At 71.1% G+C, this 113,861-nt stretch carries 104 protein-coding genes, 5 tRNA genes and 1 pseudogene (1 of these 110 running past the window's edge); 43 read left to right on the top strand and 67 right to left on the bottom strand.

Annotated elements, in window-relative coordinates:
- The 13 genes from ACZ52C_RS12445 to ACZ52C_RS12385 all read right to left on the bottom strand — a co-directional run.
- A protein-coding gene (locus ACZ52C_RS12445) for a DUF3631 domain-containing protein (protein ID WP_319165654.1) crosses the window boundary here: on the bottom strand, positions 1-293 show its start. It extends 811 nt beyond the left edge of the window; 293 of the gene's 1,104 nt are visible here — the first part of the coding sequence; the start codon lies at positions 291-293; its stop codon lies beyond the left edge, outside the window.
- Complete coding sequence (locus tag ACZ52C_RS12440) at positions 290-472, bottom strand: hypothetical protein (RefSeq protein WP_469074654.1); 183 nt, start codon at positions 470-472, stop codon at positions 290-292. Before ACZ52C_RS12440 ends, ACZ52C_RS12445 begins: the two co-directional genes overlap by 4 nt.
- A 169-nt stretch (positions 473-641) precedes the next feature.
- Positions 642-1,547, bottom strand: coding sequence for a bifunctional DNA primase/polymerase (locus tag ACZ52C_RS12435; RefSeq protein ID WP_469074803.1), 906 nt, complete (start codon positions 1,545-1,547; stop codon positions 642-644).
- Positions 1,548-1,635: 88 nt separating this feature from the next.
- Positions 1,636-1,926, bottom strand: a complete 291-nt coding sequence (locus ACZ52C_RS12430; protein WP_469074653.1) for a hypothetical protein — start codon at positions 1,924-1,926, stop codon at positions 1,636-1,638.
- A 15-nt stretch (positions 1,927-1,941) separates the two neighbouring features.
- Entirely contained in the window at positions 1,942-2,406 is a 465-nt protein-coding gene (locus ACZ52C_RS12425; RefSeq protein WP_469074652.1) for a hypothetical protein, read from the bottom strand.
- A gap of 204 nt (positions 2,407-2,610) precedes the next feature.
- Positions 2,611-4,743, bottom strand: coding sequence for an FtsK/SpoIIIE domain-containing protein (locus ACZ52C_RS12420; RefSeq protein WP_469074651.1), 2,133 nt, complete (start codon positions 4,741-4,743; stop codon positions 2,611-2,613).
- 100 nt (positions 4,744-4,843) lie between these two features.
- On the bottom strand, positions 4,844-5,011 hold the full coding sequence (locus tag ACZ52C_RS12415; protein WP_469074650.1) for a pRL2-8: 168 nt from the start codon (positions 5,009-5,011) through the stop codon (positions 4,844-4,846).
- A gap of 2 nt (positions 5,012-5,013) precedes the next feature.
- The gene (locus ACZ52C_RS12410; protein ID WP_469074649.1) at positions 5,014-5,331 is read right to left on the bottom strand and encodes a hypothetical protein; all 318 of its coding nucleotides are present in this window, start codon (positions 5,329-5,331) and stop codon (positions 5,014-5,016) included.
- Positions 5,332-5,333: 2 nt separating this feature from the next.
- Positions 5,334-5,720: an RRQRL motif-containing zinc-binding protein gene (locus ACZ52C_RS12405; RefSeq protein ID WP_469074648.1), complete on the bottom strand. Its 387-nt coding sequence runs from the start codon at positions 5,718-5,720 to the stop codon at positions 5,334-5,336.
- Positions 5,720-6,607, bottom strand: a complete 888-nt coding sequence (locus tag ACZ52C_RS12400) for a DUF2637 domain-containing protein (protein WP_469074647.1) — start codon at positions 6,605-6,607, stop codon at positions 5,720-5,722. The genes ACZ52C_RS12405 and ACZ52C_RS12400 overlap by 1 nt, the downstream gene beginning before the upstream one ends.
- Positions 6,604-6,807: a hypothetical protein gene (locus ACZ52C_RS12395; RefSeq protein ID WP_469074646.1), complete on the bottom strand. Its 204-nt coding sequence runs from the start codon at positions 6,805-6,807 to the stop codon at positions 6,604-6,606. The genes ACZ52C_RS12400 and ACZ52C_RS12395 overlap by 4 nt, the downstream gene beginning before the upstream one ends.
- Positions 6,804-7,019, bottom strand: coding sequence for a hypothetical protein (locus ACZ52C_RS12390; RefSeq protein WP_469074645.1), 216 nt, complete (start codon positions 7,017-7,019; stop codon positions 6,804-6,806). The genes ACZ52C_RS12395 and ACZ52C_RS12390 overlap by 4 nt, the downstream gene beginning before the upstream one ends.
- Positions 7,016-7,285 (bottom strand): DUF6284 family protein, encoded by a 270-nt coding sequence (locus ACZ52C_RS12385; RefSeq protein ID WP_469074644.1) that lies wholly within the window; start codon positions 7,283-7,285, stop codon positions 7,016-7,018. Before ACZ52C_RS12385 ends, ACZ52C_RS12390 begins: the two co-directional genes overlap by 4 nt.
- A 466-nt stretch (positions 7,286-7,751) precedes the next feature.
- Between ACZ52C_RS12385 and ACZ52C_RS12380 the strand changes: the two genes are divergently transcribed.
- The 6 genes from ACZ52C_RS12380 (at position 7,752) to ACZ52C_RS12355 (ending at position 12,472) form a co-directional block, all read left to right on the top strand.
- A complete protein-coding gene (locus ACZ52C_RS12380) occupies positions 7,752-8,510 on the top strand; it encodes a GntR family transcriptional regulator (RefSeq protein WP_391749513.1) in 759 nt (252 codons plus the stop codon).
- Entirely contained in the window at positions 8,491-9,105 is a 615-nt protein-coding gene (locus ACZ52C_RS12375) for a GNAT family N-acetyltransferase (protein WP_469074643.1), read from the top strand. Before ACZ52C_RS12380 ends, ACZ52C_RS12375 begins: the two co-directional genes overlap by 20 nt.
- A 352-nt stretch (positions 9,106-9,457) precedes the next feature.
- Entirely contained in the window at positions 9,458-9,634 is a 177-nt protein-coding gene (locus tag ACZ52C_RS12370) for a hypothetical protein (protein ID WP_469074642.1), read from the top strand.
- Between the two features lie 46 nt (positions 9,635-9,680).
- The gene (locus ACZ52C_RS12365; protein ID WP_469074641.1) at positions 9,681-9,974 is read left to right on the top strand and encodes a Dabb family protein; all 294 of its coding nucleotides are present in this window, start codon (positions 9,681-9,683) and stop codon (positions 9,972-9,974) included.
- A 170-nt stretch (positions 9,975-10,144) separates the two neighbouring features.
- Entirely contained in the window at positions 10,145-11,032 is an 888-nt protein-coding gene (locus ACZ52C_RS12360; RefSeq protein ID WP_469074640.1) for an RNA polymerase sigma factor SigF, read from the top strand.
- Positions 11,033-11,551: 519 nt separating this feature from the next.
- Positions 11,552-12,472 (top strand): RNA polymerase sigma factor SigF, encoded by a 921-nt coding sequence (locus ACZ52C_RS12355; protein ID WP_469074639.1) that lies wholly within the window; start codon positions 11,552-11,554, stop codon positions 12,470-12,472.
- 386 nt (positions 12,473-12,858) lie between these two features.
- Here ACZ52C_RS12355 and ACZ52C_RS12350 read toward each other — a convergent pair whose 3' ends face one another.
- Positions 12,859-13,059, bottom strand: coding sequence for a hypothetical protein (locus ACZ52C_RS12350; RefSeq protein ID WP_033526713.1), 201 nt, complete (start codon positions 13,057-13,059; stop codon positions 12,859-12,861).
- 173 nt (positions 13,060-13,232) lie between these two features.
- On the opposite strand from ACZ52C_RS12350, the gene ACZ52C_RS12345 reads away from it, so the two are divergent.
- The 4 genes from ACZ52C_RS12345 to ACZ52C_RS12330 all read left to right on the top strand — a co-directional run bounded on the left by ACZ52C_RS12345 (position 13,233) and on the right by ACZ52C_RS12330 (position 17,889).
- The gene (locus ACZ52C_RS12345; RefSeq protein WP_469074638.1) at positions 13,233-13,766 is read left to right on the top strand and encodes a MarR family winged helix-turn-helix transcriptional regulator; all 534 of its coding nucleotides are present in this window, start codon (positions 13,233-13,235) and stop codon (positions 13,764-13,766) included.
- A 170-nt stretch (positions 13,767-13,936) separates the two neighbouring features.
- Positions 13,937-16,369: an MFS transporter gene (locus tag ACZ52C_RS12340; protein ID WP_469074802.1), complete on the top strand. Its 2,433-nt coding sequence runs from the start codon at positions 13,937-13,939 to the stop codon at positions 16,367-16,369.
- Between the two features lie 85 nt (positions 16,370-16,454).
- Positions 16,455-17,306, top strand: a complete 852-nt coding sequence (locus tag ACZ52C_RS12335) for a YceI family protein (RefSeq protein WP_469074637.1) — start codon at positions 16,455-16,457, stop codon at positions 17,304-17,306.
- Between the two features lie 112 nt (positions 17,307-17,418).
- A complete protein-coding gene (locus ACZ52C_RS12330; protein WP_469074636.1) occupies positions 17,419-17,889 on the top strand; it encodes a PPOX class F420-dependent oxidoreductase in 471 nt (156 codons plus the stop codon).
- A 102-nt stretch (positions 17,890-17,991) separates the two neighbouring features.
- Here ACZ52C_RS12330 and ACZ52C_RS12325 read toward each other — a convergent pair whose 3' ends face one another.
- The 10 genes from ACZ52C_RS12325 to ACZ52C_RS12280 form a co-directional block, all read right to left on the bottom strand.
- Complete coding sequence (locus ACZ52C_RS12325; RefSeq protein WP_469074635.1) at positions 17,992-18,759, bottom strand: TetR/AcrR family transcriptional regulator; 768 nt, start codon at positions 18,757-18,759, stop codon at positions 17,992-17,994.
- Positions 18,760-19,170: 411 nt separating this feature from the next.
- Positions 19,171-20,688: an MFS transporter gene (locus ACZ52C_RS12320; protein WP_469074634.1), complete on the bottom strand. Its 1,518-nt coding sequence runs from the start codon at positions 20,686-20,688 to the stop codon at positions 19,171-19,173.
- A 220-nt stretch (positions 20,689-20,908) separates the two neighbouring features.
- Complete coding sequence (locus ACZ52C_RS12315; protein ID WP_469074633.1) at positions 20,909-23,152, bottom strand: ArnT family glycosyltransferase; 2,244 nt, start codon at positions 23,150-23,152, stop codon at positions 20,909-20,911.
- The gene (locus tag ACZ52C_RS12310; protein WP_469074632.1) at positions 23,149-24,723 is read right to left on the bottom strand and encodes a bifunctional glycosyltransferase family 2/GtrA family protein; all 1,575 of its coding nucleotides are present in this window, start codon (positions 24,721-24,723) and stop codon (positions 23,149-23,151) included. Before ACZ52C_RS12310 ends, ACZ52C_RS12315 begins: the two co-directional genes overlap by 4 nt.
- A 40-nt stretch (positions 24,724-24,763) precedes the next feature.
- Positions 24,764-26,479 (bottom strand): sensor histidine kinase, encoded by a 1,716-nt coding sequence (locus ACZ52C_RS12305; RefSeq protein ID WP_469074631.1) that lies wholly within the window; start codon positions 26,477-26,479, stop codon positions 24,764-24,766.
- Positions 26,476-27,216, bottom strand: coding sequence for a response regulator transcription factor (locus tag ACZ52C_RS12300; protein WP_469074630.1), 741 nt, complete (start codon positions 27,214-27,216; stop codon positions 26,476-26,478). The genes ACZ52C_RS12305 and ACZ52C_RS12300 overlap by 4 nt, the downstream gene beginning before the upstream one ends.
- 372 nt (positions 27,217-27,588) lie before the next feature.
- A complete protein-coding gene (locus ACZ52C_RS12295; RefSeq protein WP_469074629.1) occupies positions 27,589-28,476 on the bottom strand; it encodes a DUF2797 domain-containing protein in 888 nt (295 codons plus the stop codon).
- Between the two features lie 149 nt (positions 28,477-28,625).
- Positions 28,626-28,847, bottom strand: a complete 222-nt coding sequence (locus ACZ52C_RS12290) for a hypothetical protein (RefSeq protein ID WP_033526723.1) — start codon at positions 28,845-28,847, stop codon at positions 28,626-28,628.
- A 157-nt stretch (positions 28,848-29,004) separates the two neighbouring features.
- Positions 29,005-29,077 (bottom strand) — tRNA-Arg (locus ACZ52C_RS12285).
- Between the two features lie 200 nt (positions 29,078-29,277).
- Positions 29,278-29,368: transfer RNA gene (locus tag ACZ52C_RS12280), tRNA-Ser, on the bottom strand.
- Between the two features lie 211 nt (positions 29,369-29,579).
- On the opposite strand from ACZ52C_RS12280, the gene ACZ52C_RS12275 reads away from it, so the two are divergent.
- Together ACZ52C_RS12275 and ACZ52C_RS12270 are read left to right on the top strand one after the other, a co-directional pair.
- Positions 29,580-30,086 carry an SSI family serine proteinase inhibitor gene (locus ACZ52C_RS12275; protein ID WP_469074628.1) on the top strand — a complete coding sequence of 169 codons (507 nt, stop codon included), beginning with the start codon at positions 29,580-29,582 and terminating at the stop codon, positions 30,084-30,086.
- A gap of 299 nt (positions 30,087-30,385) precedes the next feature.
- Positions 30,386-35,740 (top strand): PAS domain-containing protein, encoded by a 5,355-nt coding sequence (locus ACZ52C_RS12270; protein WP_469074627.1) that lies wholly within the window; start codon positions 30,386-30,388, stop codon positions 35,738-35,740.
- A 103-nt stretch (positions 35,741-35,843) separates the two neighbouring features.
- Here the strand turns inward: ACZ52C_RS12270 and ACZ52C_RS12265 are convergent, their stop codons facing one another.
- The 6 genes from ACZ52C_RS12265 to ACZ52C_RS12240 all read right to left on the bottom strand — a co-directional run bounded on the left by ACZ52C_RS12265 (position 35,844) and on the right by ACZ52C_RS12240 (position 41,749).
- Entirely contained in the window at positions 35,844-37,502 is a 1,659-nt protein-coding gene (locus ACZ52C_RS12265) for a long-chain fatty acid--CoA ligase (RefSeq protein WP_469074626.1), read from the bottom strand.
- Between the two features lie 222 nt (positions 37,503-37,724).
- Positions 37,725-38,351: a SigE family RNA polymerase sigma factor gene (locus tag ACZ52C_RS12260; protein WP_469074625.1), complete on the bottom strand. Its 627-nt coding sequence runs from the start codon at positions 38,349-38,351 to the stop codon at positions 37,725-37,727.
- A 227-nt stretch (positions 38,352-38,578) separates the two neighbouring features.
- Entirely contained in the window at positions 38,579-39,745 is a 1,167-nt protein-coding gene (locus tag ACZ52C_RS12255; RefSeq protein WP_469074624.1) for a lipid-transfer protein, read from the bottom strand.
- Positions 39,742-40,203 (bottom strand): MaoC/PaaZ C-terminal domain-containing protein, encoded by a 462-nt coding sequence (locus tag ACZ52C_RS12250; RefSeq protein ID WP_469074623.1) that lies wholly within the window; start codon positions 40,201-40,203, stop codon positions 39,742-39,744. Before ACZ52C_RS12250 ends, ACZ52C_RS12255 begins: the two co-directional genes overlap by 4 nt.
- Positions 40,200-41,153: a bifunctional MaoC family dehydratase N-terminal/OB-fold nucleic acid binding domain-containing protein gene (locus ACZ52C_RS12245; protein WP_469074622.1), complete on the bottom strand. Its 954-nt coding sequence runs from the start codon at positions 41,151-41,153 to the stop codon at positions 40,200-40,202. The genes ACZ52C_RS12250 and ACZ52C_RS12245 overlap by 4 nt, the downstream gene beginning before the upstream one ends.
- Before the next feature lie 290 nt (positions 41,154-41,443).
- On the bottom strand, positions 41,444-41,749 hold the full coding sequence (locus ACZ52C_RS12240) for a hypothetical protein (RefSeq protein ID WP_319103350.1): 306 nt from the start codon (positions 41,747-41,749) through the stop codon (positions 41,444-41,446).
- 362 nt (positions 41,750-42,111) lie between these two features.
- Between ACZ52C_RS12240 and ACZ52C_RS12235 the strand changes: the two genes are divergently transcribed.
- Complete coding sequence (locus ACZ52C_RS12235; RefSeq protein ID WP_469074621.1) at positions 42,112-43,026, top strand: bifunctional DNA primase/polymerase; 915 nt, start codon at positions 42,112-42,114, stop codon at positions 43,024-43,026.
- A 136-nt stretch (positions 43,027-43,162) separates the two neighbouring features.
- A complete protein-coding gene (locus ACZ52C_RS12230) occupies positions 43,163-43,528 on the top strand; it encodes a hypothetical protein (RefSeq protein ID WP_469074620.1) in 366 nt (121 codons plus the stop codon).
- A gap of 124 nt (positions 43,529-43,652) precedes the next feature.
- Here the strand turns inward: ACZ52C_RS12230 and ACZ52C_RS12225 are convergent.
- From ACZ52C_RS12225 to ACZ52C_RS12155, 15 genes and pseudogenes are all read right to left on the bottom strand, one after another.
- Positions 43,653-43,838, bottom strand: a pseudogene (locus tag ACZ52C_RS12225) (antitoxin); the annotation flags it as partial.
- A gap of 196 nt (positions 43,839-44,034) precedes the next feature.
- Positions 44,035-44,226: a KOW motif-containing protein gene (locus ACZ52C_RS12220; protein ID WP_469074619.1), complete on the bottom strand. Its 192-nt coding sequence runs from the start codon at positions 44,224-44,226 to the stop codon at positions 44,035-44,037.
- A 327-nt stretch (positions 44,227-44,553) separates the two neighbouring features.
- Positions 44,554-44,644, bottom strand: a tRNA-Ser gene (locus ACZ52C_RS12215).
- A gap of 6 nt (positions 44,645-44,650) precedes the next feature.
- Entirely contained in the window at positions 44,651-45,829 is a 1,179-nt protein-coding gene (locus ACZ52C_RS12210; protein ID WP_469074618.1) for a tyrosine-type recombinase/integrase, read from the bottom strand.
- Complete coding sequence (locus tag ACZ52C_RS12205) at positions 45,829-46,038, bottom strand: excisionase family DNA-binding protein (protein ID WP_469074617.1); 210 nt, start codon at positions 46,036-46,038, stop codon at positions 45,829-45,831. Before ACZ52C_RS12205 ends, ACZ52C_RS12210 begins: the two co-directional genes overlap by 1 nt.
- Before the next feature lie 2 nt (positions 46,039-46,040).
- Entirely contained in the window at positions 46,041-47,423 is a 1,383-nt protein-coding gene (repSA, locus tag ACZ52C_RS12200; RefSeq protein ID WP_469074616.1) for a replication initiator protein RepSA, read from the bottom strand.
- Positions 47,416-47,598 (bottom strand): hypothetical protein, encoded by a 183-nt coding sequence (locus tag ACZ52C_RS12195; protein ID WP_469074615.1) that lies wholly within the window; start codon positions 47,596-47,598, stop codon positions 47,416-47,418. Before ACZ52C_RS12195 ends, repSA begins: the two co-directional genes overlap by 8 nt.
- Positions 47,599-47,689: 91 nt before the next feature.
- Positions 47,690-48,016 carry a SpdD-like protein gene (locus tag ACZ52C_RS12190; protein WP_469074614.1) on the bottom strand — a complete coding sequence of 109 codons (327 nt, stop codon included), beginning with the start codon at positions 48,014-48,016 and terminating at the stop codon, positions 47,690-47,692.
- 26 nt (positions 48,017-48,042) lie between these two features.
- Positions 48,043-48,198, bottom strand: a complete 156-nt coding sequence (locus tag ACZ52C_RS12185) for a hypothetical protein (RefSeq protein ID WP_469074613.1) — start codon at positions 48,196-48,198, stop codon at positions 48,043-48,045.
- A 12-nt stretch (positions 48,199-48,210) separates the two neighbouring features.
- Positions 48,211-48,402, bottom strand: coding sequence for a mobile element transfer protein (locus tag ACZ52C_RS12180; RefSeq protein ID WP_469074612.1), 192 nt, complete (start codon positions 48,400-48,402; stop codon positions 48,211-48,213).
- Positions 48,403-48,417: 15 nt separating this feature from the next.
- Positions 48,418-49,113 carry a DUF2637 domain-containing protein gene (locus ACZ52C_RS12175; RefSeq protein WP_469074611.1) on the bottom strand — a complete coding sequence of 232 codons (696 nt, stop codon included), beginning with the start codon at positions 49,111-49,113 and terminating at the stop codon, positions 48,418-48,420.
- 4 nt (positions 49,114-49,117) lie between these two features.
- Entirely contained in the window at positions 49,118-49,276 is a 159-nt protein-coding gene (locus ACZ52C_RS12170) for a hypothetical protein (protein ID WP_469074610.1), read from the bottom strand.
- Between the two features lie 125 nt (positions 49,277-49,401).
- Positions 49,402-50,715, bottom strand: coding sequence for an FtsK/SpoIIIE domain-containing protein (locus ACZ52C_RS12165; RefSeq protein WP_469074609.1), 1,314 nt, complete (start codon positions 50,713-50,715; stop codon positions 49,402-49,404).
- 2 nt (positions 50,716-50,717) lie between these two features.
- On the bottom strand, positions 50,718-51,071 hold the full coding sequence (locus ACZ52C_RS12160; RefSeq protein ID WP_192334895.1) for an SCO3933 family regulatory protein: 354 nt from the start codon (positions 51,069-51,071) through the stop codon (positions 50,718-50,720).
- A 139-nt stretch (positions 51,072-51,210) separates the two neighbouring features.
- Entirely contained in the window at positions 51,211-51,990 is a 780-nt protein-coding gene (locus ACZ52C_RS12155; RefSeq protein WP_060890607.1) for a GntR family transcriptional regulator, read from the bottom strand.
- An 18-nt stretch (positions 51,991-52,008) separates the two neighbouring features.
- Between ACZ52C_RS12155 and ACZ52C_RS12150 the strand changes: the two genes are divergently transcribed.
- Entirely contained in the window at positions 52,009-52,473 is a 465-nt protein-coding gene (locus ACZ52C_RS12150; protein ID WP_469074608.1) for an NUDIX hydrolase, read from the top strand.
- 333 nt (positions 52,474-52,806) lie between these two features.
- On the opposite strand, the gene ACZ52C_RS12145 is transcribed toward ACZ52C_RS12150, so the two are convergent.
- Both ACZ52C_RS12145 and ACZ52C_RS12140 read right to left on the bottom strand, forming a co-directional pair.
- Complete coding sequence (locus ACZ52C_RS12145) at positions 52,807-53,259, bottom strand: hypothetical protein (RefSeq protein WP_469074607.1); 453 nt, start codon at positions 53,257-53,259, stop codon at positions 52,807-52,809.
- Positions 53,260-53,388: 129 nt separating this feature from the next.
- A tRNA-Ser gene (locus ACZ52C_RS12140) sits at positions 53,389-53,475 on the bottom strand.
- 134 nt (positions 53,476-53,609) lie between these two features.
- Between ACZ52C_RS12140 and ACZ52C_RS12135 the strand changes: the two genes are divergently transcribed.
- Complete coding sequence (locus ACZ52C_RS12135; RefSeq protein ID WP_469074606.1) at positions 53,610-54,113, top strand: hypothetical protein; 504 nt, start codon at positions 53,610-53,612, stop codon at positions 54,111-54,113.
- A gap of 90 nt (positions 54,114-54,203) precedes the next feature.
- Here ACZ52C_RS12135 and ACZ52C_RS12130 read toward each other — a convergent pair whose 3' ends face one another.
- The gene (locus tag ACZ52C_RS12130) at positions 54,204-55,913 is read right to left on the bottom strand and encodes a S1C family serine protease (protein ID WP_469074605.1); all 1,710 of its coding nucleotides are present in this window, start codon (positions 55,911-55,913) and stop codon (positions 54,204-54,206) included.
- A gap of 271 nt (positions 55,914-56,184) precedes the next feature.
- Between ACZ52C_RS12130 and ACZ52C_RS12125 the strand changes: the two genes are divergently transcribed.
- The 3 genes from ACZ52C_RS12125 (at position 56,185) to ACZ52C_RS12115 (ending at position 59,110) form a co-directional block, all read left to right on the top strand.
- Complete coding sequence (locus ACZ52C_RS12125) at positions 56,185-56,994, top strand: glycerophosphodiester phosphodiesterase (RefSeq protein ID WP_469074604.1); 810 nt, start codon at positions 56,185-56,187, stop codon at positions 56,992-56,994.
- 266 nt (positions 56,995-57,260) lie between these two features.
- Positions 57,261-57,890 carry an ATP-binding protein gene (locus tag ACZ52C_RS12120; protein ID WP_469074603.1) on the top strand — a complete coding sequence of 210 codons (630 nt, stop codon included), beginning with the start codon at positions 57,261-57,263 and terminating at the stop codon, positions 57,888-57,890.
- A 230-nt stretch (positions 57,891-58,120) separates the two neighbouring features.
- Positions 58,121-59,110, top strand: coding sequence for a DUF5926 family protein (locus ACZ52C_RS12115; protein WP_469074602.1), 990 nt, complete (start codon positions 58,121-58,123; stop codon positions 59,108-59,110).
- A 255-nt stretch (positions 59,111-59,365) separates the two neighbouring features.
- Here the strand turns inward: ACZ52C_RS12115 and ACZ52C_RS12110 are convergent, their stop codons facing one another.
- Entirely contained in the window at positions 59,366-60,214 is an 849-nt protein-coding gene (locus tag ACZ52C_RS12110; protein ID WP_469074601.1) for a hypothetical protein, read from the bottom strand.
- 55 nt (positions 60,215-60,269) lie between these two features.
- Positions 60,270-60,935, bottom strand: a complete 666-nt coding sequence (locus ACZ52C_RS12105; RefSeq protein ID WP_045558445.1) for a bifunctional DNA primase/polymerase — start codon at positions 60,933-60,935, stop codon at positions 60,270-60,272.
- A 513-nt stretch (positions 60,936-61,448) separates the two neighbouring features.
- On the opposite strand from ACZ52C_RS12105, the gene ACZ52C_RS12100 reads away from it, so the two are divergent.
- Entirely contained in the window at positions 61,449-62,972 is a 1,524-nt protein-coding gene (locus tag ACZ52C_RS12100; RefSeq protein WP_469074801.1) for a PP2C family protein-serine/threonine phosphatase, read from the top strand.
- Positions 62,973-63,243: 271 nt separating this feature from the next.
- The gene (locus ACZ52C_RS12095; protein ID WP_469074600.1) at positions 63,244-64,725 is read left to right on the top strand and encodes an aminopeptidase P family protein; all 1,482 of its coding nucleotides are present in this window, start codon (positions 63,244-63,246) and stop codon (positions 64,723-64,725) included.
- A 123-nt stretch (positions 64,726-64,848) separates the two neighbouring features.
- Here ACZ52C_RS12095 and ACZ52C_RS12090 read toward each other — a convergent pair whose 3' ends face one another.
- Both ACZ52C_RS12090 and ACZ52C_RS12085 read right to left on the bottom strand, forming a co-directional pair.
- Positions 64,849-65,670, bottom strand: coding sequence for a triphosphoribosyl-dephospho-CoA synthase (locus ACZ52C_RS12090; RefSeq protein ID WP_469074599.1), 822 nt, complete (start codon positions 65,668-65,670; stop codon positions 64,849-64,851).
- A 9-nt stretch (positions 65,671-65,679) separates the two neighbouring features.
- On the bottom strand, positions 65,680-65,874 hold the full coding sequence (locus ACZ52C_RS12085) for a hypothetical protein (protein ID WP_469074598.1): 195 nt from the start codon (positions 65,872-65,874) through the stop codon (positions 65,680-65,682).
- A 762-nt stretch (positions 65,875-66,636) separates the two neighbouring features.
- On the opposite strand from ACZ52C_RS12085, the gene fxsA reads away from it, so the two are divergent.
- The 4 genes from fxsA to fxsT all read left to right on the top strand — a co-directional run bounded on the left by fxsA (position 66,637) and on the right by fxsT (position 74,861).
- A complete protein-coding gene (gene fxsA / locus ACZ52C_RS12080; RefSeq protein ID WP_086805188.1) occupies positions 66,637-66,834 on the top strand; it encodes an FxSxx-COOH cyclophane-containing RiPP peptide in 198 nt (65 codons plus the stop codon).
- Positions 66,835-66,877: 43 nt separating this feature from the next.
- The gene (locus ACZ52C_RS12075) at positions 66,878-69,316 is read left to right on the top strand and encodes an FxsB family cyclophane-forming radical SAM/SPASM peptide maturase (protein WP_469074597.1); all 2,439 of its coding nucleotides are present in this window, start codon (positions 66,878-66,880) and stop codon (positions 69,314-69,316) included.
- A gap of 228 nt (positions 69,317-69,544) precedes the next feature.
- Complete coding sequence (locus ACZ52C_RS12070) at positions 69,545-70,795, top strand: TIR-like protein FxsC (protein WP_469074596.1); 1,251 nt, start codon at positions 69,545-69,547, stop codon at positions 70,793-70,795.
- A gap of 70 nt (positions 70,796-70,865) precedes the next feature.
- Positions 70,866-74,861, top strand: coding sequence for an FxSxx-COOH system tetratricopeptide repeat protein (gene fxsT / locus ACZ52C_RS12065; protein WP_469074595.1), 3,996 nt, complete (start codon positions 70,866-70,868; stop codon positions 74,859-74,861).
- Positions 74,862-74,943: 82 nt separating this feature from the next.
- Here the strand turns inward: fxsT and ACZ52C_RS12060 are convergent, their stop codons facing one another.
- Positions 74,944-75,390 (bottom strand): ATP-binding protein, encoded by a 447-nt coding sequence (locus ACZ52C_RS12060; protein WP_469074594.1) that lies wholly within the window; start codon positions 75,388-75,390, stop codon positions 74,944-74,946.
- 281 nt (positions 75,391-75,671) lie between these two features.
- Between ACZ52C_RS12060 and ACZ52C_RS12055 the strand changes: the two genes are divergently transcribed.
- The 9 genes from ACZ52C_RS12055 to ACZ52C_RS12015 all read left to right on the top strand — a co-directional run bounded on the left by ACZ52C_RS12055 (position 75,672) and on the right by ACZ52C_RS12015 (position 85,785).
- Positions 75,672-76,487, top strand: a complete 816-nt coding sequence (locus ACZ52C_RS12055) for a hypothetical protein (protein WP_469074593.1) — start codon at positions 75,672-75,674, stop codon at positions 76,485-76,487.
- A gap of 188 nt (positions 76,488-76,675) precedes the next feature.
- Positions 76,676-77,428 (top strand): YcnI family copper-binding membrane protein, encoded by a 753-nt coding sequence (locus ACZ52C_RS12050; protein ID WP_469074592.1) that lies wholly within the window; start codon positions 76,676-76,678, stop codon positions 77,426-77,428.
- Between the two features lie 82 nt (positions 77,429-77,510).
- Positions 77,511-78,185 (top strand): SCO family protein, encoded by a 675-nt coding sequence (locus tag ACZ52C_RS12045; RefSeq protein WP_469074591.1) that lies wholly within the window; start codon positions 77,511-77,513, stop codon positions 78,183-78,185.
- The gene (locus tag ACZ52C_RS12040; RefSeq protein ID WP_469074590.1) at positions 78,182-78,652 is read left to right on the top strand and encodes a copper chaperone PCu(A)C; all 471 of its coding nucleotides are present in this window, start codon (positions 78,182-78,184) and stop codon (positions 78,650-78,652) included. The genes ACZ52C_RS12045 and ACZ52C_RS12040 overlap by 4 nt, the downstream gene beginning before the upstream one ends.
- A 14-nt stretch (positions 78,653-78,666) precedes the next feature.
- Positions 78,667-80,703: a copper resistance CopC/CopD family protein gene (locus ACZ52C_RS12035; protein WP_469074589.1), complete on the top strand. Its 2,037-nt coding sequence runs from the start codon at positions 78,667-78,669 to the stop codon at positions 80,701-80,703.
- An 8-nt stretch (positions 80,704-80,711) separates the two neighbouring features.
- Positions 80,712-82,049 (top strand): iron uptake transporter deferrochelatase/peroxidase subunit, encoded by a 1,338-nt coding sequence (gene efeB / locus ACZ52C_RS12030; RefSeq protein ID WP_469074588.1) that lies wholly within the window; start codon positions 80,712-80,714, stop codon positions 82,047-82,049.
- A gap of 119 nt (positions 82,050-82,168) precedes the next feature.
- Complete coding sequence (pheA, locus tag ACZ52C_RS12025) at positions 82,169-83,104, top strand: prephenate dehydratase (RefSeq protein WP_469074587.1); 936 nt, start codon at positions 82,169-82,171, stop codon at positions 83,102-83,104.
- A gap of 570 nt (positions 83,105-83,674) precedes the next feature.
- Positions 83,675-84,952, top strand: coding sequence for a serine--tRNA ligase (serS, locus tag ACZ52C_RS12020; RefSeq protein WP_469074586.1), 1,278 nt, complete (start codon positions 83,675-83,677; stop codon positions 84,950-84,952).
- The gene (locus ACZ52C_RS12015; RefSeq protein ID WP_469074585.1) at positions 84,949-85,785 is read left to right on the top strand and encodes an HAD family hydrolase; all 837 of its coding nucleotides are present in this window, start codon (positions 84,949-84,951) and stop codon (positions 85,783-85,785) included. The genes serS and ACZ52C_RS12015 overlap by 4 nt, the downstream gene beginning before the upstream one ends.
- 94 nt (positions 85,786-85,879) lie before the next feature.
- Here ACZ52C_RS12015 and ACZ52C_RS12010 read toward each other — a convergent pair.
- The 6 genes from ACZ52C_RS12010 to ACZ52C_RS11985 form a co-directional block, all read right to left on the bottom strand.
- A tRNA-Ser gene (locus tag ACZ52C_RS12010) sits at positions 85,880-85,963 on the bottom strand.
- A 281-nt stretch (positions 85,964-86,244) separates the two neighbouring features.
- Positions 86,245-86,514, bottom strand: a complete 270-nt coding sequence (locus ACZ52C_RS12005) for an SGM_3592 family protein (RefSeq protein WP_469074584.1) — start codon at positions 86,512-86,514, stop codon at positions 86,245-86,247.
- Between the two features lie 142 nt (positions 86,515-86,656).
- Complete coding sequence (locus tag ACZ52C_RS12000; RefSeq protein ID WP_469074583.1) at positions 86,657-87,376, bottom strand: ABC transporter permease; 720 nt, start codon at positions 87,374-87,376, stop codon at positions 86,657-86,659.
- Between the two features lie 11 nt (positions 87,377-87,387).
- Positions 87,388-88,299: an ABC transporter ATP-binding protein gene (locus tag ACZ52C_RS11995; protein WP_469074582.1), complete on the bottom strand. Its 912-nt coding sequence runs from the start codon at positions 88,297-88,299 to the stop codon at positions 87,388-87,390.
- Positions 88,296-89,234 carry an ABC transporter permease subunit gene (locus tag ACZ52C_RS11990; RefSeq protein ID WP_469074581.1) on the bottom strand — a complete coding sequence of 313 codons (939 nt, stop codon included), beginning with the start codon at positions 89,232-89,234 and terminating at the stop codon, positions 88,296-88,298. The genes ACZ52C_RS11995 and ACZ52C_RS11990 overlap by 4 nt, the downstream gene beginning before the upstream one ends.
- On the bottom strand, positions 89,224-90,213 hold the full coding sequence (locus tag ACZ52C_RS11985; protein WP_469074800.1) for an ABC transporter ATP-binding protein: 990 nt from the start codon (positions 90,211-90,213) through the stop codon (positions 89,224-89,226). Before ACZ52C_RS11985 ends, ACZ52C_RS11990 begins: the two co-directional genes overlap by 11 nt.
- Positions 90,214-90,614: 401 nt before the next feature.
- Between ACZ52C_RS11985 and ACZ52C_RS11980 the strand changes: the two genes are divergently transcribed.
- The 5 genes from ACZ52C_RS11980 (at position 90,615) to ACZ52C_RS11960 (ending at position 95,912) form a co-directional block, all read left to right on the top strand.
- Positions 90,615-92,381 (top strand): SDR family oxidoreductase, encoded by a 1,767-nt coding sequence (locus ACZ52C_RS11980; RefSeq protein ID WP_469074580.1) that lies wholly within the window; start codon positions 90,615-90,617, stop codon positions 92,379-92,381.
- Positions 92,378-93,334 carry a MerR family transcriptional regulator gene (locus ACZ52C_RS11975; RefSeq protein ID WP_469074579.1) on the top strand — a complete coding sequence of 319 codons (957 nt, stop codon included), beginning with the start codon at positions 92,378-92,380 and terminating at the stop codon, positions 93,332-93,334. The genes ACZ52C_RS11980 and ACZ52C_RS11975 overlap by 4 nt, the downstream gene beginning before the upstream one ends.
- Positions 93,335-93,474: 140 nt before the next feature.
- A complete protein-coding gene (locus ACZ52C_RS11970; protein ID WP_469074578.1) occupies positions 93,475-94,023 on the top strand; it encodes an RNA 2'-phosphotransferase in 549 nt (182 codons plus the stop codon).
- 36 nt (positions 94,024-94,059) lie between these two features.
- Positions 94,060-94,962: an LLM class flavin-dependent oxidoreductase gene (locus tag ACZ52C_RS11965; RefSeq protein WP_469074577.1), complete on the top strand. Its 903-nt coding sequence runs from the start codon at positions 94,060-94,062 to the stop codon at positions 94,960-94,962.
- A gap of 80 nt (positions 94,963-95,042) precedes the next feature.
- Positions 95,043-95,912: an HAD family hydrolase gene (locus ACZ52C_RS11960; protein WP_469074576.1), complete on the top strand. Its 870-nt coding sequence runs from the start codon at positions 95,043-95,045 to the stop codon at positions 95,910-95,912.
- Between the two features lie 22 nt (positions 95,913-95,934).
- Here the strand turns inward: ACZ52C_RS11960 and ACZ52C_RS11955 are convergent, their stop codons facing one another.
- The 5 genes from ACZ52C_RS11955 to hisC all read right to left on the bottom strand — a co-directional run bounded on the left by ACZ52C_RS11955 (position 95,935) and on the right by hisC (position 104,694).
- Positions 95,935-96,999 carry a peptidoglycan DD-metalloendopeptidase family protein gene (locus ACZ52C_RS11955; protein WP_469074575.1) on the bottom strand — a complete coding sequence of 355 codons (1,065 nt, stop codon included), beginning with the start codon at positions 96,997-96,999 and terminating at the stop codon, positions 95,935-95,937.
- A 248-nt stretch (positions 97,000-97,247) separates the two neighbouring features.
- Entirely contained in the window at positions 97,248-100,754 is a 3,507-nt protein-coding gene (cydD, locus tag ACZ52C_RS11950; RefSeq protein ID WP_469074799.1) for a thiol reductant ABC exporter subunit CydD, read from the bottom strand.
- Positions 100,755-100,853: 99 nt separating this feature from the next.
- The gene (gene cydB / locus ACZ52C_RS11945) at positions 100,854-101,858 is read right to left on the bottom strand and encodes a cytochrome d ubiquinol oxidase subunit II (RefSeq protein WP_060884035.1); all 1,005 of its coding nucleotides are present in this window, start codon (positions 101,856-101,858) and stop codon (positions 100,854-100,856) included.
- 27 nt (positions 101,859-101,885) lie between these two features.
- Complete coding sequence (locus ACZ52C_RS11940) at positions 101,886-103,394, bottom strand: cytochrome ubiquinol oxidase subunit I (RefSeq protein ID WP_469074574.1); 1,509 nt, start codon at positions 103,392-103,394, stop codon at positions 101,886-101,888.
- A gap of 220 nt (positions 103,395-103,614) precedes the next feature.
- Entirely contained in the window at positions 103,615-104,694 is a 1,080-nt protein-coding gene (hisC, locus tag ACZ52C_RS11935) for a histidinol-phosphate transaminase (protein WP_469074573.1), read from the bottom strand.
- A gap of 423 nt (positions 104,695-105,117) precedes the next feature.
- On the opposite strand from hisC, the gene ACZ52C_RS11930 reads away from it, so the two are divergent.
- The 3 genes from ACZ52C_RS11930 (at position 105,118) to ACZ52C_RS11920 (ending at position 108,583) form a co-directional block, all read left to right on the top strand.
- Entirely contained in the window at positions 105,118-106,230 is a 1,113-nt protein-coding gene (locus ACZ52C_RS11930) for a LacI family DNA-binding transcriptional regulator (protein WP_469074572.1), read from the top strand.
- A 199-nt stretch (positions 106,231-106,429) separates the two neighbouring features.
- Positions 106,430-107,521 carry a metallophosphoesterase family protein gene (locus ACZ52C_RS11925; protein ID WP_469074798.1) on the top strand — a complete coding sequence of 364 codons (1,092 nt, stop codon included), beginning with the start codon at positions 106,430-106,432 and terminating at the stop codon, positions 107,519-107,521.
- Between the two features lie 183 nt (positions 107,522-107,704).
- Positions 107,705-108,583, top strand: coding sequence for a hypothetical protein (locus ACZ52C_RS11920; RefSeq protein ID WP_469074571.1), 879 nt, complete (start codon positions 107,705-107,707; stop codon positions 108,581-108,583).
- 175 nt (positions 108,584-108,758) lie between these two features.
- On the opposite strand, the gene thiC is transcribed toward ACZ52C_RS11920, so the two are convergent.
- Entirely contained in the window at positions 108,759-110,585 is a 1,827-nt protein-coding gene (gene thiC / locus ACZ52C_RS11915) for a phosphomethylpyrimidine synthase ThiC (protein ID WP_469074570.1), read from the bottom strand.
- 220 nt (positions 110,586-110,805) lie between these two features.
- Between thiC and ACZ52C_RS11910 the strand changes: the two genes are divergently transcribed.
- Positions 110,806-112,320, top strand: coding sequence for a YibE/F family protein (locus ACZ52C_RS11910; RefSeq protein WP_469074569.1), 1,515 nt, complete (start codon positions 110,806-110,808; stop codon positions 112,318-112,320).
- Between the two features lie 29 nt (positions 112,321-112,349).
- On the opposite strand, the gene ACZ52C_RS11905 is transcribed toward ACZ52C_RS11910, so the two are convergent.
- A complete protein-coding gene (locus tag ACZ52C_RS11905; protein ID WP_033530686.1) occupies positions 112,350-112,787 on the bottom strand; it encodes an SsgA family sporulation/cell division regulator in 438 nt (145 codons plus the stop codon).
- Positions 112,788-112,884: 97 nt separating this feature from the next.
- A complete protein-coding gene (locus ACZ52C_RS11900) occupies positions 112,885-113,610 on the bottom strand; it encodes an IclR family transcriptional regulator (protein ID WP_469074797.1) in 726 nt (241 codons plus the stop codon).
- Positions 113,611-113,861 lie beyond the last annotated feature (251 nt).

Below are 113,861 nucleotides of genomic sequence, written 5' to 3'. Positions count from 1 at the left end.
CGTCCCTCGTTGCCCGACACCGAGCGGAAGAGGGCGGCGGCGGACGCGTTGACGGCGACCATGGGGCGCGGCACGAGGGTTTCGACGACTTCCAGCGCGCGGGACTTGCCCGACCCCGGCTCGGGGGACAGGAACGCCAGACGCGGGGTGGAGTCGAAGCAGTCGATGAGGTGGGCGTGCGCGTCCCACAGCGCGACGGCGACGTAGGCGGCTTCGGTGGGGAAGACGTTGAACCGGCGGTGGAAGGCTTCGACCTCGTTGAGCAGGGCCGCGCCGTCGATGGTGTCCGTCATGCTGCGGTCTTCCCTTCCTGGGGGGTGCGGAGCGGGCAGGTGTCGCGGTGGGCTTCGTGGTCGGTGATCAGGGCGATCACGCGGCGGTGGCCGACGGCGCTGCGGTCCCGCCCGCACAGGCACTTCGAGGTGGCGGTGGGGGTGGCGCCGCGCGGCGCCACGATGTGCAGCCACGCCACGGGGTACCGGCCGTCACCGCGCTGCGGGCGAGGACGAACAGCAGAGGGGACGCCCTTACGGGCGGCGCCTTTCGGCTCGCCCACGGCCGTCTGTGGCGAGGCCGGTTCGGCGGTGCGGGGGCCGGTCGTGGTGGGGGTGATGCTCTTCAGAGGGGGGCGGGGCGGCCGGTCATGCGGCATTCCGTCCGCGCTCGTTGTGGGCGATGGACCAGTTCAGGGCGCTGCGGAGGGTGGAGCGGCACTCGGCGACGGTGAGGCCAGCCGCCTCCCCCGCCTCCTGAAGAGCCTGCTCAACCACGTGCCGGGGGAGGTCGCCCCATGCGACGAAGCGTCCCAGGGCGCGCGCCGCACGGAACAACGCCGTTTCCCGCCCGCCGACTTGGGCCCCGGATACGTTCCGCGTCTCTGCGGCGAGTGCTACATCCGCATATCGACGTGATTGCGCCGTTACGGGCCCTGAGGGGGCCTGAGGCGGCTTGGGGGCGGGTTGCAGGATGCTCAGCAGCCAGCCGGGCACAGGGGCCGTCACGGGGCCGCTGAGCGCTTCGTAGTCTCCGGTGGGGGTGGTGCTTCCGGCGGCGACGACGTAGCCGCCCCACGCTCGGGTGTCGACCAACACGCCGATGGTTCCTGCCGTGTTGGCCAGCCGCACCTCCGCCGGGGCGGTGAAGTACAGGTGCTCCCCACCGCTCGCGGTCCGCGTCCGGTAGGTGGCGGGTACACGGTGACCGGCGCGCTCGCAGAGCGCTGCGAAGGTCGCCGCGCCGCAAGGCGCGTCCGAACTGCCCTTGTCCTTGGGCATGTCGAGGTCGACGACGATGAGCCCTGACGGGCCGGTGGCGATGCCGACGTTGTACGGGGCCCGCGCCCACGTGGTCCGGATCAGCTCGGGGTCGGTGGTGGCGCGCTGCTCCCACTTGCGGTGGCCGGCCGCGCACGGGCCGGTGCCGGGGCAGGCGGTCTCACCGTGGAGGGCGGGGCGCTTGGTGCCGGGGCGCAGCGGGAACACGTGCCAGCCGCGCTCAGCGGCGTCCAGCGCCGCGCGGAGCAGCGAGGGACGGGGGTCATGGGTCATGCTGGAGGTCTCCAGTTCCTTGATGGGTGACTGGCTGGACAAGGGCGACCCCGGTTCTTGGCGGAATGGGGGGTCGCCCTTGGCGTAGCTAGAAGGGCGGTTCGTCGCTGTAGCCGTCGGGGCCCCACGGGTCACGACCGGTGTTGCGGCGGCGCAGCCACCGGGGCCGGTGCGGGAGCGGCAGCAGGACCATGCGCCATTCCGTCCAGCAGGGGCAGGGCTCCCACTCGGTGCCCTCGTACTCGCCGTCGTAGTGGTTGCCGTAGTCGTGCGGGATGCCGCCCACGCCGTCGCAGTCGACGCAGTCGGGGCGGGGCGTGTCGGTGAGGATCAGGGCGTTGCGGGGCAGCGCGGTGCGCTGGATACGCAGCCGGAACACGGGTGTTGGCTCCTGTCAGCCGTAGAACTTGTTGCGCTTGATGACGGCCTTGCGGATGTTGACCGTGGTGCCGCCCTTGTCTCCGCCCGCGTTGAACACCTGGACGGCGATCCATCCGCCGAAGATGACGGCGGCGAGGGTGATGAGCTGGGTGATGAGCGCGGTCAGGGCGGTGATGAAGGTGGTGAGGAGCAGCAGTCCGCCGCAGACGGCGAGGAACCCCACGCCCCCGAGCGCAACGTTCACCGCTGCGCGAGAGACGGGCGGCTTGGCGGCCACCGGCTCGGGGCGGGCGTGGTCGATGGCGTAGCCGGTGACGACCCGCCCGTCCGGCAGAACGATGCTTGCCACGGCCGGGATGGTGCCCGGCTGGACGGGTACGAGCGGCGCCGGTGCCATCGGGGCGGGGGTGATGGGTGTGGGGTGGTGGACTTCCACGGCCCGCCCGGTGGGCGTGTGGTGGGTGTTCTCGGGGAACATGCGGAATCCCTTCCGGTGCTCGGTTGGGGAGGCAGGGGCACCCCCTGCCGGGGGCGCTGTGGAGGGGGTTTTCGGGGGTTGACCTGCGATGCCTCCCCGCCTCCCCGAAACACTGTTTTCGCTGATCAACGCGGGGGAGGCGGGGCGGGGAGGCGGTTGGGGAGTTCTCCCCGCCTCCCCCGCTCGGGAGTGTGTGCCTCCCCGCTACTGGGAGGCGGAAGCGGAACCGTCGCTGTCGCGGTCGGCGAGGGCGCGGGCGACGTCGTCGCGGCGGATCATCATGCGACCGTGCGACTTGTACGCCTCCACCCCGTGGCCTTCCAGGACGCGGGTGAGGTCGCCGAACGACCAGCCGTCGTAGGCGCCGGCGTCCAGGGCGGCGAGCCGCTTGATGACGTCCTGGGTCAGGACCCGCTTGTCGTCGCCGATCACGGCGACGATGTCGGCGAGCGGGTCGCGCTTCTCGCCCCGCTCGATGGTGTGCAGGGTGGCGACGTTCTCGCCCCGCAGCGCGCGGGCACGCTCCGCGATCTCGGCGGCGGGCTCGTCGTCGATGAAGTGCGTGCGGACGGTGATGGAGGACTGCCCCTTGGGCATGTCGATGCCGTCGGAGGCGACGACCAGGGTGCCCTTGTCCAGTCCCTGGCGCAGCAGGTGCGGGGCGGCGCCGTCCTCGACGGCCTTGTCCCCGAGCGCCATCTTCGACTGTGACTCGCTGCCCAGCACGAGCGAGGCACGGGTGTGCGCGCCCTCGCGGACCAGCTTGGGAAGGTTCTGGTCGGTGGGGTCCTGGGTGCCCTGCCACATCAGGACGTCGACCGCACGCCCCTGGTTGTGGATCTTACGGACGGCCATGAAGTACCGGCTGGTGGCCTTGGACCCGCCGTAGGGGCGCCGCTCCTCGTCGACGGCCGGGCACATGAACGCCAACTGCGCTTCGTCGACGAGGACGATGAGCGGCGGGAACGTGGCGTTGGGGTCGTCGCGGCGCAGCTCGATGCGGCGGTTCATCTCCGCCACCCCGTCTTCGACCATCTCAGTGGCCGCGATCACGTGCTCATCGGTCGGGCCCTCGATCAGGACACTCGCGATGCCGTTGAACATGCCCCAGTCGCCGACGCCCTTGAGGTCGGCGATCCAGAACTGAACCGACCGGTCCAGCGCCAGCCACAGGGCGAGCGCGCGCAGGGAGGCGGTCTTGCCCTGGTTGGAGCGGCCGGTGACGAGAACGTGCCGCTGATACACGCTCAGCTCGGCGCCGTCGCCGCGCAGGTCCTGCCCCCACGGCGCCTTGCCCGTCTTGTAGTTCGCGGTCAGCGTTTCGTCGGTGACCAGCGGAGACGGGCCGATCGGCTCGTCCAGCGCGCCGGAATCGGCGATCCACAGCCTGACGGTGCGGGCGGCTTCGGGCAGGGTGATGAACACCTCGTGTTCGTGCCGGCTGAGGTTTTCGGCGAGCTTGCGCCGCCGCTGCTGTACCTCGACCGTCGACACCTCCAGCGGCAGGGTGACGTCGACCTCGACACCGCATCCGGCGATCACGATGGGCGAGAGCATCGCGGCGCCCCCGTCGTCCATGGCCTTGATGGCGTTGCGCAGGGCGGGCAGTCCCAGGTGGCGCAGGGCCTTGACGACGATGGACGGGGTGATCGGCTCACCCTCGCTGTTGCGGACGTTCGCGGGAAGCGCCCACTGCGGTGCGGCCTGCTGCTTGCTGCCAACCATCCACAGCGCGAGCAGGGCGAGAAACGGGCCGATCGTGAGCGCCGGGCCCCACACGATCTGCACGATCCGGATCAGCAGGGCGATGAAGTCGATGGTGGCCGCGAGCGGGGTGATGACGTCCTTGACCTCGCCGCTGTTGATGGCCATCACGACCCCGAGACCGACCAGAACCCCGATGCTCACACCGGTGCCGACGGCGAGGCCCTTGGCGGCCTCCACGGGGGAGTGCAGCAGGTCCATGCGGCGGTGGTGGCGGGCGGCGCGGAAGCGCTGCAACCGCTCCTCCCACTCCTCGGCCGCTTCCAGGTTCCCTGCGGCTTCGGCCGTGCGGATCATCCGCTCGTAACGGGAGCCGGTACGGCCGTCCCAGGTACGGCGGGCCACGATCCGGGCCCCGCCCACGACGTAGGCGCCGTGACGCACGACCACGCGCCCGGTGTTCTTGGTGCGCTCATCGGTGGCCACCCGCTTCACCGCGCGGCCGGAGCGCACCCACAGCGGCACCGGCCGCGCCGGCGGGGCGTCCGGGACGACGGTCAGCACCGTGGGAACGGTGTCCGCCACGGCGGGCGGGTCGGTGGGCTTGTGGAGGTGAACGACGTTCTCAGACATGCTGGAACTGCTCCTGACTGCCCCGATACAGGGCGGGAGTTGAGGAGAGATGCCGGGGTGGCCGGGTCCGTGGCAGGGGCGGCCACCCCGGTGCGGCTGGTCAGAACCAGCCGGACTTCTTCTTGGGCGTGATGTTCGGGCAGCCGTTGCGCAGGTGGTCCACGCATTGCGGGCAGTCCTCGCGGGGCCGCAGCTTGCGGTGGACGCGCGGGTCGTGGGCGTGCTGCCAGCACTGCGGGCACTCACCCGGCGGCGTGGTCGCGGCCATGGTCACCACCACCCCGTCGACTTCTTGGCGGCCTTGGCGCGGGCGGCCTCGGTGATCAGCCGCTGACGCTCACCGTGCAGCGCCGCCAGCTCGGCGTTCAGCCGCGTCTCGACGGCGGAACCGATGGAGTCCATGCGGTTCTCGGCGCCGCTCGTGCTGCGGCCCTTGTGGACGCTGCGCGCGCCGCTGGCCATGGCGCGGGTCATCGACAGGCGCTCACGGCTGGTCAGCGGCCACCACTCGCCCCGCTGCACCGCTTCGAGCTTCTTCGTCGTCGCCCGGATCTCGCGGTCGAGTCGGCGGATGTCGGAGTTGCTCATGGTCAGTGGCTCCCTTCCGGCCCGTGCGGGCCGGGGTAGGCGCAGGGCACGCAGGTGCCGAGCGACGTGGGGATGCAGTAGCTGTAGGTGATCCGGCAGGCCGGGCAGGTGCGGCGGGCGAGCATCGCCAACGCGAGCGCGCCCCACTTGCGCGACGTCATCGGCCGTACCGGCTTGGCGAGGTCGACGCGGTAGAGGTAGGCGACCAGCGGGCCGCGCCGGTAGCGCGGGCGCAGGAGCTGCGCGGCCACCGGCTGACCACCCGGCCGCAACCCCTTGGCCCGGAGCTGACGGCGGGTCGCGTAGCCGTCGGGGGCGTAGCGCCAGGGGAAGGTGGGGATGCCGTACCGGGTGCCGGCCGGGTCGAAGAACGCGGCGCGGGCCACCATCAGGCGGCCTTGGCGGCACGCTCGGCGAGCAGGGTGTCCCGCAGCGTCCGCGCGTTCACCGGGGACGTGCGGATCTCGCGGCGGATACCTTCGGCGGTCACCTTCGCGTCCGGCCAACCCTCCGTCGCCGACCGTGCCTCATCGAGCAGTTGAGCCGCCGTACGGCGCGGTTGCTTGGGCCGGGCCACCTCAGGAAGTCGACCGGTCGCCCGACGCGGGCGGGGCGAATCGGCGGCCACCGCGACCGACTTGACCGGCTCGATCGGCCGCGCGATCGCAGGGATCGGCTTGAGCGGGAGGGTCGACTTCGTGAAGTCGACCGCCACCGGATCGGGCACCCGCACGACCGTCGCCGTGATCGGCTCCGGGGTCGATTCCGGCAGGTCAGCCGTAGACCGTTTACTCACGATCTCAGTAGATTCCTCCGCATTCGCGGTCGGGGTGGGAATCGGGGCGGGGCGGTGGTGCAGCACCTTGGCGACCAGATCGGAACCGAAGTAGATCGACCCGACCGGGAGCGACGTCGCCAGCAGCACCAGCGCGTAGTTCGCCGGGTCCCAGTCGGCTAGCCGACCCCAGTCGACAGACGCGCCGTGCAGCTCCGGCACGAGACCGTGCACGTAGTTGAGGACCAGCGAGGCGAGGGTGTAGGTACCCAGCACCCGCAGCGCGAACTTGCGGTCGTCGTCGACCAGCACCAGCGCCGCGACCAGCGCGAGCGCCATCAGACCGTCGACCACGAACGGGTACAGCGTCGCGGCCGTGGCATCCGCGCCGATCGCACGCGCCACGTCCCGCAGCGCGTTCCACGACACCCGGAACGCCATACCGACCACGACGACCAGCGCCAGAACCAGCGCTGTCTTGCCCTTGCGGTTGAGGTTCATCGCGCACCGCCCCGCAGGCGACGCAGGCGACGGCCGTGCCGCAGCCATCCGGCGATCTGAACAATGCCGCCGGCCGCCACCACGATCTTCCACACGTGCTCGTGCGTCACGGCCGAACCCACGGTGCCGGTCAGCATGACCAGCCCACCCAGCACGATCAGCAGCAGGGCGAGCCCCTGCGGCGACGAGTTGGCGCTCACAGGTCCTCCCCCCACGACTCGCGGCACTCGGGGCAGTCCGGCGGGCACGTCTCGTCGTCGGTCTGCGGACCGAGCAGGTAGCGGACCGCCAGCACGCCCAGGGCGAGCACGGCGAACACGGTCGTCCACTGCTGGTCGTGGGCGACGAACTGAGCGAAGACCTCCGCAGCGAACAGCGGGAGGACGAGGGCGTACATCAGGGCCCGGCTCATGCGGCACCGCCCGCCGTGCGGTCGGTGGCGGTGCGGTTGGCCAGTACCCGGCGCTCGTGCAGCACCTTGCCGAACGCCCGGCGCAACCGCTTGGCGTCCACCTCGTTCGGCGCGTGGTGGAGCGCGATGATCTGCGCGTCGAGCAGGTCGACCTCCGCCAGGATCAGCGGGGACTCCACCTCGATCGCGTCCAGCTCAGCGTTCGTCGGCTCCATGAAGTCGGCGAACGCGGTAACAGCGTCCTGAACAGTGACGATGGTGCTCATAGGGTCGCAGTCCTCTCACACAGGAACGGCCCGAACAGCGGCCCCGGTGTTCCCGCACCGGGGCCGCGCGCCGTTGAAGTCGGAACATCCGGCTCCCCTCAGCGCTGCACGTACGAGACGTGCAGCGGAGGCAACCGGCCCGCAGAACCGCTGCGGGCGTCGGTCGTGCTGCGCACAGGACAGGCCCGTACGCGCTCGCCCACCGCTGCGAGCGGGGGCGATGGTCTTCCTTCGACACTCTGTTGAGTTCTCAACCAACGAACGCTTCCTTCGTACTCACCCCTTACGGGGCTTTCCTCCGTGCGCACATGTACGGCAGAACCGTACGTGACACCCCGTCTAACTTGTCTGGAGGAGTGCCGCTGAGGAAGAGACTGCACGAGTCGCGCTTGGAGAGTCAAGCCCCCTGGTCTAACTTGTATGGAGGAGTCGGAGCAGAGGAGGCGCATCACCGGTGCGACGCGGCATGACGAAGGCACAAGAAGTCGCCTATGACCTGCGCGAACAGATCCAGTCCGGGCAGTTGGCGGGGGGCGCAGCGCTCCCCAGCGAATCGAAGATGATGAGCCAGTACGGCTACAGCCGCGAAACGATCCGCGCCGGCGTCCGCCTTCTTGTCGAAGAGGGCCTAGTCGTCACGGGGCAGGGACAGGGGAAGTACGTCCGCGAGGACTACCCACCTGTCGTGTGGAACTGGACGACTCTGGAGAGTCGGAGCCGCCACGCCACTGCGGTCGAGGGACGGACTGCCGGTGACCAGTGGGCAAGCGCCATTGAGGAGAACGGGAACGCCCCCCGCCAAGAGATCACGGTCTCGATCGTTGAGCCACCGGCCCACGTGCGCGAATGCCTCGAACTGCCCGCAGACGGTTTGGCCGTGGCGCGCAAGCGTGTCCGTTACATAGACAACCGGCCCTACGCTCTCGCCGACTCGTACTTCCCTCAGGAACTTGTGACCGGCACGCCTTTGATGGAGCCCCGCGACGTGTCGGCTCCCGGCGGCGTTCTGGCTTCCGTGGGACTTGTGCAAGCCAAGTACAGGGACGAGATTTCAGTCCGTATGCCGACTCGACAGGAGGCCGCGCTACTTGCTCTCCCTGCGGCAACACCGATCGCAGAGCACACCCGAACCGGCTATGACGCGGACGGCCGCCCCCTCCGCTGTATGGTCACCATCCTCCCCGGAGACAGGCACAAGATCCTCTATGAAGTCAGCACCGACTGAGTACCTTCGTCCCGCAGCGGCGGAGGATGTACCGGCCCTATTGGCTCTCCGGACAGAGGCCGAAGGGTGGCTACGCACCAAAGGCACGGATCAGTGGAGCGACGCGGAGACCGGTGAACGGGCCATCGCGAAATGGCGCGCCAGCATAGACGAGGGGCGCGCATGGGTCGCGGTCGGCGAGCATGACGAAGTACTCGCGACCGTGAGCCGGGGCCCCGTCGACCGGGACTTCTGGAAGGACTCCGACCGCCCAGAGTCAGCTCTGTACCTCTACAAGCTGATCGTCGCGCGCGAAGCGTCCGGGCGGAATCTGGGCACACGGGTCATCGACTGGATGTCCCGCCTTGCAGCACTGGAGGGGCGAACCTGGGTGCGCATCGACACGTGGCGCACGAACACGGGGCTGCACTCCTACTACGAGCGGCTTGGCTTTCAGCACGTCCGCACTGAGGCTCCGTCACACAGGCGCTCGGGGTGGCTCGCGCAGCGGCCAGCGGGTGAAGTCAGCATGCCCGACGACCTCTTGCCCGTCGGCCTCCACCAGGGGCAGCACGACGTGGCCGCGCGCGTCGCAGTGCCGCTCCAGAGGCACTAACGCGCTGGTCAGCCGGTAGCGCTCCGTCTCAGTTTCCGTCTCATTCATCCCCGTCCGTTGTCGTCCACAGCGGTTCACGCCACGGGCGCGCGTACGGGAATGAACGAGGTTGGACGCCTCCGGACACTGTTTCCGCAGGTGGGAGCAGACCTCGAAAGCGAGTGTGGCGCAAGTCACCGAGGGTTCAAATCCCTCCGCTACCGCTGGAGAAGGGCCCCGTCGTCAGACGGGGCCCTTCCTGCGTTCACCGGGGTCCGCAACCTCTCCTGCGAACGCATGATCGGGTTACACTCGCCGCCGACAAAGAGGGACCCATGGGGCCCACAGGGCACAAGAGGCGGGGGAGGCCGCGGTGGCGGTGCAGGGGAAGAAGATCGCGCTGTACGTGCTCGTGGTCTTCGTGCTCTATGTGATCATCACGGACCCGGAGAACGCCGCCGACTACGTCCAGATAGGCTTCGAGGGCGTCTCGAACGCCGCCCGGTCCATCGGCGACTTCTTCACCTGGATCGCCGACGGGGCCCAGTAGCGGCACGCCCCGACCCAGCACCTCGTACGACCGTTCCGGAGCGCCCATGATCCGCCACCTGGTCCTCTTCAAGCTCAACGAGGGCGTCGAGCGCGACGACCCGCGGGTCGTGAAGGGGGTGGACGCGTTCCGCGCGCTCGACGGCACGATCGGGGAGGTCCGCTTCTGGGAGCTGGGCTGGAACGTCAGCGACCGCCCCATCGCCTACGACTTCGCGATCAACTCGGCGTTCGACGACGCGGACGCGCTGCGTACGTACGTCGAGCACCCAGACCACCAGGCGGGCGTGGCGCTGTGGCGCGAGTTCGCGACGTGGATCATCGCCGACTACGAGTTCTGAGCCGCGCCCTCCTTTCGGCCCACCCTGCCCTTCCCCCACCGCTCCCCCCACCGCTTTCTCCGCCCCGCGCTGTCGTAGCGCGGGGCTTTTTTCTCAACACGGCCATATGTGGTGCTTGATCACAGTGCACATGTCTTGTGATGCTATGACCGCTTTTGACGGTTGAGTTGATGGATGAAGAGGTGGCGTTGACCGTGTCGGCCAGTACTGCGCCTCCCCAGGAAGACGTCCCCGCTCCCGATGCCGCCCCGGCCCAGGTCACCACCCAGGCCACGGCCCCCGCCCCGGAGAAACGTCGCGGCGCCGACACCCGGGCCCTCACCCAGGTGCTGTTCGGCGAGCTGAAGCATCTGGCGCCGGGCACCCCGGAGCACAACCGCGTACGCGGGGCGCTCATCGAGGCGAATCTCCCGCTCGTGCGCTACGCGGCCGCCCGCTTCCGCTCCCGCAACGAGCCGATGGAGGACGTGGTCCAGGTCGGCACCATCGGACTGATCAACGCCATCGACCGGTTCGACCCGGACCGCGGCGTGCAGTTCCCGACCTTCGCCATGCCGACCGTCGTCGGGGAGATCAAGCGGTACTTCCGCGACAACGTCCGCACGGTCCACGTCCCGCGCCGGCTGCACGAGTTGTGGGTCCAGGTGAACAGCGCGACCGAGGACCTCACCACCGCCTTCGGCCGCACCCCCTCCACCGCGGAGATCGCCGAGCGGCTGCGCATCACCGAGGAGGAGGTCCTGTCCTGCATCGAGGCGGGACGCTCGTACCACGCGACCTCGCTGGAGGCCGCCCAGGAGGGCGACGGCCTGCCGGGGCTGCTCGACCGGCTGGGCTACGAGGACCCCGAACTCGACGGCGTCGAACACCGCGACCTCGTACGCCACCTCCTCGTCCAGCTCCCCGAACGCGAACAGCGCATCCTGCTGCTCCGCTACTACAGCAACCTCACGCAGTCGCAGATCAGCGCGGAGCTGGGGGTCTCCCAGATGCATGTGTCGCGGCTGCTGGCCCGGAGCTTCGCGCGGTTGCGGTCGGCCAACCGGATCGAGGCGTAGGCGCTCCGCCCGGTCCGCCGGGGGCCCACTCGTCTGCCGGGTTCCCGTAGTTCTGCGGGTGCGGGCGTGTGGAGCCTCGCGCAGTTGTCCGCGCCCCCGTCGGGGGCGGAACCACCGCCTCAGATGAGTAACCGTCGGTAAGCAATGACCCCCGACTCTTCCCGGATGGACCGTGGGGCACGCGGGGCGCACGATGGCAGGCGGGGCGCACAGAATCGGCCAGCGGTAAGCGTGTGCAGGCCATGGGCGTGACCGAATGCGCTGTCGAGATGTCACCGGTGAGAGCGAATCGCTCATTGAGGTTCTTTCAGGTCCATCACTGCTGAAATCCCATCAGAACCCCTTTTTCCAGGGCCTATTCACCCTCTCCATGTCGACATGTCACTACATCGCGTTGCCGACGTGTGACATTCTTCCCCCAGCGCGTTTGCCGTGGCCTCGCCGCCGGTATTCAGGTGGAGGCTGCGTTCCTTACGACGGAGCGTCCGCCGCGACCGTCCGCGACCCAAAGGGGGTGGCATGTCCGCAGACCAGGGCAGCTCGAAGGTGCTCACGCTCGACAAGAGCGCGACCGCGCCCGACGCTATCCAGGCCCCTCAGGACCTTCAGGCGCTTGAGGACCTTCCCGGTCCCCAGGCTCCGCCGGCGTCTGAGTTCCCGGCCTCGTCGGCCTCGGCGAACATCGACACCCGCACCCTGTCCCGCTCCCTGTTCCTGCGGCTCGCCGCGCTGGACGAGAACAGCCCCGAGCGCGCCTACGTCCGGGACACCCTGATCGAGCTCAACCTCCCGCTGGTCCGTTACGCCGCCGCACGTTTCCGGTCGCGCAACGAGCCGATGGAGGACATCGTCCAGGTCGGAACGATCGGCCTGATCAAGGCGATCGACCGCTTCGACTGCGAACGGGGCGTGGAGTTCCCGACGTTCGCGATGCCGACGGTCGTGGGCGAGATCAAGCGGTTCTTCCGTGACACCTCATGGTCGGTCCGCGTCCCGCGCCGGCTCCAGGAGCTGCGGCTGGCCCTCACCAAGGCCAGCGACGAGCTCTCCCAGAAGCTCGACCGCTCGCCGACGGTCACCGAACTCGCCGCGGTCCTGGGTGTGTCGGAGGAGGACGTGGTCGACGGCCTCGCCGTCGGCAACGCCTACACGGCGTCCTCGCTCGACTCCCCGGCCCCCGAGGACGACGGCGGTGAGGGCTCCCTCGCGGACCGCCTCGGATACGAGGACACGGCGCTGGAGGGCGTGGAGTACCGGGAGTCGCTGAAGCCGCTGCTGGCGAAGCTGCCGCCGCGTGAGCGCCGGATCATCATGCTCCGGTTCTTCGCGAACATGACGCAGTCGCAGATCGGCGAGGAGGTCGGCATCTCCCAGATGCACGTCTCCCGCCTCCTCACCCGGACGCTCGCGCAGCTCCGGGAGGGCCTGATCTCCGACTGAGGCCATCGGCCTCACGTTGACACGTACCACCGCCGGGTTGCCTAGTTCGGGCAGCCCGGCGGTAGTCGTGCGCGTGCACAGAAGGGGGTGCGTGCGGGCCGAGTGGGTGCGCGGGTGAGTGGGTGAGTGCGGGTCTGGTGGGGCTTCTCGCGCAGTTCCCCGCACCCCTGAAAGACCAGGCCCCTGCGGGCCTGACAGACCAGGGCCGCGCGAGCCTGCAAGGTGACCGCCGCGCGAGGCCGCGGGCCTGAAAGGTGACGGCCTGCGAGCCTGAAAAGCACGGGGCGCAGCCCCTGTTTTTCAGGGGCGCGGGGAACCGCGCGAGAAGCCCCACGCACCCGCAGCCGCCTGCTCACGGCACCCGGCAGACGGGTACGCGCTCGTGGCTACGCCAGCGCGAGCCACACCACCGCGGCCACCACAGCCACCGCCGCGATCACACCGACGATCACACCGACCCGCGGCCCGGAGGACCCGGTCGCGGCGGCCTGCCGACCCCCCGCCGGCGTCTCGTCGACGAAGGCGCGGAACATCTGCGTGCTGCCCGCGGGGTCGTAGTTGCCCTGGGGGCCCTGGTTGTCAGCCATGGCCCGAGACCTTAGCGAATCCGGCGGGACGCACCCAAGCGGGGTGGTCCACCGGGGACACCCCGAACGTTCTCCTTTGCCAAGACTTGGGCCGCATCGACCCTCATTTCATTTGCCTGTAGCAACCATCCAGTCCTATGGTTGCCCTAAGCAACAAATACGGGAGGGACTCCATGGCCGGGCAAGCGCACTACGAGGAGCTGGCCCGTCAGCTCAGTGCCGTCGGGGCCGTCAACCGGGAGATCGGGCGGATGCTCCCGCACGAGTGCCCCGGCGGCTCTGCCGGAGTCCTGACGCTGCTCGGCCGGCACGGCGAGATGCGGATGAGCAAGCTCGCCGAGCTGCTCTCCGTCGACATGTCCGTGACCAGCCGGCATGTCGCACACGTCGCCGAGCGGGGGTGGATCGAACGCCTCCCCGACCCGGCGGACAAACGCTCACGCATCCTGCGCCTGACCCCCGAGGGCCGGGCCGTGGTCACCGAGCTGTACCGGCGCACCAGCCGGCTGATGGCCGCCCGGCTGAGCGACTGGTCCGACGACGAGGTCGGACAACTGGCCCGGCTCCTGGGCCGGCTGCGGGAGAGCTTCGACACCACCGCACCGCCCCGGACGCCCGCCCCGCAGCCCCGAACGCCTGTGCCACCGACCCAGACGTCCGTGCCACCGACCGGGACGACCGTCCCACCGACCCGGACGTCCGTGTAGCGGCCCCCCGGGGCCATCGGCGGCCACCACCACAACCCGTACACCCGCAAAGACCCGTAAGAAAAGGAAGCCCCATGGCAACGACCACACCAGCCGGTGTGCGGGCTCACGCCAAGCACGGTGGAGGACCCGCCAAGGGTGCCCCCCACAGCGGTGGCGACCACGCCCCGATGACCCACCGGCAGATCATGGAAGCGCTGACCGGCCTGCTGCTCGGCATGTTCGTGGCGATCCTGTCGTCGACGATCGTGTCGAACGCCCTGCCGGACATCATCAAGGACCTGGGCGGCGGGCAGAGCGCGTACACCTGGGTGGTGACCGCGTCGCTGCTGGCGATGACCGCGTCGACCCCCCTGTGGGGCAAGCTCGCCGACCTGTTCTCCAAGAAGCTGCTGATCCAGCTGGCGCTGGTGATCTTCGTGCTGGGCTCGGCCGCCGCCGGACTCTCCCAGAACGCCGGGATGCTGATCGGGTTCCGCGCGGTCCAGGGCGTCGGCATGGGCGGGCTCTCCGCACTGGCCCAGATCTGCCTCGCGGCGATGATCTCCCCGCGCGAACGCGGCCGGTACAACGGCTACCTCGGCGCCACCTTCGCGACCGCCATGGTCGGCGGCCCGCTGGTCGGCGGTGTCATCACCGACACCAGCTGGCTGGGCTGGCGCTGGTGCTTCTACGTCGGTGTGCCCTTCGCGATCATCGCCCTCGTCGTGCTCCAGCGGACGCTGCACCTGCCGGTCGTCAAGCGGAAGGTGAAGGTCGACTGGGCGGGCGCGTTCCTCATCACCGCCGCCGTCTGCCTGCTGCTGGTCTGGGTGACCTTCGCCGGTGACAAGTACGACTGGGTGTCGTGGCAGACGTACGCGATGGTCGGCGGCACGGTCGCGCTGCTCGCGGTGTTCCTGCTGGTGGAGTCGAAGGCGAGCGAGCCGATCATGCCGCTGCGGCTCTTCCGCAACCGGACGATCGCGCTGGCCTCGCTGGCCTCGCTCTTCGTCGGTGTCGCGATGTTCGCCGGCACCATCTTCTTCAGCCAGTACTTCCAGCTGGCCCGCGACAAGTCCCCGACCATGTCCGGCGTCCTGACCATCCCGATGATCGCCGGTCTGTTCGTCTCCTCGACCGTCTCCGGACAGGTCATCACCCGCACCGGCCGCTGGAAGGCCTGGCTGCTCGCCGGTGGTGTGCTGGTGACCTCGGGCCTCGGACTGCTGGGCACCCTGCGCTACGACACCGAGTACTGGCACGTGGCGATCTTCATGGCGCTGCTCGGGCTGGGCGTCGGCATGATGATGCAGAACCTGGTGCTCTGCACCCAGAACCAGGTCGCCCCGGGCGACCTCGGCGCCGCCAGCTCGGTCGTCACCTTCTTCCGCTCCCTCGGCGGCGCGATCGGCGTCTCGGCGCTGGGCGCGGTGCTGAGCCACCGGATCACGCACTACGCCGAGGAGGGCCTCGCCAAGCTCGGCGTCTCCGGCTCCTCCACGGGCCACGGCGAGATCCCCGACCTGGACGCGCTGCCCACGCCGATCCGCACGGTCATCGAGAGCTCCTACGGTCACGGCATCGGAGACGTCTTCCTCTACGCCGCTCCCTTCGCCGTCCTCGCGCTCGTCTTCTCCTTCTTCATCAAGGAGGTCCCGCTGCGGACCACCGGGGCGCTCGCCCAGGCGAGCCAGGCCAACAAGGCGAACGACGCGAGCCCGTCCTCCGGGGTCTCCGAGGCCACCGCGGCTGCCCCGGCGAAGACGCCGGCCACTGACGCCGCCGACCCCGCCGAGCCCCAGGCAGCGGTCACGGCCACGGCCCCGACGTCGGGCGTGGGCAGCGGTTCCGGTGCCGGCAACGGCATTGCCGTACGGGGACAGGTCCGCGGGGCCGAGGGCGTGCCCGTTCCCCGGGCCGCCGTCACCCTGATCTCGCTCGGCGGGCGGCAGCTCGGCCGCTCGGTCGCGGGCGCCGACGGGGCCTACGCGGTGGACGCGCCCGCCGCCGGGTCGTACGTCCTGATCGCGGCGGCCGACGGGTTCCAGCCGCAGGCGTCCACGGTCGTCGTGCACGACGAGCCGGTCGCGTACGACATCCTGCTCAGCGGGACGAGCGGGCTGAGCGGTGTGGTGCGGGCCGCCGGTGCCGGGCAGGGCGTGAAGGACGCCATGGTCGTGGTGACCGATGTGCGCGGCGATGTGCTGGCCAGCGGAGTCACCGGTGAGCAGGGCGAGTTCGGCTTCGGCGAGCTGGTGCCCGGCGGGGTGACCGTCGCGGTGAACGCCGCCGGGTTCCGCCCGCGCGCGCTGCCCGTCGAGGTCGGCGGCACCGGGGTCACCCGGATCGAGATCGACCTGGAGGCCGGGGCCCGGCTGCGCGGAGTGGTCCGGGCGGCGGGCGGGGCGCTGGCCGACGCCCGCGTGACCCTCGTCGACGCGGCGGGCAACGTGGTCGGCACGGCCACCACCGGCGCGGACGGGGCGTACGCCTTCGCCGACCTGGACGGCGGTGAGTACACGGTCATCGCGACCGGCTACCCGCCCGTGGCCACGGCCCTGACGGTCGGCGGCCCCGGCGTCGACGACCACGACATCGAACTCGCTCACCCGGGCGAGTAGTTCGCCCGGACGACCGAATGAACCACCGGCCGGTGGAGCATCCCCCCGCTCCACCGGCCGGTCGCACGCCGAGGAGTTGACGGACATGGAACCGACGGGACGAGCAGGACGGGCCGGGCTGACCGCGCGGGTCCGTACCCGGGACGGCTGGGCCGTTTCGCACGCGGTCGTCACGGTGACCGACATGACCGGTACGCAGGTGCTGCGGGCCGAGGCGGACACCGAAGGGCGCGTGCACGACCCCACACCGCTCGCGCCGGGCGCGTACACGGTGATCGTCACGGCGGTCGGCTACACGCCGACGGCCTCCAGCGCCCTGGTGACCACGAGCGGGCGAGCGGAGATCGGCACGGTCACCCTGGCCCGGCTCGGCGGTACGGAACTGCCCCCACCCGGGCTCTGGAGCGTCGACCCCGCGCACTCCTCCGTCGCCGCCGTGGCCCAGCACCTCGGTATCTCCAGCGTCCAGGGCCGTTTCACCGACTTCTCGGCCTCCGTCGAGATCGCCCCGACCCCCGACGAGGGGACCAAGTCCCGGGTGGAGGCGGTGATCCAGGCCGCCTCGATCGACACGGGCAACCCGACCCGGGACCGTCATCTGCGCTCCCCGGACTTCCTCGATGTCGAACGGCACCCCGAGATCACCTATGTCTCGACCGGCCTCACGCCCGTCGGCCCGGACCGCTGGACCGTCCACGGCGAGCTGGGCATGCGCGGGGTCGTACGTCCGGTCGACCTGGACCTGGCGTACCTGGGCACCGGCGCGGATCCGTGGGGCGGCACCCGCGCCGCCTTCCGCGCCACCACCGAACTCCGCCGGGAGGACTTCGCCATGAACTACAACCAGGTGGTGCAGGCGGGCATCGCGGCGATCGGAACGACGCTGAGAGTGCAACTCGACGTACAGGCGGTGCAACAGGTGCAGGGCGGCGCGTAGCGCGCCCCCGCAGGGGCGCGGGGAACTGCGCGAACAACCACGACGCACCCGCAGCCGCCGAACCGCGGAACCCCCCGAGCCATGAGGCGCCCCTGGCCCTACGCTGGGCGCCATGGCACGGAACATCGCGACCAACACGTCGGTATCCCTCGAAGAGCTGCTCGACTTCGTACGCCCCCGGCACCGGGCGCTCCTGCTCACCCGGCGGTCCGACGGCAGCCCCCAGGCATCCCCGCTGACCTGCGGTGTCGACGACTCGGGCCGGATCGTCGTCTCCACGTACCCCGAGCGGGCCAAGACCCGCAACGCCAAGCGGGACGAGCGGGTGAGCGTCGTCGTGCTGAGCGACGACTGGGACGGCCCCTGGGTCCAGATCGACGGCACGGCCGAGGTCGTCGACTCACCGGACTCGGTCGAGCCCCTGGTGGAGTACTTCCGCAACATCTCGGGCGAGCACCCGAACTGGGACGAGTACCGCGAGGCGATGATCAAGCAGGGCAAGTCGATCATCCGGATCACGCCGGTGAAGTGGGGCCCGGTGGCCACCGGGGGCTTCCCGGCGCGGCTGGTGCAGGAGGGCTGAGCGCCCCTGTCTGAGCCCCCGTGTCCGGGCGGCCGGGCTGAGCCGCCTTGCCTGGGCGCCGGGCTGAACCACCGCGTCTGAGCAGCCTCAAGGGCCGTGGGTTCAGCCCCTCGTCGCCATGACCTCGATGCCGGCCACGAGGGTGTCCAGGGCGTAGCCGAAGTCGCGTTCGCGCATCTCCTCGACGGTCTCGCCGCCGCGGGCCTCCATCAGGTCGGCGGAGTGCCGGATGACCTCATGGGGTTCGGGGGAGCCGGACACCGCGCTCATGGCGCTGCGGAAGTACTCCTCCTGCGTCATCCCGGCCGCGGCGGAGCGCTGCACGAAGTGACCCTCGATGGTGCCGAAGCCGTACACGAACTGGAAGACCGCCGCGATGGCACCGGCCTGGCCCCGCGCGGGCAGCCCGGTGCGGCCGATCACGCGCTGCACGGCGAGGGAGAAGTCCAGCGCGTGCGGGCCGATGTTGAGGAAGGTGCCCGCGAGGGGCGACACCCAGGGGTGGCGGACCAGGACCGCCCGGTACTCCCCGGCCAGGGTGCGCAGTTGCTCCCGCCAGTCCTCGTCCGGGTCCGGGTCGGGCGGGGGCAGCCGCATCTCGGCGAACGCGTGGTCGAGGGCGAGTTCCAGCAGGTCGTCCTTGGTGTCCACGTACCAGTAGACCGACATCGCCGTCACGTTCAGCTCGGCCGCCAGCCGCCGCATCGAGAACTTGGCCAGCCCCTCCGCGTCCAGCAGCCGCACGGCCGTCACGGTGATCCGCTCCCGGTCCAGCCCCGAGGGCTGTCCACTCCGTCCGGCCCGCGCCTTCTCCTCCAGCCAGACACTGGCCCGCGCGGCTCCTCCGGACCGACCGGCTCCCTTCACCATGACGCACCTTCCGAGACACGCTTTTCTCCGCCGGTGACGATGCTAGGCGGGCGAAGCCCTCGGGGGCGCCGCGAACGGCGCGCACTCTCGCCAGCGCTGGAAGCGCGGCGAGGGCGCGCACTTTCGACGACGCCGGATGCGCCGTGAGGGCGCGGGTTCCCGACGACGCCCGATGCGCGGTGAGGGCGCGCGTTTCCGACGACGCCCGATGCACGGCACGGAGCGCACATTCCCGACGACGCCCGATGCACGGCACGGAGCGCACATTCCCGACGACGCCCGATGCGCGGCGAGGGCGCGCGTTCCGACGACGCTGAACGTGCCGCGCGCAGCGCGCCGTTCAGGGGCGCGGGGAACTGCGCGAACAACCACGACGCACCCGCAGCCGCCGAACGGACCGCACCCCCCGAGCTATGAGGCGCCCACCAACCCCCGCTCCCCCTTCTCCGCCCTGCGCAACAACCCCGCCGCCACCAACCCCCCGAGCAGCACAGCCACCGCTCCCACCAGCAGACTCGCCTCCACCCCGGAGGAGAACGCGGACATCACCTCGGCCCGCTCGACACCCGTGTCCGCCGCCGCCAGCGCCGCCGGCAGCGACGCCGCCGCCACCGGGATCAGCGCCGCGAAGCGCGCGTTGAGCACGGCCCCCAGCACGGCCACGCCCAGCCCGGTGCCGAACTCGGCGAGCGTGCCGTTGATCCCGGCGCCCACCCCCGCCTTGGCCGGCGGGATCGCGCTCATGATGGCGTGCGCCATCGCGGGGTTGGCGATCGCGCAGCCCACCCCGATCAGGACCAGCCCGAGCAGGGTCCCGGCGTAACCGCCGGAGGCCATCGTCGCGATGGAGACCAGCCCGCCCGACATCAGCACCATCCCCAGCGCGATCGAGACGGGCATCCCGAGCTTCGCCGTCCACTTCGCCGACAGCCCCGAGAAGTTGAGGACGACGACCACCAGGGCGAGCGGCGCGGTACGCAGTCCCGCCTCCAACGCGTCGTAGCCGAGCACGAACTGCAGATGCTGGGTGAGGAGGAAGAGCGCGCCGCCCATGCCGAAGGTGATGAGCACGGCCCCGGCGACGGCGCCCGTGAAGCGGCGATCACGGAAGAAGTGCAGGTCGAGCATGGGGTACGGGACACGGCTCTCCCAGTACGCGAAGGCCGCGAGGACGACCGCGGCGACGGCGGCCGTGGTGAGCACCCGGCCCGACGCCCAGCCGTGTTCGGGGCCCGAGATGATCGCGTAGACGAGGGCGGTCATACCGATGGTCGACAGCAGCGCGCCCAGCAGGTCCGGCCGATCCCCCTGGGGATTCTTCGACTCGGGGACCAGCGCAATCACGGCCACCACGCCCAGCGCGGCGACCGGCAGGTTGATCAGGAAGATGGCGCCCCACCAGAAGTGGCCGAGCATGAAGCCGCCGAGAAGGGGGCCGGCCGCGAAGCCGAGGGCGTTGACCGCCGCCCAGATGCCGATCGCCTTCGGCTGCTCCACGGGGGTGAAGATCTGCATGGCGACGGCGAGGGTCGTGGTCAGCAGCAGCGCGCCGCCGACGCCCATTCCGGCCCGCGCGGCGATCAACTGCCCGGTGGACTGGGCGAGTCCGGCGACCAGCGAGCCGATGCCGAACAGGACCAGGCCCGCGATCAGCATCTTCTTGCGGCCGTAGCGGTCGGCCGCGCTGCCGGCGGTGAGCAGCAGGCCCGACTGCACCAGCGAGTACGCGTTGATCATCCACTGGATGTCCGAGGTGGCCGCGCCCAACTCCTCGGTGAGGGACGGGATCGCCACGTTCAGCACGGTGTTGTCCAGCAGCACGGTGAGCTGCGCGAGACAGATGACACCGAGTATCAGCCAGCGCTGCGGATGCCCCTGGGCGGCCTCGGAGGGGCCGGTGGGAGCGGTGGGGGCGTTGGACGTCGACATGTTCTACACCGTAGAACAGTTCCTATACGGCGTACAACGCGGTTTTCGGTGACGTACGACAACACCGTGCGACGCGGTCTCGGGCGGCAGGCGACAGCCCTGGTCGGCGGCGCGCGGAATCGGCGGCACGCGGAAAGGGGCGACGGCGCGCGGAAAGGGGCGGTGGCCCGGGGGTTCGTCCGCCCCCGGGCCACCGCCCCGCTCGTCTCGCGGCCCTGGCCTACTTCGCCTGCGTCAGGTCGTAGAAGGTCGTGCCGTCGACCGTCACCGTCTCGAAGTTCTCCTGGACCCAGGAGCTGATCTGCGAGGAGGTGCCGTCACTGTTGCCGCCCCTGCCGCCGCCGGAACCGCCGGCGATGAAGTAGTGGATCTTGCCGTCCTCCACGTACTTCTTGAACTCCGCGAGGGTCGGGGACGGGTCGGTGCCGTTGAAGCCGCCGATCGCCATGACCGGCTCGCCGGTGGAGAGCTGGTAGCTCGCCGCGTTCTGGGCGCCGACGGCGGCGGCCGCCCAGGTGTAGTCACTCGCGTTCTTCTCCAGCAGTTCCTTGGCCTCGTCGCTGACGGAGGTGCCGCTGATCAGGCCGCCCATGCCGCCACCGCCGCCGCCCATGCGACCGCCGTCACCGTTCTGGGTCGTGCCGTTGCCCTGGCCCTGCGGCTGGTTCTGGCCACCGCCGAAGCCGCCGGTCGGGGGCTGCCCCATCTGGCCGTTGCCCTGCTGGTTCTGACCGTTGCCCTGCTGGTTCTGACCGTTGCCCTGCTGGTTGTTCCGCTGGTTGTTCTGGCCCGGCATGGCGCCACCGGGGCCGCCACCCATACCGCCGCGGCCGCCGGGGCCGCCGCCCATGCCACCGCGGGTCGACGGGCCGGCCGTCACGATCGAACCGGTGTGCCCCGCGTTGAGCGTGGTGAGGGTGTACGCCGTCGGGCCCGCCACCGCCGTGACGAGGCTCAGGCCGACGACCGCCAGGGCCAGTCGCCGCCCCAGCTTGGCCACGAAGACCAGGCCGAGCGCGGCGACCAGACCGCCGACGAGCACGACCCACTTCAGCCAGGGCAGGTAGTCGGAGGAGCGGTTGAGGAGGACGTATCCCCAGACGGCCGTGGCGGTCATCGCGGCGGCCAGCGTGATCGACGCCCAGTACTTGCCCCGCTGCTCCCAGAGCAGCGCCGCGCCCATGCCGATCAGCGGCGCGATGTACGGGGCGAGGGCCACGGTGTAGTACTCGTGGAAGATGCCCTGCATGAAGCTGAAGACCACCATGGTGATCAACAGCGAGCCGCCCCAGAGGAGGAAGGCCGCGCGGGTGGTGTCCATGCGCTTCAGCTTCCGCGTGGCCCAGAGCGCGGCGCCCAGCAGGATCAGCGCGGCCGGGATCAGCCAGGAGATCTGGCCGCCGATGGAGGAGCTGAACATCCGGTCCCAGCCGGTCTCGCCCCAGTTGCCGCCACCGCCGCCTCCTCCGCCACCGCCGACGCTGCCGGTCTCCTCGCCGTTCAGACGGCCGAGGCCGTTGTAGCCGAAGGTCAGCTCCAGGAAGGAGTTGTTCTGCGAGCCGCCGATGTACGGACGGGACGACGCGGGCCACAGCTCCACGATCGCGACCCACCAGCCGCCGGAGACGATCATCGCCAGCCCGGCGAGCAGTACCTGCCCGACCCGCTTCTTCACCGAGGCCGGTGCGAAGACGACGTACACGAGGGCGAGGACCGGCAGGATCAGGAACGCCTGGAGCGTCTTGACCAGGAAGGCGAGGCCGATGGCGACACCTGCCCAGACCAGCCACTTCGTCTGCGCCTTCTCCATGGCGCGGAGGGTGCAGTAGACCGCGGCGGCCATCAGCAGCGCGAGGGCCGCGTCCGGGTTGTTGAAGCGGAACATCAGCGCGGCCACGGGCGTGAGCGCGAACACCGCCATGGTGAGGAAGCCGGCCGTGGCGTCGAAGCGACGGCGTACGGCCGCCCACAGCACCCCGGCGGTGGCGACGGCCATCAGGACCTGCGGGAACAGGATCGCGAAGGAGTTGAGGCCGAGGACCCGCACCGACAGTGCCATCGGCCAGAGCGAGGCCGGTGGCTTGTCGACGGTGATGGCGTTGCCGGAGTCCAGCGAGCCGAAGAAGAAGGCCTTCCAGGACTGGCTGCCCGCCTGTACGGCCGCCGAGTAGAAGGAGTTGGCGTAGCCGGAGGCCGTGAGGTTCCAGGTGTAGAGGGCGCCGATGACGAGGAGGGCGAGGAGGAGGCCGGGGCGGACCCAGCGGTTGTCCTCGGGCCTGCCTCTCCACAGGCGCCGCGCGAAGGGCGGCCTGGGCTCGCCCGCGCCGGGCGCCGGGGGCTCGGCGGGTGCCCCCGGAACGGCCGGTTCCTGTACGGCGGTCGGGGTGGACGGCGGGTCCCCCTCGGGGCCGGGACTCCCCGGTCGGCTCGTCGTCTCGACGTTCGTCTCGAAGTGCGTGGTCATCGTGCGTTCCTCGAATCCTGATCGTGCGGGCGCACCGGCCGCATCCGCATGGTCGGCTCCCCCCAGGTGCGGTCCGCGGCTTCACCGGCGCGGAACGGGGTCGTGGTGTACGTCGGCTGGAACCGGTCCTGGTGGCCGTACGGCCCCGGCTGTCCCGGACGTACCGTCGCGGCGGTCGCGTGGACCGGCGAGGAGGTGCGATGCGGGGTGGGGTGGTGCGGGGTGGAGTGGTGCGGGGTGGAGTGGTGCGGGGTGGAGTGGTGTGCGGCAGCGGCGGTCGAGCCCTCGGTGGAGGAACCGTCGGTGAATGGGCCGTCGGCGAAGGAACCGTCGCGCCGGTCCGGGAACACCCAGGCCCGGAAGAGCAGGAACCGCAGCACCGTCGCCGCGAGGTTGGCCGCGACGAGGACCGCCAGTTCCGTGGAGTGCGCGGCGTCGGAGGTCGCCGCGTCCAGGGCGGCGAGCGAGCCGCTGGTGAGGGCCAGTCCGATGCCGAACACCACCAGGCCCTGCGCCTGGTGCTTGACGACACCGCTTCGGCCACGGACGCCGAAGGTCAGCCGCCGGTTGGCGGCCGTGTTGGCGACCGCCGAGACCAGCAGGGCGAGCGCGTTGGCGAGCTGCGCCCCCGAGAAGGCCCGGAAGCCGCTGTAGAGGAGCAGGTAGAACAGGGTGGAGAGGCCGCCCACCACACAGAAGCCGAGGAGCTGGCGGGCGAGGCCGCGCGGCACGTCCTGGATCTCACGGTCCCGGGGATCGTCGCCGAACGGCCGTGCGAGCCGGTCGAGCGCGAGGGACCCGGTGGCCAGCGCCTTGCCCACCCGCCAGACACCCCTGAGGTCGTCGGTGGCCGTCCTCACGATGTGGACGGTCGAGTCCGGGTCGTCGACCCAGTCCACCGGCACCTCGTGGATCCTCAGCCCGGCCCGCTCGGCGAGCACCAGCATCTCCGTGTCGAAGAACCATCCGGTGTCCTCGACCAGCGGCAGCAGCACCTGGGCGACGTCCCGGCGTATCGCCTTGAACCCGCACTGCGCGTCCGAGAACCGGGCCTGCAGCGAGCCGCGCAGGATCAGGTTGTACGCGCGGCTGATGAACTCCCGCTTGGTGCCGCGCACCACCCGCGAGGAGCGGGCGAGCCGGGAGCCGATCGCGAGGTCCGAGTGACCGGAGATCAGCGGGGCGACGAGCGGGAGCAGGGCGTTGAGGTCCGTCGACAGATCCACGTCCATGTAGGCGAGGACCGGCGCGTCGGACGCGGACCACACGGTCCGCAGCGCCCGCCCGCGGCCCTTCTGCTCCAGCCGGAAGGACGCCACCTCCGGCAGTTCCGCCGCCAGCCGTGCGGCCACCTGCGGGGTGGTGTCCGTCGACGCGTTGTCCGCGATCGTGATGCGGAACGCGTACGGGAACGTGCGCGCGAGGTGCTCACGCAGTCTGAGCACGCACGGCTGGAGGTCCTTCTCCTCGTTGTAGACGGGGATCACTACGTCCAGGACAGGCGTACCGGCGTTTCCGGCCGGGAGGTGCTCCCGCGCCGGCAGAGTGCCGGGAGAAGAGTCGGTTCGCATGACGACCACATTCGCGAGCCGCTCTGTCATGCCCGTGTGCTCACACTGTGGTGCGCCTGTGAGTCCGACTGCCGGGTGTCGCGCCGGTGACCAGGTCGTTCCCGCCGAACGCGTCATCGAACGCACCATCGTGCTCGCCGCTGTGCTCGCCGTCGTACCGGGCGTCGTCGAGCTCCCAGTTCGAGGCGTCGTCGAGCAGCGGCACGTCCCGGCCGAGGGCCGGCAGATGCACGGTGAACACGGTCCTGCCGGGCACGCTGTCGACGGTCACGGCACCGCCGTGCGCGTCGGCGACGGCCTGCACGATGGCGAGCCCGAGTCCGGTCGAGCCGGAGGCCCTGGACCGCGACGAGTCCCCTCGCGCGAACCGCTCGAACACGTGCGGCAGCAACTCCTCGGGGATGCCCTGCCCGTCGTCCTCGACGTCGACGCACATCCACGGTCCACGCCGCTGCACGCGTGCGGTGACGGTGGTGCCGGGCGGCGTGTGCGTCCGCGCGTTGGCGAGCAGGTTGACGAGCACCTGTTGCAGCCGGGCCGCGTCCGCCGACACGAGGGCGGGCATGTCCGGCAGGTCGAGCCGCCAGCTGTGGCTCCGCCCGGCGACCCGCGCGTCGCTGACGGTGTCCACGACGAGGGGGATGAGGTCGGTCTGTTCGAACTGCAGCGGCCGGCCGGCGTCGAGCCGCGCGAGCAGCAGCAGGTCCTCGACGAGCATGGTCATCCGCCCGGACTCGGACTCGATCCGGCCGAGCGCGTGCCGGGTGTCCGGCCCGATCTCCTCACGGCCGCGCCGGGTCAGCTCGGCGTAGCCGCGGATCGACGCGAGCGGCGTCCTCAGCTCATGACTGGCGTCGGCCACGAACTGCCGTACGCGCGTCTCGCTCTCCTGCCGCGAGTGCAGGGCGCCGTGGATGTGGTCGAGCATGCGGTTGAGCGCGGCGCCGACCTGTCCGACCTCGGTGTGCGGATCGGTCTCGGAGGCCGGGACACGTTCGTTGAGGGTGACTTCACCGGTGTGCAGGGGCAGTTCGGAGACCCGGGTCGCGGTGGCGGCCACCTTCCGCAGGGGCCGCAGGGCGACCCCGACGAGCACGGACCCGGCGATACCGGCGGCCACGAGCCCGGCGCCGGTGACGCTCAGCTCTACGGCGATGAGGGTGCTGAGGGTGTTGGTGACGGTCTCGGTGGGCAGGGCGACGTAGAAGTTGCCCTTGCTGCCCTCGACATAGGTCACCCGGTATTCGCCGAGGTCGGGGATGTCCACGGTGGAGATACCGGTCTTCGACACCGAGCCGAGGGCGGCCTCCTGCTCGGCGTCGAGAGCGACGGTGGTCATGCCCTGGAAGACGTCGCTGTCGGACGTCTTCTCCTTGGCGACCACGGCGTCGGTGACCCCGCCGTCCGTCCCCACCTGGGCGACGACGGTGTACTCCTCCGTGCCGCCCTTGGTGACGAACCCGAAGGGGCTGTCCGGCGGGAGGTCGTCACCACCGCGGCCCCCGGGGAACTTCCCGCCCGGCGGACCGGCGGCACGCTTGGCGACCTCTTCCACCTGGGTGTTCAACTGCGTGTTGAGGTGCTCTCGCAACGCGACCGTGGTCACCGTCCCGATGACCGCGCACACCACCGCGATCAACGCCACCGCGGAGACGACGAGCCGCGTACGCAGCGTGCGCGGCTGTCCTCGCCTCAGCCGCTCCGTCGGCCTCGGCCTCGGCCTCCGCTGCGTACGCGTCCGCCGTCGCCCGCTCATGAGGAGGCGGGCTTGATCAGATAGCCGGCCCCGCGCCGGGTGTGGATCATCGGCTCCCGCCCGGCGTCGATCTTGCGCCGCAGGTACGAGATGTAGAGCTCGACCACATTGGCCTGGCCGCCGAAGTCGTACGACCACACACGGTCGAGGATCTGCGCCTTGCTGAGCACGCGCCGCGGGTTCCGCATGAGGAAGCGCAGCAGTTCGAACTCGGTGGCGGTGAGGTGGATGTTCGCCCCGCCGCGCGACACCTCGTGGCTGTCCTCGTCGAGCATGAGGTCACCGACGACGAGGACGGAGTCGGAACGGCGGTCGGCGGCGCCGGAGCGGCGGATGAGCCCGCGCAGCCGGGCGACGACCTCTTCGAGGCTGAACGGCTTGGTGACGTAGTCGTCGCCACCGGCGGTGAGCCCGGCGATCCGGTCCTCGACCGCGTCCTTGGCGGTCAGGAAGAGCACCGGCACGTCCGGCAGATCGCGCCGCAGCCGGCCGAGGACGGCCAGGCCGTCCATGTCGGGCAGCATCATGTCGAGGACGACGGCGTCGGGCCGGAAGTCGCGGGCGGTCTGGAGGGCACCCGCGCCGTCCCCCGCGCTCCGGATCTGCCATCCCTCGTAGCGCAGGGCCATGGACAGCAGTTCGGTGATCGACAGCTCGTCGTCCACCACAAGCACTCGGACGGGGCTCCCGTCCGGCCTCAGCAGTTCGGTGCGCCCGTGGGGCGAGGTCGTGGTCATGCTGGACACCTTGTCGGCGTCCCCTGAGAACACCCTTTCCGGAACCTGTGATTTTTCTGAGAAACACACAGGCGCCTCTCAGGGAACCCCTGGGAAGATCCCCGACTTCTCGGACACCACCCCCGCCGACCAGCACGTTCCTTACCGTTTCCACGGCGTTCCCCAGGGGGCCTCACGGAGAGCCCACAGCCCCGCGACCACAGGAACGGACCATGCGCCCACCTGCCCTGACCCCACTTTTATGCAAGCGCCGTCATGATGCGCCCGCAGCTCCCCGACTCCCCGTTCTCCCCAGTTCCCCGACTCCCCGGAGAACGAGCGCCCGCCCCGCCCCACGCCCTGCGCTCCTGACGTGCCCCTCCGGCCCTCAGCTCAGAACAACCCGTCCTGCACGCTCGCATCCCCCCGGCTCCTCAACTCCCGTACGGGCAGGGTGAGGACGTCGCGGGGCTCCTCGCCGACGGGTGCGGTCAGCTCCCACCCGGTCATGAGCCGTGTGTCGAGGACGACGACGCCCCGCCCGGTGGCCAGATGCAGATCGGGTCCGGCGACGGCGAGGATCTCCCCGCCCACGGCCCCGCCCGCGACCAGCTGAGTCACCGCACCGTCGGCGGCCGGCAGCCCGTCCAGCTCGAACACCCGGAAGTGGTCGACGGCTTGGAAGGGAAGACGCTCCAACGATTCGGGCCACCCCGCGAGCCCCTGGGCCCGCGCATGCAGCTCCGCCAGCTCCCACACACGCTCTTCGACCGCGGGCAGACCGGCCCGCACGGCTCGCTTCTCGGCGTACGGGATCCGATCGGGCACCCCGAGCGCGGCCCGCAGCATCTCCTCCGACCGCCGTGCGGCCATCAGCGGCCCTCGCCCGAGCCATCCGAAGCAGACGGCCCCCTGCTCCAACAGCCGCGCCGGCCCCCGCTCGACAGCGGTGATCCCGACCTTCACCATGCCGGGCCCGAACCACGCGAGGTACACGTGATACGGCCGCGGGTCGTCGGCGATCGTGTCGGCGGCAACGGAATGCGCCCGGTCGAGCCGCGCACACTCCTCGCACCGGGCCCCGGTACTCCGCCCGGGCACCTCCGCCCGCACCGGACACGGGTTCCCGCGAGCGCCGACGCATGTCCGCCGGTCACTCACGACCCGGAAGGCCACCGTCTTCCCCCGCGGCAGCGGACTCCCCCGGCCGCCCGCCCACTCCAACGACGGCACCGCGCCCTCGCCCCAGCGCAGCCCCGTACATCTCCACACGCGTGCCATCCTCCACGACGTCAGAGGGCACCACTGACAGCGCGTCCACCCGCGGCCCGGAGTGCGGACCTGGGAACGCGAGGACTCGAACGGCGTGACGGGCCGGGCATGCGGGAGCCGAAGCCCCCTCGTCCCGGCCGTGCGCCGCGCGGTGGGTCCTAGAGCTTGCTCATCTTGCTGTACGGGCTGAGGATCCGCTGTCGCGCCGAACCGAAATCGACGAGCGCCGCGATTCCGTCCTCGATGCCGATCACCCGGCCGAGGCCGTACATGTCATGCGTGACCTGGTCGCCCACCGCGAAGTGCTTGGGAGGCGGGGCGACCGGGGCCTTGAAGGGACTGGTGGGCAGATAGCGCTTCGGTGCACCTGGCTTTGTCATTGCGACCAGTATGCGCCACGGTGCAAGACCCGAGACTGGCTCGATCGTCTTGATCTTCGTCGCCACAGTCACGGAAGTCGCCTCACACACGCCCCGCAGCCGCCGCACGCACGACAAAGCCCCCTCCGGGATGATCCGGAGGGGGCTTCGATCTATGTGCACTCGGCAGGATTCGAACCTGCAACCTTCTGATCCGTAGTCAGATGCTCTATCCGTTAAGCTACGAGTGCTTGTTCTGTTTTCCGTCGGTCCCGGTCCTTTCGGCCCGTTCGCGGCGACAGGAAGAACATTACATGACTGCCGTCGCCATGTGAAATCCGTTTACCGCACCCCTTGTGAGCTGGGAAAACAGCTCGTATGGGTGGTCTCGGAGCGAGGCTGGGAACGACGAAGCCCCGGTCCTGTGGACCGGGGCTTCGGTGATCAAGCGCGGAGGCGGAGGGATTTGAACCCTCGATGGGATTGAAGTCCCAAACCGCATTAGCAGTGCGGCGCCATAGACCGGACTAGGCGACGCCTCCAGCACAACCTCCCGCGCGAGCGCGAGTGGTGCGTGCAGATGATGACACAGCCGGGTGGGCTGTCACCAATCGCCTCCCACGGTACTAGGCGGAGAGGCCGCAGGGCAAAGCCGTGGGGCACGTCAGGCGTGGTGCGACGTGTCGCGGATCACGGCGCGCTCGGCGCGACGCGGCGCCGCAACCGCGGGGCGGGCGTGGCGTTAGTCAGGTCATGTCGCAGAGCCTTCCCCCCACCCGCCCCACCCCCGCCCCGGGCCGGCTGTTCCTCGGTGCCGTCGCCTCGTTCGCCGCGGTCGCCGCCGGCCCACTCGCGCCGGTGGCGCCGGAGGCGTACGCCGCCGAGCCGGTCACGCGCCCGTCGCTGCCCCTGCCCACCCTCGCCGCCGACCCCGGGGACCGGCTGACCGTCACCGTGCGCGAGGCCGGCGGCGGCGCGGACGGGACGTTCGAGCTGCGGTGCCATCCCGAAGGGGGCGACCACCCGGACGTACGGGAGGCGTGCGGGCGGCTCGATCGCCGGACGACCTGGGGGACGGATCCCTTCGCCCCGGTCCGGTCCGGCACCGTGTGCACGATGCAGTACGGCGGCCCGGCCACCGCCCATGTGACCGGCACCTGGGCCGGGCGCCGTGTCGACGCCCGCTTCGACCGCGGCGACGGCTGCGAGATCGCCCGCTGGGACGCCATGATCCCCCTGCTGCCGGAGCTCCGCGCGTAAAGAGGAGGGGGCGAAACCGGCCACCCGCCGAGCGGCGCGGACGCTCCCCTCCTTGCCCCGCGCACAGCCCGTACATATGTGCCTCCGTCAAGGTCCTCCGGCAAAACACACGGTCACGGCATCCCCGTCCGCGCGGTCACCGCATCTCCGTATGTTCGGTGTGCGACCTCCCTCTCATCCGGCGTCGCGAGCGCAACCTCTGCCCGTAGACTCCCTCGCGTGACACGTTGCGGGCCGGTTGGCAAGATGGCCATGGGCCCAGCGGTCGGCAAGGTGCGGTAACAGGGAGGAAGCGTCTCGTGAGCAGCAGGCCATCCCGAGGCGCTGCTCGCCTCGCAGCCATACTGGACGCGCTGCCCGATGCGTTGGTGCTGGTCAACGCCAATGGGACCGTCGTCAACGCCAACACGATCGCCCTGGAGGCCTTCGAGGCACCCGGCACCGCCCTGGTCGGACGCGGGCTGCTGGACCTCCTTCCCGAGTTCGACTCCCGGCTCATCCCGGGCTCCATGCGGCGGCCCGACACCATGGACCCGACGGGGCGGACCAAGCCGACCCGGATGACCGCCCGCCGGACCGACGGGAGCGAGTTCCCGGTCGAGGTCACAAGCGCGAATCTGGAGAACGGCCAGCAGGCGTACGACGGTTACGGCTACACCAACGACGAGCTGCTCATGCTGGTCGTACGGGATCTTTCGGGCACCGTCGACACCGAGGCCGAACTCGCGCGTTCGCAACGGCAGACCGAGATGATCCTGCGGGCCGCCTCCGAGGGTGTCGTCGGGACCGACACCGACGGGCGGATCGTCCTCGTCAATCCGGCCGCCGCTCAGATACTGGGGTACCGGGCCAGTGACCTCGGCGGACGTGAGCTGCACACGCTCGTGCTGCACTCCCGCGAGGACGGCGCCCCCTTCCCGTACACCGAGTCCCCGCTCGCGGACACCCTGAAGTCCGGGCGCAAGCACCGGGTGCGCGGGCAGGTGCTGTGGTCGAAGAACGGCGAGAAGGTGTCGGTCGACCTGACGACCGCGCCGGTGCGCGACGGGGATCAGCTCGTCGGCGCCGTGATGACGTTCACCGACCGGCGGCCGTACGACAAGCTCGCCGAGGAGAAGGACGCCGAGGCCGAGACCCACGCCGAGGAGCTGGAGCGGCTCGCCAAGGAGCACGCCGAGGAACTCGCGGGGGTGCGCGAGGAGCACGCCGCCGAGCTGGCCGAGCTCAGCGAGCAGCACGCCGAGGAACTCGCCGCCGGGGACGAGCGGTACGCGGCGCTCGGGGAGCGCGAGAAGGACCGCTACGAGGCGCTGGCCGCGCGGCACGAGCAACTGCTCGCCGTGCTGGGCACGTCCCTGCGCGGCCCGCTCGACCAGCTCCGCAGTGAGCTGGGCACCCTCGCCGCCGACGACGCCGGGCAGCTGTGGCCCGAGGCGAACCAGGTGCTGCACCACCTGACCGCCGGGTACTCGCGGATCACGACGCTCATCGACAACGTGCTCGGCTACCAGCGGATCGACGCGGGCGAGGACGAACTCGTACGGACGGCCGTGATGCTCGACGCGGTCGTCGCGGCCGGTGTCGACGGGGCCGTAGAGCTGGTCGGGCCCGGGCGGGTGCAGTTCGCCGTGCACGCGCCGCCCATCGAGGCCGAGGTGGACCAGACGCGGCTCGCGACCGCCCTCGCGCATCTCGTCGCCGATGTCGCCGGTGTCGACGCGACGGGCAACGCGCCCATGTCCACCGGCGGCTACATGGACAACACCGTCGTCGTGGCGGCCGCGCAGCGCGGTGAGGTCGTGCGTATCGAGGTGCGCGGGCCGTACGCCGGGGGAGACCCGGTGCACCAGCCGATCGTCCAGGGGATCGTGCGGGCGCACGGCGGTGTGCTCCAGACGGTCGAGGTGCCCGGGATGAGCGGCAGCGCGTATGTGCTGGAGGTACCGCTCGGCGGTGGTGCCGGTGCCGTGCCCGCCCCACAGCTGCCCGTGGCGATGGGCGTCGAGGCCGATCCCGGGGCCGTGGCCACCGGCGCCGAGGTCGCCCTGCCCGAGCAGGCCCCCGTCGGTGGGGGGCGGCGTCGGGCGCGACGTTCGTCGGTGGACGCGTTCCTGGAGAGCGAGGACGCTCCGGAGGGCCGGGAGGCCGAGGCCCCCGTCGCCCCGACCGGGCGGCGAAGGCGCCGGGCGGAGGACGCGGCCGGTACGCCGGGTGCGTCCGTCGCCGTCGTCGGTTCCGTTGAGGGCGCCGAGGCCGACGGTTCCGGGGGCACCGGGCGGCGGCGTGGGCGTGCCGCCGCTGCCGAAGAGGCCGGTGAGGCCGTGGCCGCCGAGGGTGCCGTCGTCACGGCGGCCGAGCACGCGGCGGGTGCCGCTGCCGCCGCCACCGGGCTGGGCGGGACCGTGCCGCCGCAGGGTGTGCCCGCGCCCGGCGGACGGCGCGCGCGCCGGGAGCCGGCCGCACAGAACGCGTTGCCGCCCGCCCTGCCCGCGGGGCCGGCCCCGGCTGCCGAAGCGAACGCCGACGCCGACGCCCCCGGCGAGGCGGGCGGCGCCCAGCAGCCCACCGGCCGCCGTCGTCGCGCCCTCGGAGGCGGCGAGGAGCCCGCCACCGCGCCCGAGCCGGGTGCGCGGGCCGTCTTCGCCCTGCCCCCGGCCGAGGCCGACCGGGGCCCCGAGTACGCGGAGGCCACCGGCCTCGGCCCGGTCCCGCTGCCGGCGGCGCCGGGCGCCCCCGGCACACCCATGCCGATGCCCCTGCCCGCCGGGACGACCGGCACCGCCGGGCCCGCGCAGGCCGGGGAGGGGTACGACGGTGAGGGCGCCCAGGGTGTCGCCGCCGCGGCGGCCGGGGTTCCCGGGGTCGGCGGGCCGGTGCCCGGAGGAGGGCAAGTTCCTGTGGCCGGGCAGGCGCCCGGCGTGGGGCAGGCCCCCGTGGGAGGGCAGGTGCCCGTCGGTGGGCCCGTGCCGCCCGGGGGAGTCGTGCCCGCCGGAGGGCCGACGCCCGTCGCCGGTGTCGGGCAGCAGTTCACCGGAGTGGGACAGCAGCTTCCCCAGAACGGTCCGGGGGCGCCGGGTGGCGTCGCCGGGCCGGGCTCGGGGCAGGGGGCCGACGCGGGGCAGCCGGCCGGTGCCGGTCAGGCCGCCGCAGCCGGGCAGGTACCCGGCGGTGGCCAAGTGGCCGCCGCAGGGCCGGTGTCGGGTGCCCCCGCCGGCGCCGCCGACGACGGTCGCCATGACGCCGCGCTCCACGACCCGGGCGACGACCACACCCCGCCTCAGCCGCACCCGGTGCCCACGCCGACGGGCCGGCGCCGTGCGGTACGGCAGTCCGCCCCTCAGCAGGGCGAGAGCGCGGGCGCGATGGCGCCCGGGCAGCAGGCGCCGGCCCAGGGCGCCGGCGCTCAGGGCGTCCCCCCGCAGGGAGGACCCGGCCAGCCGGTCCCGGCGCAGGGCGCTCCGATGGCCCTCGCGCAGCCCGTTGCCGCCCAGGGGATCCCGGGCGGCCCGCAGGCCGTGCCCGCGCAGGGTGTCCCCGGCGGACCCCAGCCGGTGCCCGCCCAGGCCGTCGGGCCGACTCCCGGTCAGCCCGTCCCGGCGGGGCTCGCGGCCGCGCAGTCCGCCGCTCCGCAAGGGGTTCCGGGGGGCGCGCCCGCTCAGGCGGTCACCGGTCAGGCCCTTCCCGGACAAGCCCTTCCGGGACAGGCGGTCGCCGGACAGCCGGTCCCCGGACAGCCTCTTGAGGCTGTCGCGGCGCAGGGCGCGGTCGCTGCCGCCCCGAACGCCCCGGGGCAGCCCGTCGTCGGACAGCCCGGTGCCGTCCAAGGAGTCGTACCGCCGCAGGGCGCACCCGGTGGCCGACAGCAGGTGACCGCACAGGCCGGAGCCCTCGGGCACTCGGTCGTCGTACCGGGGGCGCAGGGTGTACCGGGGCTCCAGGTCGTCCCGGGGGCGCAGGGCGCGCAGCCGGTGCAGGGCGTCGCGCAGCCCGTGCCCGCGGCCGGGGTGCCCGCGACAGGGATGCCCGGCGTCCAGCAGCCCGCTCCCGCACAGGTCGCCGCCCCCGGAGCGGCCCAGCCGCAGCAGCCCCAGTCGTGGCCCGACCCCCGCCATGCGACCTCCGGCGCCGGTATCCCCGTAGCCGCTCCTCGGACGGCGCTGCCTCCGCAGTCCACCCCGTCCTCGGGCACCCCGCTGCCGCCGGAGGTCGCGGTCCAGCAGCAGCCGCGCGCCGCACAGCCGTTGCCGGCCGAAGCCGCAGCCCCGGCCCCGGCCCCGGCCCCGGCCCAAGCTCAGGCCACGCCGACGCCCTCCGCCCCCGCACCCGCACCCGCACCCGTCGACCCCAACTCCACCCAGGGCCGGTCGATCAGCGTGCGGACGCTCGGCCAGGGGGTCCCCTTCTCCCGCCAGGGCGGCCCTCAGGCCCAAGTCCAGGCACAGGCCCAAGCCCAGGCACAGGCACAGGCGCAGCCCCAGGCCGGGTCCACGCCGGCCCCGAACCAGCCCGGTGGCTCCGGCAGGCGCCGCAAGCTGGGGACACCGCCGCAGCCGACCGGTGACCGTCCCGAGACGGCCGCCCGCCCCCACCCGCAGTCCACGCCGACCAACGGCACGGGCCTTCGCCTCGGTGCCGGCCAGACCCCACCGCCCGCCCAGCCCCAGCGGGCGGCCGCGCAGGTGTCGCAGCCCTCGATGACCGGGCAGGTCCCGCTGCCCGCGCAGCCCTCGCTCGCGGGCCAGGTCCCGCTGCCGCCGCAGCCGTCGCTCGCCGGGCAGTCCCGGCTCACGGGCCGTACGGAGGGTGCCGGGCGGTCGTACGCCATAGGGGCGCCCGACGAGAACGCGGACGAAGGTCCCGAGCCGCTCGACGGGCCCGGCGGCGCGGTGGAGGTCCCCGATCGGCCGCATCCGCAGCCGATGGACGACGAGTTGCCGCCGGAGCCGCTCGACAACCCGCGCCGGCTGCTGGTGTGGCCCGCGCCGGACGTGACGACCCACCAGGCGTTGAGCGAGCGCGGCTACCGGCCCGTCATCGTGAACTCCCGCGAGGACGTGGACGCCCAGATCGCCGCGTACCCGGCCGCCCTCTTCGTCGACCCGCTGACCGGCCCCATCACCCGCACGGCACTGCAGTCGCTGCGCCAGGCCGCCGTGGCCGCCGAGGTGCCCGTCCTCGTCACGGCGGGACTCGGTCAGGCGACGCGCGAGGCGGCGTACGGGGCCGACCCGGCGATCCTGTTGAAGGCACTCGCCCCGCGCGACTCCGAGCAGCACCCGCCGCGTGTCCTGCTCATCGAGGAGCACGCGGAGATCTCGCTCGCCCTGACCGCGACGCTGGAACGGCGTGGCATGCAGGTCGCGCGGGCGGCGTCGGACGCGGACGCGGTCACCCTGGCCGCGCAGATGCGGCCCAACCTCGTGGTGATGGACCTGCTCCAGGTGCACCGCCGCCAGGCCGGGATCATCGACTGGCTGCGGGCGAACGGCCAGTTGAACCGCACCCCGCTCGTCGTCTACACCGCCGCCGTCGACCAGTCCGAACTCCCGCGCCTGGCCTCGGGCGAGACGGTCCTCTTCCTCGCGGAACGCTCGACGAGCACCGAGGTCCAGACCCGGATCGTGGACCTGCTGGCACGAGTCGGCACCAACTGAGCCGCGTCACACACACCGGCGGCTCGGCGGCGGTTCCGCGGACAGCAACAGGTGGGGCGGTGTTTCACGTGAAACACCGCCCCACCTGCCGTCCATACGCCTGCTAGATCTGCGTCACGTCCAACGCGCCCTCCGCGTACTGCCGTCGCAGCACCTTCTTGTCGAACTTGCCCACGCTTGTCTTCGGAACCGACTCGATGATCGTCCAGCGCTCGGGAAGCTGCCACTTGGCGATGTGGCCCTCGTCGGCGAGGAAGGAGCGCAGAGTGGCGAAGTCGGCGGTGGAGCCCTCCTTCAGCACGACCGTGGCGAGGGGACGCTCGCCCCACTTCTCGTCCGGCACGGCGACGACGGCGGCCTCGGCGACGTCCGGGTGGGCCATGAGCGCGTTCTCCAGCTCGACGGAGGAGATCCACTCGCCGCCGGACTTGATGACGTCCTTGGCGCGGTCGGTGAGGGTGAGGAAGCCGTCGGGGCTGATCGTGCCGACGTCGCCCGTCTTCAGCCAGCCGTCCTCGCTGAACTTGTCGTCGGGCCGGATGGGTTCGGCACCCTGGCCGCCGAAATAGGCACCCGCGATCCAGGGCCCCCGGACCTCCAGCTCACCGGCGGACTCGCCGTCCCAGGGGAGGCGTTCGCCGCCGGGGCCGGTGAGGCGGGCCTCGACGGAGGCGGGGAAGCGGCCCTGGGTGAGCCGGTAGGCGAGCTCCTCCTCCGACCCGGGCTCGACCTGGGCCGGCGGCCGGGCGATCGTGCCGAGCGGGGAGGTCTCCGTCATGCCCCAGGCGTGGCAGACGCGCATCCCCAGCTTGTCGAAGGCCTCCATGAGGGCGGGCGGGCAGGCCGAGCCGCCGATGGTGACCTGGTTGAGCGAGGAGACCTCGCGCGGGCGGGCGGTCAGCTCAGCGAGCAGGCCCTGCCAGATGGTGGGGACGGCGGCTGCGTGCGTCGGCTTCAGCGTCTCGATCATCTCGGCGAGCGGGCCGGGCTGCAGAAAGCGGTCGGGCATCAGCATGTTGACGCCGGTCATGAAGGTCGCGTGCGGCAGACCCCAGGCGTTGACGTGGAACTGCGGGACGACGACGAGCGAGAGGTCCGCGTCCGTCAGGCCCATGGACTGGGCCATGTTGACCTGCATGGAGTGCAGGTAGATCGAGCGGTGGGAGTAGACGACGCCCTTGGGGTCACCGGTGGTGCCGGAGGTGTAACACATGGCCGCGGCGGTGCGTTCGTCCAGCTCGGGCCAGTCGTAGGTGGTCGGCTCGCCGGCGATCAGGTCCTCGTACTCGTGCACCTGGACGCTCGCTCCGGCGAGCAGCGAGCGGTCGCCGGGCCCGGCCACGACGACGTGCTCCACCGGCTTGAGGTGCGGCAGGAGCGGTGCGAGGAGGGGCAGCAGCGAACCGTTGGCGATGATCACGCGGTCGGCGGCATGGTGCACGATCCAGGCGAGCTGCTCGGGGGGCAGGCGCAGGTTGAGGGTGTGCAGGACGGCGCCCATGGAGGGGATCGCGAAGTACGCCTCGACGTGTTCCGCGTTGTTCCACATGAGCGTGGCGACCCGCTCGTCGCCGTCGACGCCGAGGTCCTCGCGCAGGGCGTGGGCCAGCTGCGCGGCGCGGGCGCCGATCTCGGCGTAGGAGCGGCGGTCGAGCTCGCCCTCGCCGGTCCAGGTGATCACCTGCGACGTCCCGTGGATGCTCGACCCGTGGGTCAGGATCCTGGAGATCAACAGCGGTACGTCCTGCATGGTGCTCAGCACGGCGTCCTCCCGGGGCGGCTCTGCCTACGCGGTGGTAACGGTTGCGCTGATTCTGCTCACATACCGCTCGGTATGTCACTAGCTGCCTGGATGATCGATCAGAGAGAGCCGTCCCGGGCGAGCCGCACGACAGGCCAACGAACGTGCCGGCGCACGGGTTCCAGGCAAGAGGATGGCTTCCGCGTCAGCGCACAGGTTCCGTGCCGGCGCACGGGTTCCGCGTCAGCGCACGGGTTCCAGCTCGGGGTCCTCGCGGAGTTTGCCCAGCGCGCGCGAGACCGCCGACTTCACCGTGCCGACCGAGACGCCGAGCACCTCGGCCGTCTGGACCTCGCTCAGGTCCTCGTAGTACCTGAGGACGACCATCGCCCGCTGCCGCGCCGGCAGCTTCATGATCGCCCGCCACATCGCGTCGTGCAGCGCCTGCTGCTCGGCCGGGTCGGCGGCCTGGGCCCCCTCATGCTCCGGCAGCTCGTCGCACGCGAACTCGTCCACCTTGCGCTTGCGCCACTGGGACGTCCGGGTGTTCAGCAGCGCCCGGCGGACATAGCCGTCGAGGGCCCGGTGGTCCTCGATGCGCTCCCAGGCGACATACGTCTTGGCCAGCGCGGTCTGCAACAGGTCCTCGGCGTCGCACGGGTTCGCGGTCAGCGACCGGGCGGTCCGCAGCAGCACCGGCTGGCGGGCCTTCACGTACGCCGAGAACGACGGGTACGACAGGTCCGTCAGACCCGACCGGGCCGGCCGGGCAGTGTGTGAACGGGCCGAGTGCGAACGGGCCTGGGTCGACAGGGTCCGCGGCACTGGAGCAGCGGCCTGCGAAGCGCTGGTGCAGACGGGTGTGGTCATGGCTCCACGCTAGGAGCGGGCCCCGCCCGGCGGATCGGCCGCAGGTCCCGAAGACGAATCCCCCTCAGGTTGTAGGAGTGGGGCAGACCCCACCTACTGAAGGTGGATGAACAGCCCCCAGGTACTGAGGGTGTACCCCTGAGAACCACCTGCCCACGGCGTACGGCGGCTGTCCCACCGGACTCCAGGGTGCCCGAAGACTCCCTCAGCCGCCCCCTCCGCAACCCTCACCCGTCCGTTCCCAGCACCAACCCCGAGGTGGGCACCCCCGTCCCCGCGGTGACCAGTACCCGCTCGGCACCGGCGACCTGGTTCACGGAGCTGCCCCGCAGCTGTCGTACGGCCTCGGCGATGCCGTTCATCCCGTGCAGATACGCCTCGCCGAGCTGCCCGCCATGGGTGTTGAGCGGCAGCCGGTCCTCGGCGACGAAGTCCGCCGCCTCCCCCGGCCCGCAGAACCCGAACTCCTCCAGCTGCATCAGCACGAACGGCGTGAAGTGGTCGTAGAGGATGCCCACGTCGATGTCGTCGGGGCCCAGCCCCGAGGTCCGCCGCAGTTGCCGCGCGACGACGCCCATCTCCGGCAGCCCGGTGAGATCGCTGTCGTAGAAACCGGTCATCTGCTGCTGCGCCCGGCCCGCGCCCTGGGCGGCGGCCACGACCACGGCGGGCGGCTTCGGCAGATCACGCGCGCGCTCCACCGAGGTCACGACGAGCGCCTGGCCGCCGTCCGTCTCCTGGCAGCAGTCCAACAGGCGCAGCGGCTCGGCGATCCAGCGCGAGGCCGCGTGGTCGTCGAGGGTGATGGGGCGGCCGTGGAAGTACGCCGCCGGGTTGGTCGCCGCGTGCCGGCGGTCGACCACGGCCACGTGCCCGAACGCCTCCGGGGTCAGCCCGTAGGCGTACAGATAGCGCTGTGCCGCCATCGCGACCCACGAGGCGGGCGTGAGCAGCCCGAACGGCAGCGTCCAGCCCAGGGCCACGCCCTCCGCCGACGGCTCCCGGTGCCGTACCCCTGACCCGAACCGCCGCCCCGAGCGCTCGTTGAAGGCCCGGTAGCAGACCACGACCTCCGCCACGCCCGTCGCGACCGCGAGCGCCGCCTGCTGCACGGTCGCGCACGCGGCACCGCCGCCGTAGTGGACGCGGGAGAAGAAGGACAGCTCGCCGATGCCGGCCGCCTGCGCGACCGTGATCTCCGGGCTCGTGTCCATCGTGAACGTCACCATGCCGTCCACGTCGGCCGGTGCCAGGCCCGCGTCGTCCAGCGCCGCGCGCACCGCCTCCACGGCGAGCCGCAGTTCGCTGCGCCCCGAGTCCTTGGAGAAGTCGGTCGCCCCGATGCCGACGATCGCGGCCCGCCCGCCGAGCCCGTCCTTGGCCCGTACGCTCACGCCGCCTCCCCCAGGGTCAGGGTCACCGTGCCGGTGACGTGCCGCCCGACGCCGTTGTCGCCGGTCACCCTGACCGTGACGGTCGTGCCGTCGGTCGCCTCGACGGTGCCGGTCAACACCATCGTGTCGCCGGGGTAGTTGGGTGCGCCGAGCCGGATCGCCACCTTGCGCAGCACGGCGGCCGGTCCGAAGTGGTCGGTGACGTACCGCCCCACCAGCCCGTTCGTCGTCAGGATGTTCATGAACACATCGGGCGAGCCGCGCCGCCGCGCCAGCTCCGGGTCGTGGTGCACGTCCTGGTAGTCGCGCGAGGCGATCGCCCCCGCGACGACGAGCGTGCGGGTGATCTCGATCTCCCACGGCGGAAGCACGTCCCCGGCGCCGACGCTCGTGCCGCCCCCGGCACCGCCCCTTCCTCGACCCCCCACGTCGGCACCGCCCGCGCCTCCAACCCTCATGCCGACACCACGCCCTCCTCGGTCGCGCGGAACACCGGAAGCTCCAACTCCTCGTCGCAGCGCTGGAACTCGAGCCGTACGGGCATCCCGATCCGCACCTTGTCGCACGGCACCCCGACGACGTTGCTGACCATCCGCACCCCCTCCACCAGCTCGATCAGCCCGACGGCGTACGGCGGGTCGAAGGCCGGGAAGGGCGGGTGGTGCATGACGACGTACGAGTACACGACCCCCTCGCCGCTCGCCTCGACCGTGTCCCACGCGGCCGAACCGCACGCGTTGCAGCCGGGCAACCAGGGGAGCCGGAGCGTGGCGCAGTCGGCGCAGCGCTGGATGAGCAGCCGGTGCCGTGAGATCGCCTCCCAGAAACCGGAGTTGTCGCGGTTGACGACGGGGCGGGGGCGGCGGGGCCGCTCCTGGGGCGAGGACGTCGTGGAGGGCGGCGTGCCGGGCGAGGGAGCTTCGGGGGCGTGGGCCGGCGCGTACTTGAGGATCCGGAAGCGATGGGTGCCCACGAGTTCGCCGCCCACCCGGACATCCATCCGGGTCGTGACGAAGTGCCCGGTGCCGAGCCGGGTGGTCTTCCGCTCCGACACCGACTCGATGACCGAGTCGAAGGTGATCTCGTCCCCCGGCCGCAACGCCCGCAGGTACTCCTGCTCGCAGTCCGTGGCGACGACGGATGTGCATCCGGCGCCGTCGAGCAGCGCGAGGAGGTCGTCGTACGCCGACGAGCGCGTCCCGTGGCCGCTCAGTCCGCCCATCGTCCACACCTGGAGCATGGTCGGCGGCGCGACGGCGTCCGGTCCGGTGTACGCGGGGTTGGTGTCCCCCATGGCCTCGCACCAGTGCCGGATCATGGGCGAGTTGACGGGATCCTTGCCACGGCCGCCGAGGACGGCCGGGCGCCCCTCGTAGGCCTTGAGCTGTACGGACAGGTCCTCGACCATCGTGGCGCAGCCCCCTCCGACATATCTGACTGTCCGTCAGATTGAGGGCGCGCCCGCACCACTGTCAAGGTCGCCGCAGCACCGTGCGCGGACGCCACGGGCACCCCACGCGAGCGCCCGCGCCGCACACCGGCGAAAACGCCTGCGCGGCGGCGCCGAAGCACCGCCGCACAGGCGCGTCACACCCCACGAACATGTCCCACACGTCCTACGTCGTCCGAGGGCGATGGCCTCGGGGCCGGGGCGACCTCATCCATCCACCCCGGGCCCGACCGCCGCCCTCGCCCGGCTCACCAGAGGTTGGTGAAGCTGACGACCGCGTTGTCCTGGTCGATGGCCGTGAAGCCGGAGCCGTTGACCTGGGCGGTGTTGTTCTGGTTCGAGGCGCCCGAGCCGTTCGCCTGCTGCTGCGAGGTCGACGAGTTGCCGCTGTTGTCGTGACCGACACCGCTGCCGACGATGTTCGCCACGCCGGCGTTCGATCCGTCGTTCGCGAAGGAGCCGTTGTCGGCCGTCGCGACGCCGGTGAACAGGGCGGCGGCGAGCGGAAGCGCCGAGACGGCGGCGAGAACGCGGGCGGTACGGATGCTTGCCATGTGCATTTCCTCCAGGGCCTTTCACACAAGTACGGGTTGCCCCCAGGCAGTTGGCCGACCGCCTCGGTGCGTGCCTTCGGGTCTTCGACGTCGCGAACCAAGAGTTGCCCACCGAATCCCCGGCGAACCACCCCGGAAGCCCCCATTCCCCCTGAAGCGTGATGACAAGTCGATAAACCCCCTTGGATCAAGGAACTCCCAGTTCAGACGGGTCGCGCCTGACGGAGGAGCGCAAGATCAAGGGAGGCAAGGGAGGAAGCGTTCCGGCACATGTCCGGCCCACCCGCGAACAGACCTCCGACGGCCGAAAGCACACCCTGAACACCCTTCCCTTTATCGAACACTCGTACGAACATGGAGGTATGGCCACCACGGACCGGCAGGCCAGCACCCTGGCCCTGGCACACGCGCTCTCCGCCGCCGAACGCGGACTGGCGGTGATCCCCCTGTCCCGCACCAAGCTCCCGGCCCTACGCTCCCCCCACCGACCACCCCACTCCCCATCCCCACCCCCCTCCCCGCCCCCTCCTCCGTGCCATGGGGAGTGCGGGCGCTTCGGGCACGGTGTGTACGACGCCTCCACCGACCCCCGGCGCATCCGCGAACTCTTCGCCGCGGCCCCCTGGGCCACCGGCTACGGCATCGCCTGCGGTGTCCGTCCCCACCATCTGATCGGCGTCGACCTCGACACGAAATCCGGTACGGACTCCTCGGCGGCCCTGCGCGAACTGGCCCTGCGCCACCTCTTCACGATCCCCGAGACGGTCGTCGTGCTGACGCCCAGCGGCGGCCGCCACCTCTGGCTGACCGGCCCACCCGACGTCGCCGTCCCCAACTCCGCGAGCCGCCTCGCCCCCGGCATCGACATCCGCGCCGCCGGCGGCTACCTCGTGGGCCCCGGCTCCCGCACCGACCACGGCGTCTACACCGCGGCCCCCGGCACATCCCACCTCCACCCGGCCCCCTGTCCACCGGCCCTGCTCCGCCTCCTGCTGCCACCACCGCGCACGGGCCCCTCGCGTACGCCGGGCGGCGCGTCTCATACGCCGGGCGGCGCCCAGGGCAGCGGCCACGGCCTCGTCCACTTCGTCCTGACCGCGCAGGAGGGGCAGCGCAACACCCGCCTCTTCTGGGCGGCTTGCCGCGCCTACGAGAACGGCCTCGGCCCCGCACTCACGAACGCCCTGATCGAGGCCGCCGTACGCACGGGGCTCCCGGAGCGTGAGGCGAGGTCGACGATCGCGTCGGCGGCGCGGATGTCGAGAGGTGGTGGGTGACGGGGCGGCGTGCCCACCGGCCCCGCCCCGGCGCGCCGATGCGCGCGTTTCGGGCCGCCGGGGGTTGGAAGAACTGAAGTGCCGCGGTCCGGTGTGGCCCGGCCCGTGTGAGGAACAGCCGCTCCGGAGGCACGTCGTGGACTGGGACAGGGAACACCGCCGGGAACTGCTCGCCGAGGTCCACCGGGAACGGGACCGACTGCTCCCCTTCCGCGCGGAGGCGACGGAGACCACGATCGAACTGATGCGCACGAGCACGGGCCAGGTCGCGGAACCCGACCTCGTGCCCTACCTGAACCTGATGTATCTCCTGACGGTCAGACGAGCCTACGGTGACGACCAACTCCTCGCCTTCGCCCTCTCCTTGGCGAACTGGGCGGTCGTCGCCATCGACGAGGTGGCGAAGGCGACGGGCCGCACGGCGGAGCAGGTCATCGACCAGTACGAGACGGAGATCATCGCGGCCCGCGAGTCGGCTCCGCCGGAGACCGACGAGCCGTGAGAGCGCGACGCCCTGCCCGCCGCCGAGACCGTCACCGAGGCAGATCCTCGGGCCCCATACCCTCACGCCCGATATCGGGACCGGGCCGACCGGTGTCGGGCGAACCCGCATCGGCACCCACGTCAGGCTGCCCCGTCGGCGTCCGATCCGAGCCCGACTGCTGCTTGAGCCTCTCCTGCACGGAGTCGACCTGACCGCTGTACTTCCCCTGCGTCCGCCCGTCGACGAAGTCCCCGGCCTTGTCGATGCCCTGCCCGGCCTGCTCCTCATGACCCTTGAGCATCTGCTTGAACTTGCCCATCACAGACATGGCGGCTCCTCCTCCGGTAGCTCCCCCCTCCCCACCAGAATCCGCGCCGCACCCCGGACCCGCATCTCGTAACCCGCAAACACGCGCACGGCACGACGGCACACAAGCACCGACGCCTGCGGACCATCAGCGCAGGTGAGAAGCAGAGCAGCCCGGGGAACCCCAAGTTGCTCCGGGACAACGGGTGTTCATGGCGTCAGGGACCAGCGACCTTCTCAACTGTGTCGAGAGGGACGTCGATGACGGTGTCGTCCCCGAAGACTTGAACCACGAGGCGCACGCGCTCTTGCTCATGGTCGATGGAACGCACCGGTCCCGTGAACTCCGCGAAGGGCCCGTCAGTCACCAGAACCTCGTCACCGACTTGTAGCTCCGGAGTGGTCCGCATCCCGTCTCCATCGTGGTCACGTGCAACCCTGATCAGGGGGCGCTCTCTGGCGGCCTCGCAACGAGCAGATCGTGCCACAGCCGTGCCAGAAGCAGGAGTCAGCCACGGTCAACAGTCGGGTAAGAGCGGGCGCATCCGGGCTCGCTCGCCCAACCGCTGAAGCCGCAGGTCACCGGCTGGGCGGGCACCCCGGCCTCTCTCCTAGCCACAGCTGCCGTGCACCTTACGCGCCCGGTGGACCGGGAAACCACGGAGAACAACGGGGCCCCCGGACACCGGCCAAGCCGAAGGCCCCCGACCGATGTAGCTGGTCAGGGGCCGTTCGCCTGCGGTGGGTGTGGGATTTGAACCCACGGTGACATCGCTGCCACGACGGTTTTCAAGACCTTTCGGCGATCATGGACGCCTTTCCCTCCGCCGCACGTCAGACGGGTACGAGCGCCCCGGCGGAGCCGTCATCATCCTCGTCGTGCCCGCTACGTGCCCCAGGGGCCGGATCGTGCCCGCTGAGCCAGGAGTCCGCCGCTTCCGCCACCTGGTCGTCTCGACCGGCAACAGGCCGAGCGTAGTGCCGAGTCGTGACGCTCGCGTTCGAGTGGCCGAGCCGGTGAGCGGCGGTCATGACACCGTAGCGGTCGGCGACCCACGTCCCGTGTGAGGCCCGAAGGTCGTGCGGAGTCACGTCGGTGAGCCCGGCCGCCGAGACGGCGGGGTCGAAGTACGCCTTGCGCCACTGGTTGTAGCGCAGCGGCTTCCCGCCGGGTGTCGTGAACAGGAGCGCGTCATCCCCGCCGGACAGGGTCTCCAAGTGCCGGCCGAGCCGCTTGGCAAGCGACGGGCCGACGCGAAGAAGCCGCTTCTGATGGGACTTCGGTGTGTCGAAGACCAAGGCCCCGTTGGCTTCGGCCAGGTTCTCGTCGACCAGGACGAAGCCGCCGGACACGTCGATGTCGACGCGTCGGAGGGCGAACGCCTCCCCCACCCGCAGGCCCGCGTAAGCAAGGAGCGCGATCAGCACGTCATGCGGCTTGGCCGCGCTCCGCACGATCCGGGAGGCTTCGAGCGGAGTTAGGATGTGCGGCTCCGTCTGCGGCATACGGGGCAGCTTCACGCCCCGACACGGCGTCTGCGAGATCATGTCGTTGTCGACAGCGGCCCGCATGATCTGCGACAGAACCCGATACGCCTGCCGTATGCGCGAGGCGCTGAGCCCTCGGGTGTTCATGCTGGCCACCCACTCCGTGATCGTGATCGGCCGGAGGCCCGACAGTTCACGGTCGCCGAGCGCCGGATTGATCAGCGAGTTGATCAACGACCGGTACGACGCTTGGGTCTTGTGCTTGAGCTGAGGAGAGACGGCAGCCAGCCAGCGAGCCGCCCAGTCGCGCACGGTCGTCTGCCCCTCGGCGGGGTCGAGCCAACGCCCGTCCTCGATCTCGATGCGCTTCTTGGCCAGCCACCGGTCAGCGTCCGTGGACGTGGCGAACGTACGATCCGCAGGCCGCAGCACGCCGTCAGGCCCCGGGTACCGAGCCTGAAAGCGCCCAGAGGGCAGCTTGCGGACCCTGCCGAAGTTGCGGCGGGACTTGCGCTTGCCTGCCATCAGGCGGCCCTCCTAAGCCCTGTTGGCCGGAGGGTGACCGGTTCCACGGTGTTCGCGGACACGAAGGCTTCGACGGCGCGCTCAGGGATGCGAACATGCCGACCTACCTTCACGAAGGTGATCCGGCGCTCTTCGATGAGTCGACGCGGGAAGCGGACGCCCGTCCCGAGAACTTCGGCGACTTCGTGCACGGTGAGGAGGCGGTCCATGGTCACCACTCCCCCGAGTCGTCGAGGGCGAGCTGGTCGCGCAGTGCTTCGCGGGCGGTTTCGCGGTTGGTCTGTAGGTCGCGGGCGATGGTGGCGGCGAGGACGGATTCGCCGGGCGTGTGGCCGTGTCCGGCGTACTGCCAGTCGGTGAGGATGAGGACGGTGTCCGGCTCGCGGTCGTCCAGACCAAGCGCGTCGCGTTCTTGTGCTGCGCGGAAGTCGGCGCGTGTCTGGCGGAGGGCGCCGAGGGTGGTGGAGTAGCGGCGGGACTTGGAGGAGAAGTGGCCTCGGAAGCCGAGCATGTGCGCCCAGGCCCAGAGCCGCCGGTCCGGGTATAGGGAGTCGAGGTCCTTGCAGGCCTTGATGAGGCGGCGGGTGTGGTCGGGGACCTGGTGGCGGTCGAGTTCGGAGAGTTCGCCGATACGGCGGTCGAGGGTGCCGGTGTTCTCGGCGGCCTTGGTGGCGTACTTGGCGACGTAGGAGGCGACGGCCTGTTCGGTGATGTCGGAGCCGTCGCCGAAGGCCTTGACGGGGCGGACGTCGAGTTGTGCACCCCAGCGGAAGGTGCGGGCGGGCTGGTCTGAAACGGCCGGCACAGAGACCGAGGTGTACGAGTGCGCGGCAGCTGCGCGGATCGCGTCGGCGAGGAGGTCGACTGTCGCCCAGGACGGCGGTGGGGTGTCCGGACCATCGGGGCCGTCGATGCGGATCACGGCGTGGAAGTGCAGGGCTCCACGCTTCTGGAACTCGGCAACCTTGCCGTAGGAGATGCGTGCGTGATCGGCGAGTTCGCGGCGGGTGAGTCCGGCGCGGGCGGCGATTTCGCGGCGCAGGCGTGTGGTGAAGCGCTGCCACAGATTGCCCGCGTGGTTGTTGAAGAGGACGGCGCCCGCGTAGTCGTAGGTGGTCGGGTCGAGCGCCGTGCCGAGGGCGGGATCGTCGGCGGCATGGTGGGTTCCGCAGCGGCAGGTGCCTTGGTCGGGGCGGTTGTGGACGCGGCCGAAGGAGGGGGCGGTGAGGGTGGCGAAGACGCGGGGGTGGTCGCGGACGGTGGCGGGGATGTCGCGGCGGTCGTCTCCGGCGAGCCCCGCGCGGATGAGGTGGTAGGTGTCGCCCGCGTAGGTCCAAGCGCAGGACGGACAGCGGGATGCGCGGCGGTTTCCGCAGGCGAGGCGGAGACGTCCGCCCGGCTCGTTCTCGGTGGAGTAGCGGTGCAGCGTCTCGCCGGTGACCTTGTCCTTGGCAATCGTCCAGCCGGTCAGGTGGATGGGGTCGGCGCAGCCGCCGGTGCGGCGGATCTGCTCGTTCCAGCGGTCGTAATCAGCGGCCGAAGCCACCCTCAGCAGGTCGCCGAGGGTGGTCGGGTCGAGGAGCAGGTCAGGCACGGGCGCCCTCCCGCGTGCGGACCGGGCGGGTGCCGGTGCCGTGGCAGGCCGGGCAGTGCGCGGTGATGGTCCGCAGGTGGCCGTGGTGGTCGCGGCCGCCGAGGGTGATGGCGGCGGTGGCCTGTCCGTCGCAGTTGGGGCAGATGCGGGGCGGCGGTGTGGTGCGGTGCGTCATGCTGAGGGTTCCTTCCGGCTCTTCGGGGTTCGGAGTGGGGCAGGGCTCCCGGGCGGCGGAGACTTGGCGGTTGAGGCCGCCCGGGGGCCGGTCAGTGCCGCTTGGCTTCGGTGTTGATGAGCGAGCGGATGACCAGGGCGCAGATGGCGACCGAGGCGCCGGTGATGGCGACCGCGAGGAGCATCGAGACCAGGACGGCGCCGACGACGAGGACCACGGCCGTGCCGCCACCGACCAGGGCGACGACCGCGCCGGGGGTGAGCTGGACCGTGGGCCGGGCAGGCACCGCAGCCGGGGCCGGAGCAACCGGGGTGGTGGTCGGCTGGTGCTGAATCACGGCGGTCGGCTCGACGACCACGGCGGGCGGGGTGATCAGGCCGGTCGGCTGGGGCATGGTCGGGATCTTCGGGCGGAACATCTGTGGATCTCCCTTCGCGGGCACGGTTACTTGACGGCGGCGTCGATGACGGGGGCGAGGAGGCTGTCTGCGATGAGGTAGCCGCCGAGGAGGAGCACCAGGACCAGCCAGAGCGGCGGGCGGATGAGCTTGCAGCCGAGGTAGCCGACGGCGGCGAGGGCGAACCAGAGAGGGACTTCCATGGCTGTGGCCTCCTAGCGGATCTTGCAGCGGTGGGTGCGGGCGGCGAGCTGGGCGGCGGAGGAGCTGGAGTAGTCGGCGGACCAGCCGCAGCGGTCGTTGGTGCACACGGCGGCGTGTTTGGTGTGGCCGTGGCGGTCGCGCTGGGTGCCGATCTGCACGGGGCCGATCCGCATGACGGAGTGGAAGTGGTCGCGGGCAGGCATCGAAGTCGTTTCCCTTCAGGTGAGTTGGGCGGCGATGGCGTCGGCGAGCTGCGGCGGGACGCCGAGGCGGGCGCGCAGGGTGTCGGTGTCGATCGGGGAGCCGGTGCGGGTGTGGTGGTCGTCGGCGACCTTGCGGGCGTGGTCGACCAGCGCGGCCGGGACCGGCACAGCCGGGGCGGCGGGCGGAGACGAGACGGGCTCGGGTGCGGGAAGCGCGGGGATCTCCTCGGCCTCAGACAGCGGTGAGGCGTCCAACTCGGCAGCGGGACCCGGTTGTTCAGTGAGGTAGTCGTCGTCCGAGTCGATTTCGGCGGCGGGGGCGGTGGGTGCCGGCGGATCCGGCACCGGGTCTTCGGCGGAGTGGGCGAGGAGGGTGCCGCCCATGAAGGCCAGTGCGGGCCAGGCAGCGACGAGGATGCGCAGCCAGGCTGGGACCTGGTTGAGGTCGAGGAGTCCGGCGGTGGCGACGTTGGCGCCGAGCGAGGCCACAAGGGCGATGACGAACCAGCACCAGGCCAGCCGGGACGGTCCATCGGTGCGCAGGCGTCGCCAGGCGGCGACCAGGAGCAGGTCGACGCTGACGGGGTAGGCCCAGGCTTTCCAGCCGTCCTGTCCGGCTGCGGCGGCGAGGTCGTGCAGGTGGGCGAAGGAGAGCGCTCCGGCGATGACGGCCTGGACCAGGACGGCGTCGATGCGCAGTCGCGAGGACATCACGTCACCGGCCCTGGCCGGAGTCGGAGCCGTCCTCGGGCTCCTCGTCGCGGTAGTCGTCCATGACGTCGGGGGAGTTGTTCCAGGCGGACAGCAGGGCAGATTCCAGCGGATCCACCGGGCACGGGTGCGGGGAGTGCGCGGGGCACGGGTTCAGGCTCACGGGTGGTCACTCCGTTTCGGGCATGGCTCGGGTAGGGACCTGGCGCGAAGGCGGTCGCGCCGACCGAGGAAGCGAGGGAGAGGTCAGGCCGTAGCGGGAGCGGTCTTGGACAGCGGCACGCGGGCCTAGGCCAGCGGGGCGACGGCGGGCCGGAATGCCGCCAGGGCGGGCAGGTCCGGGGTGCGGTCGGCGTGCTTGTTGCAGATGTTCACGGCCTCGCGCAGCGAGGTGTGCGGGGCGCGGATGCGGGCCCAGCCGCCGGAGGCGTCACCCGTGACGGCGATGCCGGGGGTGTCGGTGGGGATCTGGATGGCGGCGAGGACGGCGTCCGGGGCGATGTCACCGAAGGCCATGTTGGCGGAGGATTCGTCGTTGACGCGGTGGGCGGTGCGGCCGGTGAGCTGGGCGCGGAGCATGGTGATGCCCTTGCCGAGTTCGGAGCCGAAGCGCTGCCCGCAGATCTCCAGGTAGATGCCGGCGGCGCGGCCGAGCTGGGCGAGGCGGACCAGGGCGGTGATGATGCGGTCGCGTCGTTTCTCGTCGTCCTTCGAAGCGAAGAGGGCGAGTTCGGCGACCTCGTCGACCAGGACCACAACCGGCACAGGGCGCAGGTCTTCGGGCAGGTCCCAGATGTCGGCGGCGATCTCCGCATCCGGCACGTTCACCGTGATCCGCTGGTTGGCCCGGATCAGTTGGTAGACCTCCTCCATGTGCGTGACGAGCGCTTCGAGCAGGGCGAGGGCGGTGTCGGGGTTGTCGGCGAGCGCGGAGAACCGGCGGGCCAGCGGGAAGAGTTCGACGCCCTGTTTGCAGTCGATGCCCACCAGCGCGACGTCCAGCGGAGCCAGCCCGGCGACCAGGTTGCGCTGGTAGACGGACTTCCCCGATTCGGTGGCGCCGAGGGTGAGGCCGTGCGGGACGGTGCGGTAGTCGCGGTAGTGCACTGAGCCGTCCTCGCGCAGGGCGACCGGGACCCGCATCGGGCGGGTGTCGGTCCTGGCGGGCATCTGCACCCGCCGGAGGACGTCGTAGCCGGTCATCCGCACCTCGACGACACCTGAGCGCAGCTCACGCGAGGTGACGCCGTAGAGGGCGAAGGAGTGGCGCAGCCGGTCGGCGGACGCCGCGACGTCGAAGGCGTCCTGTCCAGGGCGCAGGCCCAGGCGGAGGACCAGGCCGGTGCGGGTCGGGCGGATGCGCAGGATGCGCGGCGGGCGGGACTGCGGGACCTCCCGATTGGCGACCCGGGCCAGGGCCAGACGCCAGCGGGAAGGCGGAACGGTCAGCCCGCAGGCGTCCATGACCGAGGCGTAGCGCACCAGAACCCGCAGCGTGGCGAGGAGGACCCCGAAGCTCAGCCAGTACCAGGCGGGACGCCGCCACCGCAGGAGACCCGCAGCGGCGACGACCAGCACCAGAGCGACCGTGAAGCCGGTCATGATCAGGCAGCCTTCGGCTTCGAAGCGGCGGCAGCCAGCGAGGTCACCGCGACCGCGCGGAACGCGATGCCGTGGCGCTTCTGACCGTTGAACTCGTTCTCCCACGCCGAGGCGACCAGACCCGTCAGCGCGACCGGGGTACCCATGGCCAGGTCCTCGGAGACGCCCGGCTGCGGAACGGTCAGCTTGAGGATCTCGACCTCGTCCGGCGTGGAGAACATGACCTCCACCGTCATCAACGTGACGCCGTCCTTGTCGAGGGCGATCTCACCGGTACGGCGGTCCTTGATCTTCGGCTGCGGAGCCTTGGCGACCATCACGGTGGCGGCGGAGGTGTCGACGGGAATCTGACGCACAGCAGATCACTCCTCTATAGAGGCTGGACTCCGTCACTCATGTATATGAGTGACATGAAGAAGAGTGCCTCACTCCTATACATGAGTCAACCCGCCGCGGAGAAGAACTCGCGACGGGCCGAGGGGAGTTGAGCGCGCGTCAGTCGGCGGCCGGGATCCGGTACTCGAAAACGAACTGGTCAGCGGCCATGAGCGTGTCGCAGACCTCGACTACGAGACCTTCGGTCGTACGCGCCTCACGGACCAGGTGAACCACTGGGGCACCGGGGCTGAGCGCCAGCTCGGACGACTCCGCCTTGGAGGCCGGGCGCGCTTGCAGCGTCTCGACAAACTCCGCGAACTCGTGTCCATGGTCTTCGAGTCGGGCGTAGATGCCACCGCCGCCGGGGTTCTCGGCGAACAGCTCGGGGATCTCCTTCACGACGTCCCACGGGAGGTACGAGGAGGCGGTCTCGACCGGGGTGCCGTTGCGGAAGTAGAGACGCCGCCGGGCGAGCACCTGAGTGCCGGCGGATACGCCCAACCGCCGCGCAACATCCTCGGGAGCTTCCATGGGGCCGATGTAGAGGACGCTCACCTTGGCCGTGGCGCCGGACTGCGCGGACTCGGCGAGGTACGCGGCCTTGCCGCCCTGCCGCAGCGAGCGCCGGAAGCGATCGGAGGAGCGATGCCGTACAGGCGGCCGATCCTTCACGATCGAGCCCTTACCGTGCCGTGTCTCGACGAGCCCGCTCGCACGTACCTCGACCATAGCCTTACGGATCGTCCCGCCCGATACGTTGTAGCGATCGACGAGTTCCGACTCGCTCGGCACCATCTCGCCAGGCTTCAGGACACCTGCCCGGATCTGCTGGATGATCTCCTCGGCGATCTGCACGTACCGAGGTACTGACCTCTGGCCTCCTACTGCAGTTCCCATAGTCCTTCTCTGCCTCCTATGCTCCTGTACATGAGTCAATCACAGGAAGCCACTTCGCCGCCGCTGCACTCCGTATCTGTGGCCGGAGTGGTGGTACGCGAGGACGGCCGCCTCCTGGCGATCCGCCGCGCCGACAACGGCACTTGGGAGCTCCCGGGCGGAGTGCTCGAACTCAACGAGACCCCTGAGACGGGCGTAGCCCGCGAGGTCCTGGAGGAGACGGGTATCCACGTCGAAGTGGACGAACTGACCGGGGTCTACAAGAACACGACCCGGGGCGTCGTGGCGCTGGTCTTCCGCTGCAAGCCTTCCGGTGGCATGGAGCGCACGTCGAGCGAATCGACCGCGGTTACCTGGCTCACGCCCGACGAGGTCGCGGAGCGCATGTCCGAGGTCTTCGCAATCCGACTCCTGGATGCCTTGGACGGCAACGGCCCCCACGTCCGGAGCCACGACGGCAAGCGCCTCATCCCAGCGGGATAGAACTTTCCCTACTTCATCAAGGCCCGCGCACAGCGCGGGCGCGCGCCGCCTCTGCGGCGCGGCCTGCCTCCTGTCTGCGCCCCGGCTGGCCGCGCCCGGCGGCGCGCTCGGCGGCTGCGGGCATGAAGTGGGAGACACCCTCTATGGCTGGGGCGGTCGGCTCCACGGCTTTAGGCAGCCACTTTGGGGCGAGCCTCTAAGATCATGGCCCCAACGTCGTGCTTTAACGGGCAGGTCCACAGACTGCCCGACTCGCCATGAGCTTACGGGGCCATGATCACTCGCCCCAAAGCAGCTCCAGCCCAAAGCCGCTCCACCGACCTGTTGGCAGGGCTACTGTCGCTTTCGAAGCTCTCTCAACAGCTCACCTGCCTTTGTCTCAACTTTCTCGGCTTCCTGAGCTTGGCGCGCCACAGCACCGAATCGCTCCTCTTCCGCCTGGTGCGGATGGGTCAGAGAGCGACGCATATCGCGGTAGCAGCGCGCCACGTCATCCAGCTTGTACCGGAGAAGATCATCACGAACTAGATGGGCCAGCTCCTTGACTCGGTCAGCCGCAGCATCGCCACCAGCCTGAATAAACCAAGCCTCGTCTCTGTAGCCGATCGTGGCGCTCAGACCTACATCGCGCAGTTTGGCCAGCAGGGTGATGAGCTCTTCGGGCCCAGCCCTGCGCCTGCGGCGAAGCTCACGCTGCTGACTCCACGCTGCCCAAAGGCCAGCCGGGCCGCCGATTGCACCGATGATGCCACCAGTGGCGCTCAGCCAGTCCGTCGCAGCTGACATTGCTCCTCCCAACCCGTGCCCGCTGCGTGCCCGTTGTGCCGGTAAACCACAGGGACTCGGGGACACCACAAGGTAGTACGACCGCAACTGGCCCCCGACCAAATGTGCTGGTCAGGGGCCGTTCACCTGCGGTGGGTGTGGGATTTGAACCCACGGTGACATCGCTGCCACGACGGTTTTCAAGACCGTTCCCTTAGGCCGCTCGGGCAACCCACCTGCGCCCCGGCCCACCTGGGACGGAGCGGGTACAGAGTACCGGCTGTGTTCATGATCATGAGATGGCGGGCCGTAACTGGCAGACCCACGCGGTGGGCGACCGCTACAACTGGTGAGCTGGGGGGGGGAGGCACATGAAGCCCGAAATTTTGATCTCCATGTCGGCGACCGTGATCGCGCTCGCTTCGCTCTGGGTGAGTTTCACGGAGTCGAGAAGCATCAGGTCCCACAATCGGCAGTCGGTGAGGCCGCTCCTGCAGATTCGGCGCGTGCTGAACTTCGAGGGAACGAGGACCGGGATCCAGCTCGTCAACGCCGGTCTGGGGCCGGCCATAGTCACCCGGAGCGTGGTCCGGGTGGATGGCGACGTGATCGGTGAGTGGGACCTCAGGACGTACAGGCGGCTCACTCGCGGAAATACGGTGCAACCGAAGGTGTCGACGCTGCAACCAGGCGTTCCCGTACTTTCCGGCCAGGTCGTGCACCTGCTGTTTCTCGACGACTTCGACCAGAGTGAACACGCGTGGTTCTGGACTCTCGTCAGTGAGCGGCTGATGGTCGAGATCTTCTACGAGTCGATGTACGGCGGCGAGAACTTCAGGGCCGCGCTGGTGCCGCCCTGGGAGCCCCCGTCCTGATCCTGTCCGGCGCCCGCCGAGCCGTTCCCGTTCCCGTTCACGCAACCGGCGGTTGAGGGAACGGGAACGGCGTGGCGGCGGTGGTGTGGATCAGCTGTCGCCCTCGCGTTCGCCCAAGGTGACCTCCGCCGTGCGGGTCTTGCCGTCGCGAGTGTAGGTGAGGGTGACCTTGTCGCCGGGGACGTGGGTCCAGATCTCGCCGATGAGGGTGGGGCCGCTGTCGATCACGTGGTCGTCGAGCTTGGTGATCACGTCACCGGGTTCGAGGCCGGCCTTGTCGGCGGGGCCGCCCGCGGTGATGGAGTTCGCACCGCCCTCGCCCGAGTTCGTGATCTTCGCGCCGCCCGTGCCCTCCTCCAGGGAGACCGAGGCGCCGATCACCGGGTACACCGGCTTGCCCGTCCTGATCAGCTGCTGGGCCACGTTCTTGGCCTGGTTGATCGGGATGGCGAAGCCGAGGCCGATGGAGCCCGCCTGGCCGGAGCCGAAGCTGCCGTTGCTGGCGGACTGGATGGCCGAGTTGATGCCGATGACGTTGCCCCGCGCGTCGAGGAGGGGGCCGCCGGAGTTGCCCGGGTTGATCGACGCGTCGGTCTGCAGGGCGCTCATGTAGGACGCCTTGCTGCCCGAGGAGCCGTCGCTGGAGGCCACCGGACGGTTCTTGGCGCTGATGATGCCCGTCGTGACCGTGTTGGAGAGGCCGAAGGGCGCGCCGATCGCGATCGTCGAGTCCCCGACCGCGACCTTGTCGGAGTCGCCGAGCGTCAGCGGCTGGAGGTTCGACGGGGCGTTCTTCAGCTTGATGACCGCCACGTCGTAGCCCTGCGCGTGGCCGACGACCTCGGCGTCGTACTTCTTGCCGTTGGGGAAGGTGGCCGACACCTTGCCCCCGTCGACGGCCTCCGCCACCACGTGGTTGTTGGTGACGATGTGGCCTTCCTTGTCGAACACGAACCCGGTGCCCGTGCCGCCCTCGCCGTCGTTGCCGGAGGCCTCGATGGTGACCGTGCTCGGCAGCGCCGAGGAAGCCACGGCGGCGACCGTACCGGCCGCGCGCTTGACGTCACCGCCGTTCTGGGAGGCCGAGACGGTGGTGGAGCCCGTGGAGTTGTCGTTGCGGTCGGCCAGCGTGTAGCCGATGCCACCGCCGACACCGCCCGCGACCAGCGCGGCCACGAGGATCGCGGCGATCAGACCGCCGCGCTTGTTGCCGGCCGGCTTGGGGGCCGGCTGCTGCGTCTGCTGCCAGGAGGAGCCCCAGCCGCCGTCGCCCGGGCCACCGGGACCACCCGCGCCACCGGCGCCTGCGGCGGCGCCCGCGTTGCCGTACGCGCCGGTGCTGTCCCCGTACGCGCCGGCGGCGGCGCCGTTGTCCGCGTACGACGGGACGGCGGGCGGCGGCGGGGGCGGCCACGAGGCGTCGGGCGCGGAGGACCCACCCGGCCCAGCCGGCCCGCCCGGACCACCGGGGGCACCGGGGGCCTGTCCGTACGCGCCGCCCGGCGCCTGGCCGTATCCGCCGCCGGGCACCTGCCCCTGGCCCTGGCTCGCCGCGTAACCGGGTGCCCCCGTGGACACCAGCTCGGGCTGGGGCTGCTGCGTCGTCGGGGGAACCGGCGGCAGCTGGGTCGTCGGGGCGTTGTCGGCGCTCTCGGCGGAGGGGGCCGGGGCGGTGGTCTCGGCCGGTGCCGCGCTCGGCTCGTGCGTCGGGGCCGGCGCGGAAGCAGCGGGAGCATCCACCGGCACGGGAGGTGCAGACGGGGCCGGGGGTACCGCGGTGCCCTCGTTCTCGGTGCTCACAGCTTTTCTCCTCGGTCCACGGCTTCACCTGGTAGGCGGTCGACCGTTCTCGGGTCGACTGTTCTTGGTCGCACAGAAGGCGCTGTGCGTGATTTTTGTCTGCGTTCAGCTTTTCCCATGAGCCGTCAGGGCACCATAAGCGGTGTCTGTGGGTCCGGGACCATCCTTTATATAGGATCAATCGGACCAACTGCGCGTACTGTGCGTACGAACCCGGTCGTCCACGGTCACCACCCCCACGCGTACCCCGTCACGGTGGCACCATGACGCGGTGACCCACGCACGACAGCTCCCGATTCAGGTCGTCGCCCACCGGGGTGCCTCCGAGGCGGCCCCCGAGCACACCCTGGCCGCGTACAAGAAGGCGATCGAGGACGGCGCGGACGCCCTCGAGTGCGATGTGCGGCTGACCGCGGACGGCCACCTCGTCTGTGTCCACGACCGGCGCGTCAACCGTACGTCGAACGGCCGCGGCGCGGTCTCCGCCCTGGAGCTCGCCGACCTGGCCGCCCTGGACTTCGGCTCCTGGAAGAACGGCGATGAGGCCCCCGACTGGGAGGTCACCCCCGAGGACCGGGCGGACACCTCCGTCCTCACCCTCGAACGTCTGCTCGAACTCGTGGCCGACGCCGGGCGTCGGGTCGAGCTGGCCATCGAGACCAAGCACCCCACGCGCTGGGCCGGCCAGGTCGAGGAGCGACTGCTGGTCCTGCTGAAGCGGTTCGGCCTGGACGCCCCGGAGTCGGCCGCCGACTCACCGGTGCGGATCATGAGCTTCTCGGCGCGCTCGCTGCACCGCGTCCGGGCCGCGTCCCCGACCCTGCCCACGGTCTATCTGACGCAGTTCGTCTCGCCCCGGCTGCGCGACGGCCGACTGCCGGCCGGTGTCCGGATCGCGGGCCCCTCGATCCGGACCGTGCGCAACCACCCCCTGTACATCGAGCGCCTGAAGAGCGCCGGGCACCAGGTGCACGTGTGGACGGTGAACGAACCCGAGGACGTCGACCTCTGTGTCGGGCTGGGCGTGGACGCCATCATCACCAATCGGCCGCGCGCGGTTCTCCGTCAACTCGGCCGCTGAGCGCACGGGTTCACACAACTCCGAACACACCGTCCCGGACAACTCCGCACACACGCTCCGCGACAGTTCCGAACACGCCCCTGTTCACACCTGCGACCACCCCGTCACGCCCCTGCGTCGCCCCCGCACGGTGGTTGGCGGAGGTAAGAATTCCGCCAAGCCGGCCGGGCTCAGGGCGGGGACAAGTCGGCATATCAGGGACGAAATTCAGCCATCCGGCTACGGGGTGTGCACCGGCGCGTTCGGTCCGTATTCGAGTGTGAGGAGTGCGTCAGAGCACGTGGGTTGGCCGGTTTCCAGTCCAGTCCAATGGGGCATTCACACCGTGGCGTGGGGCGAAGGAGGTCTCGGGGGTGGCGTTGGTGGTGGCACAGGAGGTGCCCACGTCGTCGAGCATGGCCGTACCCCATGGCCCTGCGGGCGTGGGGGAAGCGAGGCACCGGATGCGCGATCAGTTGCGCACCGGCGGTGTGGCGGAATCGGTCATCGACGATGCCCTACTGATCCTTTCCGAACTACTCAGCAATGCCTGCAAACACGGCAGGCCACTCGGCGACGCGTTCGCCGGCGACGGCGACGTGCGCTGCTCCTGGCGCATGGATCCCTCGGGGCGGCTCACGGTCGAGGTGACGGACGGCGGTGGTCCGACCCGCCCTGTTCCGTCCACGCCCTCGGTCACCGCACACGGCGGCCGCGGGCTGAACATCGTCACGGCACTGGCGGACGACTGGGGCGTACGGGACGACGCCCACGGTGAGGTCACGGTGTGGGTCGTCGTCCAGGACGACGTCTACCGCGCCCACCGCCGGGACGACTTCGCCACCCGGGTCGTCGCCCCCTCGGTCTCCGCCCTCCCCGACCTGGACTTCGCGGACGCGTTCGACGACATGGACTGACGGGCGCATGGACCGAACGGGGACGTGGACCGGCGGCCACCTGGACCGACGGGGGACATGTCCTGACCGGGCCGGGCACTTCCGGCCACGGCGCCGCGCCGGGCACATCCCGGCCCGAACCGCCGGTTCCGGGACGACTCGGTGCGTTGTCCACAGGGTCCCGTCGGGCGTCGTACGAGCGGCTAGGCTCGCGCGAGTACGAGACGAGCCGTGATCGGGAGACACCCACGATGGCCAAGAAGCGACCCCACACGAAGGCCAAGCGCCCGCAGGGCACCGGCGGAGTCGGCGCCGCAGGCGCCGATGGGCAGGTTCCGGTTGTCGGCGCGCGCGAGCAATGCCCCTGCGGCAGCGGCCGCCGCTACAAGGCCTGCCACGGCCGGGCCGCCGCCCAGGCCGTGACCGAGCTGGTGCAGCGCCCCTTCGAGGGCCTGCCCGGCGAGTGCGACTGGGTCGCGCTGCGCGAGCTGGTGCCCGCCGCCACCGTCGAGCTGAAGCTGAAGGACGCGCTCCCCGAGGGCGTCCCGTCGGTGACGCTCGCCACCGTCCTGCCCATGGCGTGGCCCGCGCTGCGCCGCGACGACGGCTCGATCCTGCTCGGCCTGCAGAACGACACCGCGTCCGGCGACATCAGCCGCGACCTCGCCGACACTCTGCAGCGCGCCCTCGTCGCCGAGCCGGGCACTCCGGTTCAGGGACGGCGCGCCCCGGCCGACGGGCCGCGGCTTCAGGACCTGCTCGACCCCGAAGGTGAGTTCGAGCCAGTTGTGCACACGGGCTTCGAGTTCTGGGTCCCGGACACGGAGAACGCGACTCCGGAGGTGACCGCCTCCCTGGAGCGCGCCAACTCCGCGGCGATCCCGACGGTGAAGCTCGCGGGCGTCGACGCGGCCTACTGGTGCGAGACCCCGGAGAAGAACCACCTGCGCTGGGTCATGCCGCACGCCGAGGAGCGCCTGCTGGACGCGCTCGCCCGGCTGCACGCTGCGGGACGTTCGAGCCTCGGCGAGGGCACCCGGCTGGTCGGCTCCTTCCGTGCTCATGGCCTCACCGTGCCGGTCTGGGACCTGCCGAGCGGGGTCGGCGCGGACGACGTCGAGAAGCCGGCGGCCGAGTTCGCCGAGCGGCTCGCCGGCGCTCTGGCCGACGAGTCCCCGCTCACGCCGGAGGAACGCCGGGCGCGCGGTGGTCTCACCAACCGACAGGTCACGCTGAGCTGACGCGGGCTATCGCGCCGACGGGGCGGTCGGCCGACCGAGTGCGTTCGAAGTGTGGTGACTCCTGTCACAACTCCCCTACGTGACAGGCCAATTCGTGTCCGAATAGCCGAGATCGAATTTGCGAAGCGCCGATCTCTTGTTACGGTTCCATTAGCCCGGTTGCTGGTGCATCCCCCGTCGCCAGCAACCGGGTCTTTTCATGCCCGGGTTCCTCGACGGCCCCACTGGACGGAAACCCCCTGGGCGTCAACGCCCTTACGAACGGCCCGAGTTGCTCCCTGAGCGCAGCAACAGCGGTCCCCCGCCGTCCGGTGCCGCGAACTCCGCGACGGCCGTGTACGCCCCCGTCCCGCCCCGCGTACGCTCCCTCGGCGTCTCGCACACCCCCGGCTCGTCGTGCGCGCCCACGGCGCAGTGGATCCGTACGGTGTGCCCGCCGGGCGCCATCATGCTGAGGATCGAACTCAGTTCACGTCCGGTGACGTTGCGGTAGTACGTGCGGGCCCAGGCCCGGTCGCCCTGGGTGAGGACACAGGTCTGCGCCTCGATGCCGTCGGGGGAGGTGAGGTCGGGACCGCAGCGGGCGGCGGTGGCGAGTCCGAGGCCGAGCAGCCGCGAGGAACCCTGGCCGTCGTCCGGGGCGCCGGCGTCGTCCGCGGGCCTCGCGTCCGGCCCCTCGGCACCGCCCGCCTTCTGATCGGCGCGGTCGGCGGACTTCTCGACATCGCCGCCGGATCCGTCCGGGCCGTCCCCGGACCCGGCCGTGCCCCCGGCGTCGCCGCTGCCGTCCCGGGAGCCGAGGCCGGTGGCGGCGCCGACGCGCCCGGCGGCACGCTCCAGTTCGGAGGTCGACCCCTGCTCGGGGGTGGAGGCGCGCTCGGACGCGGGAAGGTCGCCGAGCGGGCCGGCGGAGGCGACGAGGGGGAGACCGAGGGCGACCGCGACCGCGGCGGTCAGTCCCGCGAGGCGCAGCCGACGCGGATCCGGCCCGCCGCGCGCCGAGGCGGGCGCCCTACGGCTCTCGGCTGCTCTACGGCTCCGGGGCGGGGGAGCACTGTGACGGCCGCGCGACGGGGCCGCGTGGCCCCTGGGAAGACGCTGCATGTCCGGAAGATAACGACCGACCGGGGGCGCCCGGTCCCGCGCGCGCCGGGCGGGCTCAGAACTCGGGCGCGCTCACACCCGTACGAGTGAGGGCGTCGACGACGGCGTCCACGACCGCCTCGACGTCGGGCACCCAGGGCGCGGCCGAACCGGGCAGGGGTGCCCGCTCCCAGCGGATCAGGCCGTGTCCGGTCTCGGACGGGGGCAGGGCGAGATAGCCGCCCTGGCTGTGGAAGCGGAGGGAGCCGGGGACGAAGTCCTTGGCGTAGAGCAGCTCGCCCAACTGCTCCATGGAGTACGGCGCGACGAGGATCGCCCAGCGGTGCGGGGCCGCGACCACGGGGCCGAGGCGCATGCCGGTGCGGTCGAGGGCGGCGAGGGCGCGTGAGGCGGCCGGCGCCGGCAGGCTCACCGCGCAGGGGGCGGTGCCTCCGGTGGCCATCACGATCGGCGCGGTCGGGCGGTTGGTCCACCACCAGCGGACCATGCGCTCGTCGGTGGTGGCGGCCAGCAGGCCGGGGTCGAAGGGGTGAGCGCCGGGCACCACACACTCAGGGTCCGGGCAACCGCAGCGGGCACGGCCCTGCGGGTCAGGCGCCACCCCCGGGAGTACGGGCCACTGCCATTCCGTCGCGAACGTCAGGGCCTGCTCAAGAAGCTCGGGCCTCCCGCCGTTGCGCTTGGACAGGAGCCTGCGTCGCTTTCCGGGGATCTCGCGCATGAGCGCTCGTCCTTTCCGTTGCACGCATGGCAACACCGTGGGTCACATCACAACATGTGTCGTTCACTGCACTGTGCGTACCTGCTGGCGCATCACACCCCTGTCGCGGACAAGGGGAACCCCTGCGGGCCGAGCTCGGTTACGTCCGCGTCCATCGCTTGCGTCGACTTGCGTCTGTCAAAAGCATGGGCATGGCGTAGGGGTGGCGGCGCCTGGCGTTTTGCTGTCCCGCGTGTGCTCGCCGCCTCCGCCACGGGAGGATGGGGCTCGGTCGTCGGTGGATAGGACGCCCGGGTCCGTCGCCAGGTTCCGGGTGGCCTCCGCCGCCCCTGGCCTTCACCGGGTACGTACCCATCACGACCGCTGTGACGCTCTGTTGAACAAGGCCAGTCGACCTCAATACACCGTTCACCACAACACTTTTAGGCCAACTTAGCTTTCTCCAAAGGACTGGACAAGAAGTCTGCGTTCGCACAACGGCGCCCCATGGACACCAGATGTCCCAGCAGGACAATGCTGGACATCCCCTCACGAGTGCGTGTACATGTGGAGACACTGCTAGCGGCGCAGAATGACATGGGGGTTTGCGATGCTTTTGAGCAATACGCACCGGTCGGAAAGCCGGACACCATGAACGCCCCTCACCCTCCGAAAGTGGCTGGAATCGATTCAACGGTTCCCTCCCCCGCACACACTGTCGCGCCCGCGCCCGCCGCCCCGAGCACCCCGGCGGCCCCTCCCGCCACAGGACCGGGCACCGCCCCCGGGGCCGTGCTCCAGGACAGACTCGCGGGCTGGGTCTCGGACCTCACGACGCTGCACGAACTCACCGAACGCCTGACCCGCACGGACTCGCTCGACAGCGCCCTGACGGAACTGCTGCACGCCGGAGCCGCTCTCGTCGGCGCCCGACGGGGCCTCGTCGTCCTGGAACCGGCCGACGGACTCGGCCCGGACACCACCGTCGGCCTCGGCCTCGGCCGCGCCGACCTCGGGCACATCGAGACCGTGCCCCGCAGTTCCCTGCCGTACGGCCGCATCCTCGACGGACCGCCCGGCGGCGAGGGCGAGATCGCCCAGCCCGACCTGTTCGCCGAGGACGGGCTCGATCCCCGCCACCGCGAGGTCGCCGCCCGGCTCGGCTACGCGGCGAGCTACGCCCTCCCTCTGTCCACCGAGAAGGCCGGCCGGCTCGGCGCCGCCGTCTGGCTGTACGACGAGCCCGCGGAGCCCGTCGAGCGGCAGCGGCATCTCGTCGGGCTGTACACCCGGTACGCCGCCGAGCACCTGGCCCGGCTCGTCGAGGTCGAGCGCACGCGCACGGCCATGGCGACCATCGCCGAGGAGCTGCTCCCCTCCCGGCTGCCCCGCGTCTTCGGCGTCCAGCTCGCCGCACGGCACCGCACCGGGCCGCGCGGCGGTGGCGACTGGTACGACGCGCTGCCGCTGCCGGACGCCGCGCTCGGCCTCGCGGTCGGCTCGGTGACGGGGTCGGGGCCGAGCGCCGTCGCCGCGATGGGCCGACTGCGGGCCTCGCTGCGCGCCTACGCCGTCATGGAGGGGGAGGACCCCGTCGCGGTCCTCTCCGACCTGGAGCTGCTCCTGCGGCTCACCGAACCGGCCCGCTCCGCCACGGCGCTCTTCGCCTACGTCGAACCCGCGCTGCGCAAGATCACCCTGGCCGGGGCCGGGCACAGTCCGCCGCTGGTGATCGGCAACCGGCGCACGGAGTACGTGGAGACGTCCCTGTCCGCGCCGCTCGGCATGCTCGCCTGCTGGGAGGCGCCCAGCATCGAGCTGACCGCCGAACCAGGAGAAACCGTCCTGCTCTACACCGACGGCCTCCTCCAGCGCACCGGCGAGCCCGTCGACCGCGCCTTCACCCGCCTCCACGCTGCCGCCGCCGGCGTCCCCCGAGCACTGCGCGACGACCCCGGCGCCCTCGCCGACCACATCCTCCGCACCATGCTCCCGAACGGCCTCGACGAGGCGCACGGCACGGAGGACGTCGTGCTGCTGGCGGCGCGGTTCGAGTAGGTCGACGGGTTCGAGCAGGGCGCCTCCGCGATCACGGGCGGGGTCGGGCGCGGCGGCCTGTGGCGTCGCCCCCGCGCCCCGCGCGTACGCCGTGCCGGACACGTGCCTGGTGCCGTCTGCGCCGTGCGTTGCCGGCGGCCTGACGCGGTGGGCGCCCCCGTGACTGCCTCGTGTGAGGGGGCGGTGACCCCTGGTGAGAGGGGGTCGCGGGCCTCTCGGCCGCTGCGGTGCGACCGTACGATGGACGGGGTCCAGTGCCGTACCTAGGAGGATGACCGTGGCGGACGAGCTCGAGCCGGCGATCCCGGAGACCGAGGCGACCGAAGCCGAAGAGCCCATCAAGCAGCGCAAGAACGGCCTGTACCCGGGCGTGTCCGACGAGCTGGCCGAGAGCATGAAGTCGGGGTGGGCCGACACCGAGCTGCACGGGCTGGAGCCGATCGCGCAGGCCGCCGAGACCGCCGCCCGTCGCGCCGCGCTCTCCGCGCGCTTCCCCGGCGACCGCCTGGTGATCCCCTCGGGCAACCTGAAGACCCGCTCGAACGACACCGAGTACCCCTTCCGGGCATCGGTCGAGTACGCGTACCTCACGGGCAACCAGACCGAGGACGGCGTCCTCGTCCTGGAGCCCTCGGCCTCGGGTGAGGGCCACGACGCGACGATCTATCTGCTGCCCCGCTCCGACCGGGAGAACGGCGAGTTCTGGCTCTCCGGCCAGGGTGAGCTGTGGGTCGGCCGGCGCCACTCGCTGACCGAGTCGGCGAAGCTGTACGGCATCCCCGCCGCCGACGTGCGCGAACTCGCCGACAAGCTGCGCGAGGCCACCGGACCGGTCCGCGTCGTCCGCGGCCACGACGCCGGCGTCGAGGCGGCCCTCACCGACAAGGTCACCGCCGAGCGCGACGAGGAGCTGCGGGTCTTCCTGTCCGAGGCGCGGCTCGTCAAGGACGATTTCGAGATCGGCGAACTGCAGAAGGCCGTCGACTCGACCGTGCGCGGCTTCGAGGACGTCGTACGGGTGCTGGACAAGGCCGAGGCCACGTCCGAGCGCTACATCGAGGGCACGTTCTTCCTGCGTGCCCGGGTCGAGGGCAACGATGTCGGCTACGGCTCCATCTGCGCCGCCGGCCCGCACGCCACCACGCTGCACTGGGTCCGCAACGACGGTCCGGTCCGCTCCGGCGACCTGCTGCTGCTGGACGCGGGCGTCGAGACGCACACGTACTACACGGCCGACGTGACCCGCACCCTGCCGATCAACGGCACGTTCAGCGAGATCCAGAAGAAGATCTACGACGCCGTGTACGACGCCCAGGAGGCCGGTATCGCCGCCGTGCGGCCCGGCGGCAAGTACCGCGACTTCCACGACGCCGCACAGCATGTGCTGGCCGAACGGCTGGTCGAGTGGGGGCTCGTCGAGGGTCCCGTGGAGCGGGTGCTGGAGCTGGGACTCCAGCGCCGGTGGACCCTCCACGGCACCGGGCACATGCTCGGCATGGACGTCCACGACTGCGCCGCGGCACGCGTGGAGTCGTACGTCGACGGGACGCTGGAGCCGGGGATGGTGCTGACCGTCGAGCCCGGCCTCTACTTCCAGGCCGACGACCTCACCGTCCCCGAGGAGTACCGGGGGATCGGCGTCCGCATCGAGGACGACATCCTGGTGACGGACGACGGCAACCGCAACCTCAGCGCCGGGTTGCCTCGCCGGTCGGACGAGATCGAGCTGTGGATGGCCTCGTTGCGGGGCTGAGGGAGCCGGTTTTTCGGCTGCGGGTGCGTGGGGGCTTCTCGCGCAGTTCCCCGCGCCCCTTGAGGGGCGCGGGGAACTGCGCGAGAAGCCCCCACCGGACGGACGTTTGAGGGGGACAGAACCCTACGCGGCAGCGACAGGCAGCGCGTCCACGAACAACGCGCCCGCCAACAACGGCCCACTCCCCCGAGGGCTCCACCCCCGCTCCTGAAGATCCACGTCGAACGCCTCCAGCGCCGCCCTCCCCGCCGCCGTGCCGGTACCCCCCGCGTCGATCACCCCACGCGCCCCCGCCTGCACATGCCGCAGCCCACGCGGCCCGGCGGTGTACAGCAACTCGGTGTCCTGCAACGTCGACATCACCGTGAGCAGCGCGTCGAGCCGGGCGTCCGCCTCCGGCGTCCCCGCCGTACGTGCCTTCGCCAGCACGTCCAACGCCCGCCGCACATGGGGGAATCCGGCCCGTGCCTCGCCCCGGGCCCCGGCCGCCCCGTACTTGGCGGAGACCGACGATCCCCGGGACGGCCGCCGGGGCGCGCGCCGGTCGGGGTGCGCGGCGATCTTCTTCGCGGTGGCGGCCAGTTCACGCCCCCGCGCCTCTGGGTCCATCGCCGCCGCGGCGACCAGGAGCCCGAGTACCCAGGTGGCGCCCCGGTGGCCGCCCCCGGCGAGCTGCACCGAGTGTTCGGTGCAGCGGCCGATTCCCCCGAGTTCGGCCCGGAGTTCGGGTGTCGCCGCACCGTTGCGGCGGGCGCAGGCCGCCATCGCCGCGAGCCCGGGCACCAGCGCCTTCGCCGACCAGCGCAGGGCGCGGTGGTCCTGCCGGGTGATCCGGGCGCCGAGGTCGCGCGGGTCGGGCAGACCGGGTTTGGGCATGAGTTCCAACTGCCGGGTCAGCGCGGCCACGGCGGCCCGCGCGAGCGTCTCGTCCTCGCGGCTGCTCATGGCCGTACCCTACGAGGCCGACGCGGCGGCCGTGGCGTTGTCGGCGGGGGCGCCCGTCGGGGGCTCGCCCGACGGCGGCGAACCGCCCTCGCCGCCGGCGTCGTACACCATGTCGTCGTCGAGGGTGGTGTAGCTGCCGGTGTGCCGGGAGCAGGGCTCCAGCGCGAGGACCTCCCGGGCGATCTCGTCGTCGGGGTGTACCAACCGGGGAAGACGGTCTCGAACTTGACGACCCCGTTCGCGTTCGCGATCTGATATCCGCGGAGGTAGGAGGCGTCGTCGGCGGTCGAACCGTCCTCGCTCTCGCCGGGCGCCGAGCCGCCGGGATGCGCGGTGGCGTAGTCGGAGCAGTAGCCCCAGGCGTCGCAGTGCCAGATCTCCACGGCGGCGCCGGGGGCCGGGGTGCAACCGTCGGCGGTGCTCGTCGTGGCGGCCGTGGCCGTCGCCTCGGCGGTGCTGGTCGTACCGTTCGCGAACGCCGACCGGTGGCCGGCGACCGCCAGACCACCGGGGGCGACCGTCCCGCCGGTCACCGCGAGGGCGCGGCGCCGGGTGATCGTTTTGCTTCTGCGGTTTCCCGTCATGGCCGTGAAGTTAGGGACGCGGTCCGTCAGGGGGCTGGGGGACGGCTGTGCGGGGGCTGAGAGTGCCGAGGAGCCCGAAGCGGGCCGGATCGGGGGATCTTCCGCTCAACGGCCGTGCTCGCGGCGGGCGGTGAGACGGTTCTCACGTTTGCCGCCCCGAATTCGGACGAGGCTTGTGGTGCCGTCCGAAGGACTCCTCGGCGTCGGCTATGTTCTGGTCGCGACCAGCAGCCGACCGGATATTCGGCGCTGTTCGCCCGGTCGGCCGCTAACTTCTTCTGCAGCCGGTGCTCGAGTGAGAAATTTCTGTCGGCATCTGCTTCATCGAGCCGCAAGACTCCGCAACCCCGTCAGTTTCCACGCACAGATTGATGAGGTCCCCATGAACGCATCCCTCGACCCCACGGCCGAAGAGTCGGGCCCCACGGCCGCCGTCGGTCCGGAGCGGGTGTCCCTGGTGCAGTTGGCGGCGCGGAGCGGCGGCGCGCTCTCGCCCGCCCTGACCCGTGCCGTCTCCCACGGCGCCGAACGCCGGGGTCCGGCAAGGGTCGCGGTGGCGGCCTTCCAGTCCTCCGTCTGACACCGCCCACGCCCACCGACCCCGCCGGGACCATCGACATCACATGACCGTCATGGGCCGACCGCCCCTGCCTCTGCGTCAGTTCGTGCTGAAGATGCACAGTCGCTGCGACCTCGCGTGCGACCACTGTTACGTGTACGAGCACGCCGACCAGAGCTGGAGCCGTCGGCCCGTGGTGGTGTCGGACGAGGTCCTGCGCCGCACGGCGGAGCGCATCGCCGAACACGCCGGGGCGCACGGGCTGGCCGCCGTCCATGTGGTCCTGCACGGCGGTGAGCCCCTCCTCGCGGGCCGGACCCGGCTGCGCAGGGCCGCCACCGAGCTGAGGGCCGCCCTGAGCGGCGTGTGCGAGCTGGACCTGCGGATCCACACCAACGCCGTCACGCTCGACGAACGGTTCCTGGACCTGTTCGACGAGTTCGACATCAAGGTCGGTGTCTCGCTGGACGGCGACCGGACCGCGAACGACCTGCACCGCCGCTACGCCGACGGGCGCAGCAGCCACGACCGGGTCCTCCGGGGCATCGCCCTGCTCAACCGGCCCCGCCACCGCCATCTCTTCGCGGGCATCCTCTGCACCGTCGACCTGCGCAACGACCCGGTCGCCGTCCATGACGCACTCGCCGCGCTCGCCCCGCCCCGCGTCGACTTCCTCCTCCCGCACGCCACCTGGGACGAGCCCCCCGCGCGCCCGGACGGCGACGGCGCCGACACGGCGTACGCGCGCTGGCTGCTGGCCGCCCACGACCGCTGGACCGCGACCGGCCGCTCCATGGACGTCCGGGTGTTCGAATCGGTGCTCAGGACCCTGCGCGGCGAGAGCAGCCTGACCGAGTCGCTGGGGCTGGCGCCCACCGATCTCGCCGTGATCGAGACCGACGGGACCTTCGAGCAGGCGGACTCCCTCAAGACCGCGCACGACGGGGCGCCCGCCACCGGCCTGGACGTGTTCGGCCACTCCCTGGACGAGGTCGCCGCGCATCCGGGCATCGTGGCCCGTCAGCAGGGCCTGGACGGGCTGGCCGAGCAGTGCCGGGCCTGCCCGGTGGTGCGCTCGTGCGGCGGCGGCCTCTACGCCCACCGGTACCGCTCCGACGGCAGCGGCTTCCGCAATCCGTCCGTGTACTGCTCCGACCTGCTGTCCCTCATCACCGACCTCCGGGACCGTCATATGACCGACCAGTCCGCGCGGCCGGCGCTCGCCGACCACCACCTGGCCGAACTGGCCACCGGGCGCGGCACGGGCGCCACGGTGGACCTGCTGGCCCGCCACCAGCTCGCCCTGGCCCGTGAACTGCTGGGCCTCGTCCGGCACGAGACGACGCCCGCGCCGGCGTCGGAGGCCGCCCAGGAGGCGTGGGGCACCCAGGAGGCGTGGGACACGCTGACCGCCCTCGACAGCGAGGCCCCCGAAGCCGTGGACCGGGTGCTGGCCCACCCCTACATGCGGTCCTGGGCACTGACCGCCCTCGGGGCCCGTACGCCGACGGCACCGATCGGGAGCGCCGAGGCGGCGGCGGCGACCGCCGCTCGCGGAATGGCGGAGATCGCCGCCGCCGCAGCGCTGCGGGCCGGGCGTCGGGCGTCGTTGGTCGTCCCGGTGCACGGCGGGCTGGTGCGGCTGCCCACGCTCGGGACGCTGACGGTGGACGCCGGCGCCGAACGGGCCCTGGTGCGCACGGACGTCGACGGCTGCACGGTCCATGTGGGCGAACGGACGTACGCGATCGCCCCGAGCGGCGCCGGGGATCCCGCCTGGCGGGGCAGCCGGCGGTTCGAACTGGACGGCTGGACCGTGACCTTGGAGGACACCGATCCCTGGCGGGACTGCCATGATCATCCGGCGCATCCCCGGCTCACCGAGGGCGAGGCCGAGGCGTGGCGGGCCGACCTGACCGAGGCCTGGGCCTGGATCCGGCGCGAACTGCCCCTGTACGCGCCGGGCATCGCCGCCGGGCTCCGGGTGATCACACCTCTCGCGCCCTCCCGCGAGGGCATGGACATCAGCTCCGCGGCGCGTGACGCCTTCGGCGCGGTGGCCATCGCCCGTCCGTCCGCGCCGGAGAACCTGGCGCTGCTCCTCGTCCATGAGTTCCAGCACGTGAAGCTGGGAGCCGTGCTGGATCTGGTCGACCTCCACGACCCGGCCTGCGAGACGTTGTTCTACGCGCCCTGGCGTCCCGACCCGCGCCCGCTGGAGGGGCTGCTGCAGGGGACGTACGCGCATCTCGCGGTGGTCGACTTCTGGCGGGCCCGGTGGCGCGGCGGAGGCGATCCGGGGGCCGAGGTGCGGTTCTCCCGGTGGCGGGACCAGACGGCGGAGGCGGCGGGGACGCTGGCGGACTCCGGGGCGCTGACGGAGGCCGGGAAGCGGTTCGTGGCGGGGCTCCGGGAGGCGCTGGCGAGGGACGAGGTGAGCGCGGACGCCCTGCGGGCGGCCCGGCGGGAGGCGGAGGAGCACCGGCGGGCTGTGCGGCCGTAGGGGAGCGGGTGGGGAGTGCGGGGGAGCGAGAGGGGAGTGAGGGGGAGCGCGGCAGAGCGCGCGGGAGTGAGGGGGGTGCGAGGGCTCCACGGTTCCGGGTTTCCGCTTGCTTGTTCGAGAGCGGTGCGTGGGGCGAGCCGGCGCCGGGACATTGGGCCCGTTCGTCATATTCCACGTGCCCCTGCCCGCTTCCTACACTGAGGAAAGTCCGGGCATCGGGGGGCATGGGTGCGAGGAGATGCGGCCAGGGGCGGCGGAAGCCCTTATTTCTTCCTCAGTTACGCGCACACGCCGCGAAATGACGCCGGTGACACGGATCCGAACATCTGGGTGAGAAAGCTGTACGACGGGCTCTGCGCGCACATCATGCAGATGACCGATCTGCCGCGCGGCGCACGGGCCGGCTTCCTGGACCAGGGCATGGCGGTCGGCACCCGGTGGACGGACGAGCTGTCGGAGAACCTCGCGCGCTGCAAGGTGTTCGTCCCCCTGTACTCGCCGCGCTACTTCATCAGCGAGCAGTGCGGGCGGGAGTGGTGGGCCTTCAGCCAGCGGCAGATCAGCCACCGGGCCCGCGGCGGCGCCACCCGGGAGCACGCGATCATCCCCGCGTTATGGGTGCCCGTGGAACCCGCTCAACTACCGCACGCGGCCAAGGACCTCCAGTTCAACCATGTGTCCTTCGGCCAGGACTACGCGGAGGAGGGGTTCTACGGGCTCACCAAACTCCGTTACCTCAGGGACGAGTACGAACGGGCCCTGTACCGGCTGGCCAAGCAGATCGTGCACGTCGCCAAGGTCACCGAACTGGACGAGGGGCAGACGTACGACGAGTACGAGTCGCTGCCCAGCGCGTTCGGCACCTCGGGCCACCCCCCGGAGTTCGACATCACCGTCATGGCGTGCACCCGCTCCGACCTGCCACCGGGCCGTGAACCCGACTGCTACGGACAGCTGCCGCGCGACTGGAACCCGTACCACCCGGCGTCGACGCGCCCGCTCGGCGAACACGCGGCGGACCTGGTGCGCACCATGGACTACAAGGTCAACATCGGGGACTTCGAGAAGGACGCCGACCGGCTGCTCGGCCCCGGCCCGCCCCGTGCCCCCGGACTGCTGCTGCTCGACCGGTGGGCCCTCGCCTCCGCCCGCGGCCGGGAGTTGATGGAACGGCTGTGCGAGGAGCAGCGGCCGTGGATCAGCGTGATGATCCCCCGGTGCGACGACGACGCCGGTCCGGCGCGGGAGAAGAGGCTGGCGGCGCTCACCGAGAGGGCCCTGGCCACGCGGACGACGGAGGGCAGCGGCCACCGGACCCTCAACGGCGGCATCCGCACCCTGGACGCCTTCGGCAACGAACTGCAGACGGCCGTGAAACAGGCCGTCGCCTCCTACGAGGCACACGCACGGACCTATCCACCGGCGGGACCCCTCGTCGCACCCCCGCGGCTGCGGGGCCCGGCGGACCTGGGCGGCTAGGCCCCGGTGTCACCGGGACGTACGGAAGTACGGCAAGAGCGGGTCGGACAGGGCGGAGGACGGCAGACGCATGACGGAGAACCGCAACGGCACGGTCATCACGTTCTACTCGTACAAGGGCGGCACCGGCCGGACCATGACGCTCGCGAACGTGGCGTGGATCCTGGCCGCGGGCGGACACCGCGTCCTGGCCGTCGACTGGGACCTGGAGGCCCCCGGCCTGCACAAGTTCTTCCACCCCTTTCTCAACCCCGCGATGCTCCGGGCCACCCCCGGGCTGAGCAATCTCATCAGCGACTACCGCCGGGAGGCCCTGCGTGACCTGCCCGACCGCGCCCCGGACTGGCACCGCAGGTACGCCCGCGTCCGGCCGCACGCGCTGACCCTCGACTGGACGTTCCCCGAGGGCGGCAGCCTGGACTTCCTCTCCGCCGGGCGGCGGCACGACGACTACCCCGTGATCGGCAACATGGACTGGGACCTCTTCTACGCCAGTTACGGCGGCGGCCAGTTCTTCGAGGCGATGCGCGCGGACATGCGGCGCCACTACGACTACACCCTGATCGACAGCCGTACGGGACTCAGCGACCTCGCCGACGTCTGCACCGTGCAGATGCCCCACACCCTCGTCGTCTGCTACACCCTCAGCGGCCAGAGCATCGAGGGCGCCGCCGCCGTCGCGCAGAGCATCCGGGAGCGGTTCGGCCACAAGGGCATCCGGATCCTGCCGCTCGCCATGCGCATCGACCTCGGCGAGAAGGACAAGCTCGACGCGGGCCGCGCGCTGGCCCGGGAGCGCTTCGCCGGACTGCCCGCCGGCCTGGACGGCGACCGGCTGACCGACTACTGGTCCTCGATGGAGGTCCTCTACCAGCCGTACTACGCCTACGAGGAGATCCTGGCGGCCTTCGGCGACCCGCCGAAGACGGCGAACTCCATGCTGAGCGCCTGCGAACGGGTCACCTCCGTCATCACCGAGGGCCGGGTCACCCGGCTCCCGCTGATCGGTGAGGAGAAGCGGGCCCGGTACAAGGCCGCGTACACCCGGCGGCGCCCGCTGCCCGTCTCCCGGCTGGTGCTGTACTACGTCTCCGAGGACCGGATGTGGGTCGACTGGCTGGAGTCGGTGCTGCGGGACGCCGGCTTCGACGTGGCGCCGATGGACGTCCGGGCGCTGCCGCAGGACGCCGGGGGACTGCCGGGGGACGACGGCCGGGCGGCGTCCGGCGCCGAGGACACGGCCGACGGCTCGGAGCGGCTGCTCGCCGTGGTCTCCCCCGCCTTCCTCGACTCCCGGCGAGCGCGCCGGGCCTGGGAGGACGCCGTGCACGCCGACGGGCGCAAGCCGGGGAACCGGCCGGTGGCGGTCCGCGTCGACGACGTCCGGCTCAGCCTGCCGCACTCCTCCCGGGGCGCCATCGACCTCACCCGGCTGGACGAGGAACGGGCGTACCGGACCCTGCTGACGAGCCTCGACCACCCGGACGTCCTGTCCGCGCCGCCGCGCGGCGGCGCCCGCTTCCCCAACACCGGCACCCGGATCTCCAACGTCCAGCCCCGCTACCCGTGGTTCACCGGCCGCTCACCGATCCTGGACCGGCTGCGCGAGCGCCTGGTCAGCGGCCGCTCCGGGCAACGGCTGCCGCAGGTGCTGCACGGTCTGGGCGGGGTGGGCAAGTCCCAGCTGGCCCGCGAGTACGCCCACCGGTTCAAGGCGGACTACGACCTGGTGTGGTGGATCGACGCCGAACAGCCGGACCTGGTGCTGCCCAAGGTGGCCGCCCTCGCGCAGGAACTGGACCTGCCGGTCGGCGACGACGTCTCCGAGGCGGCGGAGGCGGCGATGAGAGCCCTCCGGCAGGGCGACCCGTGCGCCCGCTGGCTGCTGATCTTCGACAACGTCCCGGACCTGAACCTGGCGTTGCCGCTCTTCCCGGGCCAGACGGCTCCCCTGCGGGACCACGTCTACGGGCACATCCTGGTCACCACCCGCGACCGGCCCGGCTCGACGCTGGTGCAGTCGCTGGAGATGGAGGTCTTCACCCGCGAGGAGAGCGTGGAGCACCTGTGCCGCCGGGTGCCCGGACTGCGCGACGCCGACGCGGACCGGGTCGCCGACGCCCTGGGCGACCTGCCGCTGGCCGTGGAGGTCGCGGCGGCCTGGCTGGAGGCGACGGCGACACCGGTGGAGGAGTACATCGACCAGCTGCGGGAGCAGTCCACCCGGGTGCTGTCGGTGCAGGAGGCGGTGAACGCGGTGGAGTACCCGTCCTCCGTCGGCGCCACCTGGAACATCTCCATCACCCGGCTGCGCGAGGAGTCCCCGGCCGCCGCCCGGCTGCTCGAACTGTGCGCCTTCTTCTCCGCCGAGCCCATCTCCATGACCCTGATCAGCAGCGACGCGATGATCGACGCCCTGCTGCCCTACGACCGCGACCTACGCGCCCGCTACATGCTCGGCCGCGTCACCCAGGCCCTGAACCGCTTCGCCCTCGCCAAGGTCGACTCCGCCGACAACTCCATCCAGGTGCACCGGCTGGTGCAGGCGGCGGTGCGGGACAGTCTGGACGACCAGCGGTACGTGGAGACCATCCACGAGGTGCACCGCATCCTGGCCGCCGCCCGGCCGCGCGAGGGCGCCGTGGACGATCCCGCGCAGTGGCTCGGGTTCGAGGTGATCTGGCCGCATCTGATGCCTTCGAACATCCGCGAGTGCGCGGAGGAGGAGCCCCGCCAGCTGATGGTGGACCGCGTCCGCTACCTGGGAAAACGCGGCGACCTCCAGGCCGCCCGCGACCTGGCCACCGACCTCGACGAGCTGTGGACGAACGAGATCCTGGACGGCGACGACGAGCAGGTCCTCAACCTCCGCTTCCAGTTGGCCAACGTGATGCGCTCGCAGGGCGACTACCAGGCCGCGCGGGCGATGGACGAGCGGACCCTGGACGGCCAGCGCCGGCTGCTGGGCGAGGACCATCCGAACATCCTGATGACCTCGGGCAGTCTGGCCGCCGACCTGCGCGCGCTGGGCCGCTACAAGGAGGCGCTGGACCTGGACCTGCGCATCCACCTGGGCTTCAAGGAGATCTTCGGCGACGACCATCCGCGTACGCTCTCGGCGGCCAACAACCTGGCCATCGACCTGCGGCTGGCCGGCGACAGCGAAGCCGCCCGCCGGCTCACCGAGGACACGGTCCGCCGCCGCACCGCGCTGCTCGGCCCGACCCATCCCTACACGCTCGCGACCAAGGGGCACCACGCGCGCGACCTGCGCGACCTCGGGGACTACCGGACCTCCGCCGAGCTGTTGCGCGAGGTCCGCGAGAGCTTCGAACAGGTGTTCAATCCGGGGGTGCCCGAGGTCCTCCAGGCCGACAAGAGCCTGGCGGTCTCGCTGCGCAAGGCGGGCCGCACCGCAGAGGCCCTGCGGATCACCGAGGAGACCTGGAAGACGTACGCCCGCTACCACGACCGCTACGGCAGCACCATCCCCGAGGTCCTGGCCTGCGGACTCAACCTCGCCGCGGACTACTTCGCCACGGATCCCGAGGACGGCGCCGCGCGGGCGGTCCACCAGGTCGAGGAGGTGCTGGACGGGTACCAGGACTCGTTCGGCGCCGAACACCCGTTCACCATGTACTGCTTCAACAACCTCGCCATGTACCACCGGGCCCTCGGCAACACCGAGAAGGCGGAGGAACTGAGCCGCCACGCCCGCGACTGCCTGGCGGCCACGCTCGGGGACGACCACCCGGCCGTGCTCTCCGCCGGCCTCAACCTGGCCAACGCGTACGGGGACCGGGGCCTGTACGACCACGCCGAGCGCTCGGAGCGCCAGGCCGTGGAGGGGCTGCGCCGACGGTTCGGCGCCGACCACCCCGATGTGCTGGTCGGCATGGGCAATCTGGCGATCACGCTGCGGGCCACGGGGGACGGGGAGGCCGCGGGGCTCCAGGAGAAGGCGGCGACCCGGCTGACCCAACTACTGGGCCGGAGCCACCCGGTGACCACGCTGGTCCGGGGCTGGCAGCGGGTGGGGAGGGATCTGGAGCCGCACCAGATCTGAGGGGCGGGTGGTTCCTGGAGGCGCCGGGCCGGGGCATCTCCTAGGGCCGGAAGAATCCGGGCTCTGGACGGCTCCAGACGACTCAGACGGCCACCAGGGGTGCGCCGTCGCGCCACTTCAGGATCTTGTCGAAGCTGACGACCGCGCCGCCGCGGCCCGGTTTGTTGCCGATGTGGACGTGGTCGGCGAGCTCCCGGATGAGACAGAGTCCGCGGCCGTCCTCGGCGTCGGTGGGGGCGGGGCGGACCGGATGGCGGTGCGGGAAGCCCGGGCCGGAGTCGGCGACCTCGATCCGGCACTTCTCACCGTCGAGGTAGGCGGTCACCCGGTACGCCTCGGTGGTGGTGCCGGCCGGGATCGCGCCACCGTGCTCGACGGCGTTGGCGCAGGCCTCGCTGAGGGCGATGGAGAGGTCGTAGGAGACGTCCGGATCGACGCCCGCGGTCTCCATCGTGCCGATCAGCAGCCGCCGGGCGAGCGGCACGCTCGCAGCCTCGCGCCGCAAATGGAGTGACCACCAGATGCTCATGCTCCAGCCTCCCGGCCGCGGCTCGACATACCGTTACGTATTGCCGCAGAGGACCGCGCGCAATCGCCCGGACCCCGTCTGTCCGCCCATACGGCGGATGCGCCCCCCGCACATTCGGTGTATGCGGACCGAACCCTTCCGAATCACCCACACCTTTCGTAGGTGGGCGCCGCCCGGGGTGACCCGAGTCCCCACGTGAACACCGCCCCCTCCCACCCCGTACCCCCACCCATGAACCCGCCGAACCCAGCGGAGCGCCCCGGTGCGATGATGGGCCCGCCATGACTGCCCCCCACCCCCACCGCCCGGCCGCGTCACGCCGGACCCGCGCCGGAGGCGACCTCCGGGTCGTGCGGGCCGCGGTGTTCGCCGCGGTCTGCGTCGTGCTGGCCGGCGCCGGCCACGCGCTCGCCTCGTGCGCGACGGTTCCGCTGTGGAGCCTGGGTGTGGGATTCGTCGGTACCTTCTGCGTCGCCGCCGCCCTGGCCGGACGGCAGCGCTCCCTCCCCGGCATCGCGGCACTCCTGGCGGTGGGCCAGACCGTGCTGCACATCCTCTTCGGCCTGAACCAGCACGGGACGACGACCGCGGCACGCTCCACCGAGACCATGGACGCGGCCCTCGTCGAGCGCGCCGCCCGCTTCGTGTGCGGCACGACCGCGGCGGCCCTGAGCCCCGACAAGGCCCGGCGCATCCTCATCGACGCCGGAGTCGGCGGCACGCACGTCACGCACGACCCGGCGGACGCCATGACGACCGCGCCGGGATCCACCGCCGCTCTCCTGCCGTCCCTGCCCATGCTGCTCGGCCACGTCCTCGCGGCCGTGGCCGCGGGGTGGGTGCTGCGCCACGGCGACCTCGCCCTGCTTCGCCTGACCCGGCTGGCGGCCCAGGAGCCGCTCGTACGGTCGCTGCGCGGAGCGCTCGCGCTGACGCTGGCCCTGCGGTCCGGGCTCCCGGGTGCGCCGGAGGCCGGTACGCGCGCCCCGCGCACCACGTACGCGGCGCCCACCGCGTTGCGGACGACCGCGCTCCAGCACACCCTGGTCCGCCGCGGACCCCCGGCCGCCGCGCCCGCCTTCGCTCTCGCCGCCTGATCCGACGCGCACTCACTCCACCCCGAGGAGAAGGAGCCCGTCGCCCGGCGACGGGACCCGCGCACCGCTCCCGATCCGGGCCCAGCGGCTCCGACCGGGCGACTCGACCCTGGCCGGCTTGATCGGCTCGCGGCGTGCGCTGCCCCAGTCCTCTCTTCTTCCTCACTCACTGTGGAGTGTCACCAGTCATGAAGGCTTCTCGTATCGCCGCCGTCGGCGCCCTCGCCGGCTCGGCCGTCCTCCTCCTGTCCGGCCCCGCGTTCGCCCACGTCAGCGTCGCGGCGGAGGGCACGGCGGCCAAGGGCGGGTACGCGACCGTCAACTTCAAGGTCCCCAACGAGCGCGACGACGCCACGACCACCAAGCTCGAGGTGAACTTCCCGACCGACCACCCGCTCGCCTCGGCCCAGCCGGAGGCCGTCCCGGGCTGGGACATCAAGGTCACCAAGGCCAAGCTCGACAAGCCGCTCGAGCTGCACGGCGAGCAGATCGACGAGGCCGTCTCCAAGATCACCTGGACCGCGGACGGGGCCGGCATCAAGGCGGGCTTCTTCCAGAAGTTCCCGGTCTCCATCGGTCAGCTCCCCGAGAACACCGACGAACTGGTCTTCAAGGCGATCCAGACGTACTCCAACAAGGAGATCGTCCGCTGGATCGAGGTGCCGAAGGACGGCCAGGAGGAGCCCGACAACCCGGCGCCCGTGCTCGCGCTGTCCGCCGCGTCCGACGACCACCACGGCTCGTCCGGCGCCTCGAACGCCTCCGACGACTCGAAGGACGCCGACGCCGACGACGCCGAGGCCGCGTCGAAGGAGACCAGCGCCGCGCCCGCCGACAGCAGCGACACCACCGCCCGCGTCCTCGGCGTCGTGGGCATCGTCGTCGGCGCCGCGGGCGTGGCGTACGGCGTCCTGGCCGGCCGCCGGCGCACGAACGCCTGAGTCTCCGGCTTCCCGGCCCTTCCCCTCGGCGCGCACGGGTGCACCCGTGCGCGCCGGGGCCCGAACCCACTGGACATTTCTCATGCGCACGAACACCAAGAAGAAGACGTTCGCGGCCGGCGCCCTGCTGGTCGCGGCCGTTCTCGGCCTCTCGGCCTGCGGCACGGGCGACAGCTCCACCACCTCGGTCGCCGAGGTCTCCGACACCGGCCCGCGGAAGGCCGCCACGGTCCTGGACCAGCCGTTCACCAAGCCCGACCTGGTCCTCACCGACACGAACGGCAAGTCGTACGACCTCCGGAAGGAGACCGCGGGCAAGCCGACGCTGATCTACTTCGGCTACACCAACTGCCCCGACGTCTGCCCGCTCACCATGAACAACCTCGCGGTCGCCAAGAAGGAGATCGCGAAGAAGGTGCCGAAGGCGGAGCTGGCGAACCTGCGGCTGGTCTTCGTCACCACCGACCCGGAGCGCGACACCTCGGCCGAACTGGGGAAGTGGCTCAAGGGCATCGACTCCGAGATCGTCGGCCTGACCGGCGACTTCGACGACATCCAGGCCGGCGCCCGCACCCTCGGCATCTCCATCGCCCCGCCGACCAAGGACAAGAACGGCAAGACCGTCTCCGAGCACGGCACCCAGGTCATCGCGTTCTCGCCGAAGACCGACGGCGGCTATGTGCTGTACGGCGAGGGCACCACCGTGCAGGACTACGAGAAGGACCTGCCGAAGCTGCTCAAGGGCGAGAACCCGTGAGACCACTGGCCGGCCCCGTCCTGATCACCGCCGCCGCGCTCGTCGCCCTGACCGGCTGCGGCTCCACCGATTCCGCCTCCGGCGACTCCTCCGCCGCGAAACTGTCCGTGAAGGCGGCCTACATGCCGCAGCCCGTCACGGACGCCATGGCCGCCGGTTACCTCGTCATCGAGAACGACGGCGGTACGGCGGACGAGCTGACCTCCGTGACCAGCGACCTCGCCCAGGACGTCACGGTCCACGAGACGAGCGGGCAGTCGATGCGGGAGGTCGCGGGTCTGAAGGTCCCGGCCGACGGCGAACTCGTCCTGGAGAGCGGTGGAAACCACCTGATGTTCGAGAACCTGAAGCGCAAGCCGAAGGAAGGCGAGACGGTGTCCCTGCGGTTGAGCTTCACCAAGTCCGAGGCCATCACGGTCGAGATGCCCGTGAAGTCGGCGACGTACCAGCCGACCAGCGGTCACTGAGGGAGGTAGCACCGGTGAGCCGGTTGAGGCCGTTGCTGTTGCTGTTGTTCGCCACCGTCGGGGCGCTGCTCGCCGGTGCCGTGCCCGTCTCCGCGCACGCCGCGCTGACCGTCAGCGACCCGCAACAGGGGTCGGTGGTACGGGAGGCACCGGACCAGGTGTCGCTCACCTTCTCCGAGAAGGTCGCGATGTCCGACGGCTCGGTGCGCGTGTACGACCCCAAGGGCAAGCAGGCCGACACCGGCGAGGTCACCGATCTGGGCGGCAACAGCTATGCCGTCGGGCTGCACTCGGGCCTGCCCGACGGCACGTTCACCGTCACCTACCAGGTCGTCTCGGCGGACAGCCACCCCGTCTCCGGCGCCTTCACCTTCTCGGTGGGGGCGCCCTCCAAGACGACGGTCGCGGTACCCGAGCAGGGGGCCGGCGGCGGGCTCGTCGGCGGCCTCTACGGCTTCGCCCGCTATCTGTCGTACGCCGGCTTCATCCTGCTGGTGGGCGGCGCGGCCTTCGTGCTGGCCTGCTGGCAGCGCGGAGCCGGGGTACGGCCCGTGCAGCGGCTGGTGGTCTCCGGCTGGCTCGTGCTGACCACCGCCACTCTCTCCATGCTGCTGCTGCGCGGCTCCTACACCGGTTCCGGCAAGCTCGGCGACATCTTCGACCTCGACCTCCTCGGCCAGGTCCTCCAGACGAAGACGGGCGCGGCCCTCGTCTCCCGTCTGCTGCTCCTCGCCGCGGCGGCACTGTTCATCGCGGTGCTGTTCGGCGCGTACGCCCGGCGGGACGACGAGCCCGAGACCGACGAGGAGCCCACCGACACCGAGAACGAGAACGACACGGACTCGGGAGGCGACGCGGACTCCGCAGACGACACGGACTCCGAGGACGACGACGAGTCCCTCCAGCGGGACCGGGACCTCACCTTCGGTCTGGCCATCGGCGGCGGCGTGGTCGCCGCCGGGCTCGCCGCGAGCTGGGCCATGGCCGAGCACGCCTCGACCGGTATCCAGACCGGCGTCTCGATGCCCCTGGACGTGGCGCACCTGCTGGCGGTCGCCGCCTGGCTGGGCGGCCTGGCGACGCTGCTCGTGGCGCTGTTCCGGGCACCCGTCGACGCACAGATCGAGACCGCCGCCGTACGACGGTTCTCACGGCTCGCGTTCGGCAGCGTGCTGGTCCTGACCGCGACCGGGATCTACCAGTCGTGGCGCCAGGTAGGCAGCTGGTCCGCCCTGACCGGCACGTCGTACGGACAGCTCCTCCTCGTGAAGATCGGCCTGGTGGCCGTGCTGGTCGGCATCGCGTGGATCTCGCGCCGGTGGACCTCGCAGCTGGCGGAGGCGCCGGCCGCGGCGGAGACGGAGGTCGTCGAGGAGAAGTGGGCCACCGAGGAGGAGAAGGAGGCCGCCGAGGAGAAGGAGCCGGTCGCCGTGCCCGCCTCGGGCGGCTCCGCACAGGCGGCCGGCGAGGGTTCCGAGCGGGCCGCTCAGCTCGCCCGGCAGCGGGCGGCGGTGGCGAGCGCGCGCGAGAAGCGGATACGGGACGCGGATCCGGGCCGTACGGGTCTACGTCGGTCCGTGCTGGCGGAGGCGGGCGTCGCGGTCGTCCTGCTCGCCGTCACGACGGTGCTGACGGCCACCGAACCGGGGCGCACGGTGGAGGAGGCCGAGGCGGCGAAGGCGGCCGTGACCCAGCAGGACGAGACGTCGGGGGCGCTGGCCCTGGACATGTCGTTCGACACCGGTGGCAAGAACGGCCAGGGCGTGGCCCGGCTGCAGATCGACCCCGCACGGGTGGGCGCCAACGAGATGCATGTCTATGTCCAGAAGCCCGACGGCAAGCCCTTCGACGTCCCCGAGGTGAAGGTCGCCTTCACCCAGGAGGCCAAGAAGATCGGCCCGCTGCCCGTGGTCCCGGACCGCGTCACCACCGGCCACTGGACGGCGAGCGGCGTGCAGATCCCCATGGCGGGCGACTGGAACATCGAGATCACCGTACGGACATCCGAGATCGACCAGGTGACCGTCAGCAAGAACGCGAAGATCGGCTGAAACACACCATGGCAGACCAGAACCTCGTCGAAGACGGCTCCGCCGCGGTGACGCGAGACGAAGAGGCGGCCCCCGGGATACTCACGAACGGGCACCTCTCCCGGCGCCGTCTGCTCGGCACGGCCGGCGCGACCGGCCTCGCGCTCGGCGCGGTGGGCGGCGCCGCGGGCTATGCGGCCGGTTCGACCTCCTCGCCCTCCCCCGAGAAGGTCACCCCCCTCACCTCCCTCGGCGCGGGGGAGGTGATGTTTCACGTGAAACATCAGCCGGGGATCACCACGCCGCTCCAGGCCCGTGGCCATCTCGTCGCCTTCGACCTGGCCGCCGGGGCGGGGCGCAAGGAGGCGGCCGCTCTGCTGCGCCGCTGGTCCGACACGGCCCGACGGCTGATGGCGGGCGAGGCCGCGGCTCAGGACGACACCGGCATCGCCCTCGACGCGGGACCCTCGTCGTTGACGGTCACCTTCGGTTTCGGCCACAGCTTCTTCGCCCGTACCGGTCTGGAGAAGCAGCGCCCGGAATCCCTGGACCCGCTGCCCGACTTCTCCTCGGACCAGATCGACAAGGCGCGCAGCAACGGCGATCTGTGGGTGCAGATCGGGGCGGACGACGCACTCGTCGCCTTCCACGCCCTGCGCGCGATCCAGAAGGACGCGGGCGGCGCGGCTCGGGTGCGGTGGCAGATGAACGGCTTCAACCGCTCGCCGGGCGCCACGGCCCACCCCATGACCGCGCGCAATCTGATGGGGCAGGTCGACGGCACCCGCAACCCCAAGCCGGCCGAGCCGGACTTCGACGAGCGGATCTTCGTCCCCGCGTCCGCCTCCCCGAGCACCTCCGGCGACCCCGCGTGGATGGCGAACGGCTCCTACGCCGTCGTACGCCGTATCCGCATGCTCCTCGACGACTGGGAGCAGCTCTCGGTCAAGGAGCAGGAGGACGTCATCGGACGCCGGAAGTCCGACGGCGCGCCGCTGAGCGGAGACTCAGAGGCGACGGAGACGACCGCGATGGATCTGGAGAAGACGGACGCCCAGGGCAATCTCCTCGTCCCGATCAACGCGCACGCCCGTATCACCCGTCCCGACCAGAACGGCGGCGCGGCCATGCTCCGCCGCCCGTTCTCCTTCCACGACGGCATCGACGCGAAGGGCGTCCCCGACGCCGGTCTCCTCTTCGTCTGCTGGCAGGCCGACCCCCTGCGCGGCTTCGTCACCGTGCAACGCAAACTCGACCGCGGCGACGCGCTGTCGAAATTCATCCGCCACGAGTCGAGCGGCCTCTTCGCGGTGCCGGGAGGCGCGGCGGAGGGGGAGTACGTGGGGCAGGGGCTGCTGGAGGGCTGAGAGCGGTGCCGCCGGACTGAGGGCCGTGCCACCGGCTGAGGGCCGTCCCAGCCGGCTGAGCGCCGTGCCGCCGGGCTTGAGGGTCGTACGGCTGGACCGGCGCCCATTAGGGTGAGTCCATGCCAGCCAGCTACGTGTACCTCGGCCCCGAGGGCACCTTCACCGAGGTCGCCCTGCGCACGCTGCCGGAGTCCGCGACCCGCGAACTCGTCCCGATGGTGTCCGTGCCCGCCGCACTCGACGCCGTCCGCAACGGCGAGGCCGAGGCCGCCTTCGTCCCGATCGAGAACTCCGTGGAGGGCGGTATCACGACCACGCTCGACGAGCTGGTCGCCGGCGCCCCGCTGATGATCTACCGCGAGGTGCTGCTCTCGATCACCTTCGCGCTCCTGGTCCGGCCGGGCACCCAGCTCTCGGACATCAAGACGGTCACCGCCCACCCGGCCGCGCAGCCGCAGGTCCGCAACTGGATGAAGGCCAACCTCCCGCCGGACGTCGTCTGGGAGTCCGCCGCCTCGAACGCGGACGGCGCCCGTCTCGTCCAGGAGGGCCGTTACGACGCCGCCTTCGCCGGCGAGTTCGCGGCCTCGCGGTACGGCCTGGAGGCCCTGGAGACCGAGATCCACGACGCGGAGAACGCCCAGACCCGGTTCGTCCTGGTCGGCCGTCCCGCCCGGCCCGCCGCCCCGACGGGCTCCGACAAGACCTCCGTCGTCATCTGGCAGCGCGACGACCACCCCGGTGGGCTGCGCGACCTGCTCGGCGAGTTCGCCGTCCGCGGCGTCAACCTGATGCTCCTGCAGTCCCGCCCGACCGGCGAGGGCATCGGCAACTACTGCTTCGCCATCGACGCCGAGGGCCATATCTCCGACCGGCGGGTCGCCGAGGCGCTGATGGGCCTCAAGCGGGTCTGCCTCCAGGTCCGCTTCCTCGGTTCGTACCCGCGTGCGGACGCCGCCACCGCCAAGGTGCGGCCCATGCTGCCGGGCACCTCCGACGCCGAGTTCGTGGCCGCGGCGGACTGGGTGGCGCGCTGCCAGGACGGCCGGTTCTGATCCGGCCCACCGCCGGTGCTACCTGCTTATTTTCTTTGTCCACAGAAGTTATCCACAGGGAGCCTTCTCGACCTGGGGACAAGTCGACAACGCAGCCCCATTCAGTCGACAAATCCCCTTCGCGGGCCTCGCTGTGTCCACAACCCCGTAGGTCACCCTTCGTCCACGTGTTTCCTCACGTCAATCCTTTAGAGCGACCCATTCCCCCGCGAATCCACTCGAAGGTGGGCGTGAAGGCGGTTTGGGTCGGGAATCCTCAGGACGGAATCCGTTCTCCCCGGCGGCCTTCCCCGGCATCCACAGATTTTTCGCACAGCCTGTGGATAACTCTGCGGCACCCTGGATTCCTGTGGACGACCGATCCCCAAGTCCCGTGCCGCGCAAGGGAGTCGAGTCAACCAGGCGCCAGGCCCCTGCCCCCGTTCAGGGGGCCGCCCTTCCCTTCATTGACTTTCACCGGCACCCGCCCGGGCCTGCCGAGGTGATCGACATTCCGGCCAGAGGTCCAGATAAAGGGCGTACCGCGAATTCAAGTCGTGGGCCGGAACCACGCACCGGTAGCCTTGAGGGGTGATTGACCTTCGCCTGCTCCGTGAGGACCCCGACCGTGTGCGCGCGTCCCAGCGCGCCCGTGGAGAGGACGTCGCGCTCGTCGACTCCCTCCTGTCCGCCGACGAGCGGCGCAGGTCGTCCGGCGTCCGCTTCGACGAGCTCCGTGCCGAGCAGAGGTCGCTCGGCAAGCTGATCCCCAAGGCCTCCGCCGACGAGAAGGCCGAGCTGCTCAAGCGCGCGGAACAGCTCAAGGCCGACGTCAAGGCCGCCGACGCCGAGCGCGACGCGGCCGACAGCGAGACCCAGGAGCTCCTCCTCCAGCTGGGCAACCTCGTCCACCCCGACGTCCCCGTCGGCGGCGAGGAGGACTTCGTCACGCTGGAGACGCACGGCGAGATCCGCGACTTCTCGGCCGAGGGTTTCGAGCCGAAGGACCACCTGGAACTCGGCACGATCCTCGGCGCCATCGACACCGAGCGCGGCGCCAAGGTCTCCGGCTCGCGCTTCTACTTCCTGACGGGCGTCGGCGCCCTCCTCGAACTCGCCCTGGTCAACGCGGCGATCGCCCAGGCCACCGCGGCCGGTTTCACCCCGATGCTGACCCCGGCGCTGGTCCGCCCGCAGTCGATGGCCGGCACCGGCTTCCTCGGCCAGGCCGCCCAGGACGTCTACCACCTCGACAAGGACGACCTGTACCTGGTCGGCACCTCCGAGGTCGCGCTGGCGGCGTACCACATGGACGAGATCATCGACGCCGACCGCCTCCCCCTGCGCTACGCGGGCTTCTCCCCCTGCTTCCGCCGCGAGGCCGGTTCGCACGGCAAGGACACCCGGGGCATCTTCCGCGTCCACCAGTTCGACAAGGTCGAGATGTTCTCGTACGTCGCGCCGGAGGACTCCCAGGCGGAGCACCAGCGGCTGCTGGACTGGGAGAAGCAGTGGCTGACCTCGCTCGAACTGCCCTTCCGGGTCATCGACGTCGCCTCCGCCGACCTCGGCTCCTCGGCCTCGCGCAAGTTCGACTGCGAGGCGTGGATCCCGACCCAGGGCAAGTACCGCGAGCTGACCTCGACGTCCGACTGCACCGAGTTCCAGTCGCGCCGTCTGCGGATCCGTGTCCGTGACGGCAAGCAGGTCAAGCCGCTGGCCACGCTCAACGGCACGCTCTGCGCCGTCCCGCGCACCATCGTGGCGATCCTGGAGAACCACCAGCAGGCCGACGGTTCGGTCCGCGTCCCCGAGGTCCTGCGCCCGTACCTGGGCGGCCGCGAGGTGCTGGAGCCGGTAGCCAAGTGAGCGACGCGGCAGCCACCGGGGGCTCCCTCACACCCCCGGGCTTCCCCTACAAGCTGATCGCGACCGACCTCGACGGAACGCTTCTCCGCTCCGACGAGTCGGTCTCCCGGCGCACCCGTGAAGCGCTCGCCGCGGCCACCGCGGCGGGCGCCGCCCACATCGTCGTCACCGGCCGGGCGGTCCCCTGGACCCGCCACATCCTCGACGACCTCGGCTACCGGGGACTGGCCGTCTGCGGCCAGGGCGCGCAGGTCTACGACGCCGGGGAGCACCGCCTGCTCACGGCCGTCACCCTGGACCGGCAGCTCGCCGCGGTCGCCCTCGCCAAGATCGAGGCGGAGGTCGGCCCCCTGCACCTGGCCGCCAGCCGCGCGGGCCTGGACGGCGAGATCCTGGTCGGCACCGGGTACGCCCTGCACGGCTCGCTCCCCACGACCCCGCTCACGGACGTGGCCGACCTGTGGGCGGCCCCGCTGAACAAGATCTACATACAGCACCCCACGCTGACCTCCGACGAACTCACCGAGGCCTCCCGCCAGGCCGCCGGCGGCTTCGTCACGGTCGCCATGGCCGGTGAGGGCATCGTCGAGCTGCTCCCCCTGGGCCTGACGAAGGCCACCGGTCTCTCCCTCGCCGCGCGCCGCCTCGGCGCGAAGCGCACGGACACCATCGCCTTCGGGGACATGCCCAACGACATCCCCATGTTCACCTGGGCCACCCACGGCGTAGCCATGGCCAACGCCCACTCCGACCTCAAGGCCGTCGCCGACGAGGTGACCTCGTCCAACGAGGACGACGGCATCGCCGAGGTCCTGGAACGCCTGCTCCCCTGAGACGCCGACAGCCCCCGCCGCGTCAGCGCGGCGAGGGCCTGCGGCAGGGGGGCGGCAGCTACGACCCGGCCAGGTCACAGCGACAGCGCGACGGCGGAGGATGCACGGATCGAACGTGCGCGGGCAGAACCCGATCACGGCTTAGCAAGCCGGTGCCTTACCACTCGGCCAATCCTCCGGGTGGGCGGCCCACGCGAAGCGATTCGCGTGCTCGAAGCGGCCGCCCCGGGCGGCTCCCACTGGCAACGGACTCGACGGAGGGGTAACTACTCCGGAGCCCGCAGTGGACTGCCCTGCCGGGAACTCGACGTACTGCGCCTGAAGGACAGCATCGCCGGGCTCCTCTCCCAGAACGTGGCGCCGACTCGATCCGGCGACCTGGACATCAACCACTGTGCCCGGCAGCCGAGTTGCCCGCCACCGAATATCGGCCGCCCGCCCCCCGGCCACGCCGAACGGTCATCGGCGGCGCCACTTGCGGCGTCGCGCCTTGCTGAAGAACCACCCGGCAGGCGGCTCGTCCGAGCGCCAGGGCTGGGGATCAGGAGCCTCCTGCCGCCACCGCGCCGCCAACATGCGGGCCCGCGCGGACGGTTCCGCCGCCTCGGCGGACCGTATGAAGTCCTCGTCCAGCACGAGGTCGTCCCAGACGTCCTCACCCGCGCCGCGCGACTCGCCGCCGTCGGACCGCCCCTCCGACCGACCTTCCGACCGACCCTCCGCTGTCATCCCCGTTCCTCCCGCCCTCCGGCCGCCCTCCTGGCCGCGTATGCCCCGACCGTCCGTCCTGCCCAGTCTGCCCGGACGTGCGTGAAGCCTTCGTCAAGACCGAAGGCGGCGGCCTCCGGGGCGAATCGCCCCGGAGGTTCGGTCACTCCTCGCCGGCGAGCTTCAGCGTCCGCAGCTTCTGCCCGGCGTACCAGGTCGCGCCCGCCGTGACGACCGTCAACAGGACCACCGCGGTCGGCAGCCCCACGTCGGAGGTCACCAGACCGCCGTTGGTGACCTTCTGGGCCACGGCGAGCGCCCACTGCTGGACGCTCAGGGTGCGGGCCCCGTCCACCAGGGAGCCGAAGAGGCTCTCCCAGACCAGCGCGTACACGAGGCCGAAGACGACCGCGTGCCGGGTGACCGTCCCGAGGAGCAGGAACATCGCGGCGTACGCGATCGAGGCGACCAGCGCCGCCACCGTGTAGGCGACGGCGATCTGCTGCCCGTTGCCGTTCAGGATCAGCCCCGCGATCAGCGTCGGCACCGCTGAGAACGCCATGGTCACCGCGATCGCCACGATCAGCTTGGTGAAGATGATGGTCGGCCGCTTCACCGGCTTGGCCAGCAGATACACCACGGAACCGTCGTCGATCTCCGGCCCGATGGCGCCCGTTCCGGCGATGACACCGATGATCGGCACCATCGTGGCGAGCGCGAACCCGCCCAGGAGATCGGCGGCCACCTGGTCGTCGGCGCCGCTCAGGGCGCGCACGGCCACGGAGAGCACGATCAACAGGGCGGGCAGCGCGCTGAGGATGAGGGCCCGACGGCGGCCGAGCAGAGCCCGGTAGGTGAGCCGGGCGACTGTGGGGTCGTACATTCTTCGGCCTCCTACGCCGCGACGAGATACGAGAAGACGGACTCGAGGGACTCGTCCGACGGCGAGACCGTGAGCAGACGGATGCCGTGGTCCCGGGCCACCCTCGGCAGCAGTGCCGTGAACCGGCCGAAGTCGACGGCCTGGATACGCAACGCGCCCTCGGCCAGGTCCACCTCGATCCCGGCGGTCGACGGGTCGGCGATCAGCGCGGCGGCCAGGGCCCGGTCGTCGCTGGAGCGCACCAGGTAGCGGTGGGGGCGGTCGGTCATCAGCCGGCGGATGCGCCGGAAGTCGCCGCTCGCCGCGTGCCGTCCGGCGACGATCACCTCGATGTGGGCCGCCAACTGCTCGACCTCTTCGAGGATGTGGGACGAGAAGAGCACCGTGCGGCCCTCGTCTCCCATCCGCCGCAGCAGATCCATCAGCTGCATGCGCTGGCGCGGGTCCATGCCGTTGAACGGCTCGTCCAGCAGGAGCAGCGACGGTTCGTGGACCAGCGCCGACGCCATCTTCACGCGCTGGCGCATGCCCTTGGAGTACGTCGAGATCTTGCGGTCCTGCGCGTACTCCATCTGGACCGTGGCCAGGGCGCGCTGGGCGGCCGCCGCCCCGAGGCCGTGCAACTCGGCGTTGGCGACGACGAATTCACGACCGGTGAGGAAGTCGTACATCGCCTCGCGCTCGGGAACGATGCCGATGTGCTTGTAGATCTGCTCGTTGCGCCACACCGGGGTCCCGTCGAGGGTGACGGAGCCCGTGGACGGGGCGAGGAAGCCGCCCATCATGTTGATGAGGGTGGACTTGCCGGCGCCGTTCGGGCCGAGCAGGCCGGTGACACCGGGGCCGATCGTCATCGTGACGTCGTTGACCGCCACCACGTTGCCGAACCAGCGTGAGACGTGGTCGATGTTGAGCGTGGTCACAGCCCGACCTTTCGGTAGCGGCGCATCAGCAGGCCGTAGGAGCCGGCGATGAGACCGAGGACGACGAGGACGTAGAGGGCGCCCTGCCCGTCTGAGGGGCCGTGCCCGCCGGGGAAGGCGGAGGTGGCGCCCAGGAAGGCGGTCTGTACGCCGTCGATGAGCGTGATGGGCGAGAAGAAGCCGAGCCAGGGCACGACGTCCGCGCTGTTCTGCTCGGTGGCGATGGCCTGGACGACGGACACCGCGCCGTAGGAGATCGTCAGGACGGCGATGACGGCCGCGATGCCGAAGCCCCGCCGCGGGGTGACCGCCGAGATGACCAGGCCGATGCCGGCGAAGAGGAGCGACAGCAACGCCACGGACACCAGTCCCTGTGCCAGTCCCTTGGTCTGGTCGGTGAAGTCGAGCTTGGCCAGCAGCGCGCCGATGTACAGCACGAGCAGGGGCACCGCGGTGAGGATGAACAGCGCCGAGGTCAGCGCCGCGAACTTCGCGCGGACGTAGTCGGCGGTCTCGATCGGGCGCGAGAAGTACAGCGGGACGGTCTTGAAGCGCAGGTCGCGCGAGACGGACTGCGGTGCCTGGGAGGCGACGTACAGGCCGATGACGGCCTGCATGATGACCGCGTAGTCGGTGTACTTGACGGGCAGGTCGTTGGCCTGTGTGGCCACCGAGACCGCCACCATGATGGCCGCCGGCACGCACATCACCGCGAACAGCAGCATGGGCAGCACCTTGGACTTGGCCGAGCGGCCCAGTCCGTACGCGCCGCGCAGGGACTGCGAGTACAGCGAGCGCCGGGCGTAGGCGCGGCCGAGGCGGGGGCCGTCGTAGGAGCGGTATCCGATGTTGTGGATACGGCTCTGCTCGCCCGTGCGGGCGGGCTGTCCGCCGTCGAGGGACGGTGCCGGTGCACCGTGCTGCTCAACCGCCATGGCCGACCGCCTCCTTTCCTGCGTCCTGGGCGCCGCGGGTGCCCGCCCGCTCGTCGTTGTCCTGGAAGACCTCGGCGATCTGGTGCCTGCGCTGTTCCATGCGGACCAGGCCGAGGCCCAGGTCGGCGACGACATCGCGGATCAGGTCGTAGGTCTCCTCGCCCTGGGCGGTGAGCAGCAGGATGTGCCCGGCGCCCGGGAGGCCGCTGCCGTCGGAGACGGTGACTCCGCGCGTGTGCAGGGCCTTCCGCAGCGCGCCGGTGCCGTCCGGGTGCTCGTCGCTGTCGGTGACCTCGATCGCGAGGGTCGCCGTGCTCTGGGTGAAGTCCCTGGTGGAGCTGGACCGCAGAAGCTTGCCGCCGTCGACCACGACCACGTGGTCGCAGGTGCGTTCCAGTTCGCCGAGCAGATGGGAGGTGACGAGGACGGAGATGCCGAAGTCGGTGTGGATGCGGCGGATGAGGCCGAGCATCTCGTCGCGGCCGACCGGGTCGAGGCCGTTGGTCGGCTCGTCCAGGAAGACCAGCTGCGGATCGTGCACCAGGGCCTGGGCGAGCTTCACCCGCTGCTTCATGCCGGTCGAGTAGCCGCCTATGGGGCGGTACCGCTCCTCGTACAGACCGACGTGGCGCAGGGTGTCCGCGGTGCGCTCGCGGGCGGCGGTCGGCGGGAGTCCGGACATGCGGGCCATGTGCACGACGAACTCGGTGGCCGAGACGTCGGGCGGCAGGCAGTCGTGCTCCGGCATGTACCCCACGCGCTCGCGGATGGCGCCGCCCTTGGTGGCGACGTCGAGGCCGAGCACCTCGGCACGGCCCTCCGTGGCGGGGGACAGACCCAGCAGGATTTTGATCAGTGTGGACTTGCCGGCGCCATTGGCACCGACGAGTCCGGTCACACCGGGTCCGATGTCCACGGAGAGCCGGTCAAGAGCGGTCACCCTCGGGAACCGCTTGCTCAGGCTTTCGGTCGCGATCACAGTCACGATTTAGACATTAGGGGCGCGGGCCGCCGCGGTCGTCACCCCGCAGGGCGGTCTGGCCTCACCCTCGAGTCGTACGGGCTCCTAGGGGGCATCCACCGCCGGTCCCCCTAGGGGTCACCCTGAGGTCGAACACCTGGACGGGGCCGGACCGTGCGCGGGCGGCCGTCGTGAGGAGTAACGACCGGCGTCGCGGTTTCGTGCCCGTGTCCGCTTCTTCCCGCACCCCCAGCCTTCTCGACGCGCCGACCTGCACCGCCAGCCGGTTTCCACAGCCAGGGCGCACCCCCGTTGACGCAGCCATCAATCACTGGCACATTCGTTTACGTCACATTCCGAACACGGACCGTAGTCGACAGGCGGGTGGAGCAGTGGCTGCCGAGGGCCGAGGGGGAGACATGACGGGTGCGGCGACGCTCGACGGTGCGCGGGAGCGCAGGGTACGCGCGGACGGAGTCGAGTTGAGCGTCGCCGAGCTAGGCGATCCCGAGCGGCCGACCGTGCTGCTCGTGCACGGCTATCCCGACTCCAAGGAGGTCTGGTCCGAGGTCGCCGTACGGCTCGCGGAGCGCTTCCACGTGGTGCTGTACGACGTGCGCGGCCACGGCCGTTCCACCGCGCCGAAGCCGCTGCGCGGCGGATTCACGCTGGAGAAGCTGACGGACGACTTCCTGGCGGTCGTGGACGCCGTCAGCCCGGACCGCCCCGTGCACCTGGTCGGACACGACTGGGGGTCGGTCCAGGGCTGGGAGTTCGCGACCGTCCGGCGCACCGAGGGGCGCATAGCGTCCTTCACCTCGATGTCCGGCCCCTCCCTCGACCACATGGGGCACTGGATCAAGCGGCGGGTGCGGCGCCCCACCCCGCGCCGGATCGGCCAACTCCTGGGCCAGGGCGCCAGGTCCTGGTACATCTACGTGCTGCACACCCCCGTGCTGCCCGAGCTCGCCTGGCGCGGCCCCCTCGGCAGGTGGTGGCCCGGCCTGGTCCGAAGAGCCGAGAAGCTGCCCCACGGCGACTACCCGAGCGCGTCGTTGCCCACCGACGCCGCGCACGGCGCCTGGCTGTACCGGGACAACATGCGCACACGTCTGGCCGACCCCCGGGACGACGCGCACGCGCATGTGCCCGTGCAGCTCATCACGCCCCTGGGCGACCAGTTCCTCTCCGAGCGGCTCTACGACGACCTGGAATCATGGGTTCCGCGACTCACCCGGCGCACGCTGCCTGCCAGGCACTGGATCCCGCGCACCCGGCCCGATCAGCTGACCGCCTGGATCGGCGAGTTCGTCATGGCTACCGAGGCGGGACGCCCGGCGCCCAGGGCCACCGGAAAGCACACGGAACGATTCGGCGGGCGGTTGGTGCTGGTCACCGGCGCGGCCGCCGGCATCGGCAAGGCCACTGCCCTCGCGTTCGCCGAGGCGGGGGCACGCGTCGTCGCCGTCGACCTGGACGCCGAAGGAGCGGCTCGCACCGCGGAGTCGTCCCGGCTGGCCGGCGCGCCGGAGGCCTGGGCGGAGCGGGCCGACGTCTCGGACGAGCAGGCCATGGAGAAGCTCGCCGAGAAGGTCGCCACCGAGTACGGCGTGGTCGACGTGCTGGTGAACAACGCGGGGATCGGACTCTCCGGATCCTTCCTGGACACCACCGTCGAGGACTGGCGCAAGGTCCTCGACGTCAATCTGTGGGGCGTGATCCACGGCTGCCGGCTCTTCGGCAGACAGATGACCGAGCGCGGCCAGGGCGGGCACATCGTCAACATCGCCTCGGCGGCGGCCTATCTGCCGTCCCGGTCGCTGCCCGCGTACAGCACCTCCAAGGCGGCGGTGCTGATGCTGAGCGAGTGCCTGCGCGCGGAGCTGTCCGGGCAGGGCATCGGGGTGTCGGCGATCTGCCCCGGCATCGTCGACACCAACATCACCTCGACGGCGCGTTTCGCGGGTGTCGACGCCGACGAGGAGAAGCGCCGGCAGCGCAGGGCCGCGAAGCTCTACGGACTGCGGAACTACCCGCCGGAGAAGGTCGCGGAGGCCGTCGTGCGCGCGGTCGTCCGGAACCAGGCGGTCGTCCCCGTCACCCCGGAGGCCCGCGGCGGACGCTTCATGGCCCGGTTCACCCCCCGTGCTCTGCGCGCGCTCGCCCGCCTGGAGCCGCCGCTGTGAGTACCGGTGCCGAGAAGGACGAGCGGGCCGACGCACCGGCCGGGGCCGTGTACCGCATCGACGACCTGGCGCACCGCAGCGGCACCACGGTCCGGACGATCCGCGCCTACCAGGACCGCGGACTGCTCCCCAGCCCCGAGCGACGCGGCCGCGCGAACGTGTACTCCGACGCGCATCTGACCAGACTGCGCCAGATCGCCGACCTCCTCGACCGCGGCTACACCCTCGCCTCCGTCAAGGAGCTGCTGGATGCCTGGGACACGGGCCGCGGTCTCGGCGGGGTGCTGGGCCTGGCCGCGGAAGTGGAGGGGCCATGGACCGACGAGGAGGCCGTCCGCATCTCGCGGGCCGAGTTGGCCGAGCGGTTCGGCGGCGCCGCCGACGCGACGGCCGTGGCGGACGCGGTCGACCTGGGCGTGCTGGTGCCGGTGCCGGACGAGGAGGACCTGTTCCTCGTGCCGAGCCCCCAAGAGCTGGGGGTGGCCGCCGAGTTGCACGCCGCGGGTGTCCCGCTGTCCGCGATCGCGGGTCACCTGAGGGAGTTGAGGGGGCAGGTCGAGCACATCGCCGGTCGTTTCCTGGAGTTCACCACCGAGCACGTGTTCGCTCGGTACACCGGGCGGCACCGGTCACCGACCGAGTCCGACGCGGTCGAAACGGCGGCACTCGTACGGCGGCTGAAGCCGCTGGCCCAGCAGACGGTGGACGCCGAACTCGCGCGTGCGCTACGGAGATTGGCCGCCAGACAGCTGCGTCGGCACCTCGGCTCCGACGCCGGGGCCGGACCCGGGGAGGAGTCACGTTCCGTGCTGATCGCGGCGTCCACGATAAGAGCCGTGGAAAGCCTGGTCGGTCCGGATCAGGTCGCCGCGTTCGTCACCGCGGCAGCCGAACGCGAGGTGCAGTCACGCACCTTGGACGCACTCACCGCACATAGGAAGGAAACAAGATAAATTGATCAATTAACCCAATCCGATGGGTCGTTGTCCACAGAATCTTCAATTCCCCTGTGGATAACTACACTTGGCTGTGGATCAAACATCCGCATCAAAATCAAGTGCGTGACGCGGGTCTCGCCAGGCACGCTGGCGAGATGAACGAACGACGCACCGTGAGAGTGTCGAAGTACCTCTCGAAACACCTACGGCACCAGCCGGAGCGGATCGGGCTCACGCTCGACGAAGGCGGCTGGGTCGGGATCGACACGCTCATGGAGGCGGCCGCCGCCCACGGCTTCCCCTTCACCAGGGCCGAGCTGGACCATGTGGTCGAGGCCAACGACAAGCGCCGCTTCGCGGTCGACGGCGATCGGATCCGCGCCAACCAGGGCCACACCGTCGAGGTCGACCTGGGCCTGCCCCCGGCGACCCCGCCCCCGCACCTTTACCACGGCACCGTGGCCGCCTACCTGAGCGCGATCCGCGCCGAGGGCCTGCGCGCCATGAACCGCCACGACGTGCACCTCTCACCCGACCGGGAGACCGCCACCCGCGTCGGCGCCCGCCGCGGCCGCCCCGTCGTGCTGTCCGTGGACGCGGGCGCCATGCACCGCGACGGCCACGTCTTCCGTGTCAGCGACAACGGGGTGTGGCTGACCGAGGCGGTCCCACCCCGGTACCTGCGGTTCCCTGAGCCGCACTGAGCGGAACCATCCGCCCGGTGCGCTTACGCTCGGGGTATGAGTCTGCGTCTGAGCACCGTGATCCTGCCGTACCTCCGCTGGCACGAGGGCGGCCGTGACACCTGGCAGCGGGCCGAGCAGCTCGGGTTCCACACCGCGTTCACCTACGACCACCTGTCGTGGCGGACCTTCCGGGACGGGCCGTGGTTCGGCGCCGTGCCCACCCTGACCGCGGCAGCCGCCGTCACCGACCACATCCGCCTGGGCACGCTCGTGACCTCGCCGAACTTCCGGCACCCCGTGACCCTGGCCAAGGAACTGATCTCCCTCGACGACATCTCCGGCGGCCGGCTCACCCTGGGCATCGGTGCGGGCGGCACCGGCTTCGACGCCACCGCGCTGGGCCAGGAACCGTGGACGCCGCGCGAGCGCGCCGACCGTCTCGCCGAGTTCGTCCCCCTGCTCGACCGGTTGCTCACCGAGGACTCCGTCTCGTACGAGGGCGACCACTACTCCGCCCACGAGGCGCGCAACATCCCCGGCTGCGTCCAGCGGCCCCGGCTGCCCTTCGCGGTGGCCGCCACCGGGCCGCGCGGAATGCGGCTGGCCGCCCGCTACGGGCAGGCCTGGGTGACCACCGGCGACCCCAAGCTGTTCGAGACGGGCACGCCCGAGCAGTCGGTCCACGCCATTCGCGGACAGGTCGAGAAGCTGGCCGACACGGCCGCCGCGGTCGGCCGGGACGCGGCCCTGCTCGACAAGATCCTCCTCACCGGTTTCACCCCGGACCGGGGCCGCCCCCTGGAGTCGCTCGACGCCTTCGTGGACTTCGCGGGCCGGCACGCCGAGCTGGGCATCACCGACCTCGTCGTCCACTGGCCGATCCCGGACTCGGACTTCGCCGCGAACGAGAAGCTCTTCGAGCGGATCGCCATGGAGGCCCCGGCCCAGTTGGCGTGAGCGCGCCCCACCACCCCGCGCTCACTCACCTGTGCGGGCGCCCGCACGACCGTGCGCGCATATGCGCGACAATGGGCTCCGTGACCTCAGCGACGCGACAGCCCGAGACCCCGGCCCCGACCGTCCCGCTCCGGCTCATAGCCACGGACCTCGACGGCACCCTGCTCCGCGACGACAAGTCGGTCTCCCCCCGCACCGTGGCCGCCCTCGCGGCCGCGGAGGAGGCGGGCGTCGAGGTCTTCTTCGTCACCGGCCGCCCGGCCCGCTGGATGGACGTCGTCAGCGAGCACGTCCACGGTCACGGCCTGGCGATCTGTGGAAACGGCGCCGCCGTGGTGGACCTGCACGGCGGCCCCGGCGCCCACCGCTTCGTCAAGGTCCGCGAGCTGGCCCGCGAGAACGCGCTCGACGCGGTACGGCTGCTGCGTGAGGCCGCGCCGGGCACGGTGTACGCGGTCGAGCAGACGTACGGCTTCAACCAGGAGCCCGACTACCCCAAGCTCCACATGGAGGTCCCCGACCTCCTGGCGCCCGCCGAGAAACTGCTGGCCCCGGGCGGTGTGGCCGATCACGAGCCGGTGCTGAAGATCCTCGCGTACCACCCGTCGATCGACCCCGACGACTTCCTCACCACCGCGCGCATCGCCGTCGGCGACCGTGCCACCATCACCCGCTCCAGCCCCAGCGCCCTGCTGGAGATCAGCGGACCGGGCGTCTCCAAGGCCAGCACCCTCGCCCTGTGCTGCGCCGAGCGCGGTATCTCCCACGAAGAGGTCGTCGCCTTCGGGGACATGCCGAACGACGTCGAGATGCTCACCTGGGCGGGCCGGTCGTACGCCATGGGCAACGCGCACCCGGACGTCCTCGCGGCGGCCTCCGGCCGGACCGTGGCCAACAACGACGACGGTGTGGCGGTCGTGATCGAACAGCTGCTGGCGGAGCGGCTGTAGCCGAGATTTCCGGCGCACCCGCCTACAACGTCACCCCGTGCTTCCGCAGCCACGGGACGGGGTCCACCGCGGAGCCCAGCTCAGGGGTGACCCGTACCTCGAAGTGCAGGTGCGGCCCGGTGGAGTTCCCGGTGGTGCCCGACTGACCGATCCACTGGCCCGGGCGCACCCGGGCCCCCTGGTCGACGGTGACGGCGGCGAGGTGCGCGTACTGCGTGAAGTAGCCGTCCGCGTGCTTGACGACGATCTCGATACCGAAGGCGCCCCCGCACGACACCTTCACCACACGCCCCGCACCGACCGCCCGCACCGGGGTGCCGATCGGCACCGCGAAATCCTGCCCGGTGTGCCGACTGGCCCAGCGCTCACCGCCGCTGCCGTAGCCCGCGGAGAGTTCGTACGTGGCCACCGGGGCGACCCACGCGCCCGAGGGCTCCCCCTCCGGCTGCTCCAGGCGGACCGCTCCCCGGCAGGATCCGGCCGCGACCGCTTCGTCGGCCTGGCCCTGGAGCGTCCACTGCGCCACTTCGAGCTTCTGCTCGATCGCCTTCTTGATCCCGGAGAGCCCGGTCCTCCAATCCTCCAGAGCCCGCCATGCCGTGGCCGCCTCCGCCTCGTCCGCGGCGAGCCGCGTCTCCGCACGACGGCTCTTGGTCACGGCGTTGTTGACGGCCAGATCGGCCTGCCAGGCCGCCCGCTGACCTCGCATCAGCTCCTCCGGGTCCTGCGCGAACAGCATCTGCGCGGTGTAGGGCACCCCGCCGCCCTCGCGGTACTGGGCGCGCGCGATCCGGCCGAGGTCGGCGTTGAGCACGGCGATCTGTTTCCGCTCCCGCGTGAGCAGCCTCTCCAGCCACTTCGTCCTCGCCTGCTGTGCCTCCGCCGCCCGCCGCCCCGCCTCGTACCGCTGCGTGGCCACCGCCGCTTCCTCGAACAGCCGCGCCACCTGGGCGCTGATGCCTTCCTCGGCGGGCGCGTCCGAAGCCTTGCCACGATCGCTGTCGGCTGCCGTCGGCCGGGCCACGACGGTGGCCGAGGCGCACAGCACCACGGCGACGAGCAGCGAGTGTCGGCGAGAGAAGCGCATAGCAGCGATCGTGGCCCTGCCCCGCGCCGTGGTCCTGTTCGAGTCGTACGGCCGGGGGACACTCCGCCCCGGACGGGCCAAGGAATGGAGCCGAACAGGGCCTCTGCGGTGGGGCGTTCGGCGTGGGCGCTTGCAATCGAGGCGGACCCGTACCGAACGGGCCCGACCGGAAGGATCACAGCGGCCGACCGGACACCGCACCGAACGTCGGGCACCACCACGGGAGCTTCGGCGCCGCCGCGAGGCGCTCAGACGCCGGCCAACAGTTCTCCCGCCGCCTCCCGTTCCAGCATCTCCCGCAAGGGGCCGTCCACCAGGGCCAGTTCCGCGTAGGTCCCGCGCTGCGCGACGCGGCCCTCCGCCAGCACGACGACTTCGTCCACCGCATCGAGGCCAGCCAGCCGATGGGTGATCAACAGGGTCGTACGGCCCTCGGTCGCGGCCAGCAGGTCCGCGGTGAGCGCGTCGGCCGTCGGCAGGTCCAGGTGCTCCGCGGGCTCGTCGAGGACGAGGACGGGGAAGTCGGCCAGCAGAGCGCGGGCAAGAGCGAGCCGCTGACGCTGGCCGCCGGACAGCCGCGCCCCGTGTTCGCCGATCAGGGTGTCGAGCCCGTCGGGCAGTTCGTCGGCCCAGTCGAGCAGCCGTGCCCGCGCGAGCGCGTCCCGCAGCCCCGCCTCACCGGCGTCCTTCCGGGCGAGCAGCAGGTTCTCCCGCACCGAACTGTCGAAGAGGTGCGCGTCCTGGGCGCACAGCCCCACGAGCCGCCGCACCGCGTCCCCGTCGAGCGTGCGCGCGTCCACGCCGCCCAGCGTGTAGGTCCCCTCGCGCACGTCCAGGAACCGCAGCAGCACCTGCGCGAGCGTCGTCTTGCCCGCCCCCGAGACACCGACCACGGCGATCCTGCGGCCCTCTTCGAGGGTGAGGTCCAGCCCGGTGAGCGCGTTCCGGTCCTGCCCGGCGTACCGCGCGCCGAGCCCTTCGAGCCGCAGCGGGAACGGCGACGCCGGCGCCTCGGCCGACGCCTCCGGTTCGCGGACGGGGTCCGGTGCGTCCAGCACCTCGTACACGCGCTCCGCGCTCCTGCGCACCCGCTGGCGGAACTGGACGGCGAGCGGCATCCCCAGGACCGCCTCGAACGCGGCCAGCGGGGTGAGCACGACGACGGCCATGGCCACACCGTTCAGCCGCCCGTCGACGACCGCCTGTGCGCCGAGGAGCGCGGTGGCGGCGACGGTGAGCCCGGAGACGAGCGCGGTGAGACCGTCGCCGAGCGCGGTGGCCGTGGCGGCTCGGGAGGCGATCCGGGTGAGGTCCTGGTCGGCCCGGCGCGCCTCCGCCCTGCGCACGGGCAGGGCGCCCGCGACCGCCAACTCGGCGGTGCCGGTGAGCAGATCGGCCACGCGGGTGGCCAGCTCGCCACGCGCCGGTGCCAGTCGGTGCTCGGCCCGCCGGGCCACGGCACCGGTCACCAGAGGAACCCCGGCCCCGGCGGCGAGCAGGCCGACCGCCAGAACCGCTCCCGCCTCGGGCAGCAGCCATGCGGTGAACCCGACGGAGGCGGCGGAGACGGTCACCGCGGCCCCGGCAGGCAGCAGCCAGCGCACCCAGTAGTCCTGCAGCGCGTCCACGTCGGCGACCAGCCGGGAGAGCAGGTCGCCGCGCCGGATCGTCCGCAGTCCGGCGGGGGCGAGGCGTTCCAGCCGCCGATAGACGGCGACCCTCGTGTCGGCCAGCATCCGCAGCACGGCGTCGTGCGACACCAGCCGCTCGCTGTACCGGAACACCGCCCGCCCGATGCCGAACGCCCTCGTCGCCGTCACCGCGACCATCAGATACAGCACCGGAGGCTGCTGCGAGGCCCGTGAGATCAGCCATCCGGAGGTCGCCATCAGCCCGACCGCACTGCCCAGCGCGAGGCTCCCGAGCAGCAGCGCGAGGACGAGCCGGCCCCGTCGCGGCGCGGCCATCCGGCGGACCCTGGTCAGAACGCCTCCGCTCCGCCCCAGTGGCAGGTCTTCCGCGGGCGGCGTCGGCTCCGACGCCCCAGGCCGTTCCGGCCGAGCGGACACGGCGACCGTGTGATCGCGCTCGACGGCCGGCGCCCCGCGTCCCGTGGCCTCCTCCAGCCGCACCACCCGGTCCGCCACCCCCAGCAGTGCCGGACGGTGCACCACCAGCAGCACGGTCCGGCCCACCGCCAGCCGCCGTACCGCCTCGACGACCTCCGCCTCGGTCTCCCCGTCCAGCGAGGCCGTCGGCTCGTCGAGGAGCAGCACGGGCCGGTCGGCGAGGAACGCCCGGGCGAGGGCGAGGCGTTGGCGCTGTCCGGCGGAGAGGCCGACGCCGTCCTCACCGAGGACCGTGTCGACCCCGGCGGGCAGGGCGTCCACGAAATCGAGCGCTCCCGCGTCGGCGAGCGCCCGCCGTAGCGCCGCGTCGTCCGCGTCCGGTCGGGCCAGCCGTACGTTCTCCGCGATGGTCCCTGCGTACAGGTGCGGCCGCTGCGGCACCCAGGCCACCTGCGATCGCCACGCGTCCAGGTCGAGCGAGGAGAGATCGGCTCCCCCGACCCGCACCGAACCGGCCGTCACCTCCGTGAACCCCAACAGCACGTTCAGCAGGGTCGACTTGCCCACGCCGCTCGGCCCGACGAGCGCCACCGTCTCGCCGGGGGCCACGGTGAAGGAGACGTCCGAGACGGCGTCGTACGAACGACCGGGATAGCGGACGGTCGCCCCGTCGAAGCGCAGTTCGCGCGTGGGCGGTACTTCCCCGGCCCCGGGCGCCGGCACCGGCGTCTCCAGGACCTCGAAGATCTCCTCGGCCGCCGCGAGCCCCTCGGCGGCCGCGTGGAACTGGGCGCCCACCTGCCGGACCGGCAGATACGCCTCGGGAGCCAGGACGAGGATGACCAGACCGATGTACAGGTCCATCTCGCCGTGCACGAGCCGCATACCGATGGTGACCGCGACCAGCGCGACCGAGATCGTCGCGAGCAGTTCCAGCGCGAAGGACGACAGGAAGGCGATCCGCAGGGTCCGCATGGTCGCCTGGCGGTACTCGCCGGTGATCCGCTTGATCGACTCGGCCTGCGCCTTGGCCCGGCCGAACACCTTCAGCGTCGGCAGGCCGGCGACGACATCCAGGAAGTGCCCCGACAGCTGCGACAGCAGCCGCCACTGACGGTCCATCTGCGAGCGGGTGGCCCAGCCGATGAGCACCATGAAGACCGGGATCAGCGGCAACGTTCCGACGATGATCGTCGCCGACACCCAGTCCTCGGTGACGATCCGCGCGAGAACCGCGACGGGCACGACGACGGCGAGACCCAGTTGCGGCAGATAGCGCGAGAAGTAATCGTCGAGCGCGTCGACCCCACGGGTGGCGAGGGCGACCAGCGAACCGGTGCGCTGCCCGCTCAGCCAGCCGGGCCCCAGGGCGGTGGCCTGTTCCAGCAGCCGCCCCCGCAGCTCCGACTTCACCGCCGCACTCGCGCGGTGAGCGGCCAGCTCGGTGAGCCAGGAGACCAGAGCCCGGCCGAGTGCGACCGCGGCCAGGAGCAGCAGGGGAGTGCGGAGTTCGGAGACCGGCTTCCCCTGCTGGAAAGCACCGACCACCACGTCGGCGATGAGCATGGCCTGCGCGATGACGAGCGCGGCTCCCGCGACACCCAGTCCGACGACGACCACCAGAAAGAAGCGAGTGGCGCGCGCGTACCGCAACAGGCGTGGATCGATCGGTTTCACGTGAAACACCCTCTTCTCAGCAGGCATGTTTCACGTGAAACATGCCTCTTCGGCCCGGGAAGGTGTGTTTCACGTGAAACATCGTCAAACACACCTCCGCACCGGAACTCAGTGCACCGACTCGGCGATGTGCTGCGTACCGATCCGCTTGCGGAAGACCCAGTAGGTCCACCCCTGGTAGAGCATGACCACCGGGGTGGCGATGGCCGCGCACCACGTCATGATCTTCAGGGTGTACGGGCTGGACGAGGCATTGGTGACCGTGAGGCTCCAGTCCTCGTTCAGCGAGGACGGCATGACATTCGGGAAGAGCGTGAGGAAGAGCATCGCGACAGCGGCCACGATCGTGACCCCCGACAGGGCGAACGCCCAGCCCTCACGCCCGGCCCGAACCGCCACGAGCGCCACCACCAGCGCGGCGACCGCCACGACCGCGGCGACCAGGGAAGCGCCGTCACCCTTCTCGATCTGCGTCCAGAGCAGGAAGAGAAGCGCCACTCCGGCCGTCACGGCACCTATGCGCAGGGCCAGCGTGCGCGCCCGCTCTCGGATGTCCCCCACGGTCTTGAGGCCGACGAACACCGTCCCGTGGAAGGTGAACAGCGTCAGCGTGACCAGACCGCCCAGCAGGGCGTACGGGTTGAGCAGGTCACCGAGGCCGCCCACATACTCGAAGTCGCGGTCGATCTTCACCCCGCGCACGATGTTGGCGAAGGCCACGCCCCACAGGAAGGCGGGGAGCAGCGAGGTCCAGAAGATCGCCGTCTCCCAGTTGCGCTGCCAGTTCTCCTCGGGCCGCTTCACCCGGTACTCGAAGGCCACACCACGGACGATCAGGCAGACCAGGATGAGCAGCAGCGGCAGATAGAAGCCGGAGAAGAGGGTGGCGTACCACTCGGGGAAGGCGGCGAAGGTCGCGCCGCCCGCCGAGAGCAGCCAGACCTCGTTGCCGTCCCAGACGGGCCCGATGGTGTTGATGAGGACCCGCTTCTCCGGACGGTTCCGGGCCAGCAGTTTGGTGAGGACACCGACCCCGAAGTCGAAGCCCTCCAGGAAGAAGTAGCCGATCCACAGGACGGCGATGAGGACGAACCAGACGTCGTGAAGTTCCATGACTGTGCTCCCTTGGCCCGGTGCGGCCTAGTACGAGAAGGCCATCGGCTTGTCGGCGTCACGGGAGTCGCCGCCGATCTTCGTGGGCGGGTTGAGGTCGGCCTCCGTCAGCTCGGGCGGCCCCGCCTTGACGTACTTCACGAGCAGCTTGACCTCGACGACGGCGAGGATGGCGTACAGCGTGGTGAAGACGAGCATCGAGGTGATGATCTCGCCCTGGGAGACCCCGGGGGAGACCGCGTCCTCGGTGCGCAGCACGCCGTAGACGACCCAGGGCTGGCGGCCCATCTCGGTGAAGATCCAGCCCCAGGAGCTGGCGATCAGCGGGAAGCCGAGGGTCAGCACCGCGATGCGCCAGTACCACTTGGTGAGCGTCGGGCCGAGGGCCTTCTTCGGCAGCAGGACGAGATGCGGCACCTCGTCGTCGCCGACCCGCAGGTGCTGCGGCAACAGGAACTTCCGGCGGGTGAGCCAGAGGCCGGCCGCGCCGATCGCGACGGACGCCATGCCGAAGCCGATCATCCAGCGGAAGCCCCAGTAGGCGACCGGGATGTTGGGCCGGTAGTCGCCGGGCCCGAACTTCTCCTGCTCGGACTTGTTGACGTCGTTGATGCCGGGGACGTACGAGTCGAAGTCGTCGTTGGCGAGGAAGGACAGCAGGCCGGGGATCTCGACGGCGACCTTGTTGTGGCCCTCGTCGACGTCGCCGTAGGCGAAGACGGAGAACGGCGCGGGTGCCTCGCCGTCCCACAGAGCCTCGGCCGCCGCCATCTTCATCGGCTGCTGCTTGAACATGACCTTGCCGAGCAGGTCACCGCTGATCGCGGTGAGCATGCCGGCGATCACGACGGTGACCAGGCCGAGGCGCAGCGAGGTCTTCATCATCGCGATGTGCTTCTTGCGGGCCAGATGGAAGGCGGCGATGCCGACCATGAAGGCTCCGCCGGCGAGGAAGGCCGCCGCGAGGGTGTGGAAGACCTGCGTCAGCGCGGTGTTCTGGGTGAGGACGAGCCAGAAGTCGGTGAGCTCGGCCCGGCCCTTCGCCTCGTTGATCCGGTAACCGACCGGGTGCTGCATCCAGGAGTTGGCCGCGAGGATGAAGTACGCCGACAGGATCGTGCCTATGGAGACCATCCAGATGCAGGCCAGATGGATCTTCTGCGGGAGCTTGTCCCAGCCGAAGATCCACAGGCCGATGAAGGTCGACTCGAAGAAGAAGGCGATCAGCGCCTCGAAGGCGAGCGGGGCTCCGAAGACATCGCCGACGAAGCGGGAGTAGTCCGACCAGTTCATGCCGAACTGGAACTCCTGCACGATGCCGGTGACGACCCCCATCGCGATGTTGATCAGGAAGAGCTTGCCCCAGAACTTGGTGGCCTGGAGGTACTTCTCCTTCCCCGAGCGCACCCAGGCGGTCTGCAGGCCCGCGGTGAGCGCGGCGAGCGAGATCGTCAGGGGGACGAAGAGGAAGTGGTAGACGGTCGTGATGCCGAACTGCCATCGCGCCAGAGTCTCCGGCGCCAGAGCGAGATCCACGTCTTCTCCTTACATGCCGTGGCACTGCGGCAGTTTGTCCCGGGTGACACGTACATCTCAGGACAACCAGGACGCGCTTGTGAACGCGTTCACATTCACAAGCAATTATGGCATGCCCGTTCGAGGCCGAACCCCGGGGTCCCCGAAAAAGGCAAGGGGCCCGGAGAAGAATCTCCGGACCCCTGGTCGACGGCCCCGCAGAGCCAGTCGGAAACCCCGACTACAGCTCCTTGCGGAAGGCCTCCGTCACCTTCAGGAAGATGTCGTTGGCCTCGGTCTCTCCGATCGTCACCCGCACCCCCTCGCCCGGGAACGGCCGCACGACGACGCCGGCCTGCTCGCAAGCGCCGGCGAACTCGACGGTGCGCTCCCCCAGCCGCAGCCAGACGAAGTTCGCCTGTGTCTCCGGCACCGTCCAGCCCTGCCCGCGCAGCGTCTCGAGCACCCGGTTCCGCTCGCAGACCAGTGAACCGACCCGGCCGAGCAGCTCGTCCTCGGCGCGCAGCGAGGCGACGGCGGCGTCCTGTGCGAGTTGGCTCACACCGAACGGCACGGCCGTCTTCCGCAGCGCGGCCGCCACCGGTTCGTGAGCGATCGCGAAGCCCACCCGGAGCCCCGCGAGCCCGTACGCCTTGGAGAAGGTGCGCAGCACACAGACGTTCGGCCGCTCACGGTAGAACTGGACGCCGTCCGGAACCTCGACGTCCCGCACGAACTCGCGGTACGCCTCGTCCAGCACCACCAGCACATCGCCGGGCACCCGGTCGAGGAACCGCTCCAGCTCGGCACGGCGGACCGCCGTGCCCGTCGGGTTGTTCGGGTTGCAGACGAAAATCAGCCGGGTTCGGTCGGTGATCGCGTCCGCCATCGCGTCCAGGTCGTGCACATCGCCCGGCGTCAGGGGCACCTGCACGGACGTGGCCCCGCTGATCTGCGTGATGATCGGATACGCCTCGAACGACCGCCAGGCGTAGATCACCTCGTCGCCCGGCCCCGAGGTCGCCTGCAGCAGCTGCTGGGCCACACCGACCGAGCCGGTGCCCGTGGCGAGGTCCGTGACCGGCACCCCGAACCGGTCCGCGAGCTCGCTCATGAGCCCCGTGCACGCCATGTCCGGGTACCGGTTGAAGGACGCGGCCGACCCCGTCACGCTCTCCAGCACGCCGGGCAGCGGCGGGTACGGGTTCTCGTTGGAGGACAGCTTGTACGCCACCGGGCCGCCCGCCGCGGCCGGCTTGCCGGGCTTGTAGGTGGGGATACCCTCCAGCTCGGCTCGCAGCTTGGGGCTCGTCTCGCTCACCGCAGTCCTCCTCGTCGACGTAATGCTTCTCACCTTATGAGGATTCGGCGCGCCTGCGAATGGCCTGTGGACAACCACGTCCGCTCCGCGCCCGCCCGGCGTCCACGCCTCCACCGTCACAGCAGCCCCAAGGGCATCAGGGCACGAAGGGGGACGAATCAGGGGGCGCACTGCTCATGGACGTACGCGCCGGTGGCTCACGCCGTAGCGCGCATCACCCGTCCAGGTGAGTTGAGACCTCTTCGAGACATCGGCAACTTGGCAGGCCCATGCGCGTCGACGCGTCACGTCCTGACATGGGATGGTTCAACTCCCTTGCAATACAAGGAAATCGACCCTTGATGACCTTGCAGAAACGTGCCTGTCAACGAGTGCATATGCGTCCGCACTACCCCACCGCATGAGCCCTACTATCGGCTCGCCATGACAGCAGCAGGGAAGCACCAGGTGAGCCGCGCGGAAACTCCCCGCCGAGGCAACCGGTCGGGCCGAGCGGGCATCCGGGACGTGGCCGCCGCCGCCGGAGTCTCCATCACGACCGTTTCCGACGCCCTCAACGGCAAGGGCCGGCTCCCGGACGCCACCCGACGCCATGTACGCGAGGTCGCCGACCGACTTGGCTACCGCCCCTCGGCGGCCGCCCGAACTCTCAGAACCGGCAAATCGGGCCTCATCGGCCTGACCGTGACCACCTACGGGGATGAACCTTTCACCTTCACCGAGTTCGCGTACTTCGCGGAAATGGCGCGGGCCGCCACCTCGGCCGCGCTGGCCCGGGGCTACGCCCTGGTCATCCTCCCCGCGACCTCGCGGCACGACGTGTGGTCGAACGTCGCCCTGGACGGCACGGTCGTCATCGACCCCTCCGACCACGACCCGGTCGTCAGCGAACTGGTCCGCCAGGGATTACCGGTGGTCTCCGACGGCCGGCCGGCCGGCTCGCTGCCGGTCACCGCATGGGTGGACAACGACCACGAGGCCGCCGTCCTCGGCATCCTCGACCACCTGGCCGACGCGGGCGCCCGCCGGATCGGGCTCCTGACCGGCACCTCGACGGACACGTACACGCACCTCTCCACCACCGCATATCTGCGCTGGTGCGAGCGCGTGGGCCAGGATCCTGTCTACGAGTCCTATCCCGCGCACGATCCGTGCGCGGGCGCCGTCGCGGCCGACCGCCTGCTGGCCCGGCCGGACCGCCCGGACGCGGTCTACGGCCTCTTCGACCCGAACGGCACCGACCTGCTCGCCGCGGCCCGGCGTTACGGTCTGCGCGTCCCCGAGGACCTGCTGCTCGTCTGCTGCAGCGAGTCCGCCGTGTACGCGACCACCGAGCCGCCGATCACCACGCTCTCGCTGAAGCCGCGCCGGATCGGCACAGCCGTGGTCCAGCTCCTCATCGACGCGATCGAGGGGGTCGAATCGGACCAACCGGTCGAGCAGGTGATACCGACGGAGTTGATCGTGCGGACCTCGTCCCAGCGGCGTCCGCCGCGTACGACGGTCAGCCCGCCACGATCACCCGAAGCGGGTTGACGCCCGACTTGAGGATCCGAACGGGGATCGGGCGGGGAGAGCCCCGCCCAATTCGGGAGAAAACCGCGGTGAACTGGGGCCCTGCGCCATTTCACCACCCCTGGGTCATCACACGGCGCGATCCGCATTCCTATGATGGGCGCACACACCGCGGGCCGCTGCGACCAGGCAGTCCGATGCGGTGCAGATGCGGGCGATGGTGGTGGAGGGGTCGATGACTCAGGGGGCCGGTCAGGGACCCGAGGTGCGGACGCCGACGGTGCGCGACTTCCGCGTGCCCGCGTACGTTCACGAGGCCGGTCCGTACGGACACTCCGCGGCCCCCGGCGAAGGCCCCGGGCCGGCCGAGGATCCCGAGGGCTACCCCGACGGATACACCCCGACCCAGCGAGACCTTCCGGTGATCAACCGGGGCGACACCCTCCAGGTCGTGATCGACCCAGAGGCCACGGCGGCCGAGCCGGCCTCCGACCGGCCGAGCCCGCTCTTCGTCGTCGGAGACGTCCACGGCTATCTGGACGAGCTCCTCGCCGCGCTCCACGAGAAGGGCCTCGTCGACGCCGCGGGCAACTGGTCGGCGGGCACCGCCCGGCTCTGGTTCCTCGGCGACTTCACCGACCGGGGCCCGGACGGCATCGGCGTCATCGACCTCGTGATGCGCCTGTCCGCCGAGGCCGCCGCGGCCGGCGGCTACTGCAAGGCCCTCATGGGCAACCACGAGCTGCTGCTGCTGGGCGCCAAGCGCTTCGGCGACACCCCCGTCAACTCCGGCGCGGGCACGGCCACCTTCCAGGCCGCCTGGCTCCTCAACGGCGGCCAGAAGACCGACATGGACCGCCTCCAGGACCACCACCTCCAGTGGATGGCTCGTCTGGACGCCATGGAGGAGGTCGACGGCCACCTCCTGGTGCACTCCGACACCACCGCCTACCGCGACTACGGCGACTCCATCGAGGCGGTCAACGACACCGTCCGCGAGACCATCACCCGCAACGACCCGGACGAGGTCTGGGACCTCTTCCGCAAGTTCACCCGTCGCTTCTCCTTCCGCGACGACGGCGCGGATGCCGTGCGCTCACTGCTCGAGACCTACGGCGGCACCCGCATCGTCCATGGTCACAGCCCGATCCCGTACCTCCTGGGAGAGGTCGGCTCGGAGGACGGCGAGGACGGCACGGGCCCCTCGGTCAACGGACCGTACACCTATGCGGACGGTCTGGCCGTCGCCATGGACGGCGGTGTGACCATGGCCGGAAAGCTGCTGGTCCAGGAACTTCCGCTGCCTGACTGAGCCGTCAACGGGCAGGCGTACGCCGTCGGAAGACTTCGCTGGCCAGGGGCCAATTTCTTCAAACCCCCTGTCACCGCCTGCCGTCACCGCTCTACCATCGGCTTATCCGTAGCAGGCTCCCCTCCGTTTCTGCCCGACGGCTCGTCAGCATGCCGAGCCACAAGCCCTACGGAGCATCGGGGGATGCACATGAACAGCGTTCCGCAGCACCTGCTCAGTGAGGACCGCCAGGATTACGAGCGGATCCTCGGCGAGGCGCTGCGCTCCGCACCACACCGCCCGGAATTCGCCGCCGGCCTCCAGCGGCTCAACACCGAACAGCTGCGCACCATGGCCCTCAACGCCTCGGCGATCATCACAGCCGCCGCGGCGACCGAATACCAGTACTACGTCAAGGTGCGCGACGAGTTCCGCAGCCCGCCGTCGGCCACCACGCCCGCCGCCGAGGGGACGGCATCCGGCTCCAGCGAGCCGGACGGCTCCACGGTGAGCCTCGCCGCCACCATGGGCGAGGTCACCGAAGCGGCGGGGGCCGGCGCCGGTGCCATCGCCGCGGTGCTCGCTCCTGTCCTCGCCGGAACCGCGGCGGTGCTCTTCCTGCTCGTGGGGTACGTCATGAAGGTGCTCGACCCCGAGCGGGCGATCGCCGAGACCCTCCTGACCACAGGGTGGGTCTTCGGTGCGGTCACCGCGGCGGCGATCCTGGTGGCCGCGATCGGCCTCCTGCTCACCGCCCTGCGCAACAACGCCACCGCCCTTCTCGACGACGGAGTGCGCAGCGAGCTGAACGAGGAGTTGAACCGGGCCAGGGAGGCCTGGCGCGAGGCCCTCCTGGAGCGCGGCATCCTGCCGTTCCTCCGCGACGCCCTCGCGAACCCGGGTCCGGCGCTGCTGCTCGAACCGGAGCGTCCGGCCCCGCCCAGCCGCATGCCGCACCTCGGCTACAACCGCCCGAGCTTCAGCAGCAGCCCGGAGAGCGGCAGCGCCGGCTCCCGACCCAGCTACAGCAGCCCGGACTTCACCAGCCCGGACTTCGGCGGCCCGGAACACCAGCCGGACTGACGACCGGCCTCCGGCCACCGCCCACCCGCGGCGGCGGGCTCTCCCGGCAACAGGCCGGCAGAGCACCGCTCGTCGCACGGGCAGCGCGATCCGCGCGGCTACAGCGCAACCGCGCCCGGGCAACGGGACCCACGCACGATTTCCCGGCCGAACGTGACGCTCCCGCCCACGTATCTCAGTCCGCCATCGGCAGATACACCCGGTTCCCCGCTTCCGCGAACTCCTTGGACTTCTGGGCCATGCCCGCCTCGATGTCGGCCCGGGAGCCACCGTGTTCACGGCGGATGTCCTGGGAGATCTTCATCGAGCAGAACTTCGGTCCGCACATGGAGCAGAAGTGAGCCGTCTTGGCCGGTTCGGCCGGGAGTGTCTCGTCGTGGAACTCACGGGCCGTGTCGGGGTCGAGGGCCAGGTTGAACTGGTCCTCCCAGCGGAACTCGAAGCGGGCGTCCGACAGCGCGTCGTCCCACTCCTGTGCGCCCGGATGTCCCTTGGCGAGGTCCGCGGCGTGAGCCGCGATCTTGTAGGTGATCACGCCGGTCTTCACGTCGTCACGGTTGGGCAGCCCCAAGTGCTCCTTGGGCGTGACGTAGCAGAGCATCGCCGTGCCCCACCACGCGATCATCGCGGCACCTATGCCTGAGGTGATGTGGTCGTACGCCGGAGCGACGTCCGTCGTCAGCGGGCCGAGCGTATAGAACGGAGCCTCGTCGCAGATCTCCTGCTGCAGGTCGATGTTCTCCTTGATCTTGTGCATCGGGACATGCCCCGGGCCCTCGATCATGGTCTGCACATCGAAACGCTTCGCGATCCGGTTGAGCTCCCCGAGCGTGCGCAACTCCGCGAACTGCGCCTCGTCGTTGGCGTCCGCGATGGATCCGGGCCGCAGACCGTCGCCGAGGGAGTAGGTGACGTCGTAGGCGGCGAGGATCTCGCACAGTTCCTCGAAGTTCTCGTAGAGGAACGACTCCTTGTGGTGGGCGAGGCACCAGGCCGCCATGATCGAACCACCGCGCGAGACGATGCCCGTCTTGCGGTTCGCCGTGAGCGGCACATACGCGAGGCGCACGCCCGCATGGACCGTCATGTAGTCCACACCTTGTTCGGCCTGCTCGATGACGGTGTCCTTGTAGATCTCCCAGGTGAGCTCCTCGGCCTTGCCGTCGACCTTCTCGAGCGCCTGGTACAGCGGCACCGTGCCGATGGGGACGGGGGAGTTGCGCAGCACCCACTCGCGGGTGGTGTGGATGTTCCGGCCGGTGGAGAGATCCATGACCGTGTCGGCGCCCCAGCGGGTCGCCCAGGTCATCTTCTCGACCTCCTCCTCGATGGAGGAGGTGACCGCGGAGTTCCCGATGTTGGCGTTGACCTTCACCAGGAACCGCTTGCCGATGATCATCGGCTCGATCTCGGGGTGATTGACGTTCGCGGGCAGTACGGCCCGGCCTGCGGCGATCTCCTCCCGGACGACCTCCGGCGAGACGTTCTCCCGAACGGCCACGTACTCCATCTCGGGCGTGATCTCTCCGCGTCGTGCGTACGCGAGTTGGGTCACGGCCCGGCCGTCGCGGCTCCGGCGCGGCTGGCGCGGCCGCCCCGGGAACACCGCGTCGAGGTTGCGCAGCCCGCCCCGCGGCGAGGTGTGCTTGATCCCGTCGTCCTCCGGGCGGACGGGACGGCCCGCGTACTCCTCGGTGTCCCCCCTGGCGATGATCCAGTTCTCGCGCAGGGGGAGCAGCCCCCGCCTGACGTCGGTGTCCGCGTTCGGATCGGTGTACGGGCCGGAGGTGTCGTACAGGGTGACGGACTGTCCGTTGGTGAGGTGCACCTGGCGGACCGGCACTCGCAGATCGGGGCGTGAGCCCTCGATGTACGCCTTGTGCCAGCCGATGGACTTCCCGGCCTCCAGGGGCTGTTCGCCCTGGCTGTCCTCGCCCTGGGACGCGGCGGATGCCCCGTCCGTCTGGCTGGAGGCAGGCGTGCGTGTGTCCTCGATGGTCATGAGACCTACTCCCTACGCCGGCATTACCCGGTAACAGGTTCAGCGGTCGACGCAGCGATTTCCGCCCGACGATGTTCCACGTGAAACATCGCGTCTGCGGAGGTCAGCGCCCTCTCAGCCCGGTGCTCCGAGCTCCCGCGTGTGCAAAGGTGCCTCCACGCTAGCGGCAGATGTGGCGCGGTGAACAGTGGGCATCGCTCGTTCTTGCGATGATCGGTCGGTGACCACGACGCAGCAGCCCCCGCCTCCGCCCCCCGAGCCGCCCCACGGCCATGGCCCCGGAAACGGCCATGGGCGTGGCTCCGACGGTGGCCATGGATACGGTTCCGGAGGCGGACATGGTTCCGGAGGGGGCCCCGGATCCGCAGGGGGCCCCGGTTCGGGAGGCGGACACGGCTCCGGAGGGGGCCACGGCCAGGGCCCGTCCTCCGGCGGCGGCCACGGCCATTCCCACAGTCATAGCCACGGCCCCGCCGCACCCGTTTCGCAGCACCTGCGCAAGGTCATCGCGGCGGTGCTGATCCCCTTCGCCACCGCGGTCGTCGTGGGTCTCGTCGTGCTCTGGCCCGGCGGCGCACCGGCGCACGAACGCACGGGGGTGGGCTTCGACCGTCAGACGCAGCAGGCCACCGTCACCAAGGTCGAAGAGGTCAGCTGTTCGTCGGTGAACGCCTCCGGCGACACCCCGAACGGCGACACGTCCACCGCGGAGGGCTCGTCCGCGCAGCAGCAGGCGAACGGCACCTGCAAGAAGGCCACGGTCCGGGTCGACACCGGTGACGACAAGGGCCGTACCTTCACGGAGATCGTCCAGCCGGACCAGTCACGGCAGTTGGAGCAGGGGCAGGAGGTCGTGGTCGCGTACGAACCCGCCGCGCCCAAGGACCTGCAGTACTCGGTCACCGATGTGAACCGGAAGTTCCCGATGGTGCTGCTCGCCGGGATCTTCGCACTCGCCGTCGTGGTCGTGGGCCGGATGCGCGGTCTCATGGCTCTGGTGGCGCTGGCCATCAGCTTCCTGGTGCTGACCCTCTTCATCCTGCCGGCCATCCTCCAGGGCTCGAACCCGCTGGTGGTGGCAGTGGTCGGGGCGAGCGCCATCATGCTCATCGCCCTCTACATGTGCCACGGGCTCTCGGCCCGGACCTCCGTGGCGGTGATCGGCACCCTGATCTCGCTGCTGCTGATCGGCCTGCTGGGCTCGACGTTCATCGGCTCGGCCTACCTGACCGGCAACACGGACGACAACACCGGTCTGATCCATGGGCTGTACCCGACGATCGACATGAGCGGCCTGCTGCTCGCGGGCGTCATCATCGGCTCGCTCGGTGTGCTCGACGACGTGACGGTCACCCAGACGTCGGCCGTCTGGGAGCTGCACGAGGCCAACCCCACGATGGGCTGGCGGAACCTGTACCGCGCGGGCATCCGCATCGGCCGCGACCACATCGCGTCGGTGGTCAACACCCTCGTTCTCGCCTACGCCGGTGCCGCGCTGCCGCTGCTGCTGCTCTTCTCGATCGCGCAGAGCAGCGTCGGCACGGTCGCCAACAGCGAGCTGGTCGCCGAGGAGATCGTGCGCATGCTCGTCGGCTCGATCGGTCTGGTGGCCTCGGTGCCGGTGACCACCGCGCTGGCCGCCCTCGTCGTCTCCGCCGACCGTCCGAGCACCTCCGAAGCGGCGCCCGTGCCCGCTCCGGCCCGTGGCGGAAGGGGGCGGCGCCGCAAGCGCTGAAGCGTTACGGCACCCCGTCGCCGTAACGTTCAGCCCGCGCTCTGCTCCTCCGCCAGGATGCGGTCCAGCGCCTCGTCGAGCAGTGCGTCGAAGTCGGCGAGGGAACGCTCCTGCCCCAGCGGCACGAGCTTGTCGGTGCGGTCCAGGAAGGCCACCAGCGGCGCCGTGCCGACCCGGAACATGGCCTGGTCGCTCCCCACCTGAAGCCGGATCAGGACCTCACCGAAGGTCTCCGGGTCGGCGGGCGCGATGTGGACGTCCCCGTCCCCGCACGGTCGGCCCACTCCGTCGATGAGCAGCTCCCGCCCGAAGGCCCAGGTCACCGGTGCGTCTCCGGGCAGGTGGAAGGTCAGCCGCACGGCGTAGGGATCACAGGTCTCATAACGCAGCTCCACCGGAATGCGGAAGGAGAGCTCCTCCGAGACGAGGAAGCTCATCATGACTTCTGCCTGTACCGACTCGCGCATCGCCTACCCCGCCGTGTTCGTCGACTGGCCAGGATCATCCGCCTGACACCTCTGGAAGTTTGCTGAAAGTACACGGGAGATCACAAGGAGTGATTTTTCAGATGCTGATAGAGATCGCGAGTGTCCCTAGCAGCTTTCCGATCTCCGTCTGCAACTGATGGGCCAGTGGCAACAGCCGGGCCGCCTGGTGCGAGGGCAGCGAGATGGCGAGGGTCCCGGCGGTCGTCCCCGCGGTGATGGGAATCGCGGCGCAGACCGTCCCGAGGGCGTACTCCTGGTGCTCCACCACCGGCTCCATGCGCCCGAGGCGCCCGAGCCGCCGGAGCAGTGTCTCCTCGTCACGAACGGTGTACGGGGTGAGTGACTGCACCGGATAGCGGTCCAGGTGGTCGCGGCGGGCCTCCTCGCTCAGTTGGGACAGCAGGCACTGTCCGATGGCGTGGGCGTGCCCCGTCTCCCGGAAATCGGCCCATTCCTCGACGGCCGGGATGTTCGCGCTGTCGGCGACGCACATGACCTCGATCTCGCCGTCCCGGTAGATCGCGAAGTAGACGGGCACACCCAGGGCGTCCCGCCAGTGCGCCAGCGCCTCGCTCACCGTGCTGCGACGTTTCTGCTGCGCTCCGCTGCTGCTCAACCGCTCGGCCGCCCCGCCGAGGAAGAACAATCCCTTCTCCCGACGGAGATAGCCCTCGTGGACCAGTGTGCGGAGCAGGTGGTACGCCGTCGGCAGCGCGAGCCCTGCGTCCCGCGCCAGCTGTTTGGCGGGCGCTCCGTGTTCTCGCTCGGCGACGGCTTCCAGCAGCCGCATCGCCCGCTGCACGGAACCGATCAGAGTGCCGCTGTTCGCCTCCGGCACGGCCTGTGGCGTGGGAGACGGGATGCGGGCCCCTCTCCCTGCCCCATGCCCGTGAGACGGCGCGGAGCGGACTAGCCCCGTCGACCGCGACCCGCCCCGGGGCGGCGATGCCTGCGGCTGGAGCTCGGTACCGGTCGACGACGACGGAGTCTGCACCTGCGCCTGCGCCGATGCCGGCGCCGATGCCGCCGGACGCCGCGTCCGTGTCCGGGGCG

The organism is Streptomyces sp. NPDC034049, from assembly GCF_055575575.1.
Note: the sequence above shows the minus strand (reverse complement) of the source record. Positions and strands in the feature narration are given on the sequence as shown.

Bases quoted from the DNA above. Each gene is read 5' to 3' on its own strand.
- ACZ52C_RS12435 (WP_469074803.1), bottom strand. From the start codon at position 1,547: ATGACCCATGACCCCCGTCCCTCGCTGCTCCGCGCGGCGCTGGACGCC.
- ACZ52C_RS12425 (WP_469074652.1), bottom strand. From the start codon at position 2,406: ATGTTCCCCGAGAACACCCACCACACGCCCACCGGGCGGGCCGTGGAA.
- ACZ52C_RS12420 (WP_469074651.1), bottom strand. From the start codon at position 4,743: ATGTCTGAGAACGTCGTTCACCTCCACAAGCCCACCGACCCGCCCGCC.
- ACZ52C_RS12415 (WP_469074650.1), bottom strand. From the start codon at position 5,011: ATGGCCGCGACCACGCCGCCGGGTGAGTGCCCGCAGTGCTGGCAGCAC.
- ACZ52C_RS12410 (WP_469074649.1), bottom strand. From the start codon at position 5,331: ATGAGCAACTCCGACATCCGCCGACTCGACCGCGAGATCCGGGCGACG.
- ACZ52C_RS12405 (WP_469074648.1), bottom strand. From the start codon at position 5,720: ATGGTGGCCCGCGCCGCGTTCTTCGACCCGGCCGGCACCCGGTACGGC.
- ACZ52C_RS12400 (WP_469074647.1), bottom strand. From the start codon at position 6,607: ATGAACCTCAACCGCAAGGGCAAGACAGCGCTGGTTCTGGCGCTGGTC.
- ACZ52C_RS12390 (WP_469074645.1), bottom strand. From the start codon at position 7,019: ATGAGCCGGGCCCTGATGTACGCCCTCGTCCTCCCGCTGTTCGCTGCG.
- ACZ52C_RS12385 (WP_469074644.1), bottom strand. From the start codon at position 7,285: ATGAGCACCATCGTCACTGTTCAGGACGCTGTTACCGCGTTCGCCGAC.
- ACZ52C_RS12380 (WP_391749513.1), top strand. From the start codon at position 7,752: ATGACGAAGGCACAAGAAGTCGCCTATGACCTGCGCGAACAGATCCAG.
- ACZ52C_RS12375 (WP_469074643.1), top strand. From the start codon at position 8,491: ATGAAGTCAGCACCGACTGAGTACCTTCGTCCCGCAGCGGCGGAGGAT.
- ACZ52C_RS12365 (WP_469074641.1), top strand. From the start codon at position 9,681: ATGATCCGCCACCTGGTCCTCTTCAAGCTCAACGAGGGCGTCGAGCGC.
- ACZ52C_RS12360 (WP_469074640.1), top strand. From the start codon at position 10,145: ATGGATGAAGAGGTGGCGTTGACCGTGTCGGCCAGTACTGCGCCTCCC.
- ACZ52C_RS12355 (WP_469074639.1), top strand. From the start codon at position 11,552: ATGTCCGCAGACCAGGGCAGCTCGAAGGTGCTCACGCTCGACAAGAGC.
- ACZ52C_RS12350 (WP_033526713.1), bottom strand. From the start codon at position 13,059: ATGGCTGACAACCAGGGCCCCCAGGGCAACTACGACCCCGCGGGCAGC.
- ACZ52C_RS12345 (WP_469074638.1), top strand. From the start codon at position 13,233: ATGGCCGGGCAAGCGCACTACGAGGAGCTGGCCCGTCAGCTCAGTGCC.
- ACZ52C_RS12340 (WP_469074802.1), top strand. From the start codon at position 13,937: ATGACCCACCGGCAGATCATGGAAGCGCTGACCGGCCTGCTGCTCGGC.
- ACZ52C_RS12335 (WP_469074637.1), top strand. From the start codon at position 16,455: ATGGAACCGACGGGACGAGCAGGACGGGCCGGGCTGACCGCGCGGGTC.
- ACZ52C_RS12330 (WP_469074636.1), top strand. From the start codon at position 17,419: ATGGCACGGAACATCGCGACCAACACGTCGGTATCCCTCGAAGAGCTG.
- ACZ52C_RS12325 (WP_469074635.1), bottom strand. From the start codon at position 18,759: ATGGTGAAGGGAGCCGGTCGGTCCGGAGGAGCCGCGCGGGCCAGTGTC.
- ACZ52C_RS12320 (WP_469074634.1), bottom strand. From the start codon at position 20,688: ATGTCGACGTCCAACGCCCCCACCGCTCCCACCGGCCCCTCCGAGGCC.
- ACZ52C_RS12315 (WP_469074633.1), bottom strand. From the start codon at position 23,152: ATGACCACGCACTTCGAGACGAACGTCGAGACGACGAGCCGACCGGGG.
- ACZ52C_RS12310 (WP_469074632.1), bottom strand. From the start codon at position 24,723: ATGCGAACCGACTCTTCTCCCGGCACTCTGCCGGCGCGGGAGCACCTC.
- ACZ52C_RS12305 (WP_469074631.1), bottom strand. From the start codon at position 26,479: ATGAGCGGGCGACGGCGGACGCGTACGCAGCGGAGGCCGAGGCCGAGG.
- ACZ52C_RS12300 (WP_469074630.1), bottom strand. From the start codon at position 27,216: ATGACCACGACCTCGCCCCACGGGCGCACCGAACTGCTGAGGCCGGAC.
- ACZ52C_RS12295 (WP_469074629.1), bottom strand. From the start codon at position 28,476: ATGGCACGCGTGTGGAGATGTACGGGGCTGCGCTGGGGCGAGGGCGCG.
- ACZ52C_RS12290 (WP_033526723.1), bottom strand. From the start codon at position 28,847: ATGACAAAGCCAGGTGCACCGAAGCGCTATCTGCCCACCAGTCCCTTC.
- ACZ52C_RS12275 (WP_469074628.1), top strand. From the start codon at position 29,580: ATGTCGCAGAGCCTTCCCCCCACCCGCCCCACCCCCGCCCCGGGCCGG.
- ACZ52C_RS12260 (WP_469074625.1), bottom strand. From the start codon at position 38,351: ATGACCACACCCGTCTGCACCAGCGCTTCGCAGGCCGCTGCTCCAGTG.
- ACZ52C_RS12250 (WP_469074623.1), bottom strand. From the start codon at position 40,203: ATGAGGGTTGGAGGCGCGGGCGGTGCCGACGTGGGGGGTCGAGGAAGG.
- ACZ52C_RS12245 (WP_469074622.1), bottom strand. From the start codon at position 41,153: ATGGTCGAGGACCTGTCCGTACAGCTCAAGGCCTACGAGGGGCGCCCG.
- ACZ52C_RS12240 (WP_319103350.1), bottom strand. From the start codon at position 41,749: ATGGCAAGCATCCGTACCGCCCGCGTTCTCGCCGCCGTCTCGGCGCTT.
- ACZ52C_RS12235 (WP_469074621.1), top strand. From the start codon at position 42,112: ATGGCCACCACGGACCGGCAGGCCAGCACCCTGGCCCTGGCACACGCG.
- ACZ52C_RS12220 (WP_469074619.1), bottom strand. From the start codon at position 44,226: ATGCGGACCACTCCGGAGCTACAAGTCGGTGACGAGGTTCTGGTGACT.
- ACZ52C_RS12210 (WP_469074618.1), bottom strand. From the start codon at position 45,829: ATGGCAGGCAAGCGCAAGTCCCGCCGCAACTTCGGCAGGGTCCGCAAG.
- ACZ52C_RS12205 (WP_469074617.1), bottom strand. From the start codon at position 46,038: ATGGACCGCCTCCTCACCGTGCACGAAGTCGCCGAAGTTCTCGGGACG.
- ACZ52C_RS12195 (WP_469074615.1), bottom strand. From the start codon at position 47,598: ATGACGCACCGCACCACACCGCCGCCCCGCATCTGCCCCAACTGCGAC.
- ACZ52C_RS12190 (WP_469074614.1), bottom strand. From the start codon at position 48,016: ATGTTCCGCCCGAAGATCCCGACCATGCCCCAGCCGACCGGCCTGATC.
- ACZ52C_RS12185 (WP_469074613.1), bottom strand. From the start codon at position 48,198: ATGGAAGTCCCTCTCTGGTTCGCCCTCGCCGCCGTCGGCTACCTCGGC.
- ACZ52C_RS12180 (WP_469074612.1), bottom strand. From the start codon at position 48,402: ATGCCTGCCCGCGACCACTTCCACTCCGTCATGCGGATCGGCCCCGTG.
- ACZ52C_RS12175 (WP_469074611.1), bottom strand. From the start codon at position 49,113: ATGTCCTCGCGACTGCGCATCGACGCCGTCCTGGTCCAGGCCGTCATC.
- ACZ52C_RS12165 (WP_469074609.1), bottom strand. From the start codon at position 50,715: ATGACCGGCTTCACGGTCGCTCTGGTGCTGGTCGTCGCCGCTGCGGGT.
- ACZ52C_RS12155 (WP_060890607.1), bottom strand. From the start codon at position 51,990: ATGGGAACTGCAGTAGGAGGCCAGAGGTCAGTACCTCGGTACGTGCAG.
- ACZ52C_RS12150 (WP_469074608.1), top strand. From the start codon at position 52,009: ATGCTCCTGTACATGAGTCAATCACAGGAAGCCACTTCGCCGCCGCTG.
- ACZ52C_RS12145 (WP_469074607.1), bottom strand. From the start codon at position 53,259: ATGTCAGCTGCGACGGACTGGCTGAGCGCCACTGGTGGCATCATCGGT.
- ACZ52C_RS12135 (WP_469074606.1), top strand. From the start codon at position 53,610: ATGAAGCCCGAAATTTTGATCTCCATGTCGGCGACCGTGATCGCGCTC.
- ACZ52C_RS12115 (WP_469074602.1), top strand. From the start codon at position 58,121: ATGGCCAAGAAGCGACCCCACACGAAGGCCAAGCGCCCGCAGGGCACC.
- ACZ52C_RS12110 (WP_469074601.1), bottom strand. From the start codon at position 60,214: ATGCAGCGTCTTCCCAGGGGCCACGCGGCCCCGTCGCGCGGCCGTCAC.
- ACZ52C_RS12105 (WP_045558445.1), bottom strand. From the start codon at position 60,935: ATGCGCGAGATCCCCGGAAAGCGACGCAGGCTCCTGTCCAAGCGCAAC.
- ACZ52C_RS12100 (WP_469074801.1), top strand. From the start codon at position 61,449: ATGCTGGACATCCCCTCACGAGTGCGTGTACATGTGGAGACACTGCTA.
- ACZ52C_RS12095 (WP_469074600.1), top strand. From the start codon at position 63,244: ATGACCGTGGCGGACGAGCTCGAGCCGGCGATCCCGGAGACCGAGGCG.
- ACZ52C_RS12090 (WP_469074599.1), bottom strand. From the start codon at position 65,670: ATGAGCAGCCGCGAGGACGAGACGCTCGCGCGGGCCGCCGTGGCCGCG.
- fxsA (WP_086805188.1), top strand. From the start codon at position 66,637: ATGAACGCATCCCTCGACCCCACGGCCGAAGAGTCGGGCCCCACGGCC.
- ACZ52C_RS12075 (WP_469074597.1), top strand. From the start codon at position 66,878: ATGACCGTCATGGGCCGACCGCCCCTGCCTCTGCGTCAGTTCGTGCTG.
- fxsT (WP_469074595.1), top strand. From the start codon at position 70,866: ATGACGGAGAACCGCAACGGCACGGTCATCACGTTCTACTCGTACAAG.
- ACZ52C_RS12060 (WP_469074594.1), bottom strand. From the start codon at position 75,390: ATGAGCATCTGGTGGTCACTCCATTTGCGGCGCGAGGCTGCGAGCGTG.
- ACZ52C_RS12055 (WP_469074593.1), top strand. From the start codon at position 75,672: ATGACTGCCCCCCACCCCCACCGCCCGGCCGCGTCACGCCGGACCCGC.
- ACZ52C_RS12050 (WP_469074592.1), top strand. From the start codon at position 76,676: ATGAAGGCTTCTCGTATCGCCGCCGTCGGCGCCCTCGCCGGCTCGGCC.
- ACZ52C_RS12045 (WP_469074591.1), top strand. From the start codon at position 77,511: ATGCGCACGAACACCAAGAAGAAGACGTTCGCGGCCGGCGCCCTGCTG.
- efeB (WP_469074588.1), top strand. From the start codon at position 80,712: ATGGCAGACCAGAACCTCGTCGAAGACGGCTCCGCCGCGGTGACGCGA.
- pheA (WP_469074587.1), top strand. From the start codon at position 82,169: ATGCCAGCCAGCTACGTGTACCTCGGCCCCGAGGGCACCTTCACCGAG.
- ACZ52C_RS12005 (WP_469074584.1), bottom strand. From the start codon at position 86,514: ATGACAGCGGAGGGTCGGTCGGAAGGTCGGTCGGAGGGGCGGTCCGAC.
- ACZ52C_RS12000 (WP_469074583.1), bottom strand. From the start codon at position 87,376: ATGTACGACCCCACAGTCGCCCGGCTCACCTACCGGGCTCTGCTCGGC.
- ACZ52C_RS11990 (WP_469074581.1), bottom strand. From the start codon at position 89,234: ATGGCGGTTGAGCAGCACGGTGCACCGGCACCGTCCCTCGACGGCGGA.
- ACZ52C_RS11980 (WP_469074580.1), top strand. From the start codon at position 90,615: ATGACGGGTGCGGCGACGCTCGACGGTGCGCGGGAGCGCAGGGTACGC.
- ACZ52C_RS11970 (WP_469074578.1), top strand. From the start codon at position 93,475: ATGAACGAACGACGCACCGTGAGAGTGTCGAAGTACCTCTCGAAACAC.
- ACZ52C_RS11965 (WP_469074577.1), top strand. From the start codon at position 94,060: ATGAGTCTGCGTCTGAGCACCGTGATCCTGCCGTACCTCCGCTGGCAC.
- ACZ52C_RS11955 (WP_469074575.1), bottom strand. From the start codon at position 96,999: ATGCGCTTCTCTCGCCGACACTCGCTGCTCGTCGCCGTGGTGCTGTGC.
- cydB (WP_060884035.1), bottom strand. From the start codon at position 101,858: ATGGAACTTCACGACGTCTGGTTCGTCCTCATCGCCGTCCTGTGGATC.
- ACZ52C_RS11930 (WP_469074572.1), top strand. From the start codon at position 105,118: ATGACAGCAGCAGGGAAGCACCAGGTGAGCCGCGCGGAAACTCCCCGC.
- ACZ52C_RS11920 (WP_469074571.1), top strand. From the start codon at position 107,705: ATGCACATGAACAGCGTTCCGCAGCACCTGCTCAGTGAGGACCGCCAG.
- thiC (WP_469074570.1), bottom strand. From the start codon at position 110,585: ATGACCATCGAGGACACACGCACGCCTGCCTCCAGCCAGACGGACGGG.
- ACZ52C_RS11905 (WP_033530686.1), bottom strand. From the start codon at position 112,787: ATGCGCGAGTCGGTACAGGCAGAAGTCATGATGAGCTTCCTCGTCTCG.